98 protein-coding genes and 2 tRNA genes (1 of these 100 running past the window's edge) are annotated in these 113,204 nt (G+C 67.9%); 55 read left to right on the top strand and 45 right to left on the bottom strand.

Annotated features, from left to right (window positions below; all coding sequences use genetic code 11):
* Window positions 1-1,286, bottom strand: partial view of a GH1 family beta-glucosidase gene (locus tag Q8S30_RS11895; protein ID WP_305666235.1) — the 5' portion only. Its footprint begins 43 nt before the window's first position; 1,286 of the gene's 1,329 nt are visible here — the first part of the coding sequence; the start codon lies at window positions 1,284-1,286; its stop codon lies beyond the left edge, outside the window.
* A 3-nt stretch (window positions 1,287-1,289) separates the two neighbouring features.
* Entirely contained in the window at window positions 1,290-2,348 is a 1,059-nt protein-coding gene (locus Q8S30_RS11890) for a substrate-binding domain-containing protein (protein ID WP_305666234.1), read from the bottom strand.
* A 241-nt stretch (window positions 2,349-2,589) separates the two neighbouring features.
* Between Q8S30_RS11890 and Q8S30_RS11885 the strand changes: the two genes are divergently transcribed.
* The 6 genes from Q8S30_RS11885 (at window position 2,590) to Q8S30_RS11860 (ending at window position 9,312) form a co-directional block, all read left to right on the top strand.
* Window positions 2,590-3,954, top strand: a complete 1,365-nt coding sequence (locus tag Q8S30_RS11885; protein WP_305666233.1) for an ABC transporter substrate-binding protein — start codon at window positions 2,590-2,592, stop codon at window positions 3,952-3,954.
* A 21-nt stretch (window positions 3,955-3,975) separates the two neighbouring features.
* A complete protein-coding gene (locus tag Q8S30_RS11880) occupies window positions 3,976-4,968 on the top strand; it encodes a carbohydrate ABC transporter permease (RefSeq protein WP_305666232.1) in 993 nt (330 codons plus the stop codon).
* Window positions 4,968-6,104: a carbohydrate ABC transporter permease gene (locus Q8S30_RS11875; RefSeq protein ID WP_305666231.1), complete on the top strand. Its 1,137-nt coding sequence runs from the start codon at window positions 4,968-4,970 to the stop codon at window positions 6,102-6,104. Before Q8S30_RS11880 ends, Q8S30_RS11875 begins: the two co-directional genes overlap by 1 nt.
* 1 nt (window position 6,105) lies before the next feature.
* Window positions 6,106-7,773, top strand: a complete 1,668-nt coding sequence (locus Q8S30_RS11870) for an alpha-glucosidase family protein (RefSeq protein ID WP_305666230.1) — start codon at window positions 6,106-6,108, stop codon at window positions 7,771-7,773.
* Complete coding sequence (locus Q8S30_RS11865; protein WP_305666229.1) at window positions 7,760-8,851, top strand: ABC transporter ATP-binding protein; 1,092 nt, start codon at window positions 7,760-7,762, stop codon at window positions 8,849-8,851. Before Q8S30_RS11870 ends, Q8S30_RS11865 begins: the two co-directional genes overlap by 14 nt.
* Window positions 8,852-8,961: 110 nt before the next feature.
* Complete coding sequence (locus tag Q8S30_RS11860) at window positions 8,962-9,312, top strand: hypothetical protein (RefSeq protein WP_305666228.1); 351 nt, start codon at window positions 8,962-8,964, stop codon at window positions 9,310-9,312.
* A 30-nt stretch (window positions 9,313-9,342) separates the two neighbouring features.
* Here the strand turns inward: Q8S30_RS11860 and Q8S30_RS11855 are convergent, their stop codons facing one another.
* Both Q8S30_RS11855 and Q8S30_RS11850 read right to left on the bottom strand, forming a co-directional pair.
* Entirely contained in the window at window positions 9,343-10,275 is a 933-nt protein-coding gene (locus Q8S30_RS11855; protein WP_305666227.1) for a phosphoadenosine phosphosulfate reductase, read from the bottom strand.
* Between the two features lie 186 nt (window positions 10,276-10,461).
* Window positions 10,462-11,520 carry a glycosyltransferase family 2 protein gene (locus Q8S30_RS11850; RefSeq protein ID WP_305666226.1) on the bottom strand — a complete coding sequence of 353 codons (1,059 nt, stop codon included), beginning with the start codon at window positions 11,518-11,520 and terminating at the stop codon, window positions 10,462-10,464.
* Window positions 11,521-11,640: 120 nt separating this feature from the next.
* On the opposite strand from Q8S30_RS11850, the gene Q8S30_RS11845 reads away from it, so the two are divergent.
* From Q8S30_RS11845 to Q8S30_RS11805, 9 genes are all read left to right on the top strand, one after another.
* Window positions 11,641-13,152, top strand: coding sequence for a hypothetical protein (locus tag Q8S30_RS11845; RefSeq protein WP_305666225.1), 1,512 nt, complete (start codon window positions 11,641-11,643; stop codon window positions 13,150-13,152).
* A 13-nt stretch (window positions 13,153-13,165) separates the two neighbouring features.
* On the top strand, window positions 13,166-13,903 hold the full coding sequence (locus Q8S30_RS11840) for a hypothetical protein (RefSeq protein WP_305666224.1): 738 nt from the start codon (window positions 13,166-13,168) through the stop codon (window positions 13,901-13,903).
* Between the two features lies 1 nt (window position 13,904).
* On the top strand, window positions 13,905-16,262 hold the full coding sequence (locus tag Q8S30_RS11835) for a sulfatase-like hydrolase/transferase (RefSeq protein ID WP_305666223.1): 2,358 nt from the start codon (window positions 13,905-13,907) through the stop codon (window positions 16,260-16,262).
* Between the two features lie 3 nt (window positions 16,263-16,265).
* The gene (locus Q8S30_RS11830) at window positions 16,266-18,233 is read left to right on the top strand and encodes a glycosyltransferase family 2 protein (RefSeq protein ID WP_305666222.1); all 1,968 of its coding nucleotides are present in this window, start codon (window positions 16,266-16,268) and stop codon (window positions 18,231-18,233) included.
* Window positions 18,234-18,343: 110 nt separating this feature from the next.
* Window positions 18,344-19,234: a glycosyltransferase family 2 protein gene (locus tag Q8S30_RS11825; RefSeq protein WP_305666221.1), complete on the top strand. Its 891-nt coding sequence runs from the start codon at window positions 18,344-18,346 to the stop codon at window positions 19,232-19,234.
* Between the two features lie 7 nt (window positions 19,235-19,241).
* Window positions 19,242-20,192, top strand: coding sequence for a hypothetical protein (locus tag Q8S30_RS11820; protein WP_305666220.1), 951 nt, complete (start codon window positions 19,242-19,244; stop codon window positions 20,190-20,192).
* Entirely contained in the window at window positions 20,189-21,277 is a 1,089-nt protein-coding gene (locus Q8S30_RS11815; protein ID WP_305666219.1) for a GSCFA domain-containing protein, read from the top strand. The genes Q8S30_RS11820 and Q8S30_RS11815 overlap by 4 nt, the downstream gene beginning before the upstream one ends.
* Complete coding sequence (locus Q8S30_RS11810) at window positions 21,261-22,028, top strand: hypothetical protein (RefSeq protein ID WP_305666218.1); 768 nt, start codon at window positions 21,261-21,263, stop codon at window positions 22,026-22,028. The genes Q8S30_RS11815 and Q8S30_RS11810 overlap by 17 nt, the downstream gene beginning before the upstream one ends.
* Window positions 22,029-22,100: 72 nt before the next feature.
* Window positions 22,101-22,913, top strand: coding sequence for a hypothetical protein (locus Q8S30_RS11805; RefSeq protein WP_305666217.1), 813 nt, complete (start codon window positions 22,101-22,103; stop codon window positions 22,911-22,913).
* 50 nt (window positions 22,914-22,963) lie between these two features.
* Here the strand turns inward: Q8S30_RS11805 and Q8S30_RS11800 are convergent, their stop codons facing one another.
* Window positions 22,964-24,784: a glycosyltransferase family 2 protein gene (locus tag Q8S30_RS11800; RefSeq protein ID WP_305666216.1), complete on the bottom strand. Its 1,821-nt coding sequence runs from the start codon at window positions 24,782-24,784 to the stop codon at window positions 22,964-22,966.
* A gap of 201 nt (window positions 24,785-24,985) precedes the next feature.
* On the opposite strand from Q8S30_RS11800, the gene Q8S30_RS11795 reads away from it, so the two are divergent.
* The gene (locus tag Q8S30_RS11795) at window positions 24,986-25,903 is read left to right on the top strand and encodes a glycosyltransferase family 2 protein (RefSeq protein WP_305666215.1); all 918 of its coding nucleotides are present in this window, start codon (window positions 24,986-24,988) and stop codon (window positions 25,901-25,903) included.
* 94 nt (window positions 25,904-25,997) lie between these two features.
* On the opposite strand, the gene Q8S30_RS11790 is transcribed toward Q8S30_RS11795, so the two are convergent.
* Entirely contained in the window at window positions 25,998-27,227 is a 1,230-nt protein-coding gene (locus Q8S30_RS11790; protein ID WP_305666214.1) for an acyl-CoA dehydrogenase, read from the bottom strand.
* A gap of 129 nt (window positions 27,228-27,356) precedes the next feature.
* Between Q8S30_RS11790 and Q8S30_RS11785 the strand changes: the two genes are divergently transcribed.
* On the top strand, window positions 27,357-28,247 hold the full coding sequence (locus tag Q8S30_RS11785; RefSeq protein WP_305666213.1) for a LysR substrate-binding domain-containing protein: 891 nt from the start codon (window positions 27,357-27,359) through the stop codon (window positions 28,245-28,247).
* On the opposite strand, the gene Q8S30_RS11780 is transcribed toward Q8S30_RS11785, so the two are convergent.
* Window positions 28,244-29,278 carry an AbrB family transcriptional regulator gene (locus Q8S30_RS11780; protein WP_305666212.1) on the bottom strand — a complete coding sequence of 345 codons (1,035 nt, stop codon included), beginning with the start codon at window positions 29,276-29,278 and terminating at the stop codon, window positions 28,244-28,246. The genes Q8S30_RS11785 and Q8S30_RS11780 overlap by 4 nt on opposite strands.
* Window positions 29,279-29,608: 330 nt before the next feature.
* Between Q8S30_RS11780 and treZ the strand changes: the two genes are divergently transcribed.
* Both treZ and treY read left to right on the top strand, forming a co-directional pair.
* Window positions 29,609-31,378 carry a malto-oligosyltrehalose trehalohydrolase gene (gene treZ, locus Q8S30_RS11775; protein ID WP_305666211.1) on the top strand — a complete coding sequence of 590 codons (1,770 nt, stop codon included), beginning with the start codon at window positions 29,609-29,611 and terminating at the stop codon, window positions 31,376-31,378.
* A 2-nt stretch (window positions 31,379-31,380) separates the two neighbouring features.
* Window positions 31,381-33,615, top strand: a complete 2,235-nt coding sequence (treY, locus tag Q8S30_RS11770) for a malto-oligosyltrehalose synthase (RefSeq protein WP_305666210.1) — start codon at window positions 31,381-31,383, stop codon at window positions 33,613-33,615.
* Between the two features lie 134 nt (window positions 33,616-33,749).
* Here the strand turns inward: treY and Q8S30_RS11765 are convergent, their stop codons facing one another.
* A complete protein-coding gene (locus Q8S30_RS11765; protein WP_305666209.1) occupies window positions 33,750-34,349 on the bottom strand; it encodes a short chain dehydrogenase in 600 nt (199 codons plus the stop codon).
* On the bottom strand, window positions 34,346-34,708 hold the full coding sequence (locus tag Q8S30_RS11760; RefSeq protein ID WP_305666208.1) for a MerR family transcriptional regulator: 363 nt from the start codon (window positions 34,706-34,708) through the stop codon (window positions 34,346-34,348). The genes Q8S30_RS11765 and Q8S30_RS11760 overlap by 4 nt, the downstream gene beginning before the upstream one ends.
* Before the next feature lie 227 nt (window positions 34,709-34,935).
* On the opposite strand from Q8S30_RS11760, the gene Q8S30_RS11755 reads away from it, so the two are divergent.
* From Q8S30_RS11755 to glpK, 5 genes are all read left to right on the top strand, one after another.
* Window positions 34,936-36,162 carry a sugar phosphate nucleotidyltransferase gene (locus Q8S30_RS11755; protein ID WP_305666207.1) on the top strand — a complete coding sequence of 409 codons (1,227 nt, stop codon included), beginning with the start codon at window positions 34,936-34,938 and terminating at the stop codon, window positions 36,160-36,162.
* A 2-nt stretch (window positions 36,163-36,164) separates the two neighbouring features.
* Window positions 36,165-38,234, top strand: coding sequence for a glycogen debranching protein GlgX (gene glgX / locus Q8S30_RS11750; protein ID WP_305666206.1), 2,070 nt, complete (start codon window positions 36,165-36,167; stop codon window positions 38,232-38,234).
* A gap of 444 nt (window positions 38,235-38,678) precedes the next feature.
* A complete protein-coding gene (locus Q8S30_RS11745) occupies window positions 38,679-40,004 on the top strand; it encodes a D-amino acid dehydrogenase (RefSeq protein ID WP_305666205.1) in 1,326 nt (441 codons plus the stop codon).
* A 256-nt stretch (window positions 40,005-40,260) separates the two neighbouring features.
* Window positions 40,261-41,844, top strand: coding sequence for a glycerol-3-phosphate dehydrogenase (gene glpD, locus Q8S30_RS11740; RefSeq protein WP_305666204.1), 1,584 nt, complete (start codon window positions 40,261-40,263; stop codon window positions 41,842-41,844).
* 1 nt (window position 41,845) lies between these two features.
* A complete protein-coding gene (gene glpK / locus Q8S30_RS11735) occupies window positions 41,846-43,315 on the top strand; it encodes a glycerol kinase GlpK (RefSeq protein WP_305666203.1) in 1,470 nt (489 codons plus the stop codon).
* Here glpK and Q8S30_RS11730 read toward each other — a convergent pair.
* A complete protein-coding gene (locus tag Q8S30_RS11730; RefSeq protein WP_305666202.1) occupies window positions 43,312-43,872 on the bottom strand; it encodes a superoxide dismutase family protein in 561 nt (186 codons plus the stop codon). The two genes, glpK and Q8S30_RS11730, sit on opposite strands and share 4 nt — an antisense overlap.
* 465 nt (window positions 43,873-44,337) lie before the next feature.
* Here Q8S30_RS11730 and Q8S30_RS11725 point away from each other — a divergent pair, with 465 nt between their 5' ends.
* The 6 genes from Q8S30_RS11725 (at window position 44,338) to Q8S30_RS11700 (ending at window position 50,005) form a co-directional block, all read left to right on the top strand.
* Window positions 44,338-45,834, top strand: a complete 1,497-nt coding sequence (locus tag Q8S30_RS11725; protein ID WP_305666201.1) for a CHASE3 domain-containing protein — start codon at window positions 44,338-44,340, stop codon at window positions 45,832-45,834.
* A complete protein-coding gene (locus Q8S30_RS11720) occupies window positions 45,831-46,268 on the top strand; it encodes a response regulator (RefSeq protein ID WP_305666200.1) in 438 nt (145 codons plus the stop codon). The genes Q8S30_RS11725 and Q8S30_RS11720 overlap by 4 nt, the downstream gene beginning before the upstream one ends.
* Window positions 46,265-47,302, top strand: coding sequence for a histidine kinase dimerization/phosphoacceptor domain -containing protein (locus Q8S30_RS11715; protein ID WP_305666199.1), 1,038 nt, complete (start codon window positions 46,265-46,267; stop codon window positions 47,300-47,302). Before Q8S30_RS11720 ends, Q8S30_RS11715 begins: the two co-directional genes overlap by 4 nt.
* Before the next feature lie 162 nt (window positions 47,303-47,464).
* Complete coding sequence (locus Q8S30_RS11710; RefSeq protein WP_305666198.1) at window positions 47,465-48,874, top strand: cytochrome ubiquinol oxidase subunit I; 1,410 nt, start codon at window positions 47,465-47,467, stop codon at window positions 48,872-48,874.
* Window positions 48,864-49,868 carry a cytochrome d ubiquinol oxidase subunit II gene (gene cydB, locus Q8S30_RS11705; RefSeq protein ID WP_305666197.1) on the top strand — a complete coding sequence of 335 codons (1,005 nt, stop codon included), beginning with the start codon at window positions 48,864-48,866 and terminating at the stop codon, window positions 49,866-49,868. The genes Q8S30_RS11710 and cydB overlap by 11 nt, the downstream gene beginning before the upstream one ends.
* Window positions 49,868-50,005 carry a DUF2474 family protein gene (locus tag Q8S30_RS11700; RefSeq protein ID WP_305666196.1) on the top strand — a complete coding sequence of 46 codons (138 nt, stop codon included), beginning with the start codon at window positions 49,868-49,870 and terminating at the stop codon, window positions 50,003-50,005. Before cydB ends, Q8S30_RS11700 begins: the two co-directional genes overlap by 1 nt.
* Here Q8S30_RS11700 and Q8S30_RS11695 read toward each other — a convergent pair.
* The 4 genes from Q8S30_RS11695 to Q8S30_RS11680 are packed head-to-tail and all read right to left on the bottom strand — an operon-like array spanning window position 49,992 to window position 54,854.
* Entirely contained in the window at window positions 49,992-51,071 is a 1,080-nt protein-coding gene (locus Q8S30_RS11695; protein WP_305666195.1) for a bifunctional transcriptional activator/DNA repair enzyme AdaA, read from the bottom strand. The genes Q8S30_RS11700 and Q8S30_RS11695 overlap by 14 nt on opposite strands.
* 50 nt (window positions 51,072-51,121) lie before the next feature.
* Window positions 51,122-53,341 carry a xanthine dehydrogenase family protein molybdopterin-binding subunit gene (locus tag Q8S30_RS11690; RefSeq protein ID WP_305666617.1) on the bottom strand — a complete coding sequence of 740 codons (2,220 nt, stop codon included), beginning with the start codon at window positions 53,339-53,341 and terminating at the stop codon, window positions 51,122-51,124.
* 8 nt (window positions 53,342-53,349) lie between these two features.
* Window positions 53,350-54,342: a xanthine dehydrogenase family protein subunit M gene (locus Q8S30_RS11685; protein WP_305666194.1), complete on the bottom strand. Its 993-nt coding sequence runs from the start codon at window positions 54,340-54,342 to the stop codon at window positions 53,350-53,352.
* Window positions 54,339-54,854 carry a 2Fe-2S iron-sulfur cluster-binding protein gene (locus Q8S30_RS11680; RefSeq protein WP_305666193.1) on the bottom strand — a complete coding sequence of 172 codons (516 nt, stop codon included), beginning with the start codon at window positions 54,852-54,854 and terminating at the stop codon, window positions 54,339-54,341. The genes Q8S30_RS11685 and Q8S30_RS11680 overlap by 4 nt, the downstream gene beginning before the upstream one ends.
* 270 nt (window positions 54,855-55,124) lie before the next feature.
* Here Q8S30_RS11680 and Q8S30_RS11675 point away from each other — a divergent pair, with 270 nt between their 5' ends.
* From Q8S30_RS11675 to Q8S30_RS11655, 5 genes are all read left to right on the top strand, one after another.
* On the top strand, window positions 55,125-56,435 hold the full coding sequence (locus Q8S30_RS11675) for a hypothetical protein (RefSeq protein ID WP_305666192.1): 1,311 nt from the start codon (window positions 55,125-55,127) through the stop codon (window positions 56,433-56,435).
* Window positions 56,436-56,438: 3 nt separating this feature from the next.
* Window positions 56,439-57,236 carry a hypothetical protein gene (locus Q8S30_RS11670; RefSeq protein WP_305666191.1) on the top strand — a complete coding sequence of 266 codons (798 nt, stop codon included), beginning with the start codon at window positions 56,439-56,441 and terminating at the stop codon, window positions 57,234-57,236.
* 248 nt (window positions 57,237-57,484) lie between these two features.
* Window positions 57,485-58,246: a LamB/YcsF family protein gene (locus tag Q8S30_RS11665; protein WP_305666190.1), complete on the top strand. Its 762-nt coding sequence runs from the start codon at window positions 57,485-57,487 to the stop codon at window positions 58,244-58,246.
* 3 nt (window positions 58,247-58,249) lie between these two features.
* Window positions 58,250-59,809 carry an urea amidolyase family protein gene (locus Q8S30_RS11660; protein ID WP_305666189.1) on the top strand — a complete coding sequence of 520 codons (1,560 nt, stop codon included), beginning with the start codon at window positions 58,250-58,252 and terminating at the stop codon, window positions 59,807-59,809.
* Window positions 59,810-59,855: 46 nt separating this feature from the next.
* A tRNA-Ile gene (locus tag Q8S30_RS11655) sits at window positions 59,856-59,931 on the top strand.
* A 63-nt stretch (window positions 59,932-59,994) separates the two neighbouring features.
* Here the strand turns inward: Q8S30_RS11655 and Q8S30_RS11650 are convergent.
* A complete protein-coding gene (locus tag Q8S30_RS11650; RefSeq protein WP_305666188.1) occupies window positions 59,995-61,179 on the bottom strand; it encodes an acetyl-CoA C-acyltransferase in 1,185 nt (394 codons plus the stop codon).
* Window positions 61,180-61,593: 414 nt separating this feature from the next.
* On the opposite strand from Q8S30_RS11650, the gene Q8S30_RS11645 reads away from it, so the two are divergent.
* The gene (locus Q8S30_RS11645) at window positions 61,594-61,776 is read left to right on the top strand and encodes a hypothetical protein (RefSeq protein WP_305666187.1); all 183 of its coding nucleotides are present in this window, start codon (window positions 61,594-61,596) and stop codon (window positions 61,774-61,776) included.
* 379 nt (window positions 61,777-62,155) lie between these two features.
* On the opposite strand, the gene Q8S30_RS11640 is transcribed toward Q8S30_RS11645, so the two are convergent.
* On the bottom strand, window positions 62,156-62,683 hold the full coding sequence (locus tag Q8S30_RS11640; RefSeq protein ID WP_305666186.1) for a hypothetical protein: 528 nt from the start codon (window positions 62,681-62,683) through the stop codon (window positions 62,156-62,158).
* 228 nt (window positions 62,684-62,911) lie between these two features.
* Here Q8S30_RS11640 and purM point away from each other — a divergent pair, with 228 nt between their 5' ends.
* The 3 genes from purM to rnd all read left to right on the top strand — a co-directional run bounded on the left by purM (window position 62,912) and on the right by rnd (window position 65,805).
* Window positions 62,912-63,958: a phosphoribosylformylglycinamidine cyclo-ligase gene (gene purM / locus Q8S30_RS11635; protein ID WP_305666185.1), complete on the top strand. Its 1,047-nt coding sequence runs from the start codon at window positions 62,912-62,914 to the stop codon at window positions 63,956-63,958.
* Complete coding sequence (gene purN, locus Q8S30_RS11630; RefSeq protein WP_305666184.1) at window positions 63,955-64,551, top strand: phosphoribosylglycinamide formyltransferase; 597 nt, start codon at window positions 63,955-63,957, stop codon at window positions 64,549-64,551. The genes purM and purN overlap by 4 nt, the downstream gene beginning before the upstream one ends.
* Before the next feature lie 93 nt (window positions 64,552-64,644).
* Window positions 64,645-65,805, top strand: coding sequence for a ribonuclease D (gene rnd, locus Q8S30_RS11625; RefSeq protein WP_305666183.1), 1,161 nt, complete (start codon window positions 64,645-64,647; stop codon window positions 65,803-65,805).
* A 30-nt stretch (window positions 65,806-65,835) separates the two neighbouring features.
* Here rnd and Q8S30_RS11620 read toward each other — a convergent pair whose 3' ends face one another.
* The gene (locus Q8S30_RS11620; RefSeq protein ID WP_305666182.1) at window positions 65,836-66,297 is read right to left on the bottom strand and encodes a hypothetical protein; all 462 of its coding nucleotides are present in this window, start codon (window positions 66,295-66,297) and stop codon (window positions 65,836-65,838) included.
* A gap of 477 nt (window positions 66,298-66,774) precedes the next feature.
* On the opposite strand from Q8S30_RS11620, the gene Q8S30_RS11615 reads away from it, so the two are divergent.
* Complete coding sequence (locus Q8S30_RS11615; RefSeq protein ID WP_305666181.1) at window positions 66,775-67,203, top strand: SufE family protein; 429 nt, start codon at window positions 66,775-66,777, stop codon at window positions 67,201-67,203.
* 1 nt (window position 67,204) lies between these two features.
* Here the strand turns inward: Q8S30_RS11615 and Q8S30_RS11610 are convergent, their stop codons facing one another.
* On the bottom strand, window positions 67,205-69,673 hold the full coding sequence (locus Q8S30_RS11610; RefSeq protein ID WP_305666180.1) for a penicillin acylase family protein: 2,469 nt from the start codon (window positions 69,671-69,673) through the stop codon (window positions 67,205-67,207).
* 84 nt (window positions 69,674-69,757) lie between these two features.
* Between Q8S30_RS11610 and Q8S30_RS11605 the strand changes: the two genes are divergently transcribed.
* The gene (locus Q8S30_RS11605) at window positions 69,758-70,624 is read left to right on the top strand and encodes an NAD(P)-dependent oxidoreductase (RefSeq protein ID WP_305666179.1); all 867 of its coding nucleotides are present in this window, start codon (window positions 69,758-69,760) and stop codon (window positions 70,622-70,624) included.
* A gap of 104 nt (window positions 70,625-70,728) precedes the next feature.
* Here Q8S30_RS11605 and Q8S30_RS11600 read toward each other — a convergent pair whose 3' ends face one another.
* Entirely contained in the window at window positions 70,729-71,571 is an 843-nt protein-coding gene (locus tag Q8S30_RS11600) for a MoxR family ATPase (RefSeq protein WP_305666178.1), read from the bottom strand.
* 178 nt (window positions 71,572-71,749) lie between these two features.
* Between Q8S30_RS11600 and dksA the strand changes: the two genes are divergently transcribed.
* Entirely contained in the window at window positions 71,750-72,172 is a 423-nt protein-coding gene (dksA, locus tag Q8S30_RS11595; protein ID WP_305666616.1) for an RNA polymerase-binding protein DksA, read from the top strand.
* A gap of 78 nt (window positions 72,173-72,250) precedes the next feature.
* Entirely contained in the window at window positions 72,251-73,438 is a 1,188-nt protein-coding gene (locus Q8S30_RS11590; RefSeq protein ID WP_305666177.1) for an FAD-dependent monooxygenase, read from the top strand.
* A gap of 40 nt (window positions 73,439-73,478) precedes the next feature.
* Here the strand turns inward: Q8S30_RS11590 and Q8S30_RS11585 are convergent, their stop codons facing one another.
* The 6 genes from Q8S30_RS11585 to Q8S30_RS11560 all read right to left on the bottom strand — a co-directional run bounded on the left by Q8S30_RS11585 (window position 73,479) and on the right by Q8S30_RS11560 (window position 78,266).
* Window positions 73,479-73,892 carry a hypothetical protein gene (locus Q8S30_RS11585; RefSeq protein WP_305666176.1) on the bottom strand — a complete coding sequence of 138 codons (414 nt, stop codon included), beginning with the start codon at window positions 73,890-73,892 and terminating at the stop codon, window positions 73,479-73,481.
* 258 nt (window positions 73,893-74,150) lie between these two features.
* A complete protein-coding gene (locus Q8S30_RS11580; RefSeq protein WP_305666175.1) occupies window positions 74,151-74,813 on the bottom strand; it encodes an exopolysaccharide biosynthesis protein in 663 nt (220 codons plus the stop codon).
* A gap of 170 nt (window positions 74,814-74,983) precedes the next feature.
* Entirely contained in the window at window positions 74,984-75,763 is a 780-nt protein-coding gene (gene xth, locus Q8S30_RS11575; RefSeq protein WP_305666174.1) for an exodeoxyribonuclease III, read from the bottom strand.
* A 66-nt stretch (window positions 75,764-75,829) separates the two neighbouring features.
* On the bottom strand, window positions 75,830-76,525 hold the full coding sequence (locus tag Q8S30_RS11570; RefSeq protein WP_305666173.1) for a hypothetical protein: 696 nt from the start codon (window positions 76,523-76,525) through the stop codon (window positions 75,830-75,832).
* 28 nt (window positions 76,526-76,553) lie between these two features.
* Window positions 76,554-77,822, bottom strand: a complete 1,269-nt coding sequence (locus Q8S30_RS11565) for a hemolysin family protein (RefSeq protein ID WP_305666172.1) — start codon at window positions 77,820-77,822, stop codon at window positions 76,554-76,556.
* A gap of 114 nt (window positions 77,823-77,936) precedes the next feature.
* Complete coding sequence (locus Q8S30_RS11560; RefSeq protein ID WP_305666171.1) at window positions 77,937-78,266, bottom strand: iron-sulfur cluster assembly accessory protein; 330 nt, start codon at window positions 78,264-78,266, stop codon at window positions 77,937-77,939.
* A gap of 126 nt (window positions 78,267-78,392) precedes the next feature.
* On the opposite strand from Q8S30_RS11560, the gene Q8S30_RS11555 reads away from it, so the two are divergent.
* The 7 genes from Q8S30_RS11555 to Q8S30_RS11525 all read left to right on the top strand — a co-directional run bounded on the left by Q8S30_RS11555 (window position 78,393) and on the right by Q8S30_RS11525 (window position 85,486).
* The gene (locus Q8S30_RS11555; RefSeq protein ID WP_305666170.1) at window positions 78,393-79,586 is read left to right on the top strand and encodes a deoxyguanosinetriphosphate triphosphohydrolase; all 1,194 of its coding nucleotides are present in this window, start codon (window positions 78,393-78,395) and stop codon (window positions 79,584-79,586) included.
* 188 nt (window positions 79,587-79,774) lie between these two features.
* Complete coding sequence (argS, locus tag Q8S30_RS11550; RefSeq protein WP_305666169.1) at window positions 79,775-81,517, top strand: arginine--tRNA ligase; 1,743 nt, start codon at window positions 79,775-79,777, stop codon at window positions 81,515-81,517.
* 109 nt (window positions 81,518-81,626) lie between these two features.
* On the top strand, window positions 81,627-82,760 hold the full coding sequence (locus Q8S30_RS11545; RefSeq protein ID WP_305666168.1) for an SPOR domain-containing protein: 1,134 nt from the start codon (window positions 81,627-81,629) through the stop codon (window positions 82,758-82,760).
* Window positions 82,760-83,767 carry a beta-N-acetylhexosaminidase gene (gene nagZ, locus Q8S30_RS11540; protein ID WP_305666615.1) on the top strand — a complete coding sequence of 336 codons (1,008 nt, stop codon included), beginning with the start codon at window positions 82,760-82,762 and terminating at the stop codon, window positions 83,765-83,767. The genes Q8S30_RS11545 and nagZ overlap by 1 nt, the downstream gene beginning before the upstream one ends.
* A gap of 3 nt (window positions 83,768-83,770) precedes the next feature.
* The gene (locus tag Q8S30_RS11535; RefSeq protein ID WP_305666167.1) at window positions 83,771-84,547 is read left to right on the top strand and encodes a ScpA family protein; all 777 of its coding nucleotides are present in this window, start codon (window positions 83,771-83,773) and stop codon (window positions 84,545-84,547) included.
* 3 nt (window positions 84,548-84,550) lie between these two features.
* Window positions 84,551-85,195: an SMC-Scp complex subunit ScpB gene (scpB, locus tag Q8S30_RS11530; protein WP_305666166.1), complete on the top strand. Its 645-nt coding sequence runs from the start codon at window positions 84,551-84,553 to the stop codon at window positions 85,193-85,195.
* 60 nt (window positions 85,196-85,255) lie between these two features.
* On the top strand, window positions 85,256-85,486 hold the full coding sequence (locus Q8S30_RS11525; RefSeq protein WP_305666165.1) for a hypothetical protein: 231 nt from the start codon (window positions 85,256-85,258) through the stop codon (window positions 85,484-85,486).
* 285 nt (window positions 85,487-85,771) lie between these two features.
* Here Q8S30_RS11525 and Q8S30_RS11520 read toward each other — a convergent pair whose 3' ends face one another.
* From Q8S30_RS11520 to hpt, 4 genes are all read right to left on the bottom strand, one after another.
* A complete protein-coding gene (locus Q8S30_RS11520) occupies window positions 85,772-86,821 on the bottom strand; it encodes a hypothetical protein (RefSeq protein WP_305666164.1) in 1,050 nt (349 codons plus the stop codon).
* A 403-nt stretch (window positions 86,822-87,224) separates the two neighbouring features.
* Window positions 87,225-88,115, bottom strand: coding sequence for a c-type cytochrome (locus tag Q8S30_RS11515; protein WP_305666163.1), 891 nt, complete (start codon window positions 88,113-88,115; stop codon window positions 87,225-87,227).
* Window positions 88,116-88,211: 96 nt separating this feature from the next.
* On the bottom strand, window positions 88,212-88,397 hold the full coding sequence (locus Q8S30_RS11510; protein WP_305666162.1) for a hypothetical protein: 186 nt from the start codon (window positions 88,395-88,397) through the stop codon (window positions 88,212-88,214).
* On the bottom strand, window positions 88,394-88,954 hold the full coding sequence (gene hpt, locus Q8S30_RS11505) for a hypoxanthine phosphoribosyltransferase (protein WP_305666161.1): 561 nt from the start codon (window positions 88,952-88,954) through the stop codon (window positions 88,394-88,396). Before hpt ends, Q8S30_RS11510 begins: the two co-directional genes overlap by 4 nt.
* 115 nt (window positions 88,955-89,069) lie before the next feature.
* Between hpt and Q8S30_RS11500 the strand changes: the two genes are divergently transcribed.
* Window positions 89,070-89,525 (top strand): type II toxin-antitoxin system RatA family toxin, encoded by a 456-nt coding sequence (locus Q8S30_RS11500; protein WP_305666160.1) that lies wholly within the window; start codon window positions 89,070-89,072, stop codon window positions 89,523-89,525.
* A gap of 170 nt (window positions 89,526-89,695) precedes the next feature.
* Here the strand turns inward: Q8S30_RS11500 and Q8S30_RS11495 are convergent, their stop codons facing one another.
* Both Q8S30_RS11495 and hemB read right to left on the bottom strand, forming a co-directional pair.
* Window positions 89,696-90,265, bottom strand: a complete 570-nt coding sequence (locus Q8S30_RS11495) for a YSC84-related protein (protein WP_305666159.1) — start codon at window positions 90,263-90,265, stop codon at window positions 89,696-89,698.
* Between the two features lie 149 nt (window positions 90,266-90,414).
* Window positions 90,415-91,410: a porphobilinogen synthase gene (hemB, locus tag Q8S30_RS11490; protein ID WP_305666158.1), complete on the bottom strand. Its 996-nt coding sequence runs from the start codon at window positions 91,408-91,410 to the stop codon at window positions 90,415-90,417.
* A 154-nt stretch (window positions 91,411-91,564) separates the two neighbouring features.
* Between hemB and Q8S30_RS11485 the strand changes: the two genes are divergently transcribed.
* Both Q8S30_RS11485 and mfd read left to right on the top strand, forming a co-directional pair.
* Complete coding sequence (locus tag Q8S30_RS11485) at window positions 91,565-92,089, top strand: component of SufBCD complex (RefSeq protein WP_371135508.1); 525 nt, start codon at window positions 91,565-91,567, stop codon at window positions 92,087-92,089.
* A 60-nt stretch (window positions 92,090-92,149) separates the two neighbouring features.
* A complete protein-coding gene (gene mfd / locus Q8S30_RS11480) occupies window positions 92,150-95,665 on the top strand; it encodes a transcription-repair coupling factor (protein ID WP_305666156.1) in 3,516 nt (1,171 codons plus the stop codon).
* Between the two features lie 197 nt (window positions 95,666-95,862).
* Here the strand turns inward: mfd and Q8S30_RS11475 are convergent, their stop codons facing one another.
* Genes Q8S30_RS11475 through Q8S30_RS11465 form a run of 3 tightly spaced genes read right to left on the bottom strand, consistent with a single transcriptional unit; the run spans window position 95,863 to window position 99,291 of the window.
* The gene (locus tag Q8S30_RS11475) at window positions 95,863-97,104 is read right to left on the bottom strand and encodes a multidrug effflux MFS transporter (RefSeq protein ID WP_305666155.1); all 1,242 of its coding nucleotides are present in this window, start codon (window positions 97,102-97,104) and stop codon (window positions 95,863-95,865) included.
* The gene (locus Q8S30_RS11470) at window positions 97,097-97,756 is read right to left on the bottom strand and encodes a DsbA family oxidoreductase (RefSeq protein WP_305666154.1); all 660 of its coding nucleotides are present in this window, start codon (window positions 97,754-97,756) and stop codon (window positions 97,097-97,099) included. The genes Q8S30_RS11475 and Q8S30_RS11470 overlap by 8 nt, the downstream gene beginning before the upstream one ends.
* The gene (locus Q8S30_RS11465) at window positions 97,753-99,291 is read right to left on the bottom strand and encodes a class I adenylate-forming enzyme family protein (protein WP_305666153.1); all 1,539 of its coding nucleotides are present in this window, start codon (window positions 99,289-99,291) and stop codon (window positions 97,753-97,755) included. Before Q8S30_RS11465 ends, Q8S30_RS11470 begins: the two co-directional genes overlap by 4 nt.
* An 83-nt stretch (window positions 99,292-99,374) precedes the next feature.
* On the opposite strand from Q8S30_RS11465, the gene Q8S30_RS11460 reads away from it, so the two are divergent.
* Window positions 99,375-100,031, top strand: coding sequence for a helix-turn-helix domain-containing protein (locus Q8S30_RS11460; RefSeq protein WP_305666152.1), 657 nt, complete (start codon window positions 99,375-99,377; stop codon window positions 100,029-100,031).
* A gap of 4 nt (window positions 100,032-100,035) precedes the next feature.
* Here the strand turns inward: Q8S30_RS11460 and Q8S30_RS11455 are convergent, their stop codons facing one another.
* The 4 genes from Q8S30_RS11455 to Q8S30_RS11440 all read right to left on the bottom strand — a co-directional run bounded on the left by Q8S30_RS11455 (window position 100,036) and on the right by Q8S30_RS11440 (window position 103,527).
* Entirely contained in the window at window positions 100,036-100,638 is a 603-nt protein-coding gene (locus Q8S30_RS11455) for a DsbA family protein (protein WP_305666151.1), read from the bottom strand.
* An 11-nt stretch (window positions 100,639-100,649) separates the two neighbouring features.
* Window positions 100,650-101,438, bottom strand: a complete 789-nt coding sequence (locus tag Q8S30_RS11450; RefSeq protein ID WP_305666150.1) for a L,D-transpeptidase — start codon at window positions 101,436-101,438, stop codon at window positions 100,650-100,652.
* 86 nt (window positions 101,439-101,524) lie between these two features.
* Window positions 101,525-102,868 carry a sensor histidine kinase gene (locus Q8S30_RS11445; protein WP_305666149.1) on the bottom strand — a complete coding sequence of 448 codons (1,344 nt, stop codon included), beginning with the start codon at window positions 102,866-102,868 and terminating at the stop codon, window positions 101,525-101,527.
* Window positions 102,865-103,527 carry a response regulator transcription factor gene (locus Q8S30_RS11440; RefSeq protein WP_305666148.1) on the bottom strand — a complete coding sequence of 221 codons (663 nt, stop codon included), beginning with the start codon at window positions 103,525-103,527 and terminating at the stop codon, window positions 102,865-102,867. Before Q8S30_RS11440 ends, Q8S30_RS11445 begins: the two co-directional genes overlap by 4 nt.
* Before the next feature lie 408 nt (window positions 103,528-103,935).
* On the opposite strand from Q8S30_RS11440, the gene Q8S30_RS11435 reads away from it, so the two are divergent.
* A tRNA-Ser gene (locus Q8S30_RS11435) sits at window positions 103,936-104,025 on the top strand.
* A 284-nt stretch (window positions 104,026-104,309) separates the two neighbouring features.
* Here Q8S30_RS11435 and Q8S30_RS11430 read toward each other — a convergent pair.
* From Q8S30_RS11430 to Q8S30_RS11400, 7 genes are all read right to left on the bottom strand, one after another.
* Window positions 104,310-105,368: a DUF4268 domain-containing protein gene (locus Q8S30_RS11430; RefSeq protein WP_305666147.1), complete on the bottom strand. Its 1,059-nt coding sequence runs from the start codon at window positions 105,366-105,368 to the stop codon at window positions 104,310-104,312.
* On the bottom strand, window positions 105,355-108,318 hold the full coding sequence (locus tag Q8S30_RS11425; protein ID WP_305666146.1) for a type I restriction endonuclease subunit R: 2,964 nt from the start codon (window positions 108,316-108,318) through the stop codon (window positions 105,355-105,357). The genes Q8S30_RS11430 and Q8S30_RS11425 overlap by 14 nt, the downstream gene beginning before the upstream one ends.
* A complete protein-coding gene (locus Q8S30_RS11420) occupies window positions 108,315-109,505 on the bottom strand; it encodes a hypothetical protein (RefSeq protein ID WP_305666145.1) in 1,191 nt (396 codons plus the stop codon). The genes Q8S30_RS11425 and Q8S30_RS11420 overlap by 4 nt, the downstream gene beginning before the upstream one ends.
* A complete protein-coding gene (locus Q8S30_RS11415; RefSeq protein WP_305666144.1) occupies window positions 109,498-110,997 on the bottom strand; it encodes a class I SAM-dependent DNA methyltransferase in 1,500 nt (499 codons plus the stop codon). The genes Q8S30_RS11420 and Q8S30_RS11415 overlap by 8 nt, the downstream gene beginning before the upstream one ends.
* Complete coding sequence (locus Q8S30_RS11410) at window positions 110,994-112,505, bottom strand: class I SAM-dependent DNA methyltransferase (RefSeq protein WP_305666143.1); 1,512 nt, start codon at window positions 112,503-112,505, stop codon at window positions 110,994-110,996. Before Q8S30_RS11410 ends, Q8S30_RS11415 begins: the two co-directional genes overlap by 4 nt.
* Window positions 112,502-112,699, bottom strand: coding sequence for a type II toxin-antitoxin system Phd/YefM family antitoxin (locus Q8S30_RS11405; RefSeq protein ID WP_100651825.1), 198 nt, complete (start codon window positions 112,697-112,699; stop codon window positions 112,502-112,504). Before Q8S30_RS11405 ends, Q8S30_RS11410 begins: the two co-directional genes overlap by 4 nt.
* 90 nt (window positions 112,700-112,789) lie before the next feature.
* Window positions 112,790-113,204, bottom strand: a 415-nt coding sequence (locus Q8S30_RS11400) for a hypothetical protein (RefSeq protein WP_371135507.1), incomplete at its 5' end; no start/stop codon positions are given.

The following is a 113,204-nucleotide window of genomic DNA, read 5'->3' as shown; positions in this document are numbered from 1 at the left end:
GCCTTGGGCCGGCGTGACAGGGTTTCGAAGTCGACATGCACGAGGCCGAAGCGTTTGTCATAGCCATCGGCCCATTCGTAATTGTCCAGCAGCGACCAGCAGAAGAAGCCCTTGAGGTTCACGCCGGCCTCTCGCGCCCGTCCCGCCGCAGCCAGATGCGCGTCCATGAAGGCGATGCGTTCGGCATCGCCCACGGCGCCATTCACGATCTGGTCGGGCCAGGCCATGCCGGTTTCGGTCACATGGATAGGCAGGTCACCCACCGCCGCGCCGGTGCGGCGCAGGAACTGCTCCAGCCCGTCCGGGTAGATCTCCCAGCCCGAGCCGGTCAGCGGCCCTGTCCCGGGCACCTCGCGCGACGAGGGCCAGGGCTGGCCGGGGACCGCCTGATGAAAGCGGCGTGTGTAGTAATTCACCCCCAGCCAGTCCAGCGGCTGCGCGATCTGCGCCATGTCGCCCTGCCAGCCGCGCGGCAGATGCGGCTCCAGCCCCTCCAGCGCCTCGGGGGGGTAGGTGCCTTGCGTGATCGCCTCAAGGAACCAGCGGTTGAAGATGGCATCCTGCCTTGCGGCGGCCGCGTGATCCTCGGGCGCGTCACTCGCGGGCGCGCAGACCTCCATGTTCAGCACGATCCCCAGATCCCGGTGCCCGTCGGCCCGCAGCGCCTGCAGCGCCGTGCCATGCGCTAGCAGCACATGGTGCATTGCATGGGCGGCGGCGCGGATGTCGCGCAGCCCGGGCGCGTGGATGCCGAGGAAGTGCGAGAGCCAGGCCACGCACCAGGGTTCGTTGATCGTAGCCGTGGCGGTCACGCGGTCCCCCAAGCGCCCCATCACAAGCCGCGCATAGTCGGTGAACCAGCCTGCCACATCCGGGTTGGTCCAGCCGCCGCGCATCGCCAGATCGGACGGCATGTCCCAGTGATACAGCGTCAGCCAAGGCTGCAACCCCCGCTCCAGCATCCCGTCCACCAGCCGGTCGTAGTAATCGATCCCCTCGGCATTCACCGCGCCGCGCCCCTCGGGCAGCACCCGCGCCCAGTTGACCGAGAAGCGGTAGGCGTCGAAATTGCCATCGCGCACCAGATCCAGATCTTCGGGCCAGCGGTGGACATGCTCGCAGGCGCGGGCCCCATCCTCGGCCCGGATCACGTTGCCCGGCGTCGCGGCGAAGGTATCCCAATGGCACGGCCCGGCGCCGCCAAGCGCCGAGCCCTCGATCTGATAGGCCGAGGTGGCGGTGCCGAAGACAAAGCCTTCGGGGAAGTCGCCTCTACGGAAGCGCATGGGTCATCTCCTTTGGGAAAGTGCGGCCTGCGCCTGCTGCGGCGCGGGGCCGGTGGACTGGCCCACCACCAGCGTCGCCTCCATCAACCGGCTGCGCGGGGTGCGTTCGGGGTCCACCACCAACTCCAGCAGCATCGCCGCCGCCAGCCGCCCCGCCTCGCGCACCGAGGAACGGGTGGCGGTGAAGATCGGGTCGGCCCCGTCGCCGTTGCGCAGATAGCCAAGGTCATCGTCATGGGTCACGATCGACACGTCGCGCCCCATCTTCAGCCCGGCATCCTCGATCGCGCGGCGCACCCCAAGCGCCGAGATCATCGACGCGGTCAGGAAAGCCGTGGGCGGGTCGGGCAGGCGCAGCATCTCTGCCGCCGCCACATGCCCGTAATTCTCGGTCATCTCCGACGAGCGCATCAGCGCCGGATCGGGGGCCACCCCGCGCGCCACCAGTGCCGCCTCATAGCCCCGGCGGCGTCGGGCGGCGAAATCCATCTCTTCCAGCCCGTTGACCAGCGCGATGCGCCGATGCCCGAGGTCGAGCAGGAAGTCCGTCGCCCGGCGGAAGGCGCGGGTGTTGTTCACGTCGAGCCAGGAATAGGGCAGGGCGACCCCGCTGGCGCGGCCATGCACCACGAAGGGCAGCCCCAGTTCCGTCAGCAGTGCGACGCGCGGATCGTTCAGCTCCGGCCCGTGGACGATGATCCCGTCCACATTGCGCTTGGCGGCGATGTCGCGATAGGTCCGCGCCTCGCGGTCGTCATCGACCACCGACAGGATCATGTCATAGCCCTTGGCGGCATAGGTCTCGCCCGCGCCGGCGATGAAATCGGCAAAGACCGGGTTCACGATCTCATGGCGGGTGGAGACGGGGATCACATGACCAATCGCCATCGCCCGTCCGGTCGCCAGCCCCTTGGCGCGGGTGCTGGGGCGGTAATGGTGCAGCACCGCGGCCTCCTGCACCCGTTTGCGCGTGGCCTCGCCCACCTCCGGATAGCCATTCAGCGCCCGGCTGACCGTGGTCTGTGACAGGCCGAGGATCTGTGACAGTTCCTTGAGGTTCATGCGGATATCCAAAGCGCTTTGGCAATGAAGGTGGAGCCTAAGGCCAGCATCTCCCCGCGTCAATTCCCCGCAGAGGACGATTTTTTTCTGCACCTGCACGGGGATTATTGTCAGTCCGGCGCTTGTGCGGCGGGGCGTTGACAACTCGCCCAATCCGGGTGATCTTCCGCCAATATCAAAGCGCTTTGGCTGCCATCACCCCCGATGGCAGCGCTATGGGCGCACTGTCTGGGAGGATGGAATGAGGACTGGCCGTTCCGCAGGGCTTGCCCTGCTCGCGCTCATCGCGGTTGCCGCCCCGCAGGGCGCCGCCGCGCAGGATCTGGTCTTCGCCCCGGGCGAGGATCCGCGCTTCAACTGGGCCAGCTATGACGAACTGGCGCAGACCGACCTGTCCGGCCAGACGCTCACCATCTTCGGCCCCTGGCTCGGCCCCGACAAGGAGCTGGTCGACAGCGTCGTCGCCTATTTCGCCGCCGCTACCGGGGCGAATGTCCGCTATTCCGGGTCCGACAGCTTCGAGCAGCAGATCGTCATCGACACCGGCGCTGGCAGCCCGCCTGACATCGCCATCTTCCCGCAGCCCGGCCTTGTCGGCGACCTCGCCCGCCGTGGCCATATCACCCCGCTGGGGCAGGAGACCTCCGACTGGGTGCTGGAAAACTACGCCGCCGGCCCGTCCTGGGTGGACCTCGGCACCCATACCGGCCCCGATGGCACGGATGACTTCTACGGCCTCATCTACAAGGTCGACCTGAAATCGCTGGTCTGGTTCGTGCCGGAGAATTTCGAGGATGCCGGCTATGAGATCCCCGAGACGATGGAGGATCTGAAGGCCCTGACCCAGCAGATCGTGGACGAGGGCGAGACCCCCTGGTGCATTGGCCTCGGTTCAGGCGCCGCCACCGGATGGCCCGCGACCGACTGGGTCGAGGACCTGATGCTGCGGATCAACACGCCCGAGGATTACGACGCCTGGACGCGCGGCGAACTGCCCTTCGATGACCCGAAAGTCGTCGCCGCCATCGAGGAATTCGGCTGGTTCGTGCGCAACGATGACTTCGTGCAGGGCGGGGCCGGTGCCGTCGCCTCCACCGATTTCCGCGACAGCCCCAAGGGCCTCTTCGCCTCGCCGCCCGGCTGCTACATGCACAAGCAAGCCTCGTTCATCCCCTCCTTCTTCCCCGAAGGGACCGAGGTCGGGCTCGATGCCGACTTCTTCTACTTCCCCGCCTATGAAGGGCAGGGCCTCGGCAAGCCGGTCCTTGGCGGCGGCACCACTTTCGCCATCACCCGCGATACCGAGGCTGCGCGCGCCTTCATGGCATTCCTGCAGACCCCCATCGCGCATGAGGTCTGGATGGCGCAATCGGGCTTCCTGACCCCGCTGAAGACCGCCAACCCCGAAGTTTACGGCGATCCGACGCTGCGCAAGATGGCCGATATCCTGCTGGCCGCCGACACCTTCCGCTTCGACGGGTCGGACCTGATGCCGGGCGCGGTGGGGGCTGGCGCCTTCTGGACCGGCATGATCGACTATGCTGGCGGCGCGGATGCCGCCGCGGTCGGCGCGATGATCCGCAAGACCTGGGACTCGCTCAACTAAGGCCCGTTTCAGGAGACTTGCATGGAACAGCTGGCCTTCGCCTCTGCCACCATCGTCATCGGCATATTCGGCTGCGTCGCCTGGTTCTGGGGCAGCAACTGGCTGCTGGACCGGGCGCTGCCGCCGCGTGGCCCCCATGCCGGGCGCAATATCGGCCGGGCGGCGCGGGTGCGGCCATGGCTGTTCCTGGGCCCCGCGGTGCTGATCCTTGGCGTCTATCTGGTCTGGCCGGTGTTCCTGTCGATCTGGCTGTCGCTGCATGATGCGGCGGGCCAGCGGTTTGTCGGCTTCGACAACTGGCGCTGGCTGATCGCCGACGGCAAGTTCCGCGAGTCGATCCTCAACAACCTGATGTGGCTGCTGGTCGTGCCTGCCGCCTCGACCCTTTTCGGCCTCATCGCCGCCAGCCTGACCGACCGCCTCCGCTGGGGCGACCTCGCCAAATCGCTGATCTTCATGCCGATGGCGATCAGCTTCATCGGTGCCTCGGTGATCTGGAAGTTCATCTACGATTTCCGCGGCGAGGGGCAGGCGCAGATCGGCCTGTTGAACGCCGTGGTGGAGGGGTTCGGCGGCAACCCCCAGACTTGGCTGACGCTGACCCCCTGGAACAACCTGATGCTGATGGCGGTGCTGATCTGGATCCAGACCGGCTTTGCCATGGTGATCCTCTCGGCCGCCCTGCGCGGCATCCCCGAGGAAACCATCGAGGCGGCGGTGCTGGACGGGGCCTCGCCCCTGCAGATCTTCTTCAAGATCAAGGTGCCGCAGATCTGGGGCACCATCGCAGTGGTCTGGACCACGATCACCATCCTGGTGCTGAAGGTCTTCGACATCGTGCTGGCCATGACCAATGGCCAATGGGGCACGCAGGTGCTGGCGAACCTGATGTTCGACTGGATGTTCCGCGGCAATGACACCGGGCGCGCCTCGACCGTGGCGCTGGTCATCATGCTGCTGGTCACGCCGATCATGATCTGGAACATCCGCACCGCGCGGCGGGAGGGGATGTGATGGAGGGCATGGCCGGAACGAAATCGCGCCTGACCTGGGCGGTGAACCTTGCGGCGCTGCTGCTGGTGGTGCTGTGGACGATCCCGACGCTGGGGCTGCTGATCTCCTCCTTCCGCGACCGCGACCAGATCGCTGCCTCGGGCTGGTGGAAGGCGGCGCTGCCGGCCGAGCAGAACGAGATCTTCCGCGCCCCGCCGCCCGAGACGGCGGTGCCCGAGGGCGCGGCCTGGGTGCTGGACGGCAATGTCTTTGGCGAGGCGGGCGGCAGCGTCGCCGCCTTTGGCCTCTCGGCGCGCGAGCCCAAGGCCTTTGCGCCGGGCGAGACCGCGACGGGCCGCGCGGGCGACACGCTGACCGTCGAAAGTGATGGCGCCTTCCGCATCACCTATCCCGAGGCGCCAGAGGCGGGGCGCGGCGACCGCATCTTCGTCACCACCACCACCCCGCCGCGGCTGACGCTGGAGAATTATGAAACCGTCATCGTCGCGCAGGGGCTGGGGCGGGCCTTCCTCAACACCTTCACCGTGACGATCCCGGCCACGGTGATCCCGATCCTGATCGCCGCCTTCGCCGCCTATGCGCTGGCGTGGATGCGTTTTCCGGGCCGGGCGCTGATCCTGGCCGGCATCGTCGGCCTGCTGGTCGTACCCTTGCAGATGACGCTGATCCCGCTTTTGCGCCTGCACAACGCCATCGGCATCGACAAGGGCTATCTCGGCATCTGGCTGGCGCATACCGCCTTCGGCCTGCCGATGGCCGTGTACCTTCTGCGCAACTACATCGCCGGCCTGCCGCGCGAGATCATCGAAAGCGCCCGCGTCGATGGCGCCACCGATTTCGAGATCTTCCGCCGCATCGTGTTGCCGCTGTCCTTCCCGGCCCTCGCCAGTTTCGCCATCTTCCAGTTCCTCTGGGTGTGGAACGATCTGCTGGTGGCGACCGTTTTTCTGGGCAACGCGCCGGACCAGCTTGTGATGACCGGCGTGCTGCGGGAACTCCTCGGCTCGCTCGGGGGGGAATGGGAAATCCTGGCAGCTTCGGCCTTCGTGTCGATCTCGATGCCGCTGCTGGTTTTCTTCGGATTGCAAAGATATCTCGTGCGCGGCCTGCTGGCCGGCTCGGTGAAAGGTGGCTGATATGGACTTCAAGAAAGACGCAGACTGGTGGCGGGGCGCGGTGATCTATCAGATCTACCCCCGCAGCTTTCAGGATGCGAATGGCGACGGCATCGGCGACCTTCTGGGCATCGTAGGCCGCCTGCCGCATATCGCGAGCCTCGGCGCCGACGCGGTCTGGATCAGCCCGTTCTTCCCTTCGCCGATGAAGGATTTCGGCTATGACGTGTCGGATTACCGCGACGTCGACCCGATGTTCGGCAGCCTTGCCGATTTCGACCAGATCATCGCCACCGCGCATTTCCTCGGGCTCAAGGTGATGATCGACCTGGTGCTGTCGCATACCTCGGACCAGCATCCCTGGTTCAAGGAAAGCCGCAGCAGCCGCGACAATCCCAAGGCCGACTGGTATGTCTGGGCCGACCCCAAGCCCGACGGCACCGTGCCCAACAACTGGCACTCGATGTTCGGCGGCACCTCCTGGCACTGGGATGCCCGGCGCGAGCAGTATTATCTGCACAACTTCCTGACCAGCCAGCCCGACCTCAACTTCCACTGCGCCGAGGTGCAGGACGCGCTGCTGGACGTGGCGCGCTTCTGGCTGGAGCGGGGGGTGGATGGCTTCCGGCTCGATACCATCAATTTCTACATGCATGACAAGCAGTTGCGGGACAATCCTCCACTGGCCAAGGAACTGCGCAACGCCAAGACGGCGCCGGCGGTGAACCCCTATAACCACCAGATGCACATCTACGACAAGAACCAGCCGGAAAACCTTGAATTCCTTAGCAAACTCCGCGCCGTGATGGCCCCGCACAACGCCGCCGCCGTCGGCGAGGTCGGCGACAGCCAGCGCGGGCTGGAGATCCTTGGCGAATACACCCGCGGCGATGACCGGATGCAGATGTCCTATGCGTTCGAGTTCCTGTCGGGCGACAGCCTCTCTGCCCAGACCATCGCCGATGTCTTCGCCGAGGTGGACCGCGTCGCCCATGACGGTTGGGTCTGCTGGGCCTTTTCCAACCACGACGTGGTGCGCCATGTCACCCGCTGGAACCTCACGCCCGCCGCCGCCCGCACCTATGCCACGCTGCTCATCTGCCTGCGCGGCTCGGTCTGCCTCTATCAGGGCGAGGAGCTTGGCTTGCCCGAGGCAGAGGTTGCCTTCGAGGATCTGCAAGACCCTTACGGCAAGGAGTTCTGGCCCGAGTTCAATGGCCGCGACGGCAGCCGCACCCCGATGCCCTGGGATGGCAACGCGGTCAACGCAGGCTTCTCGCCCGCCAAGCCCTGGCTGCCGGTGCCGTCTTCCCACTATCACCTCGCCGTTTCCACCGCCGAGCAGGACCCCGCCGCGCTGCTGCACCATTACCGCCGCGCGCTGGCCTTCCGCCGCGGCCACCCGGCGCTGCGCATCGGCGCGATGACCGATGTGACGGTCACCGGCGAGGTGCTCAGCTTCCGCCGCGAGACGGAGGCGGAAACCATCCTGTGCTTCTTCAACCTGTCGGACGAACCCGTCACGGTTCCGGTGCCCGAGGGCAACTGGGTCACCATCGCGGGCGAGCTTGGCTCTGCCCGGCCCTTGCCCGACCACACGCTGCATCTGGGCTCGTGGCAGGCCAGCATCCTGCTGCTGGACCGCTATCACCCCGAACGTCACCCGGGAGGCGAAGATGGCCGGAGTTGAGCTTCACGGGATTGGCAAATCCTATGGCGAAGTGCCGGTGCTGCAAGGCATCGACCTTGATATCGCCGGGGGGGAGTTCGTGGTCTTTGTCGGCCCCTCGGGCTGCGGCAAGTCCACGTTGCTGCGGATGATCGCGGGGCTGGAGCGGATCACGGCGGGCACGCTGCATATCGACGGGCAGGTGGTGAACGACGTGCCCCCCGCGCAGCGCGGCATTGCGATGGTGTTCCAGTCCTACGCGCTCTACCCCCACATGACGGTGCGCGAGAACATGGAATTCGCGCTGAAGATCGCGCGGAAATCCAAGGCCGAGATTGCGGCAGCGGTGGATAACGCCGCGCGCATCTTGCAGCTGACGCCCTATCTCGACCGGCTGCCCAAGGCGCTGTCGGGCGGGCAGCGCCAGCGCGTCGCCATCGGCCGGGCCATCGTCCGCGACCCCAAGGTGTTCTTGTTCGACGAGCCGCTGTCGAACCTCGATGCCGCGCTGCGGGTGGCAACGCGGATCGAGATCGCGCAGCTGAAGGAACGGCTGCCGGGCCGCACCATGATCTACGTCACCCATGACCAGATCGAGGCGATGACGCTGGCCGACCGCATCGTGGTGCTGAACGCCGGCGGCATCGCGCAGGTCGGCAGTCCGCTGGACCTTTACGAGCGCCCCGACAATGAGTTCGTGGCGCAGTTCATCGGCTCCCCGGCAATGAACCTGCTGCCCGCGGTGCTGGTGGGGACGGGGGCGGAGAGCCGCGTGCAACTCCCCGGCGGGGCCGAGGTGGTGCTGCCGCTTGCGACCGCCGCCGCGCTGCAAGGGCAGGCGGTGAAACTGGGCGTGCGCCCCGAACATCTGGACCTCGCCGCGCCCGGCACCCCCGCGCTGATCGAGGCGCCGGTGGAGGTGGCCGAGAAGCTGGGCGACGTCACCGTGGTCTATGTCACCATGCCGGGCGAGGCAGAGGCCGTCATCGCCAAGCTGCCCGGAACCGCGCCCGTGGCACGCGGCGAGGTGCTGCGGCTGACGGCCGATCCGGCGCGGATGCACCTGTTCCATGAGGGGAAGAGCCTGCGGCGGGGGTGAGAGGAAGCGCGGGCTCGGCTGTTTGCGCCGATCGGCGCCTTGCTGGACAGTATGACCATGCCGCGGAAAGACGGAGCGCGGCTTGTGCAGGGGGATCGAGAGGTGACTTCATGAATGCGATCCTGCCGCTCGCCATGTTGCCCGACGAGCTTCCCGCAGTGGTTATTCTGTTGTCCGACGCGGCCAGAGTGGAGCATGTCCTCAGCCCCCGGCAGCTCGCCAACTCCCTGCTCATCCGGGAGATCTACTTTTTCGGTGCCGATGCTTGGGGTCTTCACGACAGCATGGACGACCACATCGTGCAGGCAGGGGTGGACGGGCCGATCACGAATGTGCTGGCGAGCCGCGACGATGTCGCTCTGGCGCTGAGGGAACTGCCTTCCAAGGGCTCGGAGGCAGGACTGATCGTGGCCTATGGCGCCGGGTATGAGGATGTCGCAGAATTGCTCCGCACGGCGTAGGCGCGGCTTCTTGCGCTGCGGCCCTCCCCCTCACACCGCCTCTGGCAGCCTCCGCCCGGTCTCTGCCAGTTCTGCTTCCAGCGCCTCGGCCCGGCGGCGAACGCGGCGGGATTTGAGGATGCGGGCGGCGGCGCGGTGCAGCAGGGCGTTCAGCCACAGCCGGCCGCGCGCATCCAGTACCTCGCCCAGACGGCGTAGATAGGGGCTGTGATGGCGGCGGGCGCGGTAGCTGCGCCAGAACAGCGCGGGCGTGAAGCTGCCGTCACAGGCGGCGGTCAGCAGTGGGGCCAGCAGTTCCATCTCCTCCAGCGCGCCGGCCGGGTCAGGGCCGATCCACGGGCAGGGCAGCATGGTCACGAAGCCGCGGGTAAACAGGCTCGCATGCATCGCGTCGGGATGGTGCTGGGGATCATAGATCACATAGACCGGCCCCGCGCCCTCGATCATCTCGGGGGCATAGCCATAGCGGTCGGTGAAGGACATCCGGCGCTTGGCCCGGAACCGCTCATCCCAGCCGGTCACGCGCGGGTCCAGCGTGGCTTGCGGCGCGGCGAGGATCACCGTCGCGCCCGGCGCGGTCACCGCATAGGCGGCGGCGGAATAGCCGCCCATCCCCGCGCCCCAGAACACCACGCGGTCGAAATCCTCGAAAAAGGCGTCATCCACCTGCCGGTCGAAGAAGCGATAGACGCTGCGGTCCCGGTACCAGCTGTCCTCAAAGGCGATCAGGCACAGGCTCGACCAGCCCTTCGCCTTGGCGATCTGGTGCCCCAGCGGCCTGTGCCCGGGCCGCGCGCGGATCGAGGCCAGCGTTTCGAAGGTGACCAGCAGCACCGGCCCCTCATCGGAAAACAGCGCGGCGTGGCGTTTGCCGAGCGGCTCGTAATAGCCTTCGTCCTCGCCAAGCGCCTCCAGCGCCTCGACAAGATCGAGGTCGGTCTGGTCTGCCAGGTCGAGTGCCATGTCCTGCGCCATCTGCGGGTCGCTCCCTCGTGTCGTCGGCTTCCACGGGCGCCGTGCTGGCGCCCCCGGTCTGATACCGCGTGCTAAGGGCTATTTCAGCCCCGCAATGGGGCCTTTTCAAGTGTCGGGGCGGGGTAAAACTGTGGCGAAGTCGCGGTGCTGGTGCGGACTGTGCGGGCTGCAGGCTCAATCGGTGCCGGGTGGCGCCACTGTTTCCGCCGCGCGCCGGGCATGGTGCAGGAAGATCGCCAACCGCTCGGGCGACATCGGCCGAGTCGCGGGGGTCAGCAGCAGCCGGCCGAACAGCGCGCGGAACGGCTCGTCCCGCATCAGCGCCTCGAACCGGGCGCGGCGCCAGAGCACTGCCGCCTCGTGCAGCGGCCCCAGAACCCGGTCGGCGCGCAGCTCGGCCAGCAGCGGGGCTGCGCGGGCGGCGGCGGGGGCGATGGCGCGGTCTTCCACGGTGTCGAAATTCCGCTCTACCCAATAGGACATGTCGAAGGTCGAGGCCTCGCGGTTCGCCCGCCCGCGCCCGCATTTGACGATATAGCTTTCCATCGCGCCAAGGGCGTAGTGGTTCAGCTGGGCGATGCGATACTGGTGCGGCGACGGCGGGGTATAAAGGCCGATGCGGGCATAGCGCGCGGGCAGGGGCGCGCCGGTGCCACCGATCCAGACCTGCGCCTCCAACCGCTCCGGGTCCGGTTGCCGCGGGCGGTGGACGCCGAGGCGGGTATAGCTGCCATCATTGCGGAACAGCGTCTTGATCATCGAGGCGCGCCAGGGCCAGGCCATGCCGGGTGGCGCGGCGCGGGTGAACTGCGCGGTGACGGGGGCATCCTCGAAGCCGATGACCCCGCCATTGCCGAACAGCCGCCAGGTCATCACAAAGGCCGTCGCCTGCGGATAGGCCGCCAGCAGCGCATCGAGGGTGCCGTCGCCAAGGTGGATGGTGACGAACTCGTCGATGTCGATCGGCATCACCCAATCGGCCTGCGTTATCAGGGGGTGACCTTCCGCCGCATTCAGCGCCGCCCATTGCGGGCCCTTGGGGAAGGGTCCCGCCTGCGGCACATGGGTCAGCAGCCCCATCGCCTGCAGCCGGTCCAGCATAAGGTCCGTGCCATCGCTGCAATCGTTGGAAAAGGCCAGCACATCGGTGAAGCCGACCCGGCGGTGGAAGGCGAGCCATTCCAGCAGGAAGGCGCCCTCGTCCTTGACCGTCAGGATCGCCAGCCGCCGCATCTGTCCGCCTTTGCCGCGCCCCCCGTTTTGGCTTTGTCGCCTTGACTTGCCGGGGCCTAATTGGTTTCTGGCAAAGGAATACTGCACGCGCGAAGGCGCGCCAATGAAAGATCTGCACCGATGAACGATCAGCCGCCCGAAGACGGCTCTGGGAGCGGCCAAACCGGGCAGAAGGGCACGATCCTGCGCGCCCGCAATGGCGACGTGATCGGCTATGACAGCAGCGGGCTGGTGATGCGCCTGTCCGACAAGGTGATCGCAGACATCGGCCGCCGGCTTGGCGCGCTGCCAGCGGGCGCAGCTCGGGCGGGACTTCACGGGGCGGTGCAGGCCGAGGGGCTGGACCCGTCGGTTCTGGGCGATGTCGATGCCTGGAACCTGCGCCAGACCGGCGAGTGGTATGTGTTCTCGGCCAACCTTCCCGGTGAGCAGGGCGCGCGGCAATACCGCTGCCTTGTCGAGGCGGACAGCGTCGAAGAGCAGGTCAGCATCGTCGCCGATGCGCCCGGCGCGCTGCTGGGGGTCTTCTCCATCGGCGGGGCGCGGGCGACCAAGGCGCTGCCGCGGGTGCCGCGCTTCCCCTACCACATCCTCGCCCCTGCCGACGATATCGGCGCGGTGGGCATGGGCGGCGTCGAACCCGCCCGCGTCCTGAGCCACCTGAACACCCTGCGCGAGGTCACCCGCGACGCGCTGCTGGCCGAAGTGCTGCTGGCCGACCGCCGCCGCAACCACCGCGCCTTGCCGCTCTACATGGTGCGGGCCGAGACGGATGGCTCGCCCTCCGTCGCTGCCCTGCGCGAGGGGCAGGCGGTGGCGAACCTCCTGACCGCCGCGCGCAGCCTCAAGGCCGCTGCCGACCGCATGGCGAAGCCGGCGCGGATCCTGTGCATCCGGCTCGATTACACGCTGGAGGATGTGCAAAGCGATGCCGTGGCTTTCCGCGACGGGATGCTGGCGCTGCTCGATGAGATCACCGAGGGCGTGGGCAAGATGGGCTTCCACAAGCCGGTCTTCCTCGCCACCTTCGATTGCGGCACGCCGGGCCTGTCCGACCATCCCGCCTTGCGCGCGCAATGGGATCTGGCCTGGAACCACGGCGAGCATGATCTGGTCTTCGCCGCCCCCGGCTATGGCTTCGCGCAGGACGGCTATGGCCGCCCGACGCCCGAGGCGATGCTGCAGATGGCCGAGATGGATGCGCTGGCGGTGACGGCGATCTATGAGGACCGGCCGTGGTTCTGTCCGACCTTCCTGCTGGCCGAACGCGAGGGGGACCGGCTGATCCGGGTCCGCGCCCGCGCAATTGGCCCGCTGGTGATCGACGCCGCAGACCCGTTCGGCGCAGGCCCCACGGCGGGCTTCCGGCTGGAAGGCGCGAAGGCCCCGCGCATCACGCAAGTGGCGCTGGCCGAGGATGACCCGCAGGATCTGCTGCTGAGCCTCGATGCCCCGGCGACGGGCGAGCTGCACTTGCTCTATGGCTTCGGCGCCGCCCCCAGGGCTGCGGACGATCCGGCAGCCGCTCACCCCGCAGCCGCAGGCAGCCTGCGCGACGACTGGCAGGGCGCGGCCGAGGATGGCACGCCGCTTCATCGGTGGGCGCTGCCTTGCGCGCTGCCGGTTCATTGAGGGGAGCGCGGGAATGCTGATGATCGACGCCGACCTGCCCGAAGCCGCGCTGCTGGGGGCCGAAGCTCCGGCCCTCGCCGCCGCTGTTACCTCCGCCCGGGGCAGCTGGTATCAGGCCGCGCCCGACTGGGTCGCGCTGGAGGATGGCGCCATCACCGAATGGCGCCCGCGCGCGGGGCAGGGGCTGGCGCTGCCCGCGCAGCCCAACCGTGGCAATGGCAAGCTGGACCCGGCGGGCCTGCGCCTGATCCCCTCCAGCAATTGTGGCTTCTGCATCGCCGATGCCGCCACCGATGCCGCGGACTTCTCCTTCGCCGTGCTCTGCCGCCCGGGTGCCGAGGAGCTGCGCACCCTGCTGACGCTGAACCTGCAGGGCGCCAAGAACTACCTGTTCCTGTCGCATCAGGCCGGGCAGGTGAGCTTCAAGAGCCAGTCGGAGTCCGGGGAGGTGTCGCTACCGATGCCGACCGGCACCGACCTCCTGCTCATCGCCGGCTTCTCGCGCGGGCGCTTCTTCCTGCGGGCGGGCGGCGAGGTCGCGCAATCGGCCACCCCGCCCGACACCGCCATCACCGGCCCCGCCGACCTTTTCATCGGCTGCCGCAGCCACCGTGACGGGCTGCTGAAGACCCTTGGCGACGGCCATATCGCGCAGGTCTTCTTCTGGCCCGTCAATATCCTCGACCCCAAGGAACAGGCAGGCGCAGGCCAGCTTGCGGCGCTTGAGGATTACCTGTTCTGGGAGGCCTGAGATGGCCTTCACCCGCGGGGCCACCCAAGGCGACAATATCTGCCTGATCTGGATCGACGACATGATCGACGTCGTCACCTGGCGGGAGACGTTCGGCCTGACCATCCAGACCCCGCATATCGACCGGCTGATGGCCGAGGGCACGCGCTTTGCCAATGCCTATGCCACCGTGCCGCTCTGCGCGCCCTGCCGGGCGGAGCTTGCCACCGGCCTGTCGCCCTTCGTCAGCGGACTGGTCGATCTCAATCGCTTCTGGCGCGACGTCTATCCGCCGACCGGGGCCTGGCAATACGACCTGCGCCGCGCCGGGTTCCGCACCTTCCAGACCGGCAAGGTCGATGCCAATTACCGGCTCAGCCCCTATGAATATCACCGCATCCTGTTCCATGTGGAAAAGGGCTGCGTTGACAACTCGCAGCGCTCCAAGGTGATGGATTACCTGCCGCAGGGCCCCGGCATCCGCGGCATCAACCACCCGGACGACGATGGCTCGCAGGACCATGTGTTCTACGACAACATGGTCTCGACCAACGCCATTGCCCATCTGGCCGAGGCGGACCCGGCCCGCCGCCACCTCTTCCAGCTGGGCTTCAAGCATCCGCATTACAACCTCGAATGCCCCGACCGCTTCTACCAGATGTACGACCCTGCCGCGATCCGCTGGCCGGCGATCGCCGCGCCCGAGGATTATTTCGGCCCGCAGCCGGGGATGGCGGTCTATGAGGCGGCCTATATCGCCAACGGATCGTGGACGCCGGAAAAGAACGGGGACGAGGCCTGGCGACAGGTGGTGCGCGCCTATTTCGCCGCGATCAGCCATGTCGACCATGAAATCGGCCGCTTCATGGACGCCCTGCGCGCCTCGCCCTTTGGCGGCAACACCACGGTGCTGCTGCTGTCGGACAATGGCTTCAACCTTGGCAACCATGACAGCTTCCACAAGATGAGCCAGTGGGACAGCGCCGCCCATGTGCCGCTGGGGGTCTGGCACGCGAAGATGCCGGGCGGGGCGGTGGTGGATGTGCCGGTCTCGCTGGGGAATATCCCGAAAACGGTGATGGACCTCGCGGGCCTGCCGCCGCGCCCGGGCTGGACCTCGGGGCAAAGCCTGCTGCCGCTGATCGACGCCAGCTTCGGGGCCTATGACCGCAGCCTCTCGCCAGTGACGTCGGTGTTCGGCACCCTCTCCGTGCGCCCTTCGGTGGAGGGCCTCACCCATCTGCGCTACTTCCGCTACCCCAATGGCGAGGAGCATATCTATGACGTCGTCGCCGACCCGGGCGAGACCCAGAACCTCGTGACCGAAGATCCCGCCCGCGCCCGCCTGCCCGAGATGCGGGAGGAGCTGGTCCGCGGCGCGCTGCGGCTGGGGCTGGACCTGCGGGGGCTGGAGAACCCGGCCTGCGGCGTCAATGCGATGATGGCGGTGGATGGCTCTGTGGTGATGGCGGGCGGCATCGGCGATACCAGCTACTGGGCCTATGGCAAGGATGCCGAGAACATCCGCGAAGAGAAGGACGGCGGCACCGATACGCTGTGGTACATGGCCGGCCCCGACGACTATGTGCTGCGCGTGCCGGCCAATGTGGAGAAGGTCCGCATCGCCACCGTGCTGGCCCGCACCGAGGACAGCCCGCATGTGTCCAAGCCCGTGCGCATCGTCGCCCATCCCGACAGCCCGATCCACTTCGAGACCTCCGAGCGGGTCAGCGTCGAGGTCCGTGGCAGCCGCGGCGACGATGTGTTCATCGGCGCGCAATATGCCAGCAGCACCTTTCATGGCGGGGCAGGGGATGACGAGTTCATCGCCGTGTCGAACCGCGGATCTGTGCGGCATTTCTTCTATGGCGGCGCGGGGAATGACATCCTGCGCGGCGGATCGGGGCGCGATGTGCTGGATGGCGGCACCGGCGATGACCTGATCATCGGCGGGCCGGAGGGGTCGAACCTGATCCATGGCGGCCATGGCAATGACGTGATCCGCGACGGCAAGGGCAACTCGGTGATCCATACCGGGCCGGGGCGCAACCTTGTCACCTCGCAGGGCGGCAATGACACCATCCATGTCGGCCCCGGGGAGAATGACATCACCTGCGGGCCGGGCGAGGTGACGTTCAAGGTCGCCTATGGCGGCGTGACCCGCATCCACGGCTGGCGCGGGGCCTACACGCTCGACCTGTCCACCTGGCCCGATGTGCCGGGGTTGGCGACGCTGTCGGGCGGGGTGCGCGTGCAACTGGGCCTGTCGGTGGTGGAGGTGATGGGCAAGGACCTCACCCCCGCGGCCCTCGCCGAGCGCATCGTGCCGCCGAGCGCCCCCGCCCCCGACAGCGGCAAACGCCGCCGCAAGAAAGGCTGACCGATGGCCGAGGATTTCGAGGACGATCTGGACGAGAACGAAGATGGGGACGAGGGCGAGGGCGAGGCCCCGAAGCGCCCCGAGGGCGCGCTGAAGCCCATCCCCCGCTCGCGCAAGCCCGAGCGCTTCACCGGCGCCTCGGACATCTACGCTACCGTGGATTTCCCGCTGAAGAAGCATGTCAGCCCGCATGGGCAGGTCACTGCCGTGTCGATGATGAAGGACGAAGGCCCCTTCGTCCTCGAATGGATCGCGCACCATCTGGCGGTCGGCTTCACCGATATCCTCGTCTATACCAACGACTGTTCCGACGGCACCGATGACATGCTGATCCGGCTGGAGGAGCTTGGCCTCGCCCATCACCGCCGCAACGTGATCCCCGAAGGTCTGCGCCCGCAGCCCTCGGCGCTGAACTACGCGCAGGAAGACCCGGTGGTGCAGGCCGCCGACTGGCTGATGGTGTTCGATGCCGACGAGTTCCTGTCGATCCGTCACGGCGACGGCACGCTCGACGATCTGATCGCCGCGGTGGCGGAGCAAGAGGCGAACGGCATCGTCATCACCTGGCGTATCTTCGGCTCGGGCGGGGTGATCGACTGGTCGCGCGCCCCGGTGTCCGAGCAATACCTGATGGCCGCCCCCACCACCTGGAACAAGGGCTGGGGCGTGAAAACCCTGTTCAAGTTCGATGCCGATTACTGGAAGCTGGGCATCCACCGCCCCAAGCTGAAGAACAAGGTCATCGACACCGCCTTCCCGGACCATGTGAAATGGCTGACCGGATCCGGCAAGGTGATGGACGACTACTTCAAGTTCCGCGGCTGGCGGTCGATCACCCGCACCGTGGGCTATGACTGGGTGCAGCTGAACCATTACGCGGTGAAATCGGTGGAAAGCTACGCGATCCGCCGGCTGCGCGGCAACGTCAACAACAAGGCCGACAAGTACAATCCCGACTATTGGGCGCTTCAGGACCGCAACGAAGTGCGTGATGTCACGATGCTGCGCTACACCGAACGGCGCAATACGATCATGGATCAGCTTCTGACCGACCCGGTGCTGAACCGCCTGCACTTCGCCGCGCTGGAGCGGGTGGAGGCGCGGCTGGCCGAGATCCGCCAGACCGAGGCCTATACCAACCTGCGCGCCGGGCTGGAAGTGGCCTCGAAAATCCCGATCAGCCAGATCACCGCCAAGCCGCCGCAACCCCGCGACAAGGAGAAGATCGCGGCGCTGATGTCGGACGTGGAAAAGCGCCGCAATGCCAAGGCGAAGGATGACCGCAAGGCTGAACCCAAGGAACCCACCGACGTGATGCCGGGCGGGCTCTACCTGCCGGGGCCGCTGGAGGCTGCCGAGGATGTGGCGCTGGAGTGGACCGCGAACCACATGGTCGAGCTGCCGGCCGACCCGCGCATCTTCACCCCGCAGGCGCTGACGCTGATCGGGGCAGGGCGCTTCGAGCGCGCGCTGGCGCGCCGCCTGCCGGGTTTGCTGCCGCCGCAGGGCCGGCTCTTGGACGTGGGCGCCGGCTGCGGCTTCCTGCCCGCGCAACTGGCCCGGGCGCGGGGCGGGTTGCAGATCACGCTGGTCGAGGATGACCCGGGCCTGCGCGCCACGCTTGCCCGGGTGATCGCCCGCAATGGTCTGGCGGGGCGCGCGGATTTCGTGCTGTGCGAGGACATGCTTCCAGACTCCGACCTTGTGCCTGCCGCCGCCCTGCTGGTGGCAAGCTACCGCCCCGACATCCTCATGCTCTCCGACCCGCGCCTCGCCGGTGACCCGCTCACCGCCCTCGTGGCGGCGCTGGACCCGCTGCCCGCCGTCATCCTCATCACCGGCCGGTTGCTGGAGCATGGCTTCCCCGCCCTCGCTGCCGCCGAGGAGGTGCTGGCGCAGCGCGGCTACGCCCCGGCCCTCGGCTTCGAACCCTCGGTCGCCCGCGGTTTCGCGCGGGCAGGGGGCGTCTGAATCCCTCGGGCCACACTGCACCCATTTTGAACGAAACGCCCCAAGGGCTCTTTGCTTTTCAAGGCACTGGCCCCTATAGTTTCGAACAACAAAAGACGGCGGGGACGGGCATGGACAACACCAAGGCCAAAGTGGCCGCGATGACGATGTTGCGCGGGGATTACTTCTACCTCGAACGCTGGGTCGAATATTACGGCCGGCATCTGGGGCGCGAGAACCTCTTTGTGCTCAGCCATGGCAACGACCCCGAACACCGCCGCATCGCCGAGGGCTGCAACGTCATCAACCTGCCCTATGACGCCACGCGCTACAGCTTCAACCAGCGGCGCTGGCAGATGCTGTCGCTGTTCACCTCGGGCTTCACCCGCTATTACAACTGGGTGCTGTGCGGCGATGTCGATGAGATCGTGGCGGTGGACCCGGCGGTGTGCGACAGCCTGCCGGACTACCTGATGCGCTTTGGCGAGACCAAGGCGCCGCGCGTCATCACCCCCTTCGCCATCGAGCTGGTGCATAACCCCGCGCTGGAGCCGGACGCGCTGGAGGGCCGCAACATCCTCGACGTGCGCCGCATCTTCCGGCTGAACGCCAATTACGCCAAGCCCTGCATCACCCGCAACAAGATCACCTTCGGCCCCGGCGGGCATTTCGCCTCGGAAAAAGAAGGGTATCTGGACCCCGACCTCTACCTCTTCCACCTGCGCTTCGTGGATTACCAGATGACCCATGACCGCCTCGCGGTGCGGAAAGAGCAGCGCCATATCCAGAGCGGCGATCTGGCCGAGGTGGACCGCAAGGTGACCGGCTGGGACACCGCCTGGGACAGCTACCTTGCCCTGTCCAAGAAGGATCCGGTCGCCGAAACCGTGGACTTCCCCGAGTTCCGGAAAGAGATGGTCGAGGGCCGCCACCCCAAGAATGACGGCGCCTTCTGGATGATGGGCGGCGGGCGCAGTTCCGAAGTCTACCGCCTGCCCGAACGGTTCGCAGCGCTGTTCTGAGGGGATGATGGCAGAGCCGGCAGAAACAGACGAGGATGACGGGCACGCCACGCTGGCGATGCCGCCGGTCGCCACCCTGGATGCTGCGCCGGGCCTCGACACCTTCCTGCTGGAGGGGGCCGAGGGCAACCTGTGGTTCGAACGCCGTAACCGCGTGCTGTTCGTCACCTTCGACAATCTCGCCACGCTCGACACGCCCTATCCGCGCCAGCCGTGGATGCAGGCGCGGGTGGCGAGCCTTGGCTATTCGCTGCTGGGGGTGCAAAGCTTCCGCAAGGACTGGTTCCGGCAAAAGACCGCCCCCGCCCTGATCCGCGGCCTGCAACAGCGCAGCTTCTTCGCGCAGTTCGACAAGGTGGTGCTGGTTGGCGCCTCGATGGGCGGGTTCGCCGCGCTGAACTTTGCGCCGCTGATCCCCGGCGCGCAGGTGCTGGCCTTCAGCCCGCAATCGACGATGAGCCGGGACATCTGCCCGTTCGAGCGGCGCTTCAGCCACCCCGTCACCCGGATGAACTGGACCGACCAGCCCTTCCTCGATGCCGCCGCCGCCATCCCTTATGTGCAGAACGCGGTCATCCTCTACGACCCCTTCGTGCCGGAAGATCGCCTGCACGCCGCCCGCCTGCGCGGGCCGGGGGTGCGGTTCCTGCGCCTTGGCCATTCCAGCCATCAGGCGATCCGCACCGTGGTGAAATCCGACGCACTGCCGCAGATGCTACGCGAATTCGCCGAGACCGGCGATGTCGGCGCCGAATTCTGGCGCAACCTGCGCCGGCGCAAGGGCCTGCGCACCTGGCGGCGGAACTTCATCGAGACGCTGGCGCAGCGGAACCACCCGCGCCTGCTGCTGCGCGCCTGCGACTACATGCTGGCCGATGGCGATTACCTCTTCGCCCGCACCGCGCGCCGCAAGGTGCTTGAAGAACATCCTCATCTGGCGGAGGGGAGGGCGCAATGACCCCCTATGACGACCTGCCGCCAAGCAGCTTCTGGCGCCCCGCCGTGGCCGACCGCGCGCCGTTGCAGATCGAGCAGCTGTGGACGCCCAAGTTCCGCATCGCCCGGCGCGACCGCATCGTCACCGCGGGCTCGTGCTTCGCCCAGCATATCGGCCGGGCGCTCGCCGCGCGCGGCTATCGCTGGCTGGACGCCGAACCTGCGCCGGAGCGGCTGCCGGAGGCGGTGCGGGGCCAGTTCCACTATGGCACTTTCAGCTTTCGCACCGGTAATATCTACACCGCCAACATGCTGGCCCAGTGGCTGGACTGGGCCTTTGGCGAGACGCCGCCCCCCGAGGACATGTGGGAAAAGGACGGCCGTTTCTTCGACCCGTTCCGCCCGGCGGTGGAGCCTGGCGGCTTTGTCAGCGCTACCGAGGCGCTGGCCTCACGCACAGCGACCCTTGCCGCGATCCGCCGCGCGGTGACGCAGGCGGATGTGTTCGTCTTCACCCTCGGCCTGACCGAAAGCTGGCAGCATTCGCGCAGCGGCGTCGAATATGCGCTCTGCCCGGGCACCGTCGCCGGCAAGTTCCGCCCGCGCTTTCACCGCTTCGTCAATCAGGACTATGACGCAGTCCTTGCCCGGATGCGCGAAGCGCTGGCGGTGCTGCGGGCCCAGAACCCCAAACTGCGGGTGCTGCTGACCGTCTCCCCCGTGCCGCTGACCGCCACCGCCAGCGGCGCTCATGTGCTGAACGCGACCAGTTATTCCAAATCGGTGCTGCGCGCCGTGGCCGGCACCCTCGCCGAGGAAGACCCCGGCACCGATTACTTCCCGTCCTATGAGATCATCACCGGCACCCCGTTCCGCGGCATGTTCTATGCCGGCAACCTGCGGTCGGTCCTGCCCGAGGGCGTGGGCTTCGTCATGGACAGCTTCTTTGCCGATCAGCAGAGGATCTTCGGCGCCCCGGCCGAAGCTGCGCCCGTGGACCCGCCTGAAACCCGCGCCGAACGGCAGGCGCGCGAGGATACCGAGCCCGACGATGCCTCGGCCGATGTGCAATGCGAAGAGGAGCTGCTGGGTGCCTTTGCCAAGTGAACCGATCCGCCTGTGCATCTTCGGCGACAGCCATATCGCCAGCATCCGCTATGCGCTGAAGGGGCGCGATCCCGCAGGCCCGCAGGTCGATCTGGAGTTTTGGGGCACCGTCGGCAACCGCTTTCGCATGATCGGCCTGCAGGGCGGCGCGCTGGTCCCGGAGGATGAGGTGACCGCGAACCGCTTCGCGGCCGTCAACGCCCGCGGCCGCCGCCTGCTGCGCCCCGACGATTTCGACGCGATCTTGTTCATGGGCGCGCGCACCCGGGTCAACATGCTCTTTGCCGAGTTCCTGCACCGCGCCCGGCACCCCGACCTTTTCCTCTCCACCGGGGTGCGGCGCGAGATCATCCGCGCGCATCTGGCCGACCAGCGCGCCTTTGGCTTTGCGCAGGCCTTCGCGGCGCAGGGCCGGGCGCAGATATTCTTCGCGCCGGTCTCCTTCCCGACCGAGGGGATCAGCACCGAATTTCTGGACCGTTGCCCCGATGCCGTCCACGGCACCGCTGCCGAGCGCGCCGCGATATGGGCACTGATCCGCGAGGTGATGGCCGAAGACGGCATCACCCTGTTGCCGCAGGCCGAGCGCAGCGTGACCCAGGGCTGCTTTACCGCCGCCGCCTATGCAACGCGCCACGCCGCCGAGCGCGGCGACAGCACGCACAAGAATGGGGCTTATGGCCGGCTGGTGCTGGCAAGCCTGATGCGGGCGCTTGCACCGCTTCGCAAAACCGACGAACAGGCGGCATAGAGATGCACGCAGATGCTACGCCTTGGCCCGCAAGACCCGCAGGGCGACACTGGACAGGAAGGACGCTTATAGATGGAACTGACCCGACGCCCGGTCGCCTCGCTGTGGATCGGCGAGCGCCTGCATTACCTCAACCAGCTCTGCCTCAAGTCACATCTGCTGCAGGGGCATCCGACCACGCTCTATTGCACCGATGACGTGAAGAATGCGCCGGAAGGTGTGGAGCTGCGCCCCGCCTCGGACATCATGGATATCGACATGAAGGTGGTGAAGGAAACCTCGCCCTCGTTCCTGTCGAACGTGTTCCGTTACAAGATGATCAAGAAGACCGGCGCGATCTGGATCGATTGCGACGCCTTCTGCCACCGGCCCTTCCCCGAGGACATGGACTATGTCTTCGGCGGCCATGGCATGATCGGCGCGCTGAACTGCGGCGTGGTGGGCCTGCCGCAAGAGTGCGAACTGATGGACCAGTTGCTGGATTATTACGACAACCTGCCCGCCTATCCCGAATGGTGGCCCAAACGCCTGCGCAAGAAGATGGACGCGCTGGACCAGTCCGTCCCGCTCTCGATCCGCATCTATGAGGTGGAGCGCACCGCCTTCGGCCCGCAGGCCTTCACCCATTTCGCCAAGAAGACCGGCGATTTCGAGAAGGCCGCCCCGCGCGAGGTGCTCTACCCGGTGCCGTTCCAGCTCAATGACGTGTTCTACGACCCCTATGGCCGGGTCGAGGGGCATTTCACCGATGCCACGCTTTCGGTGCATCTCTACACCAACGGCACCAAGCCCTACTGGCGCAAGAACGCGCCGCTGCCGGGCAGCTATGCCGCGCGGATGTGCGAGCAGGTGGGCATCGACGCCGCCGCCGCGCTGGAGGAATAGCGCGACGCGCCAGCCCCGGGATCAGCTGCCCCGGGGCCGCTTGCGGGCCGTCATTCCACCGTAAAGAACCACGGCAGCATCCGGGCGAACTCGGCATTGGTAAACGCCCGGGGCTCCAGATCGAACTGCGCCATATGGCCGATCATCCGGGTCAGCGGAAGGATCGCCTCGGCCCGGTGGTAGGGCGGGCGCCCCGCGTAATCGTCAATCAGCACCGTCATCGGCCGCCGGCAATGCAGCGCCGCCGCGACAAGGCATCCAAGCCGGAAGCGCCCGTCGATCAGCACCAGATCGGGATCGAAGCCCGCATCGTGCCAGGGCTGCGTCGGGTAGCTGTGGAACTTGCCCCAGTCCCGCGCTCTGGTCGGCTTGCCCCAGGGGCCGGTCGGCCCGATATCCACCCAGCGGATTTCCACGCCCGGCCGGGAAAGGCCCTCGCGCTCCAGATAGCCCGAAATCTTCGCGGCCCAGTCCCGGTCGCTCTCGATGCTCAGGATCTGTGCGCCGGTCTCGCCCGCGGCGAAGACGGTCGAGCCGCCGGCCCCATATTCAAGGATACAGCCCGCGGCGCGGTAGCGCTCTTGCACGAAGTCTTTCACCTCGTCTGGAAACCACATCACCGGGCGGAAATCTTCGCCCGTCTGGGTGATCACCTCTGTGTCGTCCATGTCTGTCCCCTCCAACAAAGACGGGATCGGGTCTGTCTTGCCGGGCAGATCCTCGGTCCCGTCACACTCATTACTCTCTGCCGCCGCCTCTGCCGCGGCCGCGGCTGCAAGCTTCGCGTTCTGCGTCATGCGCGCCTCGACCACGTCCAGCGCCGCTGCCACACGCGGATCATCTGCCGCCTCGGCCATCAGCCGGGTGACCTTGTCGCGCCAGTGCAGGATGCTGTCATCGCGCTCGACATTCTGGTTCAGCGTATCGAACAGGTCATCGGTATGCCGGGGCCGCTTGCTGCCCGCTGCCGCCGAGGCATAGCCGCGCCCGCGCAGCCGCTTGAGGTGGAAATAGGCGCGGGTGCGGACCGAATAGTGATTGATCTGCGCCAGATCCCAGCCGAAATCGGCGCCCGACATCCGCGTGTAATTCCGCGTGCTCATCCCCGCCAGCCAGTTCTGGTGCGGGATATAGCTTTGCTCTACCGGGTTGCCGGTGGCGGTCAGCGCCTCATCCCAGCCGAGCGGGCCGCCCTCCGCCAGCGTCGGGCGGTGGATGTCCAGCGCGGCGATCTGCGGGCCAAAGCGGAACAGCGTCTTGATGGTGCGGTTCTCGTCCAGCCCGGCAGCCGAGGCCATCGTGAAGGCATCCACGACAAAGCGGGTCGGCAACCCGCCCATGCCGCTGTCACCAAACAGCCGCCAGGGGATCAGCAGCGCTTTCGCCGGGCCGATCCGCTCCAGCAGCGCAGTCAGGGTGCGGTCGCCGACATGGATGTTCAGGAACTCGTCCAGATCCAGCCAGATCGCCCAGTCCCCGTCCTGCAGCGCACCCGAGTCCATCAGCCGCGCCGCCGCCATCCGTTGCGGCGCCTCGCTGGTGCTGACCGCGTTGTCGAGCGCCGTCACCCAGCCGATGGCCTCCAGCGCCGCCAGCAACTCGGCCGACCCGTCGGTGCAGTCGTTATGGGCGATGACGATGCGGTCGAAGCCGATGGCGCGGTGATAGGCGACCCATTCCAGCAGCACCGGCGCCTCGTTGCGCAGCGAGGACAGCAGCACCCGCGAGGGCCCCTTGGCGGCTACCGCGTTCGGCTTGTCCTCCGCAGGCAGGGCCTTGGGCGCGGCGGATCGGGGAGCGGTGTTGGCGGTGGTCCGGGCAGGCGCCGTCTTGAGGGCCGCCGCGGGCCCGGAACCGGCCGTCCCGGGCATTGCCTTGGCCGTGCGCTTTGTCCCGGCCACCATGTTGCCCCCAGCTTGCCCTGCGACGGTGCCATCTGCCGCGGCACCTTGCCGTCAAACTACCATGCGGCCCCGGCTCGGGCAACTGCCGCGATGCAGCAAGGCTGGCCGCCATTGCCCGCCCGCAGCCGCTATGCCATTCTGCGCAAAAGCGGAAACGGGGCGGCGGGCATGGCTGAGACATCGGCGGGCGGCATCATCGACGCGACCAAGGCGCCCGGCGCCGCGGTGACGATGGTCAAGAACGACCACTTCTTCCTGCGCCGCTGGCTGGCCTATTACGGCGGGCTGCTGGGCCGCGAAAACCTCTACGTTCTCAGCCATGGCAACGACCCCGAGATCCGCGAGATCGCCGCCGGGGCCAATGTCATCAACGTGCCCTATGACGCGACCCGCACCAAGTTCGACCGCCGCCGGTGGGAGCTGTTGTCGAATTTCACCAATGGCCTGCTGCGCTATCATAACTGGGTCATCTGCGGCGATGTCGATGAGGTGGTTCTGGTCGATCCCCTCGTGGCGCCCGACCTGCTGACCTACCTCAACGGCCTGCCGCGCCGTCAGGTGCCGCAGGTCGCCTGCCCGCTGGGGCTGGAGATCATCCACAACCCCGATCTGGAGCCCGAGCCGCTGGAGGATGGCGCAACCGTGCTGTCGCGACGGCGGCTGTTCCGCCTGAACGCCAACTACTCCAAGCCCTGCATCACCCGGGTGCCGCTGATGTTCTCGCCCGGCGGGCATTCGTGCAGCATCAACAAGCGCGGGGTGGACCCGAACCTCTACCTGATCCACATGCGCTTCGTCAGCCATGACATCACCCTCGCCCGGCTGGAAAGCCGCCGCCAGATGAAGGTGCAGGAGGCCGAGACCACCGAGGGCAAGCCCCGCCGGTCGATCTGGGAACGGGATGCCGAAAGCTTCCTGAAGCTGTCCAAGCTGGAGCCGGTGGCCGAGACGGTGGACTTCGCCGAGTTCCGCACCCGGATGGTCGAGGAGAAGCGCGAGGTCACCCCCGGCGGGCACTGGTTCTTCGGCGGCGGGCGCAGCAAGGAGCTGTACCGGCTGCCGGAGCGGTTCACGGGGCTGGTCTAGGGGGCGCTGCCCGCCAGGAAGAAAAAGAGGGGGGCTCTGCCCCCCGTCCTTCGGACTCCCCCCGGGATATTTGGACCAGAACGATTGGCAGGGTTCAGAAGAACGCCTGCAGCCCCGTGATCGCGCGGCCGAGGATCAGGGCGTGGACGTCATGGGTGCCCTCATAGGTGTTGACCGTTTCAAGGTTCACCATGTGGCGCATGATCTGGAAGTCTTCCTGGATGCCGTTGCCGCCATGCATGTCGCGCGAGATGCGGGCGATTTCCAGCGCCTTGCCGCAATTGTTGCGCTTGACCAGCGAGATCATCTCGGGCGCCGCCTCGGCCGCGTCCATCAGCCGGCCGACGCGCAGGCTGGCCTGCAGGCCAAGGCTGATCTCGGTCATCATGTTGGCCAGTTTAAGCTGGTAAAGCTGGGTCTGCGCCAGCGGCCGGTTGAACTGCTTACGGTCGAGCCCATAGCTGCGCGCCGCGTGCCAGCAGAACTCGGCGGCGCCAAGCACCCCCCAGCTGATGCCATAGCGGGCGCGGTTGAGGCAGCCGAACGGGCCCTTCAGCCCTTCCACATGCGGCAGCAGCGCGTCCTCGCCCACTTCCACATCCTGCATCACGATCTCGCCGGTGATCGAAGCGCGCAAGGACAGCTTGCCGCCGATCTTGGGCGCGCTGAGGCCCTTCATGCCCTTGTCGAGCACGAAGCCGCGGATCTTGCCGCCATGCGCCTCGGACTTGGCCCAGACCACGAAGACATCGGCGATGGGGGAGTTCGAGATCCACATCTTGGCGCCGTTCAGCACATAGCCGCCGTCGGTCTTGCGGGCGGTGGTCTTCATGCCGGCGGGGTCCGATCCGGCATCAGGCTCGGTCAGGCCAAAGCAGCCGATCCATTCCCCGGACGCCAGTTTGGGGAGGTACTTGCGGCGCTGCTCTTCCGACCCGTAGGCATAGATCGGATACATCACCAGGCTCGACTGCACGCTCATCATGCTGCGATAGCCGCTGTCCACCCGCTCCACCTCGCGCGCCACGAGGCCATAGGCGACGTAACCTGCGCCAAGCCCGCCGTATTCCTCGGGGATGGTCACGCCCAGAAGCCCCATCTCGCCCATCTCGGCAAAGATCGCAGGGTCGGTCTTTTCCTCGCGGTAGGCGGCGATGACGCGGGGTTGCAGCTTTTCCTGCGCGTAAGACCGGGCGCCATCGCGCAGCATCCGCTCTTCCTCGGTCAGCTGATCCTCCAGCCGGAACGCATCTTCCCAGTCGAAACGGCCCAGATCGGGGGCGTCCTTGGCCTTGAGCGTGGGGCGATCTGCAGCTTGAGTCATGGCGGTCTCCGGGGTTTACGGGTGCAGGCGCCTGCGCGCCGCGTTGGTTCCTTTTAGCCCCGCCGCTTGCCGGGTTCAAATGAATAGGCTTTACAGGGTCATGAGCCAAACTCATCAACCGGACCCGCCATGCGCCATGCCTACACCCCCACGCTGCCCGAATTGCAGGCCTTCGTGCAGGCGGCGGAAACCGGGTCCACCACCCGGGCCGCCGCCGCCCTTGGCCTGACGCAAAGCGCGGTCAGCCGGTCGCTCAACAGCCTCGAGGCGCGGCTGGGGGTGCGCCTCTTTCACCGGGTGCGGCAGCGGCTGATCCTGTCCGATGCCGGGCGGGCGATGCTGCCGGGGGCGGGGCGGATCCTCGCCGATCTCGATGCCGCGGCGCTGACGGTGATGTCCTTTGGCGGGCATTCCGAGGTGCTGCGCATCGCGGCGCTGCCGACCTTCGGGGCGATCTGGCTGATCCCGCGGCTGCGCCGCTTCGCCGCCGGCGCGCCCGATGTGACCTTCGACATGACCGCGACGCTGGAGCCGGTGGATTTCGACCGCGCCCCCGTTGACCTCGCGGTGCTGCGCGGCCCGCCGCGGCCGGGGCTGCGCTCTGCCGTGCTGGTGCCCGAACGGCTGGTGGTGGTGGCCGCGCCGGGGCTGCTGCCGGGCGGGGATCTGCTGGAGGATACGGGCCTCGCACGCCTGCCGCTGCTGCAACAGGCGACGCGGCCGAACCTGTGGCTGGACTGGTTCCTCGATGCCGGGATGGACCCGATCACCATCCTGCGCGGCGCGCGGTTCGAGCAGTTCGGGATGGTGCTGGCGGCGGCGCGCGCCGGGATGGGCGCGGCGCTGGTGCCAGAGGTGTTGGTGGGCGCCGATCTTGCCAGCGGCGCGCTGCGCCTTGCCTCGCGCCGTTCGATGCCCGGGCGCTGGCCCTATGCGCTGAGCTGGCCGGAGCGGAGCGAGGAGCGGGCAAGCTTCCGCGCCTTCCGCGACTGGCTGGTGAGGCAGGCGGAGGAGGGCTAGCGGCCCGTCCAGCGCGCGATGAGGGGGGCTAGCAGGATCACCACGAAGATCCGCAGCAGGTGATGCGCCACCACAAAGGCGACATCGGCCCCGGCGACGATGGCGATCACCGCCATTTCCGCCTGCCCGCCGGGCAGGAAGGCCAGCAGCAGGTCCAGCGGCGGCGCATCCGACAGCAGGCTGACCAGCGCGAAGACCGCCAAAGAGATGGCGGCCAGCATCAGCGAGAAGGCGATGCCGGCGCCCACATCTACCCGCAGCTCTCGCCAGGTGATGCCGGAATATTTGGCGCCGACCGCGATGCCGATGAAGAATTGCGAGGCCATGATGACCTCGGCCGGCGGGCGGGAGTGGATGATGCCCGACAGGCTCAGCGCCGCGGTTAGGATCAGCGGGCCAAGGATCGAGGCGCCGAACAGGCCGATGCGCTCGCCGCCCTTCCAGCCGATCAGGCCCGCCAGCGCCATCAGCGCGATTTCATAAAGCGGCACTTGGCTGAAGGGGATGCCCGGCGGCAGCGTCAGGTCCGCGCCCCAGGCCAGATGCAGGATCACCGGCGCGGCGGTGACGATGACCAGCACGCGGGTAGCGTGGATCAGGCTCATGGCGCGCACGTCGCCCCCGGCCTCGGCACCGAAGACCAGCATGTCCTGCAGCCCGCCGGGCATGGCGGAGTAGAAGGCGGTGGGGTGGTCGAAACCCATCTTGCGGAAGAACGGATAGCCGACGGCGCCGATCGCCAGAACGAAGAGGGGCACCACCGCCAAAGTGATGCCGTAGCTCGGCAGCGCGGCCAGCATTCCGGGCGTGACGGTGGCGCCGATGGCAACGCCGAGGAAGGTGCGCATGAAGACGCCTACCGCGCCCATGTCGGCCATCGGTGCCCCCGCCAGCGCGACGATCAGGCAGGCCAGCATCGGGCCAAGCAGGAAGGGCAGCGGCAGGCTGAGGGCGACGAAGAGGGCGGCGCCGACAGCCGCCGCGAGGAGGGTGAGGAGTCGGCGGCGGGTGAGGGAGAGCGCGTAGGTCATGCGGGAAGATGTCCGCGGTTGCGGGGGCGGATGCAAGGGGCGCGATTTGAGAGGGTTGCGGGGTGATGTTGATGTAATCTGTGAAGAATGTCCTGCAACAATCTGATATTTAATTGGAAATCAGATTCTTGGCTCAAAAGGCTCGCGGAGGATGTCGCCGCAAGGGAGTCGCGCTCCATCGCGCCTTCAGTCCGGGGTACAGAAAATCCGGGCGAGGTCGGTAAACTTCGCTGCCGTCCGGAACCATCAGCCTCGGGGCCGGTTCTTGACGGGCTGGCAGGGCCCGCCCGGGCCGCGCCCTTGTTTTCCCCTGCTCCCGGAGTGCCGCCCTTGACCGACGCCCCCGCCGATCCCCGCCCCCTCATGACCGGCGAGGCGCTGCATTTCCCGCGCAGTTGGGGGGCGGAGCCACTGGGGAATGGGCGCTGGCGGTTCGGCCTCGGGGCGCCGTCCGTGGCAGAAGTGGCGGTCAGGGTTGGCGAGACTGACACGCCGCTTCAGCGCCAATCGGATGGCTTCTGGCGCGGCGAGGCGGCGGCAGAGGCGGGCGCCGAGTATGGCTTCGTCATCGACGGCGCCTTCCGCCCCGACCCGGCGGCGCGGGCGCAGGCGGTGGATGTGCATGGGGCGTCCTTGCTGGTCGATCCGCGCGGATTTCGGTGGCAAAAGCCCTGGGCCGGGCGGCCCTGGGAAGAGGCGGTGATCTATGAGCTGCATATCGGCACCTTCACGCGGGAAGGCACCTTCGCCGCCGCCGCGCGCCGTCTGCCGGACCTTGCCACGCTCGGCATCACGGCCATCGAGATCCTGCCGGTGGGGCAGTTCACCGGCGCGCATGGCTGGGGCTATGACGGGGTGCTGCCCTATGCGCCGCACCGGGGCTATGGGTGCCCGGAGGACCTGAAGGCGCTGGTCGCGGCGGCGCAAGGCCATGGGATCATGGTGCTGCTCGACGTGGTCTACAACCACTTCGGCCCGGATGGCGCCTATCTGCATGACTACGCGCCGGAGTTCTTCGACAAGCAGCGGCATACGCCCTGGGGCGCGGGCATCGACTATGCTGATCCGCCGGTGCGGGCGTTCTTCATCGAGAATGCGCTTTACTGGCTCACCGAATACCGGCTCGATGGGTTGCGGCTGGATGCCACCGACCAGATCGAGGACCCCTCGGAGCCGGAGCTGCTGGTGGAGCTGGCGCAAAGGGTCCGCGCGGCCGATCTGGGCCGGCCGATCCACCTGACCACCGAGGACAACCGCAACATTACCCGCCTGCATGAGCCCGAGGCTGGGCTCTATACCGGCGAGTGGAACGACGATTACCACCACGCCATCCACTGCCTGCTGACCGGCGAAGATGAGGCCTATTACGCGCCCTATGCCGTCGATCCGATGGCCGATCTGTGCCTGGCGCTGGAAGGCGGCTATGTCGAGCAGGGGCAGCCTCGCCCCGGCACCGAGGACCGGCGGGGGGAGCCGTCGCACCATCTGCCCTGGCCGACCTTCATCAACTTCAACCAGAACCATGACCAGACCGGCAACCGGGCGCTTGGCGAGAGGCTGACGGCGCTTGCCGACGACGCTCCGCTGCAGGTGGCCCATGCGCTGCTGCTGTGCGCGCCCTTCACGCCGCTGCTGTTCATGGGCGAGGAGGAGGGCTCGCGCGCGCCGTTCCTGTTCTTCGCCGATTTCCACGGCGATCTGGCGAAGGCGCTGCGCGAGGGCCGCGCCAAGGAATTCGCCGGGTTCAAGGGCTTTGCGGAACGCGCGCCCGATCCGCTCGACCCCGCCACCCGTGATGCCTCGCGGCCCTTTGCCGAGAGCGGGAGCGCGCGGGCGGCGGAATGGCGGGAGCTGACGACGCAGCTGCTGGAGCTGCGGGCGGGGCTGATCGTGCCCTTGCTGAAGTCGGGGCGGGCGGGAGATCCGGTTGTCACGCGTACCGGGGATCGGGCGCTGCGCGCCGAATGGCCGTTCGCGGCGGGGCGGCTGATCGTGGCGGCTCGGTTCGGGCCGGGTGCGGGCACAGAGGAGGCGATGCGCGCGCCGGATCTGGGGTTCGAGACTGAAGGAGTTGGGTTTGCGGTCTGGGTGGAGGTGTGACGATGACGGACAGAATGCCGGTGACGGCGACATATCGGCTGCAGCTGCGCGGCGGGGTTGGCTTTGCCGAGGCGGAGGCGATCCTGCCCTATCTGCGCGGGCTGGGGATCAGCCATCTGTTCTTGTCGCCGGTGCAGACGGCCCGCGAAGGCTCTACCCACGGCTATGACATCACCGACCCTACCGAGGTCGACCCGGTTCTGGGCGGGCGGACGGGCTTCTCGCGGCTGGCTGCGGCGGCGCGGGCGCAGGGTATGGGGCTGATCCTCGATGTGGTGCCGAACCATATGGCGTTTGATGTGGCGACCCCTTGGCTGGCGGATGTGATGCGGCATGGCGAGGGCAGCCGCTTCGCGCGGCATTTCGATATCGACTGGGGCGGGGGCGGGCTCTTGCTACCGATGCTGGAGGGCGATCTGGCGGAGGCTTTGGCGGATGCGGTCGTGGAGGAGGCACCCGAGGGCCCGATGCTGCGGCTTGGCGCGCTGGTGCTGCCGCTGGCGCCGGGGAGTGCCGAGGGGATCGGGACCGGGCCAGAGGCGATGCAGCGGCTGCATGACGCGCAGCATTGGCGGCTGCGGCATTGGCGGTCCGAGGAGCGGCGGCTGAGTCATCGGCGGTTCTTCAACGTGACGCAGCTGATCGGGGTGCGGGTGGAGGAGGCGCAGGTCTTCGAGGATGTCCATGCGCTGATCTTCGAGCTGATCGCGGCGGGCGAGGTGGACGGGCTGCGCATCGACCATGTCGACGGTTTGGCCGATCCTGCGGGGTATCTTGCGCAGCTGCGCGGGCGGGTGGGCGACCTGCCAGTCTGGGTGGAGAAGATCCTGACTGGCGACGAGGCTTTGCGCGACTGGCCGGTGCAGGGGACCACGGGGTATGAGGCGGCTCGGGCGATTGCTCAGGTGCTGACGCGGGCCCAAGGGGTTGCGGCGCTGGACGCTGTCTGGCGCAGGGCGACGGGGTTCGAGGGGGATTTTGGGCAGGCGCTGGCGCAGGCGAAGCAGGATGTGCTGGGGGCGGATCTGCGGGCGGAGGTGACGGCTCTGGTGGGGCTGGCCTGCGCGGCGCTTGGCGATCAGGACCGCGCGCCGCTGGCGGCGGCGGTGCGGGCGCTGCTGGCGGCGTTTCCGCGCTATCGGACCTATCTGGATGGCGGCGAGGCGCACCCGGAGGATCTGGCGCTGATGGCCGGGACGGTGGAGGCGGCGCAGGTAGAGCTGGTGCCGGCTCTGGCGCGGCTGGTCACGGGGCCGGGCGCGGATGCGGGCTTCCGCACGCGCTTTCAGCAGGTGACCGGCGCGCTGACGGCCAAGGCGCATGAGGATACCGCCGAGTTCCGCTTCAACCGCTATCTGGCGGCGAATGAGGTGGGCTCGGACCCGGATGAGCCGGCGATATCGGCAAACGCGTTCGGCGCGTGGTTCGCGCGGCGGATTGTCGAGGCGCCCGAGGCGATGGTGCTGACCTCCAGCCACGACACCAAGCGCGCCGAGGATGCGCGGATGCGACTGGTGGCGATGTCCCACGCGCCAGAGGATTTTGCGGCGGTCTGGGAGGCGGCGGAGGCGCTGCCGGGCGAAGGGGTGGCCGGCAACCTGCGCTGGTATATCGTGCAAGCCTGGCTGGCGGTCTGGGAGCCGGGGCGGGCGGATGTGCCCGAACGGCTGGCCGAGCATGTGAGGAAGGCGATGCGCGAGGCCAAGGAGGTCACGACGCATACAGAGCCGGATGAGGCCGCCGAGGCTGCGGCGCTGGGTTGGACGTCGGCCCTCTGCGCGGCATGGGAGACTCCGCCCGCGGAGGTCGCAGTCCTGCACGCCCGCGGCGCGGTGCTGTCGCTGGCGCAGATGGCGCTGAAGCTGATGCTGCCCGGGGTGCCCGACACCTATCAGGGCACCGAGGACGGGGCGTTCCACCTGACCGACCCGGACAACCGGCTGCCGGTGGATTTTGCCTCGCTGGCGGCAGGGGGGCCGGTGACGGCCTTCGGGCAGGCCAAGACCGCCCTGCTGCGCAGGATGCTGGCGCTGCGGGCGGACTGGCCGGAGGTCTTCGCGCAGGGTGACGTCAGGGTCACGGGCGAGGCCGGCGGGCCGCTGGAGGTGGTGCGCAGCCGGGGCGGGATGGGGGTGCGGCTGGGGATCGACGCGGAAGGGCAGGGCGAGCCGGTGTGGAGCTTTGACGGTGGCGATGCGGGGAATGTGGCGGTGTGGGTCGAGGGCGGGGCGGGGTAGGTGGCAGAGGCATAGGCGCGGCTGATCGCCTCGGTGTGCTTCCTGCGCAGTTCTCGAATGCGAGAGACAGATCCCCGAGGATGCAGGATAGCGCCCCACGCGTGCCGGATCCCCCGCAGGGAAAGCCGCGAGCATCATCCGACGATGATGACTTGTCCGTTCAATGCCCCCTCGACACTTTTGACAAAGGCCCGCCCTACGTCTTCCGACGCGACCGGCCTATGCCCCGGAAACCACTCTCCATATCGAGGCGCTGACACCTCCAGAAGGCCAGGGCTCACGACATTCACCCGCACTCCGCGCGGCATCTCTATTGCGGCCCCGGTGACAAATCCTGCCAAGGCTCCGTTGGCCGTTGCCGCAGAGGTGCCCATAGGGATCGGATCGCGGTCGAGCACCCCGCTCGTGAGTGTGAAGGAGCCGCCATCGGCGATCAGCGCCAGTCCTGCAAGAACCAGATTGACCTGCCCCATGACCTTCTGGCGCAGCCCATGCATGAAGGTGTCCTGCGTCAGGTCAGCCAGTGGCGCGAAGGTGACATCTCCAGCACAAGAGACAACGGCATCGAAGCGTCCGACACGCAGATACATGTCCCGAACGGCGGCCATGTCGGCAATATCGACCCGGATATCCCCGCTGGATCTGCCAACGGCGATGATCTCATGCCTCTTCGCCAAGGCCTCATGCGCCGCCCGCCCTATGTCGCCCGCTGCACCCACCAGGATGATCCTCATGCCAGTTCTCCCATGATCTCGGCATATCTGGCCAATTTGTACGCGAGCAGGGCCTTGCAGCGGTCAAGCTGTGCCTGACGTTCGTCGAGGCGACGGTCGTGAGCCGCCAGCCTTGCCTTGCGTTCCGGAATCGTTGCGCTGCCTTTGAGGTAGAGCGCTGCAAAATCCTGCATCTCGGCGGCCGGCATCCCCGTTTCGCGCAGCGAGAACAGCAGCGTCAGCCAGTCCAGATCATTCTTGCTGAATCGTCGCTTCCCGTCGGGCCCTCGCGCTATGGCAGCGCAGAGCCCCGACTTTTCATAGTAACGGATCGTGGTGACGCTTAGGCCTGTTCGGTCGGCAACTTCCGAGATTTTCATGGCAGCGGTTCCTCTTCGTGGCGATGGTTTACCGACGTGAAGTCACTTCAGGTCAAGCGAATTTTCAAGGTGCTGGTGCCAGTGCCATACCCACCCGCCGGCTGGGACGAAATCCTGTCATCCCCATACTCCTTGCAGGAACATTCCCCGCCGCTTTGCGTTTCCGACCGTAGCACCTGCCGCCCCCGGAACGCCCTTCCACTCTCCCAGCAACCCCCGAGGTTTCCATGCGCGACCAGCAATCCCCCCGCCCGCATTCCGTCTCGCGCAGCCAGCATGGCGCCCCCTCGGCCGGCGCGCTGGCGGTCCTTCTGGCGGGCGGCAAGGGCAGCCGCCTGCATGAGCTGACCAGCGGCGAGTGCAAGCCGGCGGTGTTCTTTGCCGGCAGCCGCCGGATCGTGGATTTCGCGGTGGCGAACGCCCTGCGCTCGGGCCTGAACGACATGATCGCCTGCACGCAATACCGGCCCGAGACGCTGGTCCGGCATCTGCGTGGGCACTGGGCGCCGGCCTTTGAGGCGGCGGGAGGCGGGCTGAGCATTGCGCATGGGCCGGATGTCACCGGGCAGTCCGAGGGCTATATCGGCACTGCCGATGCGGTGACGCGGAACATTGCCGCCATCGATGCGCGGGCGCCGCGGCATCTGGTGGTGATGGCGGCGGATCACGTCTGCCAGATCGATTTCCGTCCGATGATCGAGGCTCATGTGGCGAGCGGCGCCGAGATGACGGTGGCTACGCATGTGGTGCCGCGGACCAGTGGCACCGAGTTCGGCATTCTCAGTGCCGATGCCAACGGGCGGGCGACGGACTTCGTGGAGAAACCCGCCGATCCCCCGGGGATGGCCGGGGACCCCGCCTATGCGCTGGCCAGCATGGGGATCTATGTCTTCAACTGGCCCTGGCTGCGGGCGCGGCTGGTGGCCGATGCGCTGGATGCCGGGTCGGGGCATGACTTCGGCCATGACCTGCTGCCGCCCGCGGTGCGCGCGGGGGCGGTGAATGTCTGGCGGCTGACCGGGCAGGGGGCGGAGCTGCGGCCCTATTGGCGCGATGTCGGCACGCTCGATGCCTACCGCGTGACGCAGTTGGATTTCGCCGGGGCCGCGCGGCCCTGCGCGATGCCCGACAGCGTGCTGCCGCAGGCCACTGGGCAGGCGCGGCCCTTTGCGGCGCGGGTGGCGGGCGATGATCCCTGGCCGAATGAGAGCGTGATCCTGCCGGGCGGATCGGTCGCCCGCGGCGCGCGGGTGGTGCGGGCCATCGTGGCGCCTGGCGCCCATGTGCCCGCCGGGCTGGTGATCGGCGAGGACGCGCGCGAGGATGCGCGCTGGTTCCGCTGCAGCTCTGGCGGGACGGTGCTGGTGACGCAAGGCATGCTGGCGCGGCGCGAGGCGCAGGGCGTGCGGCCGGTTTATGGCGCACAGCGTGCGCGCAGCTTCGGGTCGGTGTAAACATGCGGGAAGACAGCTTGTTCAGCTTCGATCTCTCCGCCGGTCGCTCGCACCGGCTGGGGGCCGAACCCGATGCCGATGGCACCAACTTCGCCCTCTTTTCCGAGAACGCCACCAGCGTCGAGCTGTGCCTTTACGACAGCGACGGCCAGACCGAGACCCAGCGGCTGGAGCTGCCGGCGATGGAGGGCGGGGTGTGGTTCGGCTATCTGCCGGGCGTGCGGCAGGGGCAGGCCTATGGCTACCGGGTGCATGGTCCCTATGCGCCCAAGGAGGGCCACCGCTTCAACCCCAACAAGCTGCTGCTCGATCCCTATGCGCGCGAGCTGCATGGCCGCTTCACCTGGGATGACGCGATGTTCGGCTATACCCTGGGCGAGGATGACCTGTCCTTCGACACGCGCGATTCCGGCCCGTTCATGCCCAAGGCGGTTGTCGTCGATCCCGCTTTCGACTGGGAGAGCGACGGCGCCCTGCGCACCCCCTGGGAGCAGACGCTGATCTACGAGGCCCATGTGAAGGGCCAGACCTGCCGCCACCCCGGCGTGCCCGAGGAGGAGCGCGGCACCTTTCAGGGCCTCGCCAGTGCGCCGGTCATCGAGCATCTGCAGCGCATCGGCGTGACGGCAATCGAGCTGCTGCCGGTGCAGGGCTTCTTGCAGGACCGGATCCTGCGCGACCGGGGGCTGGCGAACTATTGGGGCTACAACACCCTGACCTTCTTTGCCCCGCATTGGCCTTATCTCGCGACAGGGCATCTGGGCGAGGTCAAGGAGGCGGTGAAGCGCTTCCACGCGGCGGGGATCGAGGTGATCCTCGACGTGGTCTACAACCACACGGCCGAGGGCAGCGAGTTGGGGCCGACGCTGTCGTTCCGCGGCATCGACAATGCCAGCTATTACCTGCTGGCCGAGGACAAGCGCCATTGCTTCGATGTGACTGGCACCGGCAATACCGTCAACGTCGCGCATCCGATGGTGCTGCGGATGCTGCTGGACAGCCTGCGCTACTGGGTCGAGGTGATGCATGTGGACGGGTTCCGCTTCGACCTCGCCTCGACCCTCGGCCGCGAGGCGACGGGGTTCGAGCGCGAGGGCGCGTTCTTCGCGGCGCTGCAGCAGGATCCGATCCTGTCGGGCGTGAAGCTGATCGCCGAGCCTTGGGACGTGGGCGAGGGCGGTTATCAGGTTGGCGGCTTCCCCTGGCCGTTCCGCGAATGGAACGACAAGTTCCGCGACGATGTGCGCGGCTTCTGGCGGCGTGATGGCCTGTTGCAGGACATGCCGCAGCGGCTGCTGGGCTCGCCGGTGCAGTTCAACCACACCTTCCGGCCGGCGACCTCCTCGGTCAACTTCGTGGCGGCGCATGACGGGTTCACGCTGTGGGATACCGTGTCCTACAACGACAAGCATAACGAGGCGAATGGCGAGGGCGGCGCCGACGGGCATGACCACAACATCTCGGACAATCTCGGGGCCGAGGGGCCTACGGATGACGCCGGCATCATGGAAGCGCGCCAGCGCCGGGTGCGGGCGATGCTGGCGACGGTGCTGCTGAGCCAGGGCGTGCCGATGATCCTTGCCGGGGATGAGGGCGCGCGCACCCAGCAGGGCAACAACAACGCCTATTGCCAGGACAACAACACGACCTGGACCGACTGGGAGCATCTCGACGACGATCTGGTGCAGGTGGTGGCCGATCTGATGGCCTTCCGGCAAGAGGGCGAGGGTTTGGCCCGCGCTCGTTTCGCGCAGGAGGAGGGCGCCCCGGACCTGCCGGGGGCGGTACGGGTCGGCTGGCTGCATCCCTCGGGCGCGCCGATGAGGGACGGGGATTGGTCCGATGGCGAGCTGCGGACGCTGGTGCTGGTGATGGACCGGGCCGAGGGGGCGCGGCTGGTGATGGCGTTCAATGCCGGGGACGACATCGAGGTGACGCTGCCCGAGGGGCAATGGCGGCGGCGGATCGACACTTCGGCGACGCCGGTGGCGGTGGACGAGGTGCAGGAGGGCGCCGTGATGCTGGGATGGCAGACGGTGTCGGTTTGGGATGAGGTGCGGGAAGGGGCGTGAGGGTGTTGCGCCCTTCCTGAAGTCTTCGAAGCCAACTTCTCTTCCTTGCTGGTAGCAATGGAACCAACGGATGCCGTCTTACAGAATTTCGGCCGTCGACGAAATTCTGATGTGCCCGCCCTCCGGGGGGCGGGCACATGCGTGCCCACCGGGGCGGACCCATCAGAATTTGGAATCGCCCGGCTTGGTGGCACCCCCCTTGCCCTGCGGCTTGCGCCTCCGGGCAACCGTCGCGGTCGGCTTGCCACTGGCAAGCCGCCTGATCGCGCCGGAAGTGCCCTTTGCTGTGGTCGCTCTTAGGTTGATACTGCGGCCTCGGTGACGATGGGTCGAACAAACTTGCGTCAAAGTCACAAGACCCCGCAGTATCTTCGCCAATCCGTCCTCTGCCCGCCGATCTTCGCCAAATTCCACCCGCTGGATACATCTATAACCCCGCGCAATATGCAGCAGGGAGCCGCGGGCATGAGAGTTGTCGTTCTGGGCGCAGGGGTCATCGGGGTCACATCGGCCTGGGAACTGGCGAAGGCCGGGCATGAGGTGACGGTGATCGACCGCCAGCCCGCCCCGGCGCTGGAAACCAGCTTTGCCAATGCCGGCGAGGTCAGCCCCGGCTATTCGGCCCCCTGGGCGGCGCCCGGCATCCCGGCCAAGGCGCTGAAATGGATGTTCATGAAACATGCGCCGCTGATCGTGCAGCCGCGCCCCGACCTGGCCAAGCTGGGCTGGCTGGCGCAGATGCTGGGCAACTGCACCAGCGCCGCCTACAAGGTCAACAAGGGCCGGATGGTGCGGCTGGCCGAATACAGCCGCGACTGCCTGAGGACGCTGCGGGACGAGACCGGCATCGACTATGACCAGCGGATGCAGGGCACGCTGCAACTGTTCCGCAGCCAGAAACAGGTCGATGCCGCGGCCAAGGATATCGCCGTGCTGCAGGCCGATGGCGTGCCGTTCGAGGTGCTGGACCGCGCCGGCTGCCTCGCCGCCGAGCCGGGGCTCGCTGGCGCCGCGGACCGGATCGCGGGCGGGCTGCGCCTGCCGGGTGACGAGACCGGCGATTGCTTCAAGTTCACGGGTGCGCTGGCCGCGATGGCCGAGGCGCGCGGGGTCAGCTTCCGCTACGGGGTGGAGATTACCCGGCTGACGGCCGCCGGGGGCCGGATCGTCTCGGTGGAAACCAGCGCCGGGCCGGTGACGGCCGATGCCTTCGTGGTGGCGCTTGGCCCCCATGCGCCGCAGCTGCTGGCGCCCTTGGGGATCAAGCTGCCGGTCTATCCGGTGAAGGGCTATTCGATCACCTTGCCGATCATCGCAGCCGACCGTGCGCCGGAATCGACGGTGATGGACGAGACCTACAAGGTAGCGATCACCCGGCTTGGGGACCGGATCCGCGTTGGCGGTCTGGCAGAGATTGCCGGGTTCGACCTGTCGCTGCCGGCGGCGCGGCGGGCGACGCTGGAGAAATCGGTGGGCGAGCTGTTTGCCGGGGCCGGGGATGCGGCGAAGGCAACCTTCTGGTGCGGGCTGCGGCCGATGACCCCCGATGGCACGCCGGTGGTGGGGCGCACGGAGATGGCGAACCTCTACCTCAACACCGGGCATGGCACTCTGGGCTGGACGATGGCGGCCGGATCGGCCCGTGTGCTGGCCGATGCGGTGTCGAACCGCGCGGCAGAGATCGATGCGAGCGATCTGGGGCTGGCGCGCTATGCGCGGGCAGCCCGGGCGCAGGGCGGAACTGCACGGCCGGTGGCCGTGGCGGGGTGAGGGATCTGTTTCCGACGCAGTCGGCTTGCCAGTGGCAAGCCGACTGCGTCGGTTGCCCGGAGGCGCAAGCCGCAGGGCAAGGGGGGGCGCCGCCTACCCGGACGGTGCCAAATTCTGCGCAGCGCGGGTTGCATACCGTGGCGCCGCATAAGGTGCAGAGCCGGTAGGCGAAACCGCCCCAATCCCTGCCCCCAACCTTGACATTCCGCCCCCGATGCGGTCGCCATGCCAGCGCAAAACCCAAGGGAGCCCCCGCATGGCCGACCTGCACGAAACGCCCGCATCCGGCCCCACCGACACCGTCGATCTCTTCGTCATTGGCGGCGGCGTCAATGGCTGCGGCATCGCCCGCGATGCGGCGGGGCGGGGGCTGTCTGTGGTGCTGGCCGAGCAGGGCGATCTGGCGCAGGGCACCTCCTCGGCCTCGACCAAGCTGTTCCACGGCGGGCTGCGCTACCTCGAATATTTCGAGTTCCGGCTGGTGCGGGAATCGCTCATCGAGCGGGAAACCCTTCTGACCGCGATGCCGCATATCAGCTGGCCGATGCGCTTCGTGCTGCCGATGCACCCCGACATGCGCTTCGAGGCGGCCACCCCGACCTCGCGCCTGCTGTCCGTCGTCATGCCCTGGATGAAGGGGCGGCGGCCGGACTGGCTGATCCGGCTGGGGCTGTTCATGTATGACACTCTGGGCGGCCGCAAGATCCTGCCGGGCACCCGCACGCTGGACCTGACCACCGATGCGGCGGGGCGGGCGCTGAAGCCCAAGTTCCGCCGCGCCTATGAATATTCCGACTGCTGGGTCGAGGATTCGCGGCTGGTGGTGCTGAACGCCCGCGACGCCGAGGCGCGGGGGGCGAAGGTCCTGACGCGGGCACGCGTGGTCCGGGCGGAACGCGCGGATGGCGCGTGGCTGGTGACGGTCGAGGACGCACAGGGCACAAGGCAGGTCCGCGCCCGCGCTCTGGTCAATGCCGCGGGGCCTTGGGTCGCGCAGGTGATCGCCGGCGCGCTGCGCCAGAACAGCCGCGAGTCGGTGCGGCTGGTGCGCGGCAGCCATATCGTCACGCGGCGGCTCTATGACCATGACCGCTGCTATTTCTTTCAGGGCAGCGACGGGCGCATCATCTTCGCCATTCCCTATGAGCAGGATTTCACCCTGATCGGCACCACCGATCAGGAGCATGTGGGCGACCCGGCCGACGCCCGCTGCACCGAGGCGGAGCAGGAGTATCTGTGCACCTTCGCCTCGCAATATTTCGCGCAACCCGTCACCCGCGACGATATCGTCTGGACCTATTCCGGGGTGCGGCCGCTCTATGACGACGGCGCAGGCTCGGCCACGGCGGCGACGCGGGATTATGTGCTGTCGCTTGATACCGCGGGCGGCGCGCCGGTGCTGAATGTCTTTGGCGGCAAGATCACCACCTATCGGCGGCTGGCGGAATCGGCGCTGGCCAAGCTCGCGCCGCATTTCCCGGGGCTCGCGGCCGACTGGACGGCGCGGGTGCCGCTGCCGGGCGGGGATTTCCCGGTGGACGGGGTGGCGGCCCTGGGGACGCGGCTGCGCACCGCGCATCCGTTCCTGACCGAGGCATGGGCGGCACGGCTGGTGCGCGCCTATGGGACAGAGGCCGCAGAGGTGCTGGCGGGCGCACAGAGCGCCGCCGATCTGGGCCGCGACTTCGGCGCCACGCTGACCGAGGCGGAACTGCGCTGGCTGATGGCGCGTGAATACGCCCGCACGGCGCAGGATGTGGTCTGGCGCCGCTCGAAGCTTGGCCTGCGGCTCGATGCGGCGCAGATCGCCGCGATTGACGCGTATCTGCAGGGGGCCTGACATGCCGCATATCCTCGCCATCGACCAGGGCACCACATCTTCCCGCGCGATCCTGTTCGACGGCGCGATGCAGGTGGTGGCCGTCGCGCAAGAGGAGCTGCCGCAGCACTACCCCGCCTCGGGCTGGGTGGAGCATGATCCGGCGGACATCTGGGGCACGGTGACCCGCACCGCACACGAGGTGATTGCCAAGGCGGGCAGCCCCGCCATCGCCGCCATCGGCATCACCAACCAGCGCGAGACGGTGCTGGTCTGGGACCGCGCCACCGGCGAGCCGATCCACCGCGCCATCGTCTGGCAGGACCGGCGCACGGCGGGCATGTGCGCCGAGCTGCGGGACGCGGGGCATGAGCCGGAGATCACCTGGCGCACCGGGCTGCTGCTGGACCCGTATTTCTCGGGCAGCAAGCTCGCCTGGCTGCTGGACAATGTGGAGGGCGCGCGGGCGCGGGCGGAGCGGGGCGAACTGCTGTTCGGTACCGTCGACAGCTTCCTGATCTGGAAGCTGACCGGCGGGCGCGTCCATGCCACCGATGCCACCAATGCGGCGCGCACGCTGCTCTACAACATCCGGCAAGGGCGGTGGGATGCGGATATCTGCGCGCTGCTGCGCATCCCGATGGCGATGCTGCCCGAAGTGAAGGATTGCGCGGCGGAGTTCGGTGTAACGGAGGCCTTCGGCGGCCAGATCCCGATCCTTGGCGTGGCGGGCGACCAGCAGGCGGCGACGCTGGGGCAGGCCTGTTTCGCGCCGGGGATGCTGAAGGCCACCTATGGCACCGGCTGCTTCGCGCTGCTCAATACCGGGGCGGAGCTGGTGGAGAGCCGCAGCCGCCTGCTGGGAACCATCGCCTATCAGCTGGACGGGGTGCCGACCTATGCGCTGGAAGGCTCGATCTTCATCGCCGGGGCCGCGGTGCAGTGGCTGCGTGACGGGCTGGGGCTGATCGGTGCGGCGGGCGAGACGCAGGCGTTGGCCGAGTCCGCTGACCCGGGGCAGGACGTGGTGCTGGTACCGGCCTTCACCGGCCTTGGCGCGCCGTGGTGGAATGCCGAGAGCCGCGGCGCGATCTACGGGCTGACGCGCGCCTCGGGCCCGGCAGAGATCGCGCGGGCGGCGCTGGAAAGCGTCGGCTACCAGACCCGCGATCTGCTGGAGGCGATGCAGGCGGACTGGCGGCGGGATGAGGCTGTGCTGCGGGTGGATGGCGGGATGGCGGCCTCGGACTGGGCGATGCAGTTCCTGGCGGATATCCTTGGCGCGCCGGTGGACCGGCCACGGATGACCGAGACGACGGCGCTTGGCGCGGCCTGGCTGGCAGGGATGCGGGCCGGGATCTACCCCGGCCCGGAAGGCTTTGCGGCGGAATGGGCCTGCGAGCGGCAGTTCACACCCGATATGGACCCTGGCCTGCGCGCGGCGCGCTATGCCCGCTGGCAGCGGGCAGTTGCGGCCACGCTGGCGGTTTAGGACGCGGCTTTTATGACCGCGCAGGCGAGGCGCTCGCCGGCGGCGCCTGCTGGCTGGCTGGCGTAATCGTCCGGCTCTGCATGGAGCATCAGGGTCTTGCCGAGGATACTGGTCGGCCCGCCCTCAAGGCTGACATAGCCGTTGAAAACCTCAGCCGTCAGCAGGCCATCGGAAGCCACATACTGGTTGGGCATGTCCCCCGAATGCGGGCCGGTGTCGTTGAGAAAGCCGTGATCGGTCTCGGTGAGGTTGAGGTGGCCGCCGGCGGATTCGAAGCGGTGGTCATGCTCGCAGGTCGCGCCTTCATGGATGTGGAAGGCGACCCATTTGCTGGCCGGAAGGCCGGTGATCGCCATCCCGATCAGCACGCCATGCGGGGTGCCGGTCAGTGTGGCGCTGCCGATCTCGGCGCCCTCGGCATCGACGAAGCTGGCGGTGGCGGCGGGAACTTCCGGGGTGGCGGCGGTCGGGGTTTCCTGCGCCGGGGCCTGCTGCGCGGCGGCGGGGAAGGCGAAGGCTGCGGCCATGAGGGCGGCGGGGATGGTGATGCGGAACATGAGGTCTCTCCCTTTGGGGTGGCGGCCCGGGGGCGGGCGCCTCTGGGGAGTCAACGGGGAGCGGGGCGCGATGTTCCGGGATGGGCGGGTGTTGAGGGATCACAGGCGCGTTGCCCGTGGCGGGGTGGGGCCTCTTCCGGCGCGATCAGGCGGCTTGCCAGTGGCAAGCCGACCGCGACGGTTGCCCGGAGGCGCAAGCCGCAGGGCAAGGGGGGTGCGGCTTTCTCAGACGGTGCCAAATTCTGCTGTGCCCGCCCTCGGGGGGGCGGGCACAGCAGAATTTCGTCGACGGCCGAAATTCTGCGGGTCAGCCGTTGCGCCAGATACTGCGAGGGGACCGACTGCAGCAGGCGTTGCACCTCTGCAGCCCCCTCCCACCCCTTGCCCCTCCCGGCATTCCCCGGCAGGATCGCGCCCGCCGCAGGGCCTCCCGTGCCGGCACATCCCGCTGTCCCCCGGAGGCCCATGCAGACCGTCAACCGCAAGATCAAGCAGACCGCCATCTTGCTGCTGCTGGGGGCCACGCTGCTGGCGATCCTCGCCGGCTCCTCTACCTTCATCAGCTTCCGCAGCAATGCCGCCTTCGAGAAGACCATCGCCGAACGGCAGCTGCGCCGGACCGCGGCGGACCTGCTGTCGGCGCTGCAAGATGCCGAGACCGGCCAGCGCGGCTATCTTATCACCCTCGATCCCGCCTTCCTCGAGCCCTATCAGGGCGCCCGCACCCGCATCCCCGAGCTGCGCGCGGCGCTGGAACAGCGGCTGGTGATGGACCCGCGGCGCGGCGAGGATCTGCTGGCAGAGCTGGACGCGCTGATCGACCTGCGCATGGGCCTGATCGAGACGACGCTGGAGGCTGCGGGGGCCGGCGATGTGCCGACCGCCCGCGCCATCGTCGGGCAGGGGCAGGGGAAGCCGGCGATGGACCGGGTGCGCGAGGTGCTGGGCGAGGTCATCGCCGCCTCGGACATCCGCACCTCGGCCCTGGTCTCGGTGCAGGGGCGGATGAACCGCTGGCTGCAGGTCGCCTCGGTCCTCGGCGGAATCGCGATGCTGGCGGTGGTGGGCTCGGCCTTCGTGCTGCTGGCCCGGCAGCTGCGCGCCCTGCGCGCCGCCGAGGATCAGCTGCGCCGCCTGAATGTGGGGCTGGAGGGCCGGGTGCAGCAGCGCACCGAGGATCTGATGCGCGCCAACCAAGAGGTGCAGCGCTTTGCCTATATCGTCACGCATGACCTGCGCGCGCCGCTGGTCAACATCATGGGCTTCACCAGTGAGCTGGAAACCGCGCTGAAGCCGTTGCAGGCCTATGTGCTGGCCGATGGCGAGACGGTGACCGAGGACAATATCCGCGACGCCCGCCTTGCCGCCGCCGAGGACCTGCCCGAGGCGCTGGCCTTCATCCGCTCATCGACCCGCAAGATGGACGGCCTGATCAACGCGATCCTGAAAATCTCGCGCGATGGCCGGCGCGAGCTGAAGCCCGAGAGGGTGGACCTGAAGGCGCTGGCCGAGCAGGCCGCGGCGAGCGTCGCGCATCAGCTGGGCGAGACCGGGGGCGAGGCGCAGATCGACGTGAAGGTGCCGCCACTGGTCACCGACCGGCTGTCGGTGGAACAGGCGCTTGGCAACCTTGTGGACAATGCGGTGAAGTATGCCAGCCCGGGCCGGCCGCTGCGGCTGAAGATCCGCGCGGTGCCGGACGGGCCGCGCATGGTGCGCATCGAGGTCGAGGACAATGGCCGCGGCATTGCCGACACCGACCATGAACGGGTGTTCGAGCTGTTCCGCAGATCGGGAAGCCAGGACCAGGCCGGCGAGGGAATCGGTCTTGCACATGTGCGAACGGTTGTGCGAAATCTCGGCGGCGAGATCACCCTGCGGTCAGTTCACGGGCAGGGATCGACATTCACCCTGCATCTGCCCGTCGATCTGCGCGCGGTTCTGGAGACGGTAAGGACATGAAGGCATTGGGCAAGGAAGTCACCATCGTCATGGTCGAGGATGACGAAGGTCATGCCCGGCTGATCGAGAAGAACATCCGCCGCGCCGGTGTCCACAATGAAATCGTACCCTTCGCCGATGGCACCTCGGCGCTGGATTTCCTGCTGGGCAAAGACCGCAGCGGCGAGGCCTCGATCGGGCGCTATCTGCTGATCTTGCTGGACCTGAACCTGCCCGACATGACCGGGATCGACATCCTCGAAAAGGTGAAGACCAACCCCCATACCAAGCATCTGCCGGTGGTGATCCTGACCACGACGGATGACGAGGCCGAGATCAAGCGCTGCTACGATCTGGGGGCCAATGTCTACATCACCAAGCCGGTGGAGTATGAGAGCTTTGCCAATGCCATCCGGCAGCTTGGCCTGTTCTTCGCGGTCCTGCAGGTTCCGTGACCACCGCCCCCGCCGCCATGCTGCGTGTGCTCTATGTCGATGACGATCCGATCCTTGCGCGCCTTGTGGAAAAGGCGCTGGGGCGGGTGGGCATCGAGGTAAGCCATGCCGAGGATGCTGCCAGCGCCGAGGCGCTGATCGCGGCGCAGCGCTTCGATGCGCTGGTGCTGGACCATTACCTGCCCACCGGCACCGGGCTTGATATCCTGCGCCGGATGCGCGCGGGGGGCGGGCGCACGCCAACCATCTATGTCACCGGGTCGAGCGAGGCGACGGTCGCCATCGACGCGCTGAAGGCCGGGGCGGATGACTATGTCATCAAGTCCACCGGCGAGGATTTCACTGCGCTGCTGCACCGCGCCATCGACCAGGCCATCGTTAAGGCCGAGCTGCTGGCCGCCAAGGACCGCGCCGATATCGAAACCCGCATCGCGCGCGAGCGGGCCGAGATGCTGCTGGCCGAGGTGCATCACCGCGTCGCCAACAGCCTGTCGATGGTCACCTCGCTGCTGCGCCTGCAAGCCTCGTCCGGTGCATCCGATGAGGTCCGCACCGCGCTGTCCGAGGCGCAGGCCCGCATCGCCGCCATCTCGGGCGTGCATCGCAGCCTCTATCTGGGCGATGACGTGCATACCGTGACGCTCGATGCCTATCTGCAATCCATGCTGCAGGACTTCCGCAAGACCATCCCGGGCAGCATCCGCCTGACCATCGACGCCTGCCCGGTCAAGATCAGCGCCGACCGTGCCGTCAGCCTCGGTATCGTGGTGTCGGAACTGGCGACCAATGCGGCCAAATACGCCTGGCCCGAGGGCGGCGCGGGCGAATTGCGGGTGGAGCTGACGGAACCCGAACCGGGCCTCGCGCGGCTGGTGGTCGCCGATGACGGGATCGGCAGCGACCCCGAAGGCATGGCGCTCGGCACCGGGCTCGGCCAGAAGCTGATCCGCGCCATGGCCGAACGGCTGGAGGGCAGCGTCGTGCAGCCCGCCGTGCCGAAGGGCACCACGGTTGTGGTCAGCTTCCGGGTCTGAGCACGGCTTTCGAACCGGCTGCGACCTTCTGCCCCTCGCCTTGCCGTCCCTCCGCCCCATCTTGCCGGGAACAACTCCCTGCCTGCCGACTTGCCTGAACGGGTGAGGATCTGGCAGGGGCGCGCGCCGCACGTTGCGGTGCCCGGAACGACAGGAGACCGGATGTTCGAGAGTTTCGACGCGATCTTGCTGGCAAGGATCCAGTTTGCCTTCACCATCGCCTTCCACATCGTCTTTCCCGCCTTCACCATCGGGCTCGCCAGCTATCTGACCGTGCTGCTGGCGCTGTGGCTGAAGACCGGCCGCGGCGTCTATCTGCGGCTGTTCGATTTCTGGAAAACGATCTTCGCCATCTCCTTCGGCATGGGCGTCGTATCGGGGATCGTGATGTCCTACCAGTTCGGCACCAACTGGTCTGCCTTCTCGGACAAGGCCGGCCCGGTCATCGGCCCCTTGATGGGGTATGAGGTGCTGACGGCCTTCTTCCTCGAGGCCGGCTTCCTCGGCATCATGCTCTTCGGGCGCGAGCGGGTGGGCAAGGGCCTGCATTTCATGGCCACCGCGATGGTGGCCTTCGGCACGCTGCTGTCCGCGACCTGGATCCTGGCGGTGAACAGCTGGATGCAGACGCCGCAGGGCTTTGCCATCAACGAGGTCGGGCAGTTCGTCCCGGTGGACTGGTGGCAGATCATCTTCAGCCCGTCCTTCCCCTACCGGCTGATCCATATGGTGCTGGCCGCCTACCTGACCACGGCGCTGGTCGTCGGCGGGGTCGCGGCATGGCACAAGCTGCGCCGCCGCGACTGGCCCGAGGTTCACACCATGTTCAGCATGGCGATGGGCATGATCATAGTGGTCGCGCCGCTGCAGATCTTCATGGGCGACCTGCACGGGCTGAACACGCTGGAGCATCAGCCGATCAAGGTCATGGCGATGGAGGGGCATTTCGAAAGCCACCCCGACGGCGCGCCGCTGATCCTGTTCGGCTTCCCCGACCGCGAGGCGCAGACGGTGCATTGGTCGGTGGAGATCCCGAAACTGTCCAGCCTGATCCTGAAACACGATCTGAACGCCCCGATGGACGGGCTCGACACGGTCCCGCGCGAGATGCAGCCGCCGGTGGAGATCGTCTTCTGGTCCTTCCGCATCATGGTGATGCTTGGCTTTGCGATGCTGGGTCTTGGCCTGTGGTCGCTGCTGGCGCGGCTGCGCGGGCGGCTGCATGACAGCCGCAACCTGCACCGCTTCGCGCTGGCGATGGGCCCCGCCGGGTTCGTGGCGGTGCTGGCCGGCTGGATCACCACCGAGGTTGGCCGCCAGCCCTGGACCGTCTATGGCCATATGCTGACCGCCGACAGCGCCTCGCCGGTTTCGGCCGCCGCGGTGGGGGCCTCGCTGGTCGCCTTCATCATCGTCTACTTCGCCATCTTCGGCACCGGCGTCGTCTATGTCCTGCGGCTGATGGCGCGGCTGCCGGAGTTTGACGAGGATGATCTGGTCGACGGCCCGCTGCGCACGGCGGGCATAACCCCCGGCCCCGCAACCCAGAAGGAGGTTCCTCATGGACATTGATCTGCCGACAGTCTGGGCCGGGATCATCGCCTTCGCGGTGCTGGCCTATGTGGTGATGGACGGGTTCGACCTTGGCATCGGCATCCTGTTCCCGCTGTTCCCGGAAAAGGAGGACCGCGACGTGATGATGAACTCCGTCGCGCCGGTCTGGGACGGGAACGAGACCTGGCTGGTGATGGGCGGCGGCGGCCTTCTGGCGGTGTTCCCGCTGGCCTATGCGACGATCCTGCCCGCGCTTTATGCGCCGCTGACAGTGATGCTGCTGGCGCTGGTGTTCCGGGGCGTGGCGTTCGAGTACCGCTGGCGCAGCGATACCGGCAGCCGCCGCTGGGACGTGGCCTTCTTCGGCGGCTCTGCCATCGCCACCTTCTCGCAGGGCATCGCGCTTGGCGCGCTGGTGCAGGGCATCCGGATCGAGGACCGCGCCTATGCGGGCGGCTGGTGGGACTGGCTGACGCCGTTTTCCATCGCCACCGGCGTGGCGCTGCTGGCCGGCTATGCGCTGCTGGGGGCCTGCTGGCTGGTGCTGAAGACCGAAGGCACGCTGCACGCCTATGCCCGGAAACTGGCGATGCGGGCGGCCTTGGCGACGCTGGCGGGCATGGGCCTCGTGAGCCTATGGACCCCGTTCCTCAACCCTGGATATCTGGAGCGCTGGTTCGGCTGGCCGACCATCGGCTTCAGCCTTGTCGTGCCGCTGCTGGTGGCGGGCGCGGCCTACGGCCTCTGGCGCGGGCTGACGCGGGGGCCGGACTGGCTGCCCTTCCTCTCTGCCCTCAGCCTCTTCGTGCTCGGCTTCGCCGGGGTCGGGATCAGCTTCTATCCGTGGATCGTGCCGTTTGCGCTGACCATCGAGGAGGCCGCTGCCCCGGATGAGAGCCTGGTGTTCCTGCTCTGGGGCTCGGTGGTGCTGCTGCCGATGATCCTCGGCTACACCGCCTATGCCTATTGGGTGTTCCGCGGCAAGCTGCGGCACGGCGAGGGCTATCACTGATGGTGGCACAGAAGGAGACGGGGCAGGGCGACAGCTGGCTGCGCCGCATAGCATGGTTCGTGGGTCTTTGGCTGGCGGGCTTCGCCGCCCTCAGCGCGGCGGCCTATGTGATCCGGCTGGCGATCATGCCCGGCTGAAGGCCGCCTCCAACTCGATCAGCCGCTGCTTGCGCCACAGCCCGCCGCCATAGCCGGTCAGCGCGCCATCCGCGCCGATGACCCGGTGGCAGGGGATCACCAGCGCGATCTGGTTGGCGCCATTGGCGCGGGCCACGGCGCGCGCCGCCTCGGGCCGGCCCATTTCCCGCGCGATCTCGCCATAGCTGCGGGTGGTGCCGGGCGGGATCTGCCGCAGGATCTCCCACACCGCCCGGGTGAAGGCGCTGCCGTGCAGGGCCAGCGGCGTGTCGAAGCGGGCACTCGTCCCTGCGAAAAAGGCGCCAAGCTCGCCCGCCATCTGGTCAATCGGCGCAGGCCGCCCCAGCCCGATCCCGCCCGCCATCTTGCGCAGCCGCGCCAGTTCCGCCGGCAGCGCCTTGCGGTCCGCGAACTCCAGCAGATGCAGCGACCGCTTGTCCGCCACCGCGATCATCGGGCCGATGGGCGTGTCGATCCAGTCCGCCTGCAGCAGCGCACCCTTCATCTCGGCAGGCGCGGCCCCCAGCAACCGGGCAAAGGCGGCGCGGAAGGCGGCGGGGCTGTCGAACCCCGCATCGAACTGCGCCTCGATCACGCGGCCCCCGGCGGCCAGCGTCGCCATACCCTCGCGCAGCCGGCGCTGGCGGGCCATGTCGAGGAAGGTCACCCCGAACTGCCGCCGGAAGCTGCGCCGCACGGTGGAGGGATCGAAGCCCATCCCCGCCACATCCTCCTCGCGCCAGCGCCGCGCCGGGTCCGCCTCCAGCGCGGCGGTCAGCGCGGCGATGCAGGGGTCGGCCGCGGCCTCGGGCGCCAGCGGATGGCAGCGCAGGCAGGCGCGGAACCCGGCGGCGAGGCAATCGGCGGGGGAGGCAAAGAACCGGCAATTGGCGCGCAGAGGTTTGCGCGCCGGGCAGGTCAACCGGCAGAAGATCCCGGTGGAGGTGACGCCGACATAGGCCCTCCCGTCGAAGGCCGGATCCCGCGCCAGCAGCGCGGCATAAAGCACATCGTCAGATGGCAGCGTCAGGGCAAGCAACGGGGCAGGGGCGAGGGGATATGTCATGCCCCAAAGCTACCGCAGCCCGCCTTGCCTGTCCGCCTGTTTCCGGGCGGCTATTGCGCTTCGGCGTCGATCTCCACCAGCCCGGCCAGCACCTTGTCCACCGTCATCGGCAGGCTGCGCACCCGCACCCCGCAGGCATTGTGCACCGCATTGACGATGGCCGCCCCCGCGCCGCAGATCCCCAGCTCGCCGATGCCCTTGGCCTGCATCGGCGCCCAGTCATCCCGCTCTTCGATGAAATGCACCTCCAGCGCCGGCACATCGGCATTCACCGGCACATGGTATTCGGCCAGGTCGCGGTTGACGATATGGCCATCGCGCGCGTCATGGACCAGCTCTTCGGTCAGCGCCATGCCGATGCCCCAGATCATCCCGCCAAGCGCTTGCGACCGCGCCGTCTGCGCGTTCAGCACCCGGCCGATGGCGAAGGTGCCCAGCATCCGGCGCACCCGGATCTCACCCGTGACCGCGTTCACGCCCACCTCGGCGAAGGCTGCGCCCCAGGTCGCCTGCCGCGCCTTGTCCTCGGCCTCGCCGGGGATCAGATGCCCCTCGGCCTGCATGGCCGCGCCGCCCATCAGCGTGGCGAGGGGCACCTTGCGGTTGTCATGGATGGCATGGCCGTCCTTCAGCGTCAGCTCCGGTTCAGGGCACCCCATCGCCTCCGCCAGCTTGCTGCGCAGCTCAAGGCAGGCCAGATACACCGCCGACCCGGTCGAAGCCGCGCCGAACGACCCGCCCGACCCCGAACTGGCGGGAAGGTCGGTATCCCCCAGAACCGTTTCCACCGAACCCATCGGCAGCCCCAGCATCTCTGCCGCGATCTGGGTCAGGATCGCATAGCTGCCGGTGCCGATATCGGTCATGTCGGTTTCCACCAGCGCAGAACCCTCAAGGCTCAGCGTCACCCGCGCCTTCGCTTCCATCACCGTGTTCACCCGCACCAGCGAGGACATGCCCATCCCGATCCACCACTCGCCCTCGCGCCGGGCGCGGAGCGAGGCGTGGCGATGCTCCCAGCCAAAGCGGCGGGCGCCCGTCGTCAGCGCCTCGGCCAGCTTGTGCGACGAGAAGGGGCGCCCGGTCCCGGGCTCCAGCTTCGGGATATTGCGCAGGCGCAGGGCGACCGGGCACATGCCCAGCTTGTCCGCCAACTCATCCATCGCGCATTCGAAGGCCGTCGCCCCCACCGACTCGCCCGGTGCGCGGACGGATGCGCACAGCAAGCGGTGGACGCGCGCGACGCGGTGGACGACGCGGCGATGCGCGGCCTCATAGGTGAAGGGCGTCGCCTGCTGCACGGGTTCGGAAAACTTCTGCCCGGGCAGATTCGACACCAGCGCCTCATGGCCGATCATGGTCAGGCGCCCCTCGTCATCGGCCCCCAGCTGGATGCGCTGCAGCGTCTCCGACCGGCGCGAGGTGGTCTCCATCGACTGCGGGCGAGAGCAGACCACCGACACCGGCCGCCCCAGCCGCTGCGCCGCAATCGCTGCCGCCACCGTCTCGGGCGAGATGCCAAGCTTGCTGCCAAACCCGCCGCCCACATGCGGAGCAAGGACGCGGACATCCTCCGCCTCGATCCCAAGCGCGGCGGCAACCTGCCCCTGCGCCGAGGCCAGCATCTGCAGCGTGCTGTGCAGCACCAGCTTGCCCCCCTGCCATTCGGCCAACGAGGCATGGGGCTCCATCGGCGCGCTCGACATCGAGGAGGTGCGGTAGATCCGGTCGATGACCGCATCGGCAGCCTCCAGCGCCGCATCCGGCTCGCCGGTCACCGATTGCTTCTTCTCCGGCAACTCCACCTCGGCGGCGGGCTCTTCGGGGCCCGTCGCCGCCCCGGGCTCCTCAGCATAGTCCACCCGCAGCCGCAGCGCGGCATGGCGGGCCTGCTCCAGCGTCTCGGCCACCACCAGCGCGACCGGCTGGCCGTGATAGACCACCTCGGCGGCATCGCCCGCAGGCGGCTTGGTCGTCGCACCCTGGCCGGAGAAGCGCACCAGCCGCGCGTCGTCGATCACCGCCAGCACGCCCGGCATCTCCAACACCGGCGCAGAGTGCAGGGTGGTCACCCGGCCGCGGGTAATCGTCGCCCGCACCAGCGCCCCATGCACCATGCCCGCCACCTGCTGGTCGCCGGTATAGACGGCGCGCCCCGTGACCTTCAGCGCGCCTTCGGGCCGCGGCTCCGGCCGGCCAAGCACTCCCTGCGCCATGCCATCAAGGCGGTGATCGGTATCGGGGCCATCATGCGTCATGGCATGGGTCATCTCGCGGGTCATGCGCGGGCTCCTTCTTCGGCTGTCGCCTCGGCCAGCACCGCGGCGAGGGTGCGGCGGGCGAGCGGGATCTTGAAATCGTTGTCGCCCTGGCCCTTCGCCTCTGCCAGCAGCAGGTCGGCGGCATGGTCGAACAGCGCAGGCGAGGGCGCCTCGCCGATCAGCGCGCCCTCCAGCTCGGCACTGCGCCAGGGCATATGCGCCAGCCCGCCAAAGGCCAGCGCCGCGGCGGCGATCCGGCCCGTCTCCATCCGCAGGCAGGCGGCGACCGAGACCAGCGCGAAGGCATAGGAAGCCCGGTCCCGCACCTTCCGATAAATCTGCCGCCCGCCTTCCGCCGGCGGCAGCAGCACCGCGGCGATCATCTCGCCCGGCTCCAGCACGGTTTCCACATGCGGCGTGTCGCCCGGCAGCCGGTAGAACGCCGCCAGCGGCACCTGCCGCCGCCCGCCGCCCGCCGCCAGCAATTCGACTTCCGCCGACAGCGCCCGCAAGGCCACCGCCATATCGCTGGGATGGGTGGCGATGCAGGCGTCACTCGCGCCAAGGATCGCATGGATGCGGTTGAACCCGCCGATGGCCGCGCAACCGCTGCCCGGCTCGCGCTTGTTGCATTGCATGGCGGTGTCGTAGAAGTAATAGCACCGCGTCCGCTGCAGCAGGTTGCCCCCGGTCGTCGCCTTGTTGCGCAGCTGCCCGCTCGCCCCCGCCAGCAGGGCGCGGGACAGCAGCGGCCAGTGCCGCCGCACCAGCGGATCGGCGGCAAGGTCGCTGTTGCTGACCATCGCCCCGATGCGCAGCCCGGCATCCGTCAGGGTGATCCCCCGCAGATCCAGCCGCGAGATATCCACCAGCCGCGCCGGCGTCATCACCTCATGCTTCATCAGGTCCAGAAGGTTGGTGCCGCCGGCGATGAAGGCCGTGCCCGGCGTCTCCGCCTCGGCCAGCGCGTCCTTGCACGATCCCGCGCGGATGTAGTCGAACGCCCTCATGCCGCATCCTCCCGCTCGGCCGCCGCCAGCCGGATCGCGGCGATGATGTTGGGATAGGCGGAGCAGCGACACAGGTTCCCGCTCATCCGCTCGGCAATCTCCGCCTCGGTCGGCAGGGCCGGGCCGTCCAGCGTCTCCGACACATGGCTCGGCCAACCCGCCCGGATCTCCTCCAGCATCGCCGTGGCCGAGCAGATCTGCCCCGGCGTGCAATAGCCGCATTGAAACCCGTCCGTCTCGATGAACGCCGCCTGCAGCGGCGACAGCGCCTCCGGCGTTCCCAGCCCCTCGATGGTCGTGATCGCATCCCCATCATGCATCACCGCCAGCGACAGGCATGAATTGATCCGCCGCCCATTCACCATCACCGTGCAGGCCCCGCACTGGCCGTGATCGCAGCCCTTCTTGGTGCCGGTCAGCCCGGCATGATGCCGGATCGCATCCAGCAGCGTCACCCGCGGGTCGAGCTCAAGGTGGTGCTTGGTGTCGTTGATCGTCAGGGTCACATGCATCTGGCGCGCCTATCTTGCTCGAGGGGCTGGACGGGACCGCGCGGCGGCGGTGGCGAGGTGTAAGCCGCAGGGGCGGCTTGCAGGGCCAACCCCGCCCCCCCGCGCCGGGTTCCCGCATCAGCCGCTCGCGTGCCGCAACCCCGCTGCCAGCCCCGCCCTCGCGCGAAGGTGATGCGGAGTGACCCCGCCGGGGCTACGCGCCGCCCCATGCCGCGCATACTCTCCACCAGCCCGCGCGATCCCCCCGCGAGGCGGAGCCGAGGGATCCGAATGACGCCGCCAACCGCCGACGCCGCACCGCCGCCGATCCCCGCCCCGATCCAAGCCCCCATCCCCGAACGCCAGGGCCTGCGCCATGCGCGCGAGCTTGAGCGGCATCTGGCCTTCCTCGACACCTTCACCGGCACCGCATTGGGAGTGCTGGCCGCCGCCTCGGGCATCTACACCTATCTCGGCGTGCGCTCGCTGCTCGACGATACCGGCGCCTGGACCACCTTCGCCGCCCTTTCTTATTCCATCGCCGTCTCGGTCGGCATCTTCGTCTTCTGGTCCTACCTGCTGCGCCTTCTGCCCGCCGTCCGCACTGCCGCCTCGCGCGTCGGCCTGCTGCTGTCGATGGCGCTTGGCTGCGTCGCGATCATCGCCATGTCCTCTTGGCTCAACGCCGCGGCCCTCGCCGGCGCGGCCGCGGTCGAACAGCATCTGGCCACCACCGTGCAGACCTACCAGGGCGCGCTGGAGCGTGCCCATTCCAACGCCATCGCCGGGCAAAGCCTTGGCCGCGACGTCGCCCGCGTCCGCCAGAGCTTTGGCGACCTGTCCGAGCAGGAGGCGGGTGGCAACCTCTCCGGCCTCGCCGGGCAGGGCGCGGTGTTCCGGGTGCTGACCCAGAAGGCCGCCGAACTGGGCGCGCTGGAAGCCCAGATCGCCGCGCAGGACGGCCCCGTCGCCGCCGCCTTCGCCGAGGGCAACACCATCCTCAGCCGGATGCGCGCGCTGACGGTCGAGCCGGGCGCGGTCGAGGCCCGCTCGGTGCGCTTCTCGGAGGAGGCGGTGCGCCTGTCCGGCATCATCGCCGAGCTGCGCCAGCTGAACGTGGCCCCGCTCGTGGCCCGCGCCGCGCAGGACTTGGCCGACTCGGTCGTGCTCCCCGATCTCGACGGCGGCAGCGCGCTCGCCCGCTCCAGCCAGGCCAGCACCATCGACTCGGTCCTGCAACTCCTCCGCCAGCGCGCCGAAACCCTGAACGGCGCCGCGGCCGAGGTGATCGCGCTGCCCGCCCCGGATGAGATTGTCTACACCCCCGTCTCCGCCGCCGATGCCGTCATCCGCTATGCTGGCAACTTCATCCCCAGCTGGGCCGGCGCCATCGCCATCGACCTCTTGCCGGCGGTACTGGTCTTCATCGTCATGGTCACCCAATCGGCCATCCGCACCGGGCGCGGCGAGGGCACGGCCGAGGATACGATGACAGTCGCCGATCTCCGCGCCGCCATCGCCGCCGCCCGCGCGCTGCAAGAGCCGGTCTATCTGCCGGGCGAGACACCCGGGCCTGCGCCGCATCCCGGCCCGCAGGCCTGACGCATGATCTTCCGCCGCGCCCGGGCGACTGCCGGGGACACCGAAGCGCCGAGGCGCGCCACCCCGCAGGGCGCGCTGAAGCTGATGCTGGTCGCGCAGATCGGCATCGGCGCGGCGCTGCTATGGATCGACCTCGCCGCCTCCGGCTCCTCCGGCGCGACCGCGCCCCAGCTCTTCGCCCCGCCCGGCACCGGCCCCGAGACGCGGCCCTATGCCCCGGACCGCCGCCCCGGCCGCCCCGGCACCCCGGCGATGCGCGAGATGCCCCAGCGGCTGGAGTTCGGGATTGACGGCACGGCCATGACCCTGATCGGCCAGATCGCCCCCGGCGACGCGCAGCGCTTCACCGACTATATCGAGGCGCAGCGGGCCGAGGGTGCCCGCCCCACCGCCCTGCAGATCGACAGCTCCGGCGGCTCCGTCGCCGACGCCCTCGCCATCGGCCGGCAGGTCCGCGCGCTGGCGATGACCACCTCGGTCGGCGAGGCCGCGGTTTGCCTCTCCGCCTGCCCCTATATCTTTGCCGGCGGCACCACGCGCAGCGCCGATCCCGCGGCGGTCGTCGGCGTCCACCAGCACTATTTCGGCGAGAACACCCTGCTGCCGGCCTTCCTCGCCGTCGAGGACGTCCAGCGCGGGCAGGGCGCGGTGATCGAATATCTGGACGAGATGGGCGTCGACGCGATGCTGATGGCCCCGGCGCTGAAGACCCCGCCCGACGAGATCTTCATCCTGGATGCCGAGGACCTGCGCCGCTACCGGCTGGTGACGGACGAGCCGGAGACGGATGCCGAGGGCTGAGGGCAGGCGGGTTCGGGGCCGGGCCCCGGTGCCAAAACGTATGTATGAAAACCATATAGGTCCCATATGGTTTCTGTATCGCGAAAACAGCGCCTTTCCAAAGGGTTGATCCCGTTTCGGGCCCGGCATTGGAAAATGCCGAAAATCTCGCGCAATCCGCCATACCCGCCCCCCGAACCCTGACCGCTTGCACCCGCACCCCCGCAGGGCGAGACTGCCACGGACGGCAAGACGAAAGGCCCCGCCCCATGCAGATCGACCTCAACAGCGACCTTGGCGAAGGCTTCGGCGCATGGGCCATGGGCGACGATGCCGCGATGCTGGACATCGTCACCTCCGCCAATATCGCCTGCGGCTTCCACGCCGGCGACCCCGCGGGAATCCTCCGCACCCTGCGCGCCGCCGCGGCCCGCGGAGTGGCCATCGGCGCCCATGTCGGCTACCGCGACCTGGCCGGTTTCGGGCGGCGGGCGATGGATGTCGGGTCGGAGGATCTGACCGCCGAAGTGATCTACCAGATCGGCGCGCTGCAGGCGCTGGCGGTGGCGGCGGGCACCCGCGTCGCCTATGTCAAACCCCACGGCGCGCTCTACAACACCATCGCCAGGGACGCCCGGCAGGCCGATGCCGTGATCGCCGGAGTGCGCGCCGTGGACCCCTCCCTGCCGCTGGTCTGCCTCGCTGGCGCGCCGATCTGCGACCGGGCGCGGGCCGCAGGCCAACCGGTGATAGCCGAGGCCTTCGCCGACCGCGCCTATACCGCCAGTGGTAGCCTGCTGTCCCGCACCTTGCCAAATGCAGTGCTCCACGACCCGGCGTTCATCGCCACCCGGATGCTGCGGCTGGTGCAGGAGGGCCGTGTCGAGGCGGCGGATGGCAGCACCGTCACCCTCTCCGCCCAGTCCATCTGCGTCCACGGCGACAGCCCCGGCGCCGTGGCAATCGCCGCGGCGCTGCGCAAGGCGCTGGAGGCCGCAGGCGTGGCGCTGCGCCCCTTCACGGCGGCCTGACCGATGCGCCTGCTGCCCGCCGGAGACTGCGCGCTGCTGGTCGAACTGTCGGGCCTGCCCGAGGTTCTGGCGCTGCTCGACCACCTGCGCCAAAGCCCCTTGCCCGGCACAGTGGAGCTGATCCCCGGCGCCCGCACCCTGCTGCTGCGCTGGCAAGCCGGGCAGGCGAAGCGCGCCGATCTGGTCGCGGCGCTGCAGGCGGTCAAGCTCGACCCCAGCCAACCGCCGCCCCCGTCCGGCACCGAAATCGAGATCCCCGTCCGCTATGACGGCGCCGATCTGGCCGAGGTCGCGGCCCTCACCGGCCTCTCGCAAACCGAGGTGATCCGCCGCCACATCGCCACCCCGCAGGTCGTTGCCTTCACCGGCTTCGCCCCCGGTTTCGCCTATCTCACCGGCGGTGACCCCGCCCTGCAGGTTCCCCGCCGCCAGGTCCCCCGCCCCCGCATCCCCGCCGGTGCCGTGGCCCTCGCCGGCCCCTTCAGCGGCATCTACCCCCGCGCCAGCCCCGGCGGCTGGCAGCTCCTTGGAACGACCCCTCTGGCGATGTGGGACCTGGGCCGCGAGCCCCCGGCGCTGCTGCAGCCCGGCGACCGGGTGAGGTTTCGCGAGATGGGGCCAGATGAGCCTTGGCCCGTGGCAAAACCAGCGCGGCCTGCCCGGGACCTGTCGCCAGCGCTCCGGGTGCTCACCGCCCCCCTCCCGCTGCTCTTTCAGGATGCCGGCCGGCCGGGGCTCGCGGGGCAGGGCGTCTCCGCCTCCGGCGCCGCCGACCGCGGCGCACTGGCGGCGGCGAACCGCGCGGTGGGCAACCCCGCTGGCGCGCCGTGCCTCGAGATCACGCTCGGCGGGGTGGAGCTGCTGGCCGAGGCGCCTGCCACCCTGGCCCTCGCCGGCGCCCCTGCCGCGCTGCGCCTGACCCCCGCAAACGGCGAGCCAACCTCGCCGGGTTTCGGCATCCGCTTCACGGTGCAGCCCGGCGACCGCCTCTGGATCTCGCCGCCCCGCGCCGGGCTGCGTAACTATCTGGCCGCAAAGGGCGGCTTTGCCGTCACGCCGGTTCTGGGCAGCGCCGCGACCGATACGCTCTCGGGCATCGGCCCCGCGCCGGTGTTGAAGGGAGTCGGCATCGCCATCGGCTCCCTCACCGGCGAAAGCCCCCCTCCGGCTCAACCCGGCTTCGCGCCCCCGGCGCCCGGCGACACCGTCACTCTCGACATCCTTCCCGGCCCCCGCAGCGACTGGTTCACGCCCGAGGCGCTGGCTCTGCTCACCGCTCAATGCTGGGAGGTCACGCCCCAATCCAGCCGCGTCGGCATCCGCCTTGCCGGGGCCGAGCCGTTGACCCGGCGCGACACCCACGAACTCCCCAGCGAGGGCATGATGCCGGGCGCATTGCAGGTACCCCATGGCGGCCAGCCCGTGCTGTTCCTCGCCGATCACCCGTTGACCGGCGGCTATCCGGTGATCGCGGTGCTGGCCGACCATCACCTCGACCTCGCCGGCCAGCTGCCCCCCGGCGCGAGGCTGCGCTTCAGGCTGCTGGAGCCCTTCGCGGCCTGAGCCTCGCTTGACCCGCCGGGCAATTCTGCTAGGCATTGCGCAGGCCGGGCCTGTAGCTCAATGGTTAGAGCAGGGCGCTCATAACGCCTTGGTTGGGGGTTCAAGTCCCTCCGGGCCTACCAATTCCCCGGCCGATCCATAGACCTGATCGAAACGCCGTCCGATCAGGGCCCCCCACCCAGCCCCTACAGCAGTTCCACCCCGATCGCCGTCGCCTCGCCGCCGCCGATGCAGACGGCCGCCACACCGCGCCGGGCGCCGCGCTGGTATAGCGCATTCAGCAGCGTCACCACGATCCGCGCGCCCGAGGCGCCGATGGGATGGCCCAGGGCGCAGGCGCCGCCAAACACGTTCATCCGGTCATGGGCGATGCCCAGATCCCGCATGGCCACCATCGGCACGACGGCAAAGGCCTCGTTCACCTCCCACAGATCGACGTCCCCCACCGTCCAGCCCGTGCGGTCCAGCAACCGGCGGATCGCCCCGACTGGCGCGGTGGTGAACAGCCCCGGTTCATGCGCAAAGGCCGCATGGCCGGTGATCCGGGCCAGGGGCGCAACCCCGCGCCGCGCCGCCTCCGAGGCGCGCATCACCACCAGCGCCGCCGCCCCGTCCGAGATCGAGGAGGAGTTGGCGGCGGTGACGGTGCCGTCCTTGCGGAAGGCGGGCTTCAGGGCCGGAATCTTCTCGGGCCGTGCCTTGCCGGGCTGCTCGTCCTGGGTGATCTGACGCCCTCCATCGCGGCCCGTCACCTCCACCGGCACGATCTCGGCGGCGGAGGCCCCGGAGGCCGCTGCCTCCAGCGTGCGCGACAGCGAGGCCAGCGCATAGTCGTCCTGCTCTTGCCGCGAGAAGGCATAGGCGCCGGCGCAATCCTCGGCGAAGGTGCCCATCAGGCGGCCCTTCTCATAGGCATCCTCGAGCCCGTCGAGGAACATGTGGTCGATCACCTGCCCATGCCCCATGCGCAGCCCGGCCCGCGCCTTGGGCAACAGGTAGGGCGCGTTGGTCATGCTCTCCATCCCGCCGGCCACGGCGATGGTTGCAGAGCCGGCAAGGATCTGGTCATGCGCCAGCATCAGCGCCTGCATCCCCGATCCGCACATCTTGTTCAGCGTGGTGCAGACGGTGCCGCGCGGCAGCCCCGCCATCAGTGCCGCCTGCCGGGCGGGCGCCTGACCCTGGCCCGCGCTCAGCACACAGCCCATCAGTACGGTATCCACGTCCTCGGGCGCGACGCCTGCGGCGGCAACCGCCGCCCGGATGGCCGCCGCGCCGAGATCAGGCGCCGCAACGGTTGCGAAATCGCCCAGCAAGGCACCAAGCGGGGTGCGCCTTGCGGCGGTGATGACAACAGGGTCGCTGAGCATTCCAGTCCTCCGATCACGATCAGGCGGGGGCGATGCCGCCTGCGCGGCGATCACGATGCCTTGCGCCAGACCGGCCCCTCCGCCGTCTGCGCCCCCCTCTCCCTTATGGAAATCCTATACCCGTGAGGGGGCAGGTTGCTCAACGGAAATTGCGCGCACGCGGCCCGCGGACAGGCCGACGCGGCGGCGCGCGCCCGGCGATCATGGAAGGGATGGATCGCCGCCGATGTCCATGTCTGTGCCCGTTGCCAGGGTTTTGCCCGGAAACTGTCCCGCCGGGGCCATGCCCGGGCCGCGGTGCCGCCTTAACGGTCCCGCAAGGTTTCGGTCCTAGCTTCGGGGTGAGGCAGGTTGAAAGGGTCGGCGATGGTGAAGGCTGGGCAGCAAGATCATTTGTCGGGTGACCGGGCCGGCATGGCCGGTTTGTCTGGCGTGCGGGCATGGCGCGGCACGAGCCCGACCTATGCCGACTGGGCCGAGGCGCTGCCGGTGCCACCCGAGCCCGGGCGGATGACCTCCGGTTGGTGGATGGTCGCTGCAGTGCCGCTTGGCCTTGCGGCCTGGTCGGCGCTTGGCTGGCTGCTGTTCGCAGGCTGATGCCCACCGGAAGGGCAGTGTGCCGGACTGCGGGCGCGCTGATCTGGCGAAACCTGCCTGCGCGAGCCGATGGCTCAGCGCAATGTCCTCAGGCTGACAAGCCCGGCGGAGGATAGACCGGGCAGGTCCTATGGGCAGACCAGGCAGGTCCTGTGGGCCGGCGGGGAACCCCATGCCCGGCGCGCAATCCCATCCATGGTGCAGAACCGAGACCCGGCAAAGGAAAAGACCCACCCCCGGGCAGGGGTGGGTCACATTTTGTCGCTTGGCGTTCCTCCAGTCAGTCCCCGTCACAGGGCCAGACCGGCGGGGGTGCGCACCCGTGGCCTTCGGGCGATCCGGCATGGCGTCACAGCCACAGGCCGGGCCCGACGCGGCCTCAGTTAGAGCCGGTGTCGGCTGACTCGCTGCCTACTGCCGTCGACTCTTCCGACCCGGCTTCACCCTTGGCTTCGGCAGCGTTTTCCATCACGGCGGTACCGTCGCGGAACTCGAGCGCGGTCATGGGCGCGATAGCCTTGCTGAGCAAGTCGGCCTCGGTGACGGCGATCATCACGCTGTCTTCACCGACCCGGGCGATACCGGTGGCATCCAGCTGCACTTCGTTGCCGTTCGGCAGGGCGAAGATGATGTAGTCCACGACGCGCTCGGCATTGATCGCGGCGGTGGTGATGTTCCCCAGCATCGCGTTGTCCGAGGAAAAGACCGACCAACCACCCATCGGGCCAGCGCCGCCAGCCGACGGGCTGACCAGCTCGGTCGAATTGCCGGTCATGTCGATCACGGTGATCGGCAGCGAGTTTTCCTGAACCGTGCCACCGCCGGTGGCTTCCTGAGCGAATGCAGCGCCCGACATGCCAAGGGCCACGACAGAAGCGAGCAGAGCGGATTTATTGAAACGTGTCATAGATTTGTCCTTTCGGAACTTGTTACGTTCGATGGCAGTGAAACGCCCCGCAGCGCGCTTTCGTTCCCGCCCCACGAAGCCGTGATCACAGCCGAGGGCCCGCTCACGCAATCGACAAAATGCCCCGAGCCCCCGCAGGGCCGTTGCCCGCAGGCGCGGCTTGCGCTATCGGGCCGGACAGCAGCCGCGCTGAGGCGGGGCAGGATCACGGCAAGAAGGGGTGCGGCGATGAGCGGCGGCAAGAACGGGCTGACCTACGCGGCGGCGGGCGTGGATATCGACGCGGGCAATGCGCTGGTGGAGCGGATCAAGCCGGCGGCAAAGCGCACCGACCGGCCCGGCACCATGTCGGGCCTTGGCGGCTTTGGCGCGCTGTTCGACCTCAAGGCCGCGGGCTACAGCGACCCGATCCTGGTGGCCGCGACCGACGGGGTGGGCACCAAGCTGCGCATCGCCATCGATACCGGCAATGTGGATACCATCGGCATCGACCTCGTGGCGATGTGCGTGAACGATCTGGTCTGCCAGGGGGCGGAACCGCTGCTGTTCCTCGACTACTTCGCCACCGGCAAGCTGGACGTGGATCAGGCCACGCGGATCATCGAGGGCATCGCGCAGGGCTGCGCGGATAGCGGCTGCGCGCTGGTGGGCGGCGAGACGGCTGAGATGCCGGGCATGTATCACAAGGGCGATTTCGACCTTGCCGGCTTCGCGGTCGGCGCGATGGAGCGGGGCACGGCCCTGCCTGCGGGCGTGATGGCGGGCGATGTGCTGCTGGGGCTCGGCTCCAATGGCGTGCATTCCAACGGCTACAGCCTTGTGCGCAAGGTGGTGGAGATGGCGGGCCTTGGCTGGGACGCTCCGGCACCCTTCGCGGACGGACAGTTGGGGCAGGCGCTGCTGGCGCCGACGCGGCTCTATGTGCGGCAGGCTTTGGCGGCGATCCGCGCGGGCGGCGTGCATGGCCTCGCGCATATCACCGGCGGCGGGCTGACCGAGAACCTGCCGCGGGTGCTGCCCGAGGGGCTGGGGGCCGAGATCGACCTTGCCTCGTGGGAGCTGCCGCCGGTGTTCCGCTGGCTGGCAGAGACCGCGGGGATGGAGCAGGCGGAACTTCTCAAGACCTTCAACTGCGGGATCGGCATGATCCTTGTGGTGGCTGAAGATCGCGCCGGTGCGCTGGCGGACCTGCTGACGGAGGAAGGCGAGACCGTCACCGTTCTGGGCGAGGTTGTGCCGGGGCAGGGGGTCAGCTACCGGAACCGCCTGCTGTGACCGAGCCCAAGCGCGTTGCCATCCTGATCTCGGGCGGCGGGTCGAACATGATCCGGCTGGTCGAGAGCATGGAGGGGGACCACCCGGCGCGCCCGGTGCTGGTCGCCTCCAACGACGCCTCGGCGGCGGGGCTGGAACGGGCGGCGCGGCTGGGTGTGCCCACGGCCGCCATCGACCACCGCCCCTTCAAGGGCGACCGCGCCGCGTTCGAGGCGGAACTGCTGAAGCCGATCCTTGCGGCCAAGCCCGACATCCTTTGCCTTGCCGGCTTCATGCGGGTGCTGACCCCGGCTTTCGTGGCGCGGTTCGACGGGCGGATGCTGAACATCCACCCCTCGCTTTTGCCGCTCTACCCGGGCCTGCACACCCACCAGCGCGCGCTGGAGGCCGGCGATGCCGAGGCGGGCTGCACGGTGCATGAGGTGACGGCGGTTCTGGATACCGGGCCGATCCTGGGGCAGGCGCGGGTGGCCGTTGAACCCGGCGATACCGCCGATACCCTCGCCGCGCGGGTGCTGGCGATGGAACACCGGCTCTACCCCGCCGTGCTGCGCCGCTTTGCGGGCGGGGATCGCACGCCGGTCTGGCTGTAACCCGCCCGTGCTTTCGCTTTTCTTTCGCCATCCATTGGCCTAAGCCAAGGGGATGCAGCGGGATGACCCCGCGCCCCGGACGCGAAGGCCGCGATGCAGACCATCCTCACCACCGAAGACCTTGCCCGTTTCTGCGAAGCCGCCAAGGCCGAACCCTATGTCACCATCGATACCGAATTCCTGCGCGAGCGGACCTACTGGTCCAAGCTCTGCCTGATCCAGATGGCGCTGCCCGGCAAGAATGGCGATGCGGTGCTGGTCGATCCGATCGCGGGGGGCGAGGGGCTGTCGCTGGAACCGCTGTATGACCTCTTCCGGCATGAGGCGACGGTGAAGGTGTTCCACGCCGCCCGGCAGGACCTCGAGATCTTCTTCGTCGAGGGCAAGGTGTTCCCGAAACCGCTGTTCGACACGCAGGTCGCGGCGATGGTCTGCGGCTTTGGCGAGCAGGTCGGGTATGAGACGCTGGTGCGCAAGATCGCGCGCGAGAACCTCGACAAGACCAGCCGCTTCACCGACTGGTCGCGCAGACCGCTGTCCGAGGCTCAGAAAATCTATGCCTTGGCCGATGTCACCCATCTGCGGGTGATCTACGAGTTCCTGTCCAAGGAACTGGCGCGCACCGGCCGCCAGCCTTGGGTCGAGGAAGAGCTGGCGATCCTGCTGGCGCCCGAAACCTACATCACCCTGCCCGATGAGGCCTGGGAGCGGGTGAAGACCCGCACCACCTCGGCCCGGTTCCTGGGCGTGGTGCGCGAGCTGGCGCGGTTCCGCGAGGTCTTCGCTCAGGCCCGCAACATCCCGCGCAGCCGCGTCTACAAGGACGATGCGCTGCTGGAACTCGCCTCGACCAAGCCCGCGAATTACGAGGATCTCGGCCGCTCGCGCCTGCTGCTGCGCGAGGCGCGGCGGGGGGAGATTGCGGATGGCATCCTTGCGGCGGTGAAGGCGGGGCTGGAGGCGAAGGCCGAGGATCTGCCGAAGCCGCAGGACGAGCGTGACCAGCTGCAGGTGAACTCGGCGCTGGCCGATCTGCTGCGGGTGCTGCTGAAGGCGAAATCCGAAGAGGCGGGGGTGGCGGCGAAGCTGATCGCCTCATCCTCCGAGCTGGACGTTATCGCCTCCGGCGGGCGCGAGGTCGATGCGCTGAAGGGCTGGCGCCGCGAGGTGTTCGGCGCCGATGCGCTGCGCCTGTGCAAGGGCGAGATCGCACTGTCGGCCAAGGGCGGCGCGGTGAAGGTGGTGCCGGTCTGAGGACCGGCTCACCCCTAGCGGTTCCTGGGCTTACCTGCTTGACGTCATCGAGTTGCGCGCCGCGACCACGACCACGCGGCTCACCCCGGCCAGCGTCTGGTCGCTGAGGAAGCGCCCCGCGGTCAGTTCGCGCGATTGCGGGGTGGACTGGCGGGTCAGGCGGTTCGGCTTGTCAACCACGAAGCGGTAGGTCAGCACGCCGTCTACCGGCACTTCGTCCGGATCCAGCGCGATCAGTTCGGCATTCCACCAGCCCTGCGTCGGCGGCAGGCCTGCCACTGACAGGATCGCCCCGCCCGGCATCTGCTTCAGCTCCATCCGCGTGACCTGATCGACCGGGACGCGGCCATCGGCCACGAGTTCCACCGCCGAGACGGTGGTCGGCTGGCTTTCGGCGCCGCCGAACCAGTTGAACGGGTTGACGCGGCTGTCCCGGACGGTCGCGCAAGCGGCGAGCGAAGTGGCAAGCGTCAGCACTAGGGCTAGTCTCATCCGGGGTCCCCCTGTTCGTCGCCCCTTGGGTAGCCTATCCGGTGGCCGTTGAAAAGAGAGGGAGATGGCCCACGACGGTGTCGCGGAGAGGGCGGGGCCTTGCCTGACACAGCCGTCTCTTGCCATACCTCCCGCCTTTGCAGGAAGTCGCCCCGGCGCGACCAGGGGACTTGCCAGTGGCAAGCCGACCGCGCCGGTTGCCCGAAGGCGTAAGCCGCAGGGCAAGGGGGGTGACGCTTGGACTGAAGGGTGCCAAATTCTGATGGGACCGCCCAGGTGGGCACGCATGTGCCCGCCCCCCAAATACGTTTCGGGCGGGGGCGGTCACATCAGAATTTCGTCAACGGCCGAAATTCTGGGCAGCGCCCTTGGCAGGCCGAAGCGCCGTATAGGGTTCAACGCCATTCCGCCGCACTGGACCTCCGCGCCCCCGCCTACTAGCTATGACCTGCAGCCCCAGCCCTAGGAGACCCGGCGATGGCCACCCCCGCCTTTGAAGACCTCGCCGACACCTTCGAATTTCTCGACGACTGGGAAGACCGCTACCGCCACGTCATCGAGCTCGGCAAGGCGATGCCGCCGCTCGACCTGGCCTTCCGGGTGCCGGCGACCAAGGTCGAGGGTTGCGCCAGTCAGGTCTGGCTGCTGCCGCGGATCGAGGGGCAGGGGCCGCAGGCGCGTTTCGACTTTCAGGGCGAGAGCGATGCGATGATCGTGCGCGGACTGATCGCGGTGCTGCATTCGCTCTATTCCGGGCTGACGGTGGCCGAAGTCGCCAAGGTTGACGCCCCCGCCGAACTGGCACGTCTGGGGCTGGACCAGCACCTGTCCTCGCAACGCTCCAACGGCGTGCGGGCGATGGTGGAGCGGATCGGGCTGCTGGCGCAGACCGCCGCCAACGGCTGACCTACTCAGGCACCGCCGGCTCCAGCACCGTCACGCCCGTCGCCGCGGCCCGAGCAAGCCCCGGATCCAGCGACATCGGCAGGTATTCCCCCCGCCGCCACAGCTCCGACAGGTCGTCATACCAGCGCGACAGCGGGTGCCCCGACTGGCCGGTGGAGATGATGAAGACCGAGCTGTCAGGGTCGGCGAAGTTGTAAACGCCCCGATAGCCCGCCCCGTGGACGTTCAGGTAGGGCTGTGGCCCTTCGCCCGCCGTCATCCCGCGCATCAGCGTGAAATCCCCGCCCGAGGTCGATTGGCGGATGTTCACGAACCATTTCAGCACCGGCACCTCGCCCAGAACCGGGTGGTCATGCGTCGCCTGATGCGCATCGCCCCACCGCCAGCTTTCGACATTCGGGCCATAGCGTTCCGTCAGGTCCAGCAGCGCATCGTCCAGCGACAGGCGGGCGATGTCGGTGCAGGTCTCCACCGGCGAGGATTGCAGGATATCGCACCAGCGCCCGGCCTCCTCGACATCGCGGAACACGCGTTCGATGAACAGCGGCTCCATCCGGGCAAAGCTGGTGGCCAGCGGGCCAAGCTCGTCCTGGATCAGACGGTCCTGCAGGGCGCGCATCCAGGCGGCATAGATCAGCGGCTCGGGCAGATGCTCGTTCATCTCGCCGTTCCATTCTGCCAGCAGCGCCAGCGCCCGTTCGCGCCGCGCCTCGGGCGTGCCGGCGGGGGCGGCCTCGCCGGTGAACCACAGATCGGCGGCGACCAGCGGCAGCAGGCTGCGCGCGGCGGGGCTAGTGGTGTCGAGCTGCGCGGCGATGAAGCTTTCGCGGCTATGCACCTCGCGTTCCTGCATCAGCCGCTGCCAGCGCTGGATACGCTGACTGTCGCCCCAGTCGAAGCTCACATGGTCCGGGAAGGGGCGGTCCACGGTCTTGTTGTTGGTATTGCCCAGGATGCCGCCCTCGGGGTCCACTACGCGGGGGTTACTGTCATAGGGCAGGCGGCCGCTCCAGCGGTTCTGCGGCTTCCAGCCAAGCGCCGGCATCCGGCCCTTCGTCTCATGCGCCGCATCGCGCGCGGGCAAGCGGCCCACCGTGACCATCGCCACCCCGTCCTGATCGGCCAGCACGAGGTTCTGCGAGGGCGCGACGACCAGTTCCCCGGCCGCGATCCCCTCCTCGGTGCTTTGCGAGGTCATCAGCCGGATCGCCGCGGTCATCGAGGTGTCGCCCGCATCCAGCAGCGTCCAGGCCAGCGCGGCAACATGGCCGCCGGGGGTGATGCTGCCGATGTCGTAATGCCCGCCCGGCAGCACCGGGCCGTTCTGCGTCCAGCGCAGGGTCAGCGTGACCGGGGCGGCATCCTTGACGTTGACGATCACCCGGCGCGACCGGAACGGCTCCCAGCCCTGCGGGGTGCGGTATTCGGCGCTATCGGCGGGGTTCAGCTCTTCGATCATCAGGTCCTGATCGTCGGCATAGGAGGAGGTGAGCCCCCAGCCAAGCCCTGCATTGCGCCCCACCAGCACCGCCGGCACCCCCGGGATCGTGCCGCCGATGACCCCGCCTGAGGCCAGCTCCAGCCGCGCCAGATACCACAGCGCCGGGGCGCTGAAGCCCAGATGCGGGTCACTGGCCAACAGGGATCCGCCCGCCGCCGCCCGCTCGGGTGCCGCCGCCCAGGCGTTCGACGCGCCCTCCAGCCCGCGCTCCGGGAAGGGCGAGAACGGGCCGAGGTCGGCATGGCGAACGGCTTCACTGCTGGCCGGCACGCCCGGCACCAATTGTGCATAGTCCGGCAGCTCCATCACGCCGCCGCCCGGCACCTCTGGCATCAGGTCGCGCGGCCAGTCCCGCGACAGCAGCGACAGCCGCGCCCGCAGTACCTCGGTGGACAGGTGCGAGGACAGCTGCACCCCGATCAGTTTGAGGATCGCCAGCGAATCGGCGGGCTGCCAATAGGCGATCTCGGGCTCGAACAAGAAGAACTCCGGCGCGCCGCGGCCCCGGCTCTCGGCATTGACGACGCTGATCCATTCATTGACGCCGCGGGCATAGGCCTCGAGCGCGATGCGGGTCTGATCGTCCTGCGCAGGGACCGAGGCGGCGGCGAGGCTGTAAAGGTCCAGCCGCCGCATCAGCTCATCGAGCTTCACGGTGCGCGCGCCAAAGATCTCGGACAGGCGCCCCTGCACGGTGCGGCGCAGCATGGTCATCTGCCACAGCCGGTCCTGTGCATGGGCATAGCCAAGGCCGAAATACACATCGGCATCGCGGGCGCCGAAGACATGCGGCACGTTGCCGGTATCGCGCACGATCTCCACAGGGGCCGACAGCCCTTCGACCGCGCGCCGGTCGTCATAGTCGGGCAGGGACCCCGCCGCGACATAGTAGATCAGCAAGGCTACGGCGATGGTCAGGGCCAGAAGCGCCGTGACGATGCGCAGGAGCCAACGGAAGAGGATCAGCATCGGCAATGGTCGCATGTTGACGGCGGGGACAGGCCGGATAGTTAGGACAGAACGGCCAAGGCCGCAATGGCAGAGGAGAGCACGATGGCGAAGCTGGCATTTCTGGGGCTTGGGGTGATGGGCTACCCGATGGCGGGGCATCTGGCGGCCAAGGGGCATGAGGTGACGGTCTATAACCGGACGGGTGCCCGGGCCGAGGCTTGGGTGGCCGCGCATGGCGGCAAGGCGGCGGCGACGCCCGCCGAGGCTGCGGCGGGGGCCGAGCTGGTCTTCGCCTGCGTCGGCAATGACGACGACCTGCGCGCCATCTGCCTTGGGCCGGACGGCGCCTTTGCGGGCATGACCCCGGGGGCGGTCTTCGTCGATCACACCACCGTCTCGGCCCGGGTGACCCGCGAGCTGTCGGCTCTGGCCGCCGAGCAGGGCAAGGGCTTCGTCGATGCGCCCGTGTCAGGCGGGCAGGCGGGGGCGGAAAACGGCGTGCTGTCGGTGATGTGCGGCGGGACAGAGGCGGACTATCTGGCGGCAGAGCCGGTGATCGCCGCCTATGCCCGCATCTGCCGCCGCCTTGGCGACAGCGGCGCCGGGCAACTGGCGAAGATGGTCAACCAGATCTGCATCGCCGGGGTGGTGCAGGGTTTGGCCGAAGGCCTGACCTTCGCCGAACGCGCGGGGCTGGACATTGAGGCGGTGGTCGAGGTGATCAGCCAGGGCGCCGCCGGCAGCTGGCAGATGGCCAACCGCCACAAGACGATGGCAGCCGGCAGCTTCGAGTTCGGCTTCGCCGTGGACTGGATGCGCAAGGATCTGGGAATCTGCCTCGATGCCGCGGATGAGACCGGCGCCAGCCTGCCGATGACCGCGCTGGTCGACCAGTTCTACAAGGACGTGCAGCGGATGGGCGGCGGGCGGTGGGACACCTCCTCGCTGATCCGGCGGCTGCGGGACTGAAGCCGGGGCAGGGGGGGCGCTGCCCCCCGTCGCCTGCGGCGACTCCCCCCGGGATATTTTTGCAAAGAAGAGGGCAAAGGCGCCCCGCGGCCCCCTCCCTTGCTTCAGCGCCGCTGCTGGCGGTCGAGGAAGGCGAGGCGCTCGAACAGCGCCACGTCCTGCTCGTTCTTCAGGAGGGCGCCGTGCAGGCGGGGCAGCAGGCTGCGACCGTCGCCCTTCAGGTCTTCGGGGGTCAGATCCTCGGCCAGGATCAGCTTCAGCCAGTCCAGCACTTCCGAGGTGGAGGGTTTCTTCTTCAGCCCCGGCTGCTCGCGCAATGTGTAGAAGCGGGTCAGCGCCTCGGTCAGCAGCGCGTCCTTGATATCGGGGAAGTGGACGCGGACGATGGCGCGCATCGTCTCGGCATCGGGGAAGCGGATGTAGTGGAAGAAGCAGCGGCGCAAGAAGGCGTCGGGCAGCTCTTTTTCGTTGTTCGAGGTGATGATCATCACCGGGCGATGCTGCGCGCGCACGGTCTCGCCGGTCTCGTAGACATGGAATTCCATGCGGTCGAGTTCCTGCAGCAGGTCGTTCGGGAACTCGATATCGGCCTTGTCCACCTCGTCGATCAGCAGCACCACGCGGCCCGGCGCCTCGAAGGCCTGCCAGAGCTTGCCCTTGCGGATGTAGTTCTTCACGTCCTGCACGCGGGCATCGCCAAGCTGGCTGTCGCGCAGCCGGCTGACGGCGTCATACTCGTACAGCCCCTGCTGCGCGCGGGTCGTGGATTTCACATGCCATTCCACCATCGGCAGGTTCAGGCTCGCCGCCACCTGCCGCGCCAGCTCGGTCTTGCCGGTCCCCGGCTCGCCCTTCACCAGCAGCGGCCGCTGCAGCGTCACCGCCGCATTCACCGCCACCGCCAGATCCTCGGTGGCGACGTAGCTTTCGGTTCCGCTGAATTTCATGTGTGTTTTCCGCCCGCTTGCGCCCGAAGTTCAGGCAGACCCTAGACGGCGGGGCAAAACGCTGCAAGCGCGCGGTAGCCTAGTGACAAGCCTTCCGCCTTGGGCTATGGGGTGCCGCAAGGAGTGCCGGATGACGAGCGACACCGCCAAGCGTTCCGGCCGAATGGAGGGAGCAGAGATGAAGGCAGAGGTCTTTCTTCCCGAGGATTACCGCCCCGCAGAGGGCGAGCCTTTCATGAATGAGCGGCAGCGCGAGTATTTCCGCCGCAAGCTGCACATCTGGAAGCAGGAGCTGATCGACCAGTCGGCCGAGACGCTGGAGGGTCTGCAGGACTCGGCCCGCAACGTGCCCGACATCGCCGACCGCGCCAGCGAAGAGACCGACCGGGCGCTGGAGTTGCGCACGCGGGATCGCCAGCGCAAGCTGGTCTCCAAGATCGACGCTGCGCTGCGGCGCATCGACAATGGCGAATACGGCTATTGCGAGATGACCGGCGAGCCGATCAGCCTCAAGCGGCTGGATGCGCGCCCGATCGCCACCATGACGCTGGAAGCGCAGGAACGGCATGAGCGGCGCGAGCGGGTTCATCGCGACGACTGACGGCAGATGCAACACGAGCAAGAATAACAGGGCACCGGGGTCGCAAGGCTCCGGTGCGCTGCATTTGGGGGAACGGGAATGCTGATCGGCCAAAAGGTGACGGTGCTGGGGGCCGGGGTGGCGGGGCTGACGGTGGCGCGGGCGCTGGCGCTGCGCGGCGCCGAGGTGACGGTGCTGGAACAGGCCGCCGAGATCACCGAGGTCGGCGCCGGGCTGCAGATCAGCCCCAATGGCGCTTGCGTGCTCAAGGCGCTTGGCCTTGAGGGCGCGATGGAGGCGGCGGGCACGCGCGCCGAGGCGGTGGAGCTGTGGGATGGCGGGTCGGGCACCCGCGTGCTGCGGCTCGACGTCGGCAAGCTGCAGCCGGTTGCCCCCTATCGCTTCGTCCACCGCGCCGACCTGATCGACCTGCTGGCGGTGGGCGCGCGCGAGGCGGGGGTGCAGATCCGCCTGCTGCAGCGCATCGACAAGGTGGTGCTGGGGGCGCATCCGCCGCGCATCGTCACCGCGCAGGGGGCCGAGGTGGAATGCGGGTTGCTGATCGGTGCCGACGGGCTGCATTCGCGACTGCGCGAGGCGCTGAACGGCGCCGTCGCGCCCTTCTTCACCCATCACGCCGCCTGGCGCACTGTGATTCCCGCCGAACCGGGCATCGCCCCGGTGGCGCAGGTGTTCATGGGGGCGGGGCGCCACCTTGTCAGCTATCCTTTGCGCGGCGGCACCCTGCGCAATATCGTGGCGGTGGAAGAGCGGCACCGCTGGGTCGAGGAAAGCTGGTCGCTGCGTGATGACCCGATGGGCCTGCGCATCGCCTTCCGCGACTTCTGCCCCACCGTGCGCGGCTGGCTGGAGCAGGTGGAGGACCCCTATCTCTGGGGCCTCTTCCGCCACCCGGTCGCCAAACGCTGGCAGGCCTCGGGGCCGGAAGCGGGCGGCTGGGGCGCCGCGATCCTCGGGGACGCCGCCCACCCGACGCTGCCCTTCCTCGCGCAGGGCGCGGTGATGGCGCTGGAGGATGCCTGGGTGCTGGCCGAGGCGCTGGCCAGCCACGACACCCCCGCCGCGGGCCTCGCCGCCTACCAGCAGCGCCGCGAGGCCCGCGCCGCCCGCGTGGTCGACGCCGCCACCCGCAACGCCCGCCACTATCACCTTGCGGGCCTGCCGAGGGCCGTGGCGCATCTGGGGCTGCGGGCGGCAGGGGCGGTGGCACCGGGAAGGTTGTTGGGGAAGTTTGACTGGCTGTATGGGTATGATGTGACGGGGTGAGGGGGGGTGGTCCTACGCCGCCTCGGGTCGTGCGTCCGAGCTAAAGTTTGGTGGCAGGCGGAACACAGTAGGCCACCGCGCCAGCAGCACAGGCCCAAAAGAAATGCGCTCCGATGGAGAGCATGTCGACGGTGGTGCCAAACTGGCTGTTGGCCCAAGACGCCGACACGGCTGGCAAGAACAGAAACCCGAAGACAGAAAACGCTGCGGTCACCCCTTCAGTGATGTCGTCGGACTGTTTGAGAGTATGCTTGGCCACTATGCGCCCCAAGAATTTGCCCACGATGACACCCGCGAACGCACTCCCGATAATCGCCACGGCAAGGAGCAGACCCTTAGTGGTCTGACCCGCCGTCCCGTCGCCAAGGGTGGCCCAGATCATCACGATGCTCGCCGCGGCGACGATCCAGCGGATATATTTCGAGCGCTCTACTCTCTCGATCCAAGCTATCATTCTCGAACGATATCCGAAGGACGGGTTGACTGTCACTCATATTGTCCCGGTGGAGCGTGCTCGGCATAGAGGCTACCGTCTGACTGCCTAGCAACGCTCGCCCATCAGAATTTGGCCCCGTCCGGGGAGGCGGCACCCCCCTTGCCCTGCGGCCCCGCGCCTCCGGGCAACCGTCGCGGGCGGCTTGCCACTGGCAAGCCGCCCGATCGCGCCGGGAAGCGCCCTCGGGGAGCGAGGCGCCCCCGGACCCCCATCCCCTCAGAAGGCGTTGAAGATCACGAACATCGCTGCCCTGATCATCGCATAGATCACGCCATAGACGATCAGCAGCGCCAGCAGGCCGGTGGCGCTGCCGCCGAGGATCCAGGCCCCGTCGCGCTCCAGGATGCCGAGGGCGATCAGGCAGATGGCGAAGGCCGGCAGCATGTTCCCCAGCGGGATCGGCAGCACCAGCACGATGGCCAGCACCAGGCAGAGCCCCCCGACCAGCTGCTGCGCCAGTGGCGTGCTGAGCGCGGGCAGGCGCGGGACCAGCAGCCGTTCGGCCCGCATCAGCATCGGCGTGACCCGCGTGATCAGCGCCCCGAAATCCTCGCGCAGCATCGAGCGCTTGCTGATGAAGGCCGGCAGCCAGGCCGGCTTGCCCAGCATCATCTGCGCCGCCAGATACAGCAGCGGCAGGCCGAGGATGCCCGAGGTTCCGGGCGGCGCAGGCAGGACGTTGGGCAGCGCGAAGACCAGCAGCAAGGCGCCAAAGGCGCGGGCCTGCAGGATCTGGACCAGATCGGCGACGGAGATCCGCTCGCGCGCGCCGTCCTCTGCCAGCTCGGCCAGGATCAGCGACAGCTTCTTCTTGGGGGGCGGGGCCCGGTGTCCACGCCCCCTGGGCTCGCCGGGGCTGCCGGGTGCAGGGACGGGCATATCCGTGCCAGAGGCGGTGTCTTCGGGCTTCGCAGGGGGCTCAGGGCTCATCGACATCCAGTTCGCGCAGGTCATTCTTGGCCGTGGCGGCCAGTATGGTCTGAAAGCCTAGCGAAGTTCCAAGGTTGGTGAAAGACGCGCCCGAACACGTTCTCGCGTGCCCGGAGCGCTTACTCCAGCTCCACCCAGACCGGCACATGGTCCGAGGGTTTCTCGCGCCCGCGGACCTCCTTGTCGATCCCCGCCGCCGTGAGCAGGTCGGCGGCCTGAGGCGTCAGCAGCAGGTGGTCGATGCGGATGCCGTTGTTCCTGTCCCAGGCGCCGGCCTGATAGTCCCAGAAGCTGTAATGCCCCGGCCGCGGCTCGCGGACGCGGAAGGCGTCGGTGAGGCCGAGGTTCAACAGCCTCCGATAGGCCTCCCGCGTCTGCGGCAGGAACAGCGCGTCCTCGGTCCAGACTTCGGGGCGGGCGGCATCCTCGGGCTGCGGGATCACGTTGTAATCGCCGGCAAAGACCGCGGGCTCCTCGGTGGCCAGCACCTCGCGCACGCGGCCCTCCATCCGTGCCATCCAGGCCAGCTTGTAGTCGTATTTCGGCCCCGGCGCCGGGTTGCCGTTGGGCAGGTAGAGCCCGCAGACCCGCACCGCCCGGTCATCCCCCAGCACCGTCGCCTCGATCCAGCGCGCCTGCACGTCCTCATCGTCGCCGGGCAACCCGCGGCGGATGTCCTCCAGCGGCAGCCGCGACAGCATGGCGACGCCGTTGAAGCCCTTCTGGCCATGGGTTTCCACCCGGTAGCCCATATCCTCGAAGATCTCCCGCGGGAAGCCCTCGTCCACCGACTTGATCTCTTGCAGCACCACCACGTCGGGCGTGGCCTCGGCCAGCCAGACCGGCAGTGCCTCGATCCGGGCCTTGATGCCGTTGATGTTGAAGCTGGCGATCTTCATGGGGGGCCTCCGGGCGGTTGCCTTGACTGTTGTAGGGGGGCGGGGGGCAGGGGGCAAGCGCGGGGCTTAGCGCGCGGCCGCCAGCCACAGCGCATCGAGGGCGGCGAGTTCGGCCGGATCGAAGCGCCCCGCCTCCTCCCAATACCGGCCCGAGGGTACGAGGTAGTCCAGCGCCGCCTCGCGCGCCAGGGCGGCATCGGCGGCGGCGGGGTCATGGGGCAGGGGGCTGGCATTCGCCATGCCCTCTGGGGTCGCCCGCGGAAAGGTCAGCCGCGTGGGCCCGTCCGACAGGTTCACCAGCGTGCAGCCCTGCCGCGCGGCGAGGATCGCCAGCCGTGTGGCCTTCGCCTCCAGCGATTGCAGGGTGATGTCGGCGCGCAAGGGGTCGGGCGTGCCGGTGCCGTAGAAATGCGTGGGGCCGCTGGCAGGATAATGCATGTCGCAGCCGAGGAAGCCGATGCAGCGCGGCCGGTACTCCGCCAGCAGCCAATAGGCGGCGGTGAAGGCCATGGTCGCCCCGGCATAGACGAAGCCGCCATAAAGGTTCTGCGCCGGCACGAACTCGACTTCCGTCACGATCCGCTGGCCCGCGGGCACGGGCATCCGGTCGGCAGGAAAGTCCCAGGGATGCACCAGCTCGTCCCAATCCGCCCGCACGCGCCAGGCATTGTTGATCGCCACGACCTTGTCGAACGGCGCCCGCCCCCAGCCCTCGCAGGCGGTGACACCGGGGCCGGAGCCAAGCAGCAGGATCGTGGTCATGGGGAGGGCCTCGTAAAGGGTAAGCCGGTCAGCTGTCGCGCGCCACCAGCAGCTTGTCGATGCGCATTCCGTCAAGGTCCACCACCTCGAACCGCCAGCCGGCGTGGCGGAAGCTCTCGCCAAGCGCGGGCAGGCGGCGCATCTCATCGAGCACGAAGCCCGCGACCGTGTCGAAATCGCCCTCGGGCCGGCGCAGCGACAGGCGGTCGGCGAACTCGTCGATCGGCATCCAGCCCGCAACCAGCCAGGACCCGTCCTCGCGCTGCGCCATCGCCGGCTCCTCCGCCTCGCCCTCCTCGAAAGTGCCGGTGATCGCTTCCAGCAGGTCCATCGGCGTCACCACGCCCTCGAAATGTCCATATTCGTCATAGACCAGCAGCATATGGGCGGAGGATTGGCGCAGCTGTTCGATCACCACCGAAGCGCCGGCCACATCCATGACCACCGGCACCTCGGTGATCAGATCGCGCAGCAGCCCGGCCTCCGGCGTCCAGGCCAGCAGGTCGCGCACCCGGATCACGCCGATGATCTCGTCCTCCGCGCCGTCCCGCACCGGCAGGCGAGAGCGGCGGGTGGCGCGGCCCCGCGCCATCGTCTCCTCCAGCGGATCGCCAAGGTCGATCACGTCCACATCGCGCGCCCGCGTCATCAGCGCCCGGGCCGGGCGGTCGGCCATCCGCATCACCCCGGCGATCATCTCGCGCTCGCCCGGCGCAAGCACCCCGGCCTGCTCGGCCTCGGCCATGATCATCCGCACCTCCTCATCGGTCATCCGGCTTTCGGTGACGCCGGACTGGCCCAGAAGCCGCAGCACGGTCTTGCCCGAAAGGTCGAGGAACCAGACGATCGGTGTGGTCACCTTGGCAACAATCACCATTGCGGGGGCAACGCGGCTCGCCACGCCTTCGGGATTGCGCAGCGCGATCTGCTTGGGAACCAGCTCGCCCACGATCAGCGACAGGTAGGTGATGGCCGCGACCACGAGGCCCACGCCCACGGACGAGGCCAGCGCCGGCGGCATCCCTGCCTCGGCCAGCGTCCCCGACAGGCGCAGCCCCAGCGTCGCCCCCGAGACCGCGCCCGACAGCACGCCCACCAGCGTGATGCCGATCTGCACCGCCGACAGGAACCGCCCCGGATTCTCCTGCAGCTGCAGCGCGGTCACCGCGCCCTTGCTGCCCGCGCCCGCCAGCACCCGCAGCCGCGCCGGCTTGGCCGAGACGATGGCAAGCTCCGACATTGCCAGCGCGCCGTTGCAGACCGTCAGCATCAGCACGATCAAGACCTCGAAAATCATCGGCCCGTCATGCCCCGTCCCGGCAGGGCAGAGGCGCTGCCCGCGCAAAGACACCCCCGCCCGGCCGGATGGCAGGCAGGGGGCTGGTTCGGCTGGGGTCTATGGGGCCGGGGATCACAGCGAGAAACTGGTCCCGCAGCCGCAGGAAGAACTGGCATTGGGGTTCTCGATCACGAACCGCGCGCCGATCAGCTCTTCAGAGAAATCAATCACCGCGTTCTGCAGGAAGGGCAGTGAGACCGGGTCGACCAGCACCTTCTGGCCCGAAGTCTCCAGCACCAGATCGTCGGGGGCCGGGTCATCGAGCCTTATGTCATACTGGAAGCCCGAACAGCCGCCACCTTCCACCGCGACGCGCAGGGCCTTGGCCCCGCCGCCCGCATTGATCTCAGCCAGCCGCGCGAAGGCGCGGGGCGTGACTTTGGGGGGCAATTGCAGGTCCATCGCGGCAAAATCCGTATCAATCCGGTGACATCCAACATATAGGATGCCCGCAAAGGCCGGACAAGAACAGCCCCGCATTGCACGGGGCCGCACCGGCATGTGCGTTTTGACAACACCCGGGGACCCATGCTTGCACCCTATGCCTGCCAGCCAGAGGCCAGCCGCGGCCGGCTGCACGATGAACACATGTCCACCTTCCGCTCGCCCTTTCAGCGCGACAGGGACAGGATCATCCATTCCTCGGCCTTCCGGCGCCTGAAACACAAGACCCAGGTCTTCGTGGAGCATGAGGGTGACTATTACCGCACCCGCCTGACCCATACCATCGAGGTGGCGCAGGTGGCGCGCACCATCGCCGGGCAGCTGGGGCTGAACACCGATCTCGCCGAAGCGGTGGCGCTGGCCCATGACCTTGGCCACCCGCCCTTCGGCCATACCGGCGAGGATGCGCTGGCGCTGCTGATGCAGCCCTATGGCGGCTTCGATCACAATGCGCAGGCGCTGCGGATCGTGACGCGGCTGGAACGGCACTATGCCGATTTCGACGGGCTGAACCTGACCTGGGAAACGCTGGAAGGGATCGCCAAGCATAACGGCCCCGTCACCGGCCCCCATGCCAGCGGCAGCCATGCGGTGGGCAGCGGGCCGCTGCCCTATGCGCTGGCCGAGGTGAACGGGCTCTGGGATCTCGACCTTGCCACCTTCGCCTCGGCCGAGGCGCAGGTGGCGGCGGTGGCCGATGATGTCGCCTACAACCACCATGACCTGCATGACGGCCTGCGCGCCGGGCTCTTTACCGAGGCCGACCTGATGGAGCTGCCGGTCACCGGCCCGGCCTTCGCCGAGGTGGACCGGCTCTGGCCTGGCCTCGACCCCGCCCGCCGGCGGCACGAGGCGCTGCGCCGGGTCTTCGGGGTGATGGTCGAGGATGTGATCGCCGTCGCCCGCGGCCGCCTGACCGCCAGCAATCCGCAATCGGTCGAGGAGATCCGCGCGATGGACGGGCCGATCATCCGGTTTTCCAAACCGCTCTACCAGAACCTCAAGGCGATCAAGTCCTTCCTCTTCACCCGCATGTACCGCGCCCCGCCGGTGCTGGTGGAACGGGGCCGGGTCACGGCCGTGGTCAACGACCTCTTCCCGCTGTTCCTCGCGCAGCCCGATCTGCTGCCCGAGGACTGGCACGGCGATGTGGCGCAGGCTTTTGCCAGCGACGACGCCAAGACCGCCCTCGCCCGCGTGGTCCTCGACTACGTCGCCGGCATGACCGACCGCTTCGCCCTTCAAGAACATGCAAGACTGATCGGCACCAACGACTGACCCCTTCCCCTTTGCCTTGGAAAAATATCCTCGGGGGGCGCGGGGGGCAGAAGGCCCCCCGCCTTTTCGTTTCGGGTGGGCAGAAGGCCCCCCGGCGCCAGCCACAAGCCCGACGCCCCCAACAGGCCGCCCCCCGTTGACGCCGCCCGCCGCCTCTGGCATCCCCGCAGGCAGCAAAAGGTGATGAAATGAACCTCTTTTCCGATATCCACGCGCTGGTGATCCGCAATCTCGAGGCGATGGCCGCCGCAGGCGAACTGCCCGCCGGGCTCGACATGGCCGCCGTTTCGGTCGAACCGCCGCGCGATCCGGCGCATGGCGACATGGCGACCAATGCCGCGATGGTGCTGGCCAAACCCGCCGGCCAGTCGCCGCGGGCCATTGCCGACGCTCTCGCCGCCCGCCTCGCCGCCGATCCGCGCATCACCAGCGCCGAGGTCGCGGGCCCGGGCTTCCTGAACCTGCGCCTTGCGAACGCCGAATGGCAGGGCGTGGTCCGCGCCGCGCTGCAGGCGCCGGAAACCTTCGGCCGGTCCGACATGGGCCGCGGCCGCAAGGTCAATGTGGAATTTGTCTCGGCCAACCCCACCGGCCCGATGCATGTCGGCCATACCCGCGGCGCGGTCTTCGGCGATGCGCTGGCATCGCTGCTGGCCTATGCGGGCCATGAGGTGACGCGGGAATACTACATCAACGACGGCGGCGCGCAGGTCGATGTGCTCGCCCGCTCCGCCTATGAGCGTTACCGCGAGGCCAATGGCCTCGAGCCCGAGATCCGCGAAGGCCTCTATCCCGGCGACTATCTCGTCCCGGTCGGTGAGGCGCTGAAGGCCAAATATGGCCGCGCCCTGCTCGATCAGCCCGAAGCCACCTGGCTGGAGGAAATCCGCGGCTTCGCAATCGAGGCGATGATGGAGATGATCCGCTCCGACCTCGCCCTGCTTGGCGTCAAGATGGACGTCTATTCCAGCGAGAAATCCCTCTACGGCACCGGCAAGATCGAGGCGGCGCTGGACACCCTGCGCGGCATGGGCCTGATCTATGAGGGCATCCTCGAGCCGCCGAAGGGCAAGACCCCCGAAGATTGGGAGCCGCGCCAGCAGACCCTGTTCCGCTCCACCCTGCACGGCGACGATGTCGACCGCCCGGTGATGAAGTCCGACGGCAGCTGGACCTATTTCGCCCCCGACATCGCCTATCACTACGACAAGGTGCAGCGCGGCTTCGATGCGCTGATCGACGTGTTCGGCGCCGATCATGGCGGCTATGTCAAACGCATGAAGGCCGCCGTTTCCGCGCTGTCGAACGGCCGCGTGCCGCTCGACATCAAGCTGATCCAGCTGGTCAAGCTGTGGAAGAACGGCGAGCCCTTCAAGATGTCCAAGCGCGCTGGCACCTTCGTCACCCTGCGCGACGTGGTCGAACAGGCGGGGGCCGATGTCACCCGCTTCGTGATGCTGACCCGCAAGAATGACATGGCCCTCGATTTCGACTTCGACAAGGTGCTGGACCAGTCCAAGGATAACCCGGTCTTCTACGTCCAGTATGCCCATGCCCGCATCCGCTCCGTCCTGCGCAAGGCGGCAGAGGCGGGGCTGGCCGTGGATGATGCGGCACTTTCCGGCGCCGACCTTTCGCAAAACGGCCATGAGGCAGAGCTTGGCCTTGCCCGCAAGATCGCCGAATGGCCGCGCCTTGTGGAAATCGCCGCCCGCAGCAATGAGCCGCACCGCATCGCCTTCTACCTCTACGAACTCGCCTCGGACCTGCACAGCCTGTGGAATCGCGGCAACGAAGAGCAGGGCCTGCGCTTCTTGCAAGAGGATTCCAGCGCATCGCAGGCGAAAATCGCCCTAGCCCGGGCCACGGCCGTTGTCATTTCCGCAGGTCTTGGTATCCTTGGCGTCACCCCGGCAGAGGAAATGCGCTGAAAACAGGCGCAGACTGCCAGCCCATTACGGGCCGGACAGGGGGAGGCGGGCAAGAAGAGGCGGCAGGTGCGCGTGATCGGCGTGATCCGGGCCGCCCGGAAGGCGAGGCATGGCAGCGGATCCCAAGGGTTACGGGCAGTATCGGGGCGGCTATGCCCCGGCTGAACCCGTCTATGCCGATGATGGCTATGGCCAAGCCGGTTATGGCCAGCCGGGTCATGACCAACATGCCGACGATCCCTATGCCACCGACATCTGGCACCCCGGCCTTGAGGAGGGCGACTTGCCGCCCCGGCGCAGCAAGATGGGGCGCGCCGCGCAAAAGCTGGTCAACAGTGCCGGCGCGCTGACCTCGCTGGCACTGATCGTCGGGCTTGGCATCTGGGGCTACAAGCTGGCCGTGCGCGATGTGACCGGCGTTCCGGTGATCGCGGCGCTGGAGGGTCCGGCCCGGATCGCGCCCGAAAATCCCGGCGGCGAGCTTGCCCAGCATACCGGCCTGGCCGTCAACACCGTCGCCGCCCTTGGCGAGGCCGCGGGCACCGCGGATGAGCTGCGCCTTGCCCCGCGTCCGACCGGCCTTGCCGATGAGGATCTGCCGATGGCCGAGATGGGCAGCGGCACCGTCCCGCCGCGCGATACGCTGGCCCCGGTCGAGGATCCGCTGCCGCTTGCCAATACCGGCCGGGCGCTGCCCGAACCCCTGCCGGATGAGGCGCCCGAGCCGATCCTCGAAGCGCCCATCGTCGCCGACACCGATGCCGCCGTGGCGATGGCACTGGACGAGGCGCTGGCGGAGCCGGTGGCAGAAGCCGCCGCCGCCTCGCCCGACGTCATCGCCGCCTCTGTCCCCGGCGTCGTCCGCTCGCTGCGCCCGCCGCCGCGCCCTGCAGGCGCGCTGCCCACCGGCGTCGTCGCGCTCGCCGCTGCCGATGCCGCGGCCGAGGCGGCGTTGCCCGGCTTCAGCGATATCGACCCCGATACGTTGCCCGCCGGCACGCGGCTGGTGCAGCTTGGCGCCTTCGATACCGAGGCGCTGGCCCGTGACGAATGGAACCGCATCGCCATGGATTTCGGCCCGCTGATGGCCGGCAAGGGCCGCGTCATCCAGCCTGCCGAAAGCGCCGGCCGCGCCTTCTACCGCCTGCGCGCCACCGGCTTTGGCGATCTGGCCGATGCCCGCCGCTTCTGCGCGGCGCTGGTCGGCAAGGATATGCACTGCATCCCGGTTCAGGTGCGCTGATCGTGGAAGCAGGCGCCACCATCCTCGGCTGCCTCGGCACGGAATTGTCCGCCAGCGAGGCGGCCTTCTTCCGGCAGGCCGATCCCTTCGGCTTCATCCTCTTTGCCCGCAATATCGAAAGCCCCCAGCAGGTCGCCCGCCTCACCGCCAGCCTGCGCGAGGCGGTGGGCCGCGACGCGCCGGTGATGGTGGATCAGGAGGGCGGGCGGGTGCAGCGTCTTCGCGCGCCCCATTGGCACGAATGGCTGCCCCCCTTGGACCAGATGGCCGCCACCCGCGAAGGCGCCGTCGCCCGCGCCGTCTGGCTGCGCTACCGGCTGATCGCGGAAGAACTGCGAGCCTGCGGCATCGACGCCAATTGCGCCCCCACCGCCGACATCGCCTGCGCCGTGACCCATCCGTTCCTGCACAACCGCTGCTTCGGCACCGATCCCGCCACCGTCACCCTCGCCGCCCGCGCCTGCGCCGAGGGGCTGCTGGCGGGCGGCGTGCTGCCGGTGATGAAGCATCTGCCCGGCCACGGCCGCGCCAGCGCCGACAGCCACCAATCGCTGCCGCGGGTCGAGGCGAGCCGTGCTGACCTGCTGGCGAATGACTTCGCGCCCTTCGCCGCGTTGGCCGACCTGCCGATGGCGATGACGGCGCACATCGTCTTTACCGCGCTCGATGCAGACTGCCCCGCCACAGCTTCACCGCTGATGATCACCCTGATCCGGCAGGAGATCGGCTTTGGCGGCCTGCTCATGACCGACGATATCGGGATGCACGCCCTGACCGGCGATTTCGGCGCCCGCGCCGGCGCGGCCCTCGCCGCCGGCTGCGATCTGGTGCTGCACTGCAATGGCGAGATGGCAGAGATGGAGGCGGTGGTGGCCGCCTCCGGCACCCTGACCCCCGCCGCAGCCGCCCGCGCGGGCGCGGCCCTTGCGCAGCGCCAGCAGCCCGCCCCCATTGACAGCGCAGCCCTTCACGCGGAACTCTCCTCGCTGCTTCACACAGGCGGCTGAGCGATGGCGGAAGAGAGCTGGCAGACAGAGGTTGCCGAACGCCGCGCCTCCGAGGCGCTGATCGTCGATGTCGACGGGTTCGAAGGCCCGCTCGACCTGCTGCTGACGCTCTCGCGCAGCCAGAAGGTCGACCTGCGCAAAATCTCCGTCCTGCAACTGGCCGAGCAATACCTGCGCTTCGTCGAGGAGGCGAAGGCGCTGCGCATCGAGCTGGCGGCGGATTACCTCGTGATGGCCGCCTGGCTCGCCTTCCTCAAGTCCCGCCTGCTGCTGCCGCCCGATCCCACCGAGGATGGCCCCTCGGCCGAGGATCTGGCCGCGCATCTGGCCTTCCAGTTGGAGCGGCTTGCGGCCATGCGCGAGGCCGCCGCGCGGCTGATGGCGCGCGACCAGAAGGGCCGCGACTTCTTCGTGCGCGGCGCGCCGGATGAAACCGGGGTCGTGCGCCGCGTGCGCTATACCGCCAGCCTCCTCGACCTGATGCAGGCCTATGCCCGCATCCGCACCCGCGACGAGTTCCGCCCCTTCGTCATGGACCGCCACGATGTCTACACGATGGACACCGCGTTGGAGCGTCTGCGCGGCCTGATCGGCTATGCCGGCGACTGGACCGACCTTGTGGCCTATCTGCCCGAGGGCTGGACCAATGACCCGGTCCGCCGCCGCTCTGCCACCGCCGCGACCTTTGCCGCCACGCTGGAGCTGGCCAAGCGCGGCCTCATCGAACTGCGCCAGTCCGGCACCTTCGAGCCGATCTCGCTGCGCCGCAAGGATCCCTGAGCGATGAGCACAAAGCCCGATACCGAACGCTCGCTGTTCGAAGCGCCCCCGATTGCGGAGCAAGAACGCATGGTCGAGGCGATCCTGTTTGCCGCGACCGACCCGGTGACCGTCGCCGACCTCGCACAGCGGATGCCGCATGGCTGCGACGCCGCCGAGGCGCTGGCTTATCTCCGCCGCCGCTACGAGGGGCGGGGGGTGCGGCTCGTGCGCGTCGGCGATGGCTGGGCCTTCCGCACCGCGCCCGACCTTGGCCACCTGATGCACCGCGAGGTGACCGAGAACCGCAAGCTCTCCCGCGCCGCCATCGAGACGCTGGCGATCATCGCCTATCACCAGCCCGCCACCCGCGCCGAGATCGAGGAGATCCGCGGCGTCGCCGTCAGCCGTGGCACGGTGGATCAGCTGCTGGAACTGGACTGGATCCGCTTCGGCCGCCGCCGCATGACCCCCGGCCGCCCGGTGACCTTCGTGGTGACCGAGGCCTTCCTCGACCACTTCGGCCTTGAAAGCGCCCGCGACCTGCCCGGCCTGCGTGAGCTGCGCCAGGCGGGCCTCCTGGACAACCGCCCGCTGCCCGGCACCATGGGCCGCCCCGAGGACGATGAGGACGAGGCCCCCGGCCAGACCGAACTTTTCGAGGATTGAAACGGCAGCGATTCCGGCCCATCTGTTAACGCAGGGCCGCAGCGGCCGCGGAGAAGCGCGATGAACCTGAACCAGATCGTCTCGATGATCATGAACACCCTGATGCGCAAGGCGGTCAACAAGGGCGTCGACGCCGGCATGGGCTATCTGAGCAAGGGCAAGAAGCCCGCCAGTACAGCGGCCAAGACCCCCGTCTCCGACGGCAAGACCGCCGCCCAGGCCAAGGCTGGCCGCGACATGGCCAAGCGCGCCCGTCAGGCCGCGCAGATCACCCGCCGTCTCGGCCGCTGAGCGGGCAAGGTCCGCAGGCAGCAACAGGCCCACCTCCCGTCCCCCGCTCCCCTTGGCGAAGGCCATCGCCTTCGCCATACGTTGCCATTACCATTTGCACCGGACGGGCCCCAAAGGGCCCGGCCAGCGCCCGCCCCGCCCCCGGCGGGCGCTTCTCGCCCGCCAGGTCGGGCGCTGTCCTCATTCGGTCTCGTGTTGCCGATGGCTCCGGATGAACGGCCGCGCACGGGCGGTGGCGGGGCAGTGCCTCGCCGTTTCCCGCCCGATCAACTCCGCGTCAGAAGCTCAGAACTTCCAGCCGACGCTCAGGTCATAGGTCGCGTCCTCGCCGTCGCCGTCCAGATAGCCGCCCTGCAGATAGGCGCCCTCCCAGATGCTGTAATCGGCGCTGACCCCGTAGACCGTGGTCTCGTCGCCGCTCTCGCGCGCCGTCACGATCGTTCCCGTCACCGCCACCGGCTCCAGCGGCCGCCAGGTGCCATAGGCGGTCCAGGCCTCGATATCGCCCGGCCGCTTCAGCGCGGAATAGTAAAGCCCGCCCTCGACCGGCCCGAACGTGGCCTTGCCGCCGAGGATCAGGTTGGTGCCGTCATCGCCGTTGCCCTCGACATGCTCGGCGCCGCCGCTCAGCGTCACCGCGCCGAAGGTGTAGGCCGCCGCCACATCCACCGCCGACACGTCATCGCCGCCGAACTGATGCGCCGAGGCGGCCAGATCCAGCCCGCCCATCGAGGTGTCATAGCGCAGGCCATAGGGCGTCTTGCCATCGACCAGCGCATAGGTGCTGACAAAGCTCGAGGTCAGCTGGCCAAAGCCGATGTCGAGAAAGCGCGAGCCGCCGACCGGCGGGATATCCATGAAATCGTCCAGCACCGCCCGCGGCGCCCCGACCTGCATCCGCCCGGCGCCAAGGCCAAAGCTCATCGCGCCATAGATGGCCAGATCGTCCTCATTGCTGCTGTCATAGCCGACCAGCCCGAAATCGGCGCCGATGCCGCCGCCCGGGGGGGCAAAGCCAAAGCTGATATCGCCGAAAAGGATGCTGTCATCGTCGCGGCGGCTTTTCAGCAGTTCCGCCTCGACCACGCCGCGCAGGTAGAACCCGCTCGGGGTGGTGAAGCCGCCGCCGCTGCCGCCGCTGTAGCTGTCATTGCCAAAGCTCGACCCGGCGGTGTCCCCGGAATAGTCGGCATAGCCGCCGCCATAGTTTGGCGCGGTCTGGTAACCGGTTGCGGGGTCATAGCCGGTGATCTGCTGCGCCGCCAGCGGAGCAGCGACGGCCAGCAGGGCCGCAGCCGACAGAGTCGGGGCGTGGCGAAGGATGGGGGTCAACATGCTCTGTCCTCGGGTGGTTTTTGTCGGAGCCCGGCTTGTGCCGATGCCATTGGGATGAATCTTACCCCAGATCTGGCAGATGTGCATCCCGTTTTTGTCAATTAGTGGTGATCGGCGGGGAGTGGCTCAGGCCAGACTCCCCCGCCGGGGCCTCGTGGTGTCGATGGCCGTCTTGCAGAATTTCGGCCGTCGACGAAATTTCTGCTGTGTCCGCCCGTCCGAAGCACACTTGGGGGGCGGGCCATCAGAATTTGGCACCGGGAGAGCCTATGTCTCCGCCCCTTGCTCTGCGGCTTGCGCCTCCGGGCAACCGCCGCGGTCGGTTTGCCATTGGCAAGCCGCCTGATCGCGCCGGGGTGCCTCGCCTGTGAAGCAGGGAAGGCATGGGCGAGGAAGCTCCCCCTTACTCCACCGCTGGAACCGTCTTAAGATAGCTCGCAATCGCGGTCCGTTCACTCTCAGGCAACCGCGCCAGGTTCGACACCACCAGCGCCATATGCCCGCCCACGCTGTCAAAGTCCGGCGTGAAGCCCGAAGTGAGGTACTCCACGATCTCGCCTTCCGACCAGTCGAGCCCGCCCGGCGTGATATTCGGCACCCCCCCGCGCCCGTCGGGCCCCGGCACGCCCGCCAGCCAGCGGCTGCGGTCCATGTTGCCAAGCGCCCCGCGCGGCGTGTGGCATTCGCCGCAATGGCCAAGTGCCTCCACCAGATAGCGCCCGCGGGTGATCTCGGGGGACAGATCGCCCTCCACCACCCAGTCGTCATTCAGGAACAGCAGCTTCCATCCGCCAAGCGAGGCGCGGATGTTGAACGGAAAGCCCACATCATGCGGCCGGCTCGGCTCCGCCGAAGGCGGCAGCGTCGCCCAGAAGGCGTGCAGATCGGCCACGTCCTGCAGTTCGGCCTTGGCATAGCTGGCATAGGGGAAGGCCGGGTAGTAATGCGCCCCCTCTGGCGAACTGCCCCGCGTCATCGCGCTGGCAAACGCCTGCAGGCTCCAGCCGCCGATCCCGTGCTCCGGGTCGGGCGAGATGTTGGGCGCGATGAAGGTGCCGAACTCCGACGGGAACTCCTGCCCGCCCGCCAGCACGATCTGATCCGCCCCGCTCGCCCCCGGCGCCATGTGGCAGCTGGCGCAGCCCGCGGCATGGAATACCGCCTCGCCGCGCTCTGGCTCCCCCGTCAGCCCCTCCAGCGCGGCGGCAGAGACCAGCTGCGGCCGGGTGATCCACAGGCCGAGCCCGCCCCCCGCAATGATCAACACAAGCAGGGTCAGGATCGGGCGGCGCATCGGCGGGCTCCTTTGGCGGGCAGCGTCAGCGTCAAGGTGCCCGCCCGCCGCGAACACCGCAACCGTGCCGCAACCCCCTCACGGAAGCGTGAGCGCTTACGGCAGCCGCGGCCCGCGCTGCGCCTTCGGGTCCAGCGTCAGCGCCTCGGGCCAGAGCCCAAGCCATTCAATGCCGACGATGGCAAGGCAGATCGCCACCACGATCCCCACAAGGATCACCCGCCCCATCGAGGGCGGATGCCGCACCCAATGCGCCGCCCGCATCAGCCAGGTCAGGTTCATGCCGCACCCTCGGGGAAGCGCACCTTGCCGATGAAGGGCAGGTTGCGGTTGCGCTGCGCAAAGTCGATGCCGTAGCCCACCACGAACTCGTCGGGGATCTCGAATCCGGTCCAGCGCGCCCGCACCGGCACCTCGCGGCGGCTCGGCTTGTCCAGCAGCGCACAGACCTCCAGTCGCGCCGGCCCGCGGCTTTCCAGCAGATGCAGCACATGGCTGAGGGTGAAGCCGGTATCGACGATATCCTCGACCACCAGCACATCGCGCCCGGCAATCTCGCCGCGCAGGTCCTTGAGGATCCGCACCTCGCGGCTCGATGTCATCCCGTCGCCATAGCTGGAGGCCTCAAGGAAATCGACCTCCACCGGCAGGTCGATCTCGCGCACGAGGTCGGCGATGAACACGAAGGATCCGCGCAGAAGCCCCACCACCACCAGCTTGTCGGTGCCGGCAAAGGACTGCTCGATCTCCTTCGCCAGCGCCTCCACCCGCGCGGCAATGGTCTTGGCCGAAATCATCTCGTCGATGACATAAGGTCGCGCCGGACTGGGTGCAGGCATGGTTTTCCCTTGAACTGACCCGCGGTATTTACGACATGAAACATGGAAGGTCACGCGAAACGGCTCCGGAACATGGACAAGGCGGGCCGCGGACCTACAGAGGACAGATCCCTTCATGCCGACACATTCGGAAACGCGCCCGCTGCCCTGGACGGCGCAGCAGATGTATGACCTTGTCGCCGATGTCGAGCGCTACCCCGAATTCCTGCCCTGGAACTCCGCCGCCCGCATCCGCTCGCGCCGCCCGGGCGAGGAGGGCTCCGAGGTGCTGGAGGCCGATCTGGTGATCTCGTTCAAGGTGTTCCGCGAACGCTTCGGCAGCCGCGTCGTCCTCTGGCCCGAGGTGATGAAGATCGACACCGAATATCTCGACGGCCCGTTCAAGTTCATGCGCTCGAACTGGGCCTTCCGCGACCTGCCTGACGGAGGCTCCGAAGTCGCCTTCTTCGTCGATTTCGAATTCCGCAACCCGATCTTGCAGCGCATCATCGGCGCGGTCTTCGGCGAGGCGATGGCCCGGATCGTGCGCGCCTTCGAAAAACGCGCCGCCGAGCTTTACGGGCCCCGGTAACAGGGAAGGGGGGCTTCCGCCCCCCTCTTGGCGCCAGGGCGCCAATTCACCCCCTGAGGATATTTGCAACAAGGCAAAGGCAGCAGGAGTCTTCCCATTTGCCTTGTTGCAAATATCCCGGGGGGAGTCGCCGCAGGCGGCGGGGGGCAGAGCCCCCCTTCCGCGCGATGTTACGGGATGATCCGCGTGTATTTCGTGCCCTCGACCGTCGCCCCGGCGATCAGCCCGGCCTGGCCGAAGATCAGCGCGATCACCGGCGCCAGCGAGGTGGTGGTGTCCACCCCCAGCGACCCGGCATTGTCTGCCACGGCATATTTGGCATCCGCCCCCGCGACCCAGCCCGGCGAGGCGCGGAACTGTGCCAGCGCGTCCGGCGTCATGAAGAACAGCGCATGGGCATATTGCTGCGCGCCGATCTGCAGCCCGAAGCTGGCCTGCGTCGCCGAGTAGTAATCCACCGTCACGTCATTGATGCGCAGCGCGCCGCGGCCATAGGCGCCGCCGAAGCCAAGGCCCGCCTCGGTCATCAGCGGCATGTAAAGGACGCCCACCGATTTTTGCGTCAGCTCCACCGTGCCGGGATAGCGGCTGCGCAGATAGTCGCGCGTCGCATCGACCCGCGCGTCCAGCTGCTGTGCGCCATTGCCGCCGATGCCGTTGCCGCAGGCGGCGAGCGCGAGGCCTGCCGCCCCCGTCACCACGAAACCGCGCCGCGACAGCGATCCTGAAACTCTGTTCATCTGCCTGTCCCTTGCCCATTGCCGTATCTCGGCCTGTCCCGGCCGTAGCGCACAAACTCTAGTCCAGATGGACGCCGATGTCACCGCCAGATCGGGGCCAGATCGGGGAATGCGGCGAAAGATCGCCCGGCGGTTTTGCGGCCCTCAGCCTAGCCGCGCAGCGCCCGCGCGACATCGGGTGCGAAATAGGTCAGGATCCCGTCACAGCCCGCGCGGCGGAAGGCCAGCAGGCTTTCGGCGATCACCGCCTCCTTGACCCAGCCGTTCAGCACCGCACCCTTGATCATAGCGTATTCGCCCGAGACCTGATAGGCGAAGGTCGGGACCCCGAAGGCCTGTTTCACCCGGTAGCAGATGTCGAGATAGGCCATCCCGGGCTTGACCATCACCATATCGGCGCCCTCGGCCAGATCGCGGGCGACCAGCCGGATTGCCTCGTCCGAATTGCCGGGGTTCATCTGATAGGTCTTCTTGTCGCCCACCAGCCGGGTCGAGGCGCCCACCGCATCGCGGAACGGCCCGTAGAAGGCGCTGGCATATTTCGCGGCATAGCTGAGGATGGTCACATCCGCATGGCCCGCTGCCTCCAGCGCCGCGCGCATCGCGCCGATCCGGCCATCCATCATGTCGGACGGGCCAAGGATATCCGCCCCCGCCTCGGCCTGGGCCAGCGCCATCTTGACCAGCGCCTCGACCGTCTCGTCATTCAGGATCACCCCGTCCCGCACCAGCCCGTCATGGCCATTGGCGTTATAGGGGTCGAGCGCGATATCGGTCATCACCGCCACCTCGGGCACCGCGGCCTTGATCGCGCGGATCACCTTGTTGGACAGGTTCTCGGGGTTCCAGGCCTCTTCGCAGCCATCCGTGCGCAGGCCGGGGTCGGTGTAGGGGAAGAGGCAGATCGCCGGAATGCCAAGCTCTGCCGCCGTCTCGGCCGCGCGCACAGCGCCCTCCACCGTCAGCCGGTGCACGCCGGGCATCGAGGCGACCTCGATATCCGCCCCCGGCACATCGGTGATGAACAGCGGCCAGATCAGGTCCTTCGCCGTCAGCGCATTTTCCTGCGCCAGATCGCGCAGCGCGGCGGTGCGGCGCATCCGGCGCAGGCGGGTCGTGGGGAAGGGGGCAAGGACAGGAAGCATCGGCTGGCCTTTCAACTGGCACTTGGCGGGCATGTCATCTTGCCCTTGGCGGGCATGGGCGAAGGGGTTACACGGGAACGCGGCCCGATGCAAAGCCGACATCCTGCCGCGATGCCGCAGGCCGCAGACAGCAGGCAACCGACGGGGACCGACCTTGGACTTCATGAGCCTCGTGTACCAATTGATCGACCTGCGGTCCTTCTCGAACCTGTGGTACTGGATCGCGCTGGCCTTCACCTGGTCGCGCGCCTCGCACTGGATCCTGGGCGTGCCCTGGGACATGGTCCAGCGCGCCCGGCGCATCGGCGGCCAGGCAGAGCTGGATTTCCAGATGATGCTGCGCGCCAACCTCAACCGCATCGGCTATATATCTTCCGTCGCGGGCACGGCTGCGGTTGCCATTGCAGCCGCCCTGCTGACCACGCTGGCGATGCTGGGCTTCGGCTATGGGGTAGAGTTCTGCCAGGCGCTGTTCCTGATCGTCTTCCCGATGGCACTGGTCGGGCTGATGTCGCTGCGCATGGCACGGTGGATCGACGCAAGCGGCATCGAGGGTGCCGCGCTGCACCGCGCGCTCAACTGGCACCGCATCCGGGTGCAGGCGATCGGCCTCATCTCTATCTTCATCACCGCGATGTGGGGGATGCTGCAGAACCTCAACATCAGCGTTTTGCATTGAGGTCGCGCCATCCCGGCCGCCCTGGTTGACAATCCCCGCCCGCCCGATAGGTGAAGCGACATGACCAATCCCCGCCCCCTGATCCTGTCCGGCGCGCCCGAGGGTTTCGATGCCCGCCTGCTGGCGCGCGAGCTGGAGCGCGGCGCCCCCGTCTGCCATGTCGCGCGCGATGACAAGCGGATGGAGGCGATGCGCTCTGCGCTGGCCTTCTTCGCCCCCGCCGTGCCGGTGCTGACTCTGCCGGCCTGGGATTGCCTGCCCTATGACCGGATGTCGCCCAACCCCGATGTCTCGGCGCAGCGGATGGCGACGCTGGCGGCGCTGGCGCAGGGGATCGGTGCGCCGTTCATCCTGCTTACGACGCTGTCCGCCGCGACCCAGCGGATCCCGGCGCGCGAGGTGATCCGCGATGCGGCCTTCACGGCCAAGGTTGGCGGGCGGGTCAATGAACCCGCGCTGCGTGGCTGGCTGGCACGGATGGGGTTTTCTCACTCGGCGACCGTGTCGGAGCCGGGGGATTATGCCGTGCGCGGCGGCATCATCGACATCTATGCGCCGGGGGCGACCGGGCCGGTGCGGCTTGACCTGTTCGGCGATGTGCTGGACGGGGCGCGGCGGTTCGATCCTGCCACCCAGCGGACCACCGAGAAGCTGGCCCGCGTGGAGTTCGCGCCGGTGTCGGAGGTAATCCTGGATGAGGCGGCGATCACCCGGTTCCGCCAGAACTACCGCATCGAGTTCGGTGCGGCCGGGACGGATGACCCGCTCTATGAGGCCGTCAGCGCCGGGCGCAAGCATGCCGGGATCGAGCATTGGCTGCCCTTCTTCCATGAGCGGCTGGAGACGGTGTTCGACTATCTGCCGGATGCCTCGGTGATGCTGGACGACCAGCTCGACGCCGCCCGCCTGTCGCGGTGGGAGGGAATCGCCGACCAGTATGACAGCCGCCGCGAGGCGCTGCGCCGCAAGGACCGCACCGAGTCCACCTACAAGCCCTGCCCGCCGGGCCTCTTGTATCTGGACGATGCCGGATGGGCGGGCGCGCTGGCCGGGCACCGGGTTGTCCAGTTGTCGGCTTTGCCGCAGCCGGTGGGACTTGGGGTGCTGGATGCCGGGGGGCGGATCGGGCGGAACTTCTCGGCGGAACGCCAGCTGGAGAATGTGAGCCTTTTCGGGGCCTTGGCGGATCATCTTAAAGTGAAGTCTCAAGAGGGGCAGGTCGTCGTCGCCTCCTATTCCGAAGGCGCGCGCGAGCGGCTGCGCGGCTTGCTGGACGATGAGGGTGTGAAGAACATCATCGAAATCAAGGACTTCCGCGACGTTCCTAACGCACGCGGCGGCCTGTTCCTCACCGTCTGGGCGCTGGAGCAGGGTTTCGAGGCCGAAGGGCTGACAGTTGTGTCGGAACAGGACGTGCTCGGCGACCGGCTGATCCGTCCGGTGAAAAAGACAAGGCGCGCCAAGGACTTCCTGACCGAAGCTCAGACGCTTTCGCCGGGCGATCTCGTGGTCCATGTCGATCACGGCGTCGGTCGCTACAAGGGGCTTGAAACGCTCACCGTCACCGGCGCCACCATCGAATGTGTTTCGCTGGAATATGCCGGCGGCGACAGGCTTTACCTGCCGGTGGTGAACATCGAGCTCCTCAGCCGCTTCGGGCATGAGGAAGGGCTTCTCGACAAGCTTGGCGGTGGCGCCTGGCAGGCGAAGAAGGCCAAGCTCAAGGAACGCATCCGCCAGATTGCCGAACGGCTGATGCGCGTTGCCGCCGAACGTGCGCTGCGCCATGCGCCGATCATGCAGGCGCCGCATCATGACTGGGAGGCATTCTGCGCGCGCTTCCCGTATTCCGAGACGGATGACCAGCTGACCGCCATTGCCGATGTGATCGGCGATCTGGAGCAGGGCAGCCCGATGGACCGGCTGATCGTCGGCGATGTCGGTTTTGGCAAGACCGAGGTGGCGATGCGCGCGGCCTTTGTCGCCGCGATGTCGGGGGCGCAGGTGGCGATCATCGCGCCGACGACGCTGCTGGCCCGTCAGCATTTCAAGACCTTCGCCGAGCGCTTCCGCGGCACGCCGCTGACGGTGCGGCCGCTGTCGCGCTTCGTGTCCGCCAAGGACGCCGCGACCACGCGCGCGGGCCTCGCCGATGGCACGGTCGATATCGTCATCGGCACCCATGCGGTGCTGGCCAAGGGGGTGAAGTTCCGCAACCTCGGCCTGCTGGTGATTGATGAGGAGCAGCATTTCGGCGTGACGCACAAGGAACGCCTGAAGGAGATGCGGTCGGAAATCCACGTGCTGACGCTGACTGCGACGCCGATCCCGCGCACGCTGCAACTCAGCCTGACCGGGGTGCGCGACCTGTCCATCATCGGCACCCCGCCGGTGGACCGGCTCGCGATCCGCACCTATGTGACCGAGTTCGACACCGTGACCCTGCGCGAGGCGCTGCTGCGCGAGCATTATCGCGGCGGGCAGAGCTTTTACGTGGTGCCGCGGATCAGCGACCTGCCCGAGATCGAGGAATTCCTGCGCGACCATGTGCCCGAGGTCAGCTTCATCTCGGCGCATGGTCAGATGGCGGCGGGCGAGCTCGATGACCGGATGAACGCCTTCTATGACGGCAAGTATGATGTGCTGCTGGCGACGACCATCGTGGAGTCGGGGCTGGATATCCCGACCGCCAATACGATGATCATCCACCGCGGCGACATGTTCGGCCTTTCGCAGCTGTATCAGATCCGGGGCCGGGTGGGGCGCGCCAAGACCCGTGCTTATTGCTATCTGACGACCAAGCCGCGCTCGCCGCTGACGCCTTCCGCCGCCAAGCGGCTGCGGCTCTTGGGCAGCCTCGACAGCCTGGGGGCGGGGTTCTCGCTGGCGAGCCAGGATCTGGACCTGAGGGGCGCGGGGAACCTGCTGGGCGAGGAGCAGTCGGGCCATATCCGCGAGGTCGGCTATGAGCTTTATCAGGCGATGCTGGAGGATACGATCGCGCGGCTGAAATCGGGCGAGCTGCAGGGCACGGTCGAGGATGACGGGCAATGGGCGCCGCAGATCAACCTTGGCGTGCCGGTGCTGATCCCGGAGGAGTATGTGCCGGATCTGGATGTGCGGCTGGGGCTCTATCGCCGGCTGTCGCAGTTGACCACCAAGGTGGAGCTGGAGGGCTTTGCCGCCGAGCTGATCGACCGCTTTGGCCCGCTGCCGCGCGAGGTGAACACGCTGATGCTGGTCGTGCGGATCAAGGCGATGTGCAAGAAGGCGGGCATCGCCAAGCTGGATGCCGGGCCGCGCGGGGCGACGGTGATGTTCCACAATGACAAGTTCGCCAATCCGGCGGGGCTGGTGGAGTTCGTGCATGCCGAGCGCGGGGCGGCGAAGATCAAGGACAACAAGATCGTGCTGGCCCGCGACTGGCAGACCGAGGCCGACCGCATCAAGGGCGCCTTCGCCATCGCCAAGGATCTGGCCGAGCGGCTGATCGAAGGGCGGAAGGCGGCGAAGGTGGAACCTGCGGTGAAGGCTGAGGTGAGGGTTGTGCCGAAGGCGGTGCCGAAGCGGCGGTGATCTTTTAGGGCGCTTTGGTTCGCAAATGGGCGCTGTTGAATTTCGGCCGTCGACGAAATTCTGCTGTGCCCGCCCCCGCCCGAAACGTATTTGGGGGGCGGGCACATTCGTGCCCACCGGGGCGGTCACAGCAGAATTTGGAGCCGTGAGGGCTTATGTCTCCACCCCTTGCCCTGCGGCCTGGAACAGGCCCGAACTCAGCCCGTCGTCACAGTCCGCCGCATCAGCCACCACGCAATCGCAGAGCAGACCAGCACCCCCACGATCAGCGGCATTGCGGTGCCGTCGAACATCAGCCCCAGCGGCGCGGCGATGACCATCGACAAGATGGTCGAGACCGCGGCGACGATGGAGGCGGCCATGCCGGCGATATGTCCCATGCGTTGCAGGGCCAGCGCGTTGAGATTGCCGAAGGTGACGCCGGCCATGAAGAACACCGAGGTGACCCAGAGGAAGAAGGCCGGGAACTCCGCCCAGGCCGGCAGCACGCCGGTCAGCGCCAGCAGCAGCATCACCGCCGAGATCCAAGTCTGGATCATATAGGCCAAAATCGCGATCCGCCGCATCCCCATCCGCACCACGACGCGGGCGTTGAGGATCGACCCGGTGCCCGCCAGCAGTGCCATCGCTGCGAACCACAGCGGGAAGCTGTCGCCGCGCCCGTAGGTTTCGGAGAAGAGCTGCTGCGAGGAGGAGAGCACGGCGAACATCTGACCAAAGCCAAGCGTCATCACCACCGTGTAGACGCGCACCTCGCGGTCGGCCAGCACTTCGCGGGCGGCGGCGGCGAGGCTGACCACGGTCAGCGGGCGGCGCTTGGCGGGGGGCAGCGTCTCGGGCTGGCGCAGGTTCAGCCACAGCACGCCGATCAGCCCGAACAGGATGAAGGCACCGAAGATGCCGCGCCAGCCGCCGGTGGCGTCGATGACCACCGAGCCGACGAGGGGCGCAAAAGCCGGGACGAGGATGAAGATCATCATCACGAAAGAGGTGACACGCGCCATCTCGCGCCCCTGATAGAGGTCGCGGATCAGGGCCAGGCTGACAATGCGGGGGCCCGCGGCGCCAAGACCCTGCAAGAAGCGGGCGAACAGCATCATCTCGATGCTCTGCGCCCGCCAGGCCATCACGGCGCCGATGATGTAGAGCGCGAAGCCCCCCGTGATGGCGATCTTGCGGCCCGTCGCGTCGGAGATCGGGCCGGCAAAGAGGGTGCCGACGCCCATGCCAAGCACGAAAGCGGTGAGGATCAGCTGCGCGCGGTTGACGTCGCTCGGCACCAGCTCGGCGGCGATCTGGGGCAGGGCGGGCAGCATCGCGTCGATGGAGAAGGCGATGATGGCGAAGAGGGTGGCGAGCATGGCCACGAATTCGGGCATCGGCAGGCGGCGGATGCCCGCTCCGGCGTCAGCGCCGCTTTCAGGTGGCGTGTCACGCATCGGGGGCCTCGTCCTGTTGGGAAAGCCCTTGGGCGACGTCCGCGATCACCTGCGCCCAGAGGGCAGGTTCTTGGGCACCCATCAGGGCATGGCGGTTGGCGACGATGAAGGTCGGTACCGAGGAGACGCCGCGGCTGCGGGAATGGGCGATGCGCTGCGCGATGAGGTCACGGTCGGCATCGCTGGCCAGCAGGCGGGTGACGAGGGCTTCGTCCATGCCGGCCTGTGTGCCGATCTTCGTGAGCGTGGCGGCATTGCCGATGTCCTGCCCCTCGCGCCAGTAGGCCCGGTAGAGCGCCGAGACGACGGCGGCCTGCCGCCCTTCCAGCGCCGCCCAATGGGTCAGGCGGTGGGCGTTCATCGTGTTTGGGGTGCGGGTGATGGCGGGCAGGTTGAAGGCGACGCCGGCCTTTTCGGCCATCGCCAGCAGCGGCTCGTGCACCTTGGCGATGGCGGCGACACTGCCGAAGCGGGCGGCCATGTATTCGAGCCGGTCCATGCCTTCGGGCGGGAGCGAGGGGTCAAGCTGGTAGGGGTGCCATTCGACCACGAAGGGGTGCTGGGGATGCGCCTCCAAGGCGCGGTCCAGCATCGCCTTGCCGAGGTAGCACCAGGGGCAGGCGTAGTCTGCGATAATGTCGAGCCGGATCAAGGGTCTGTCTTTCGGTTTGCGTCGGTCCAGCCATCGCGCAGCGCGCGGCGGTTGGCCTTGCCATTGGCGTTTTTCGGCAGGGCGTCCACTTGCACCCAAAGCCGGGGTTCCTTGTAGCGGGCGAGGCGGGTGCGGGCGTGGTCCTGCAATTCGGCCTCGGTCACCTCGCTCGAGGCGACGTAGAACACCGCGATGATGCTGGCCCCGGCCTTCACCGGCAGCTCCACCGCCGCCACTTCGGTGATTGCGGGATGGGCGGCGATGGCGGCTTCCACCTCCAGCGGCGAGACGCGGAAGCCGCCGGCGTTCATCATGTCGTCGGCCCGGCCGAGATAGGTGATGGCGCCATCCGGGGCCATGCGCACGGTATCGCCGGTCAGGAACCAGTCGCCCTGCATCCGCGCGGCGGTTTCCACCGGGTCGTCGAGATAGCCGAGGAACAGGCCCGGATCGGCGCGGTGGACCGCCAGCGTGCCGGGGCTGCCGCGGGGGACGGGCTGGCCGGCGGCGTTCAGCACGGCCACCCGGCGGCCGGGCTGGGGCCAGCCGGTTGCCTCATCCGGCGCGGGCCGGTCCGGGGCGGCGGAGATGAAGGTGGAAATCTCGGACATGCCGAGCGCCTCGCAGATGGGCGTGCCGGTTGCGGCCTCCCAGGCGGCGCGGATCGGGGCGGGGAGTTTTTCGCCCGCCGACAGCCCATGGCGCAGGCGCGGCAGCGGCAGGTTGGGCGCCTCGCGCAACATCTGGCGGAAGACGCCGGGAGCGGCGGCGAAGATGGTGGCGTCGAAACGCTTGAGCAGCAGCGGCAGTTGCGCGGTGCTGGTGCCCGCGCCGGGGATCAGCGCGGTGGCGCCGACGGTCCAGGGGTCCATGAGGCCGGTGCCGAGGGTATAGGTCCAGTTGAAGGCACCGGCGTGCAGCAGACGGTCGGAGGCCTCCAGCCCCTCCCATCCCTGCAGCATCATCGCGCGGCCCAGGATGGCGCGGTGGGCATGAACCACGCCGCGCGCGGTGCCGGAGGTGCCGGAGGTGTAGATGATGTAGGCTGGCCGCTCGGGGTCGCCCATGTGCCAGGGCGCGGGGGCCAGCGCCTCGAACCCGCGCAGGGCGTCTTCGGTCAGCACCGGGGCGGTGGCGCCTTCGGGGAGGGCAATCCCCTCGCCGGCCACGATCAGCCGGGCACCAAGGCCCGCGGCCATGCCGGTGATCTCGGGCATCGTCAGCTGCGCGGAGGTCGGCACCGGCACCAGACCGGCTGCGATGGCGCCGAGGAAGGCCACGGGAAACTCCACCGTGTTGCCAAGCCGCAGCAGCACCCGGTCGCCGGGGTTCAGCCCGGCTTGCAGCAGGCCGGTGGCGGTACCGCGCACGGCCGCGATCAGCCGCTCATAGCTCCAGCGTTCGGCGCCGGTGGGGCGCAGGATCTGCAGGGCGCTCTTGCCCGGCGTTGCGGCCCCCGCGGCCAGCACATGGCCCGCAAGGTTGAAGGGCGCGGGGCAGGCCGGAGCGATGCCTTCGGAATAGATGGACTGCATGGGATGTTGCTACGCCCCGCGGCGGGCCGTTGCAAGGCAGGGCGAAATGCCCCAGAAGCACGTAAACCTGTGCGGGAATGAACATGACGCGGCAGAGCGAGCCCAAGAAGCCGGCCCAAAGCGCCGACCAGACCCGGATCATCCGCATCGCCCGCGAAAGCGGCGAGGCGACGGAATTGCCCGAACCCCTGAACCTGGGCGAGCGGGTGCGCGAGCTGCGCAAGGCCAAGGGCTGGACGCTGGAACAGGCGGCAGTGCAGGCGGGGCTGGCACGGTCCACCCTGTCGAAGATCGAGAACGGGCAGATGTCGCCGACCTATGAGGCGCTGAAGAAGCTGGCCGAGGGGCTGGCAATCTCTGTGCCGCAGCTGTTCACCCCGCCGTCGAAGGCGCAGGTCACCGGCCGTATGGCGGTGACGCGCGCGGGCGAGGGGCAGGCGCAGGCGACGGTGACCTATGAGCATGAGCTGCTGGCCGGCGCGCTGCGCGCCAAGCAGATGCTGCCCTACCGCGCCCGCATCCGCGCCCGCAAGCTGGAGGAGTTCGGCGGCTGGGTGCGCCATGACGGCGAGGAGTTCCTCTATGTGCTGACCGGGGTGATCCGGCTCTATTCCGAGTTCTACGAGCCGGTGGACCTGCGCCGCGGCGACAGCGCCTATTACGACGCGACGATGGGGCATAACGTGATCTCGGTCAGCGAAGAGGATGCGACGATCCTGTGGGTGACCTCGCTGACCTGAGGGCTTATCCGCGGGCGGCCTTGATGGCTTCGCGCAGCGTGGCCTGATCGATGACCCCGGGGAACATCGTCATCCCGACGATGTAGGACGGGGTGCCCATGAAGCCGAAGCCCTGCGCCTGTGCGGCGTTGCGGTTCAAGAGGGCGGCCCACCGATCCTTCTCCGCATCATGGGCGGCCGATGCGGCGGCAATGTCGATGCCCGCGTCCTGTAAGGTGCTGTCGATCTGCGCCTCGGTCAGCCGGCCCTTGGTCGCCATCAGCGCCGCCTGCGCGTCGGCGTAATCGCCCTGCCGCTGCGCGCCAAGCACGAGTTGGGTCGCGTGCAGCGAGGCGGGGCCGAAGATCGGCCAGTCCTTCAGGATCAGGCGGATGCCGCCGTCGCGCGCCACTTCGTCCATCAGCAACGGGTGGTTGGATTTGCAATAGGGGCATTGGTAGTCGAAATACTCGATCACCGTGACATCGCCGGCGGGGTTGCCCTGCACCGGCGCGTCGGGGTCGTTCAGCACCTCGGCCGGGTCGGGATAGGATTGGGCGCGCAGGGCCGGGGCGGTCAGGACCAGCGCGGCGGAGCCGGCGATCAGGTGGCGGCGGGACAGGATCATGGGAATTTCCTTCAGTTGAACTGCGGGGCGGGCGCGGTGGCAGCCGTGGTTGCGGTTTCAGGCGTCAGCGCGACGAAGCCGGCCGGGTAGTCCACCGGCGGCAGCGGGGTGCCGGGCGGGGCCGTGCCCTTGCCGGTTTGCGACTGGTCCAGCACCACCACCCGCGCGCCGGGCTTCACCCGGTCATGCAGATCGACGATGTCCTGATTATAAAGGCGGATGCAGCCGGCCGAGGTGGCCTGCCCGATCGACCAGGGGTTCGCGGTGCCGTGGATGCGGTAGAGCGTGTCCTGCCCGTTCTGGAACAGGTAGAGCGCGCGGGCGCCAAGCGGGTTTTCCAGCCCGCCCTCCAGCCCGGCCGCGACCGGCCCGTATTGCTCGGGGTCTTCGGCGATCATGTTCTGGGTCGGCGTCCAGCTGGGCCATTCGCGGGTATAGGGGATCGTCGCCTCGCCGGAAAAGCCGCGGCCTTCCTCACCCACCGCCACGCCGTAGCGCATGGCGCGGTTGCCGTCTTCCACGAGGTAGAGATAGCGGGCAAAGGGATCGACGATGATCGTGCCGGGGGCCTCCTCGGTCCAGTAATCGACCTCGGTGCGCTTGTTGCGTTCCGACAGCCATTTGGGGGGAATGGCGGGGATGGTCAGGTCGCCATCCGGCAACTCGGCATACATCGCCAGCAGTTCGGGATCGAGCGCCGGGGCCTGCGGCGTGGGCGCGCGCGTCGCCTGCGGCTGCGCGCAGGCGGCGAGGGCGAGGAGGAGGAGAAGGGGGCGGAGGGGGAGGGGCATGTGCGGCATCCTTTGGGCCCGCAATGGGGCGGGTCTTGGGGAGGCCGTCGGCTGCGCAGCTTAAGCGCGCCTTAAGGGTGGGGGGGTGGCGCGGGTTACCTCGCGTCGAAGGCCAACCGTGCCACCTCGCCCTGCGGGAGGCGGGGAGTCAGCGTGAAGGTTGCGCCGAGGCGCAGGGCCGCGGTTTCGACGATGGCGAGGCCGAGGCCGCTGCCGCCGCCCTCGCTGGAGCCGCGATAGAAGCGTTCGGTGACGCAGGGGCGGGCGGCGGTGGGGATGCCGGGGCCTTCGTCCAGCACCTCGGCCTGCCAGCCGGTGGGGGTGGCGGTCAGGCGCAGATCGACGCGGGCGCCTTCGGGGCTGGCATGGACGGCGTTTTCCACCAGGTTGCGCAGGGCGACGACCAGCAGGTCGGGCAGCGGCGGGCTGAGGGTGGCGAGCGCATCGTCGCAATGGAGGTGCAGATCCACCCGGGCCGCGCGGGCGGCGGCGGCGGTCAGGTCCAGCACCTCGGCGCCGATCCGGGGCAGGGGGCGGGGGGCGGAACCGTCGCTGCCCTGATCCACCGCCGCCAAGTCCAACAGCTGATGCACCAGCCGGTCGGAGCGGTCCACCGCCCGGCGGATCTGCGCCAGCGCGTGATCGCGGGTTTTGGCATCGGGGGCGAGCCGCGCCACCTCTGCCTGCATCTTCAGCCCGGCCAGCGGCGTCTTCAGCTCATGCGCGGCATAGGCGGTGAAATCCTGCTCGCGTTGCCTGGCGGCGCGGACGCGGGCGAAGAGGCCGTTGAGGGCCGCGACCATCGGCGCCACCTCGCGCGGGGCCGGTGCCTCCAGCGGCGCCAGATCCTCGGCGCCGCGCTGCGACAAAAGCCCGGCGATGCGGTGCAGGGGGGCAAGGCCGCTGCGCAGGCTGAGCCAGATTGCGCCGGCCAGAAGCGGCAGGATGAAGAGCGCCGGCCACATCAGGCCCTGCACCACATCGGCCAGCAACCGCTCGCGGATCGCCACGCTGTCGCCGACCATCACGCGGATGCCGCGGGCGGTATCGACATGGGTATAGACGCGCCAGAGCAGGCCATCGACCTCATCCTCGCTGAAGCCCTCCTCGACCGCCGCCAGTGCCTGCTGGGGCGCTTGGGACGAGGCGGCAAGCCGCGTGCCATCCAGCCCCCAGACCTGACAGGACAGCTGGCGGGCATAGCTGTGCGCCGCCTCGCCCGGCAGCGCCGGGGCGGCCAGCGCCATCGCCGCGTTGAGCTGCAAGCCGTCCTGGTCGACGAGGCTGCCGACCATCCGCGCCGCCTCGGCCAGGCGGTTGTCGAGCACGCGGTTCAGCTCCACCCGCGTCGAGGACTGGATCCACAGCGCGGCGGAGAGCCAGATGAGGCCGGTGGCGGTGAGGAGCGCGACGAAGAGGCGACGCTGGATCGAGGTCATGCGGGATCAGCCAGCCGGTAGCCGGCGCCGCGCACGGTTTCGATGAAGCTGTGGCCCAGCTTGGCACGCAGCTTGTGGACATGCACCTCGACCGTGTTGCTGTCGATCTCTTCCTGCCAGCCGTAGAGATGCTCTTCCAGCCGGCTCTTGCTGAGGATGGCGCGGGGATGGGCCATCAGCGCCTGCAGCACCGAAAACTCGCGGGGGGAGAGGGGGATCGCGGTGTCGCCGCGCCGTGCCTCCTGGCAGGCAAGGTCGAGGGTGACGCCGTTCCAGACCGGCTGGGTGCGCGACAGCGCCGCGGGGCGGCGGCCAAGGGCGCGCAGGCGGGCGGCCAGTTCTTCAAGGTCGAAAGGCTTGCCAAGGTAGTCATCGGCGCCAAGGTCCAGCCCGCGCACCTTGTCGCCGGGGCGGTCGCGGGCGGTCAGCACCAGAACCGGCACCGGATCGCGGGCGCGGCGCAGCTCGGCCAGCAGGTCGAGGCCGGAGCCATCGGGCAGCATCAGGTCCAGCACCAGCACCTCGAACCGGGCGGCCCTGAGCGCGCCGCGGGCATCCTCGAGGCTGCCGACGGACTCGGGGCTGAAGCCGGCAAGCCGCAGCCCGACCTGCAGCCCGTCGCGCAGCACCGCGTCATCCTCGATGATCAGAACCCGCATGATGTGCTTTCGGTTTGGGGTGGCGAGGCCCCGCCGTGGACGCTTGGACGGGGATGTATCACGGGGCGAGGGGAGGGGACAGCGCGGGGCGGCGCACGGGCGGGGCGGGGGCGTGGTGGACTTGGGAGCGCGTGCCGGAGCGAGCTTAACCGGGGCTTAAGGCGCGCGGGACCGCCCTTGGCCGGTCTCCTTGGGCAGGTGTGACCCGGAAGACCCCAAAGGCCGGGCCCGGCGGCGATACCTGCCCGGGTGCAGCGGATCAAGCCCTGCCGCGCCCCCTGCCGCGCCCCCTGCCGCGAAGGCGCCAGCCCCCGCCGAGCCCCCGGCACCCTGCGTCCGTCCTGCCCCCTATGGCCCGCAGTTTTCCCTTGAACCCGCCGATCCCTCGCGTGTAAACAGCGCCGCAACGGATCGGTGGCCGAGTGGTCGAAGGCGCACGCCTGGAAAGTGTGTAGGCGGGGAACCGTCTCTAGGGTTCGAATCCCTATCGATCCGCCACTTGCCCTCGCGAAAGCGTTCTCCCGATCCGGCGGCGACCGGATTTTTCCGTTGTTTTCGAGGGTTATGCGGGTGTGGCTGTTAACCGTCGCCCGCGCCTGCAGGCCCGGACGTGGTCTCTCGGGGGCGATATTCTCCGGACCTGTTGACTGCGCAGTTTCGGTGAATTTTCACTAAGTTAATGAAATTGTGTTGTTTTATGGGATGGCGCGCTGAACACTTGGATTTCAGGGTCGCACCCCAGAAGGAACATAAATCGAACTCTGCCAGCAGTTCGCACTCCTCTACACTTCAATCTGAGATGTTCCGGCCGAGACGTCCAACTCGCCATCTTGCTTCCAGTCTTCGGCGTCCAGATCCCGCACTCGAGCAAGAAAAACCCTGTGGAAGTCGTTGATCTTGGACGTCAGCCACTCATGCTGGCGGGTCCAGTCTCGCTCGTCTTCCGGATCGACATTCGTCATGTAGACCGAGATGCGGCAATCGCGCCGCGTGGGGAGCTCCTCCCACTCAAGAGGATAGCCAAGTTCCTGCTCGATGGCTTGCTGCTGTTCGTGGAGCAGGTGGAAGAAGGCCTTCGCCTGGTCGCCCGCGATGTATAGTTCCGTCCTGATCTGTCGCTTCGGGCGGATCATTACCGCTCCAAGGTTGAAGCCGGTTCGACCGATCGAGTATCCCATCCACGACTGTGGCTGCGGCTTACGGCCACCGGAAACGGCGCCTGCAGCTTGGTCAAGCGCCTGATGAAAGGCGCCCCAATAGGCTCGCTGTTTCACCCGCGTGTCAGACAGTTCAGCTTCGTCGATGGCTCTCGCGGCCTGCGCGACGGAGCGAGACCAGTCGTTCGGCTTGGAAACGATATTGAACTTGGGTGCAGCGGGCGAGTCCCCGATCCTCCACAGCTCAACCTCCAATCCGAAGAACCGGAAGCTCTCGTCTGTGATCTTGTTGAGCCAATCGAGTGTCGAACGATGCTCTTCTGTGAATCTGGCCGCAATCCATACGATCGTCACCGCTTCCAGCCCTGAGGCATATGTCAGGAGCTGCCCCAAGTGACTGTGGTCCGTGCGTTCAAGCTGGTTCTCGACGAGCACCCAAGCACCGGTTCCGATGTCCTTGCACAGGATGTCGGCCCGAAAAGGCCCAACGGCCTTCTCCTGTGCTTCCAGCTCGAGATCAATGCTGAGCGCTTCGCCCAATACCGTCAGGTTTTCTTCTCGCGCCAACCACGGGGTGAAGTCACTGGCCTCGCTCGTCCAGATATTCCGGAGATCGACACGGGTCAGTCGACCGAGAACATGTTTGGAAGCAGTCATCTCCTGTAAGCCCTCAATAATATTCACGAATATACCCGTAGGCCTTCTCGAACAGCTCTGCGTCCTGGTGCAGCTTGTAGCGAAAGAGCGTCTGGCGAAGCGCCTTCTTGACCTCGCGTTCACCCGCGTGCGTGGCTTGCCAGCCGTCGAACCTGACCGCGCGCACGATCTCGTCGATATCGTCCACGACCCGCTTGACCATCACAGGCGTGTCGCCGTTCCGTGCTTCCTCAAACAGCTCGGTCAACGCCGCCTTGCCCCGGTCGATGTCCTCTTCCTCTGGCGTCTCGCGCTCGGTCTTCACCACGTCTTTCGCCAGCGCCAGAAGCTCCTTCAGGAAGTCGATCGACAGCAGGAGACCCTGCTGATGCCGGTTCTTCAGGTCCTCCAGGCGCTCGCCCAGTGCCTTGAACTTCGGGTTCCCGGCGTGCTTCCGGAGGCGGCCCGCCAGCTTGACCGAGATTTCCTTGGCCTTCTTTTCCGGGTCAGGGTTGCCGAGGACCGCTTCGAGCAGTTCGGCATCCAGAACCAGTGTATCGAGGTCGTCGCGGACCGCGTCGACATGGACGTTCTCGTGGATCAGCTCGATCGTCTTGGCGCCCAGCCGATGCCAAAGCAGGCGCCCTGTGCCACTGGAGGGCTTCAGCGACTCGTAGACCTGCGCCAGCCAGCGATAATCGGTCTCGTACTGCGTCAGCACCGGATCGGGCGACAGGGCCTCCCAGATCCGCGCGAGCACGCTGAAGTCGGCCGCAAAGGCGTCGCGCAGGTCGTTGTTCGGGATACATTCCTGCGCGGCGATCAGGCCCTCGTAGCCGGTCAGGCTGCGGTCCACGCCCGCGAAATAAGCCAGGCACTTCTGCAGGGCGGTCGGCAGGGCGTTGATCAGCTCGGCGATGTTCGACACCGCCTTTTGCACGCCTTCCTCGTCGAACTTCAGCGCCTGCGCCACGTCGTCGAAGATGCCGAGGTAGTCGACGATCAGGCCATGCGTTTTCTGCTCCCCATAAGGGCGGTTCGTCCGACAGATCGCCTGCAGCAGCGTGTGGTCGCGCAGCGGCTTGTCCAGATACATCGTCTGCAGGATCGGCGCGTCGAAGCCGGTCAGCAGCTTTGACGTCACGATGATGATCTTCAGCGGGTCCTTCGGGTCGCGGAACCGGTCGAGCAGCTTCTCCTCGGCATCGCGGTCGCGCTTGAAGGCCGCATATTCGGGCTCGCCGCTGTTGACCGAGATCACCACGTCCGAAACCTCGGGCGGCAGGTGGCGGTCGAGTTCCTGCTTGTAGAGCAGACAGCTCTCACGGTCGAAGGTCACCACCTGTGCGCCAAAGCCGTTCGGGGCGACCTTCTCCTGGAAATGCTTGGCGATGTCGCCGCAAATCGCGCGGATGCGTTCGGGCGCCTTGACCAGGATCGACATCTTGGCCGCCGCCTTGCCCAACCGATCGCGGTCCTCGTCGGTCAGGCCCTCCGTCAGTTCGGCATAGGCCTCCTCGATGGCCTTCTGGTCGATGTGCAGGTCCACCAGGCGCGGCTCGAAATGCAGCTCCTTCGTCGCCCCATCGCGGATCGAGTCGTTCAGGCCATAGCGGCTCATGTAGCCGCCTTCGTCGGTATCGGCACCGAAGGCGTAGAAGGTGTTCTTGTCGGCGCGGTTGATGGGCGTGCCGGTCAGGCCGAACAGAAACGCGTTCGGCAGCGCGTCGCGCATTTTGCGGCCGAGATCGCCTTCCTGCGTGCGGTGCGCCTCGTCCACCAGCACGATGATGTTGTCGCGGTCGTTCAGCACGCCGTCGACCTCGGCGAACTTGTGGATCGTGGTGATCACCACCTTCCGCGCGTCCTTGCCCAGCAGATCGGCGAGTTCCTTGCGGCTTTCCGTGCGCACCATGTTGGCCATGTCGGCGGCATAGAAGGTGCCCGAGATCTGGCTGTCCAGATCGATCCGGTCCACCACGATCAGCACCGTGGGGTTCTTCAGCGCCGGGTGCAGCCGCAGCTTGCGCGCGGCGAACAGCATCAGCAGCGATTTGCCCGACCCCTGGAAATGCCAGATCAGCCCCTTGCGCGGCTGGCCCGCCACCACGCGTGCGACGATCTTGTTGACGCCGTCCACCTGCTGATAGCGGGCGATGATCTTGATGCGGTGCTTGCCCTTCTGCGTCGCGAAAGCGGTGAAGCTGTCGAGCATGTCGAGCACCATCGCCGGGCGCAGCATCGACGCGGCGGCCTTTTCCACCGCGCCCATCGTCTGCGGCCCGTCGCCGTCACGCCAGGGGCCCCACATGTCGACCGGCATCCGGACCGAGCCATAGCGGAACTCCTTGCCCTCGGTCGCCACCGAAAAGACGTTGGGCACGAACAGTTCCGGGACGTTCCGCTCGTAGTCGTCATGCACCTGCAACGCGGCGTCGAGCCAGCTTTGGCTGGACCGCACCGGCGTCTTGGCCTCGATCAGCACCAGCGGGATGCCGTTGACCAGCAGCACCAGATCGGCGCGCTTTTCGGTCTTGCCCGCCCGGATGGTGAACTGCTGGGTGACGACGAAGCTGTTCTTTTCGATCTCGTCAAAGTCGATCAGGCGGATGGTGACGTGTTCGCCATTCGCGCCGAAGGGCATGGAGCGTTCGCCCAAGAGCCACGCGGCAAATTCTTCGTTCGCCTTCACCAGCCCGTCCGACCGCGCGCCCATGACAATGGCGCGCAGGCGGTAGAGCACGTCATCGGCCCGGCCGGGGTTGGCGGCGATGTCGGGGTTCAGGCGGATCAGGGCGTCGCGCAGATGGGGTTCGACCAGCACCTCTTGCGACTGGCGGGGAAGGTCGGCGGGGGTGACGTAATGCCAGCCGAGGCCCGCGATCCGGCCGCTAGTGCGGGCGAGGCCGATGGAGAGTTGCGCCGGGCGGGCGGAAGCCGCGCCGGCGAGAAGATCGCGCAGATGGGCTTCGACGGTGTTGGACTCGTTGAAGGTCATGCACTCACCCCAGTTTCAGAAAAGACACCTTCACGAATCCTGGTATGGGCATCCTGCGCATTCCGAAGCCTATTTGCAGCATTTGCTAAGGCATCGGCCAGAAGTGAAATCCGAGCGCAGATTTCATCTTGTTGTTCGACGGATGGGACTGGCACAGGGACAGGGTTTAGGTGCTTGTGATTTAGCTGCGGAACAGAAGTTGTGTCAGCAAAGCGCCAGAGCCCAATCCCTTTGTAGAACCACATCAGATATTCAGCGGACACCTTCTCGGCTCGAGGCTCAAGCGCCATCAAGTTCGGATCCAAAGCCGCCGGGTGAGTTAGTATTCCGATCTTGTTCAGAAAAATTGATGCCCCGCGTTTGGGGAAAACGACCGTTCCGGGCTGAAACACTCGAATGCCCGGATTTGATTTGATCGAGAACTTCACCTCAGCATGCGCGAGCTTTCTATGGTCGCTGTTCCGGTTGAAGTCAGCGACTTTGAAAAAGAGCGTGTCACCAGCATCATCAGGAATGGGTTCTCCATTTCCGCTTCGCGCGTGGTAAATTCGTTCCCCTTTCTCTACCTGAAAGCGCCCTTTGTACCCCTGATTCATCGAGAAGCCACGAATCTCAATTGTCTCAAGGATAAGCGCATCGAGAAGAACTGCGGCTTGTCCATGCAGCACATAAAGGCGGTCAAGGTTGGTTGCAGAAGCGCTCAGCGCCTCCACCAACCGCGCCTGCTCCTGGATCGGCGGCAGCAGGAACTCGAAGGTGGCCAGACTGGTCCAGTTGGTGCGCGGCGACAGCGACCCGGCCGAGGTGCCGACGGCATGATCGAAGAAGGCATCGGTCTGGCACAGGAACGGCAGCAGTTCGGGCATCAACCGGTCGTTGGCCGGTTCCAGCACATAAATGTCGCCGGAACAGACCCCTTCGAAATCCGCCACCGCCACCTTGCGCTGATAGGCCCGGCGCTTGCCGAACAGAACCTGCCCCGGCTTGAACAGTGTGGTGAAGGTCGTGCCATCGGCCACGTCGCCCCAGCGCCGGATGCGCAGGTCGCCGGGCTCGATATGCTCCAGCCCCACGACGCGTTCGATGCCGGCCGCCTCGGGATCAGCCACCCGCGCTTTTGACAGGCGCACCACGTCGCCAAAGGCCACGCGCGTCCACCCTGCCTTGGAAATCAGCCGCTCAAGCATCGGCATCCTCCGCAGGCGTCAGGCCATCGAGCATGTCCACCAGCGCATCCATGCCCGTCCAGAAGTCACGCCCGTCCCCATCAAACGCCGCCCAGGTCGCCGCCAGCGTGGCACCACCCGCGACCGCCGCCTTTGGCCGCTTCACATAGCGGGCAATCGACAGGTTGCCGTCGGCCGCCAGCACATCGGCCACATGAGCCACCGCAGCAAAGCCGGGATCATCCGCAAAGGCGTGATAGGCCGACAGGATGCGCGCCTGATGTTCGGGGCGAAGGAAGCTTTGCGCCCGTTCGCGCGCAATCTCGGCCACCGCGTCGATGAACAGAATGCGCCCCTTGCGCGCCTCGGGCTTCTGCGACCGGCAGATCACCACGCAGGCCTCCATCGGCGAGTTGTAGAACAGGCCCGGCCCCAGCCCCAGCACGCATTCGACCCGGTCGGATTCGACCAGCCTGCGCCGCATCTCGGCCTCTTCGTTGCGGAACAGCACGCCATGCGGGAACAGGATCGCGCAGCGGCCGGTCTTCGGGTCCATCGACGACAGGATGTGCTGGAAGAAGGCGTAATCCGCCCGCCCCTGCGGCGGGGTCCCAAGGAAGTTGCGCCCCCAGGCATCCTGCTCCCACGCGCCGCGGTTCCATTTCTTGATGGAATAGGGCGGGTTGGCCAGGACCACGTCAAAGGTCCGCAGCCGGTCGCCCTGCACGAAGGCGGGCGTGGCCAGCGTGTTGCCGCTTGCGATGTGGAAATCGTCCACGCCATGGATGACCAGGTTCATCCGCGCGATGGCGGCGGTGATGGTGATCAGCTCCTGCCCGTAAAGGCCGGTGGTGCGGATGTCGCCCCCGCGCCGCTTCACCTCGGCCAGGCACGAGATCAGCATGCCGCCGGTGCCGCAGGTCGGGTCATAGATGCTCTCGCCCGGCCGGGGTTCCAGCATCTGCGCCATCAGATGGACGAGGGTGCGGTTGGTGTAGAACTCCTGCGCGGTATGGCCGCTGTCATCGGCGAATTTCTTGATCAGGTATTCGTAGCCGTTGCCAAGCTCGTCCTCGGGCACGGCGGCGAGGGTCAGGTCGTGCTTGGAGAAATGCTCGATCAGGTTCTTCAGCGTGCTGTCGGGCGTCTGTGCCTTGTCGGTCCAGTTGGCGTTGCCGAAGACGCCCTGAAGGCGCTCCGGGTTCGCAGTCTCGATGGCGAGGAAGGCCGACAGCAGCGCCCGGCCGACATCGCGCGGTGCTGCGCGTACGTCGTTCCAGTGCGCGCCTTCGGGGATCACGAACCGGTCGTTGGCGGTGTCGGTGGCATAGCCCTCGTCGTCGGTTTCATCGAGTGCCTGCTGGTAATCACCGTCCCAGACGTCGGACAGGCGTTTGAAGAACAACAGCGGGAAGATGTACTGCTTGTAATCGCTGGCATCGATGAGCCCGCGCAGCAGGGTTGCGGCGCCCCAGAGATAGCTTTCGAGTTCGCGCTGGGTCAGCCCGCTCATTGCAACCACCCTCCTTCGACCAGCACCTTGCGCAGGTGGTCCTCGGCCGCCCGAGCGTCGGCCAGCGCTGTCTTGAACGCCTCGACGGCTTCGGGGAGCGGCGGGATGTCCTGGCCGATGGGCGGCAGGACGTAACGCGAGATGTTCAGCGTCCAGCCTTCCTTCTTGATCTCGTCCAGCGTCGCCACCTTGGCACGATCCTCGACATCCTCGAATGCGCGGTACCAGGCGACGATCTGGTCGCTGTGCTCCTGATCGAGGAAGTTCTGCGCCCGGCCTTTGCGGAACAGGCTCGAGGCGTCGATGATAAGGACCTTGTTCTTTCGGGCCTCGGGCTTCTTACGGCGCAGGATGACGACACATCCGGCCAGCTGCGTGCCGTAGAACAGGTTCGGCGCAAGGCCGATCACCGCCTCGACCATGTCCTTTTCCAGCAGGGCCTGCCGGATCGAGCCTTCGGCAGACTTCCGAAACAGCGCGCCCTGCGGCAGCACGACGGCCATGCGGCTGTTTCCGGTCGGTGCCATGGATGCGATCATGTGCTGGACAAAGGCGTAGTCGCCATAGCTTTCCGGCGGGATGCCGTACTGTGCGCGGCCCCAGGGGTCGGTCTCCCACAGGTCACGCCCCCATTCCTTGAGCGAGAACGGCGGGTTCGCGATGACGCAGTCGAAGGTGGCAAGGCCGCCGGTGCTGGAATCCGTGAAGGCCGGGTTCCGCAACGTGTCCTCACGGGCCACCTGGAAGTCCTCGATCCCGTGCAGGACAAGGTTCATCCGGGCGATCGCGGCCGTGGTCAGGTTCTTCTCCTGGCCGTAGATCTTGCCGTAGAAGGTGCGCGGATCGCCGCCCTTGCGCATTACATGCTCGATAGCCCCGAGCAGCATACCGCCCGTGCCGCAGGCGGGGTCGTAGATGCTTTCGCTCTCCTGAGGGTCGAGGATTTCGACCATCATGCGCACGACGCTGCGTGGCGTGTAGAACTCGCCCGCCTTGTTGCGGCGGGTGACGTCGGCAAACTTGCCCACCAGATATTCGTAGGCGTCGCCCAGCACGTCGGTGCTGACGGTGGTGTTGCCGAGCCCGATCTCAGAGAACCCCTCGATCAGATCCTTCAGCAACTCGTCCGAGAACTTCTCCTTGTTGCCCCAATCCGCCGAGCCGAAGACGCGGAACAGAGTGTCCGGATTGGCCCGCTCGATCTCCTGCATGGCCTTTTGCAGAGCGGTGCCGACGTTGGCCGGAACTTCCCTGATGTCGTTCCAGTGACAGCCTTCAGGCAGCACAAAACGGTGCACCTCCGGAAACAACGAGGGATCGGCCTCGCCGTAAATCTCGCGAGCCTCAGCCGTTTCTTCGTCCCAGACGTCGGAGATGCGCTTGAAAAACAGCAAGGGCAGAATGTAGCCCTTCCAGTCGGTGCGATCGACAGCTGAGCCGCGAAGAGTATTCGCGGCGTCCCACATCGCAGATTTCAATTGCAGACCACTGTTCAACGAATCGTTCATTCTTCACTCTGAGCGCCACCGGGGGCTTTGGGGGCTGCGCCGGCCTCGACCGCCTTCAGCCGTTCATATTCCTCGACGGCCAACACGACGACGACAGTCCGCCCGTGCTTGGCCACCGCCACCGGCTCGGCTCGGGCGAGATCGATCAACCGACCGAAGCCGTACTTCGCGTCTTTCGCGCTCAGGGTCTGCATTCGACTCCCCGCCCATGCCTTCACCACTTTTGGCCAATTTGGCCCAATGAAGCAATAGCAGCAGTGGCGTGAGATTGTGCAGCGAGGTGATCAGGTGCCGGAGAAGATGTTCTTCTGCTCGATCCAGCTCATCGGGAACGGATCCATAAGTCGCGCAAGCGTAACGGCATCGTTCTGCCGTCCGTCGAGAACCGCCTCAATGATACCAGGCTCAAGCTGCGTCAGGCGCAGGATGCGCGTCATATAGGACGTCGCGATCCCCTCACGCTCGGCCAGTTCGCCGATGGTGGCGAACTCTCCCGACTCCAGCATGCGCTTCCAACGGAACGCGCGGGCCAGCGCCTTGACCAGTGTCTTGTCCGCCTTGCGGTCTGGCCGAACGCCATCGGGCAGGTGCATTTCCTTTCGGCCGCCGCGCTTCACGACGCGGAACGGGACGTGGAGCGTCACGGTCTCGGGTATCGGCGCGCCGTGTGTCATGCGGCTTCTCCGATGTCGCCGTCCC

Source organism: Frigidibacter sp., assembly GCF_030695035.1.
Classification (GTDB): Bacteria; Pseudomonadota; Alphaproteobacteria; order Rhodobacterales; family Rhodobacteraceae; genus Frigidibacter.
The sequence above is the reverse complement of the archived record's forward strand: the minus strand, read 5'-3'. Positions and strand labels throughout refer to the sequence as shown.

Excerpts from the sequence above, each read along its gene's own strand:
- Q8S30_RS11475 (WP_305666155.1), bottom strand. The coding sequence starts at position 97,104 with ATGCGTGACACGCCACCTGAAAGCGGCGCTGACGCCGGAGCGGGCATC.
- Q8S30_RS11855 (WP_305666227.1), bottom strand. The coding sequence starts at position 10,275 with ATGGCACTCGACCTGGCAGACCAGACCGACCTCGATCTTGTCGAGGCG.
- Q8S30_RS11555 (WP_305666170.1), top strand. The coding sequence starts at position 78,393 with ATGCTTGCACCCTATGCCTGCCAGCCAGAGGCCAGCCGCGGCCGGCTG.
- Q8S30_RS11425 (WP_305666146.1), bottom strand. The coding sequence starts at position 108,318 with ATGACCTTCAACGAGTCCAACACCGTCGAAGCCCATCTGCGCGATCTT.
- Q8S30_RS11545 (WP_305666168.1), top strand. The coding sequence starts at position 81,627 with ATGGCAGCGGATCCCAAGGGTTACGGGCAGTATCGGGGCGGCTATGCC.
- hemB (WP_305666158.1), bottom strand. The coding sequence starts at position 91,410 with ATGCTTCCTGTCCTTGCCCCCTTCCCCACGACCCGCCTGCGCCGGATG.
- Q8S30_RS11525 (WP_305666165.1), top strand. The coding sequence starts at position 85,256 with ATGAACCTGAACCAGATCGTCTCGATGATCATGAACACCCTGATGCGC.
- Q8S30_RS11660 (WP_305666189.1), top strand. The coding sequence starts at position 58,250 with ATGCGCCTGCTGCCCGCCGGAGACTGCGCGCTGCTGGTCGAACTGTCG.
- Q8S30_RS11700 (WP_305666196.1), top strand. The coding sequence starts at position 49,868 with ATGGTGGCACAGAAGGAGACGGGGCAGGGCGACAGCTGGCTGCGCCGC.
- Q8S30_RS11535 (WP_305666167.1), top strand. The coding sequence starts at position 83,771 with ATGGCGGAAGAGAGCTGGCAGACAGAGGTTGCCGAACGCCGCGCCTCC.
- Q8S30_RS11640 (WP_305666186.1), bottom strand. The coding sequence starts at position 62,683 with ATGACACGTTTCAATAAATCCGCTCTGCTCGCTTCTGTCGTGGCCCTT.
- Q8S30_RS11840 (WP_305666224.1), top strand. The coding sequence starts at position 13,166 with ATGCTGATGATCGACGCCGACCTGCCCGAAGCCGCGCTGCTGGGGGCC.
- Q8S30_RS11865 (WP_305666229.1), top strand. The coding sequence starts at position 7,760 with ATGGCCGGAGTTGAGCTTCACGGGATTGGCAAATCCTATGGCGAAGTG.
- glgX (WP_305666206.1), top strand. The coding sequence starts at position 36,165 with ATGCGGGAAGACAGCTTGTTCAGCTTCGATCTCTCCGCCGGTCGCTCG.
- Q8S30_RS11460 (WP_305666152.1), top strand. The coding sequence starts at position 99,375 with ATGACGCGGCAGAGCGAGCCCAAGAAGCCGGCCCAAAGCGCCGACCAG.
- purM (WP_305666185.1), top strand. The coding sequence starts at position 62,912 with ATGAGCGGCGGCAAGAACGGGCTGACCTACGCGGCGGCGGGCGTGGAT.
- Q8S30_RS11670 (WP_305666191.1), top strand. The coding sequence starts at position 56,439 with ATGATCTTCCGCCGCGCCCGGGCGACTGCCGGGGACACCGAAGCGCCG.
- Q8S30_RS11680 (WP_305666193.1), bottom strand. The coding sequence starts at position 54,854 with ATGCATGTGACCCTGACGATCAACGACACCAAGCACCACCTTGAGCTC.
- Q8S30_RS11495 (WP_305666159.1), bottom strand. The coding sequence starts at position 90,265 with ATGAACAGAGTTTCAGGATCGCTGTCGCGGCGCGGTTTCGTGGTGACG.
- Q8S30_RS11445 (WP_305666149.1), bottom strand. The coding sequence starts at position 102,868 with ATGACCTCGATCCAGCGTCGCCTCTTCGTCGCGCTCCTCACCGCCACC.
- Q8S30_RS11585 (WP_305666176.1), bottom strand. The coding sequence starts at position 73,892 with ATGATAGCTTGGATCGAGAGAGTAGAGCGCTCGAAATATATCCGCTGG.
- Q8S30_RS11455 (WP_305666151.1), bottom strand. The coding sequence starts at position 100,638 with ATGATCCTGTCCCGCCGCCACCTGATCGCCGGCTCCGCCGCGCTGGTC.
- Q8S30_RS11465 (WP_305666153.1), bottom strand. The coding sequence starts at position 99,291 with ATGCAGTCCATCTATTCCGAAGGCATCGCTCCGGCCTGCCCCGCGCCC.
- Q8S30_RS11745 (WP_305666205.1), top strand. The coding sequence starts at position 38,679 with ATGCAGCAGGGAGCCGCGGGCATGAGAGTTGTCGTTCTGGGCGCAGGG.
- Q8S30_RS11695 (WP_305666195.1), bottom strand. The coding sequence starts at position 51,071 with ATGACATATCCCCTCGCCCCTGCCCCGTTGCTTGCCCTGACGCTGCCA.
- Q8S30_RS11790 (WP_305666214.1), bottom strand. The coding sequence starts at position 27,227 with ATGACTCAAGCTGCAGATCGCCCCACGCTCAAGGCCAAGGACGCCCCC.
- Q8S30_RS11520 (WP_305666164.1), bottom strand. The coding sequence starts at position 86,821 with ATGTTGACCCCCATCCTTCGCCACGCCCCGACTCTGTCGGCTGCGGCC.
- Q8S30_RS11620 (WP_305666182.1), bottom strand. The coding sequence starts at position 66,297 with ATGAGACTAGCCCTAGTGCTGACGCTTGCCACTTCGCTCGCCGCTTGC.
- Q8S30_RS11590 (WP_305666177.1), top strand. The coding sequence starts at position 72,251 with ATGCTGATCGGCCAAAAGGTGACGGTGCTGGGGGCCGGGGTGGCGGGG.
- Q8S30_RS11845 (WP_305666225.1), top strand. The coding sequence starts at position 11,641 with ATGAACGATCAGCCGCCCGAAGACGGCTCTGGGAGCGGCCAAACCGGG.
- Q8S30_RS11675 (WP_305666192.1), top strand. The coding sequence starts at position 55,125 with ATGACGCCGCCAACCGCCGACGCCGCACCGCCGCCGATCCCCGCCCCG.
- Q8S30_RS11615 (WP_305666181.1), top strand. The coding sequence starts at position 66,775 with ATGGCCACCCCCGCCTTTGAAGACCTCGCCGACACCTTCGAATTTCTC.
- dksA (WP_305666616.1), top strand. The coding sequence starts at position 71,750 with ATGAAGGCAGAGGTCTTTCTTCCCGAGGATTACCGCCCCGCAGAGGGC.
- Q8S30_RS11875 (WP_305666231.1), top strand. The coding sequence starts at position 4,968 with ATGGAGGGCATGGCCGGAACGAAATCGCGCCTGACCTGGGCGGTGAAC.
- scpB (WP_305666166.1), top strand. The coding sequence starts at position 84,551 with ATGAGCACAAAGCCCGATACCGAACGCTCGCTGTTCGAAGCGCCCCCG.
- Q8S30_RS11565 (WP_305666172.1), bottom strand. The coding sequence starts at position 77,822 with ATGATTTTCGAGGTCTTGATCGTGCTGATGCTGACGGTCTGCAACGGC.
- Q8S30_RS11880 (WP_305666232.1), top strand. The coding sequence starts at position 3,976 with ATGGAACAGCTGGCCTTCGCCTCTGCCACCATCGTCATCGGCATATTC.
- Q8S30_RS11815 (WP_305666219.1), top strand. The coding sequence starts at position 20,189 with ATGACCCCCTATGACGACCTGCCGCCAAGCAGCTTCTGGCGCCCCGCC.
- Q8S30_RS11405 (WP_100651825.1), bottom strand. The coding sequence starts at position 112,699 with ATGCAGACCCTGAGCGCGAAAGACGCGAAGTACGGCTTCGGTCGGTTG.
- Q8S30_RS11765 (WP_305666209.1), bottom strand. The coding sequence starts at position 34,349 with ATGAGGATCATCCTGGTGGGTGCAGCGGGCGACATAGGGCGGGCGGCG.
- cydB (WP_305666197.1), top strand. The coding sequence starts at position 48,864 with ATGGACATTGATCTGCCGACAGTCTGGGCCGGGATCATCGCCTTCGCG.
- Q8S30_RS11760 (WP_305666208.1), bottom strand. The coding sequence starts at position 34,708 with ATGAAAATCTCGGAAGTTGCCGACCGAACAGGCCTAAGCGTCACCACG.
- hpt (WP_305666161.1), bottom strand. The coding sequence starts at position 88,954 with ATGCCTGCACCCAGTCCGGCGCGACCTTATGTCATCGACGAGATGATT.
- Q8S30_RS11645 (WP_305666187.1), top strand. The coding sequence starts at position 61,594 with ATGGCCGGTTTGTCTGGCGTGCGGGCATGGCGCGGCACGAGCCCGACC.
- Q8S30_RS11860 (WP_305666228.1), top strand. The coding sequence starts at position 8,962 with ATGAATGCGATCCTGCCGCTCGCCATGTTGCCCGACGAGCTTCCCGCA.
- argS (WP_305666169.1), top strand. The coding sequence starts at position 79,775 with ATGAACCTCTTTTCCGATATCCACGCGCTGGTGATCCGCAATCTCGAG.
- Q8S30_RS11560 (WP_305666171.1), bottom strand. The coding sequence starts at position 78,266 with ATGGACCTGCAATTGCCCCCCAAAGTCACGCCCCGCGCCTTCGCGCGG.
- Q8S30_RS11850 (WP_305666226.1), bottom strand. The coding sequence starts at position 11,520 with ATGCGGCGGCTGGCGATCCTGACGGTCAAGGACGAGGGCGCCTTCCTG.
- Q8S30_RS11420 (WP_305666145.1), bottom strand. The coding sequence starts at position 109,505 with ATGCTTGAGCGGCTGATTTCCAAGGCAGGGTGGACGCGCGTGGCCTTT.
- Q8S30_RS11795 (WP_305666215.1), top strand. The coding sequence starts at position 24,986 with ATGGCTGAGACATCGGCGGGCGGCATCATCGACGCGACCAAGGCGCCC.
- glpK (WP_305666203.1), top strand. The coding sequence starts at position 41,846 with ATGCCGCATATCCTCGCCATCGACCAGGGCACCACATCTTCCCGCGCG.
- glpD (WP_305666204.1), top strand. The coding sequence starts at position 40,261 with ATGGCCGACCTGCACGAAACGCCCGCATCCGGCCCCACCGACACCGTC.
- treY (WP_305666210.1), top strand. The coding sequence starts at position 31,381 with ATGACGGACAGAATGCCGGTGACGGCGACATATCGGCTGCAGCTGCGC.
- Q8S30_RS11685 (WP_305666194.1), bottom strand. The coding sequence starts at position 54,342 with ATGAGGGCGTTCGACTACATCCGCGCGGGATCGTGCAAGGACGCGCTG.
- Q8S30_RS11780 (WP_305666212.1), bottom strand. The coding sequence starts at position 29,278 with ATGACCTACGCGCTCTCCCTCACCCGCCGCCGACTCCTCACCCTCCTC.
- Q8S30_RS11725 (WP_305666201.1), top strand. The coding sequence starts at position 44,338 with ATGCAGACCGTCAACCGCAAGATCAAGCAGACCGCCATCTTGCTGCTG.
- Q8S30_RS11450 (WP_305666150.1), bottom strand. The coding sequence starts at position 101,438 with ATGCCGCACATGCCCCTCCCCCTCCGCCCCCTTCTCCTCCTCCTCGCC.
- Q8S30_RS11870 (WP_305666230.1), top strand. The coding sequence starts at position 6,106 with ATGGACTTCAAGAAAGACGCAGACTGGTGGCGGGGCGCGGTGATCTAT.
- Q8S30_RS11720 (WP_305666200.1), top strand. The coding sequence starts at position 45,831 with ATGAAGGCATTGGGCAAGGAAGTCACCATCGTCATGGTCGAGGATGAC.
- Q8S30_RS11415 (WP_305666144.1), bottom strand. The coding sequence starts at position 110,997 with ATGAGCGGGCTGACCCAGCGCGAACTCGAAAGCTATCTCTGGGGCGCC.
- Q8S30_RS11755 (WP_305666207.1), top strand. The coding sequence starts at position 34,936 with ATGCGCGACCAGCAATCCCCCCGCCCGCATTCCGTCTCGCGCAGCCAG.
- Q8S30_RS11825 (WP_305666221.1), top strand. The coding sequence starts at position 18,344 with ATGGACAACACCAAGGCCAAAGTGGCCGCGATGACGATGTTGCGCGGG.
- mfd (WP_305666156.1), top strand. The coding sequence starts at position 92,150 with ATGACCAATCCCCGCCCCCTGATCCTGTCCGGCGCGCCCGAGGGTTTC.
- Q8S30_RS11605 (WP_305666179.1), top strand. The coding sequence starts at position 69,758 with ATGGCGAAGCTGGCATTTCTGGGGCTTGGGGTGATGGGCTACCCGATG.
- Q8S30_RS11890 (WP_305666234.1), bottom strand. The coding sequence starts at position 2,348 with ATGAACCTCAAGGAACTGTCACAGATCCTCGGCCTGTCACAGACCACG.
- Q8S30_RS11710 (WP_305666198.1), top strand. The coding sequence starts at position 47,465 with ATGTTCGAGAGTTTCGACGCGATCTTGCTGGCAAGGATCCAGTTTGCC.
- Q8S30_RS11690 (WP_305666617.1), bottom strand. The coding sequence starts at position 53,341 with ATGACCCATGCCATGACGCATGATGGCCCCGATACCGATCACCGCCTT.
- Q8S30_RS11665 (WP_305666190.1), top strand. The coding sequence starts at position 57,485 with ATGCAGATCGACCTCAACAGCGACCTTGGCGAAGGCTTCGGCGCATGG.
- Q8S30_RS11800 (WP_305666216.1), bottom strand. The coding sequence starts at position 24,784 with ATGCCCGGGACGGCCGGTTCCGGGCCCGCGGCGGCCCTCAAGACGGCG.
- Q8S30_RS11650 (WP_305666188.1), bottom strand. The coding sequence starts at position 61,179 with ATGCTCAGCGACCCTGTTGTCATCACCGCCGCAAGGCGCACCCCGCTT.
- Q8S30_RS11580 (WP_305666175.1), bottom strand. The coding sequence starts at position 74,813 with ATGCCCGTCCCTGCACCCGGCAGCCCCGGCGAGCCCAGGGGGCGTGGA.
- Q8S30_RS11805 (WP_305666217.1), top strand. The coding sequence starts at position 22,101 with ATGGAACTGACCCGACGCCCGGTCGCCTCGCTGTGGATCGGCGAGCGC.
- Q8S30_RS11515 (WP_305666163.1), bottom strand. The coding sequence starts at position 88,115 with ATGCGCCGCCCGATCCTGACCCTGCTTGTGTTGATCATTGCGGGGGGC.
- Q8S30_RS11820 (WP_305666220.1), top strand. The coding sequence starts at position 19,242 with ATGGCAGAGCCGGCAGAAACAGACGAGGATGACGGGCACGCCACGCTG.
- Q8S30_RS11570 (WP_305666173.1), bottom strand. The coding sequence starts at position 76,525 with ATGACCACGATCCTGCTGCTTGGCTCCGGCCCCGGTGTCACCGCCTGC.
- Q8S30_RS11830 (WP_305666222.1), top strand. The coding sequence starts at position 16,266 with ATGGCCGAGGATTTCGAGGACGATCTGGACGAGAACGAAGATGGGGAC.
- Q8S30_RS11835 (WP_305666223.1), top strand. The coding sequence starts at position 13,905 with ATGGCCTTCACCCGCGGGGCCACCCAAGGCGACAATATCTGCCTGATC.
- xth (WP_305666174.1), bottom strand. The coding sequence starts at position 75,763 with ATGAAGATCGCCAGCTTCAACATCAACGGCATCAAGGCCCGGATCGAG.
- Q8S30_RS11440 (WP_305666148.1), bottom strand. The coding sequence starts at position 103,527 with ATGCGGGTTCTGATCATCGAGGATGACGCGGTGCTGCGCGACGGGCTG.
- Q8S30_RS11410 (WP_305666143.1), bottom strand. The coding sequence starts at position 112,505 with ATGAACGATTCGTTGAACAGTGGTCTGCAATTGAAATCTGCGATGTGG.
- Q8S30_RS11730 (WP_305666202.1), bottom strand. The coding sequence starts at position 43,872 with ATGTTCCGCATCACCATCCCCGCCGCCCTCATGGCCGCAGCCTTCGCC.
- rnd (WP_305666183.1), top strand. The coding sequence starts at position 64,645 with ATGCAGACCATCCTCACCACCGAAGACCTTGCCCGTTTCTGCGAAGCC.
- Q8S30_RS11785 (WP_305666213.1), top strand. The coding sequence starts at position 27,357 with ATGCGCCATGCCTACACCCCCACGCTGCCCGAATTGCAGGCCTTCGTG.
- Q8S30_RS11885 (WP_305666233.1), top strand. The coding sequence starts at position 2,590 with ATGAGGACTGGCCGTTCCGCAGGGCTTGCCCTGCTCGCGCTCATCGCG.
- Q8S30_RS11610 (WP_305666180.1), bottom strand. The coding sequence starts at position 69,673 with ATGCTGATCCTCTTCCGTTGGCTCCTGCGCATCGTCACGGCGCTTCTG.
- Q8S30_RS11500 (WP_305666160.1), top strand. The coding sequence starts at position 89,070 with ATGCCGACACATTCGGAAACGCGCCCGCTGCCCTGGACGGCGCAGCAG.
- Q8S30_RS11510 (WP_305666162.1), bottom strand. The coding sequence starts at position 88,397 with ATGAACCTGACCTGGCTGATGCGGGCGGCGCATTGGGTGCGGCATCCG.
- Q8S30_RS11600 (WP_305666178.1), bottom strand. The coding sequence starts at position 71,571 with ATGAAATTCAGCGGAACCGAAAGCTACGTCGCCACCGAGGATCTGGCG.